This window comes from Nonomuraea sp. NPDC048881, from assembly GCF_040649795.1.
Taxonomy (GTDB): domain Bacteria; phylum Actinomycetota; class Actinomycetes; order Streptosporangiales; family Streptosporangiaceae; genus Nonomuraea.
This window is the reverse complement of record NZ_JBEZGC010000023.1, coordinates 1-110340: the sequence shown is the minus strand read 5'-3', so window position 1 is coordinate 110340 and position 110340 is coordinate 1. Positions and strand designations below refer to the sequence as shown.

Annotated in this window: 110 protein-coding genes and 2 pseudogenes (1 of these 112 only partly in view); 55 read left to right on the top strand and 57 right to left on the bottom strand. The window is 71.3% G+C overall.

The annotated features are described in order from the left end of the window. Positions 1 to 4618, top strand: the 3' portion of a protein-coding gene (locus AB0C33_RS44975; RefSeq protein WP_358299931.1) for a LamG domain-containing protein. 2105 nt of this gene lie to the left of the window's left edge; the window shows 4618 of its 6723 coding nt (coding positions 2106–6723); the start codon falls outside the window, past its left edge; the stop codon is at positions 4616 to 4618. Positions 4619 to 4755: 137 nt separating this feature from the next. Here the strand turns inward: AB0C33_RS44975 and AB0C33_RS44970 are convergent, their stop codons facing one another. Further along, positions 4756 to 5469, bottom strand: coding sequence for a methyltransferase (locus AB0C33_RS44970; protein ID WP_358299928.1), 714 nt, complete (start codon positions 5467 to 5469; stop codon positions 4756 to 4758). Next, positions 5381 to 5764: a MerR family transcriptional regulator gene (locus AB0C33_RS44965; protein WP_358299925.1), complete on the bottom strand. Its 384-nt coding sequence runs from the start codon at positions 5762 to 5764 to the stop codon at positions 5381 to 5383. Before AB0C33_RS44965 ends, AB0C33_RS44970 begins: the two co-directional genes overlap by 89 nt. 49 nt (positions 5765 to 5813) lie before the next feature. Between AB0C33_RS44965 and AB0C33_RS44960 the strand changes: the two genes are divergently transcribed. From AB0C33_RS44960 to AB0C33_RS44940, 5 genes are all read left to right on the top strand, one after another. After that, on the top strand, positions 5814 to 7025 hold the full coding sequence (locus AB0C33_RS44960; protein WP_358299922.1) for an MFS transporter: 1212 nt from the start codon (positions 5814 to 5816) through the stop codon (positions 7023 to 7025). Beyond that, complete coding sequence (locus AB0C33_RS44955; protein ID WP_358299919.1) at positions 7009 to 7770, top strand: class I SAM-dependent methyltransferase; 762 nt, start codon at positions 7009 to 7011, stop codon at positions 7768 to 7770. The genes AB0C33_RS44960 and AB0C33_RS44955 overlap by 17 nt, the downstream gene beginning before the upstream one ends. Next, positions 7767 to 8108, top strand: a complete 342-nt coding sequence (locus AB0C33_RS44950) for a hypothetical protein (protein WP_358299916.1) — start codon at positions 7767 to 7769, stop codon at positions 8106 to 8108. Before AB0C33_RS44955 ends, AB0C33_RS44950 begins: the two co-directional genes overlap by 4 nt. A gap of 239 nt (positions 8109 to 8347) precedes the next feature. Then, on the top strand, positions 8348 to 8602 hold the full coding sequence (locus AB0C33_RS44945; protein ID WP_358300016.1) for a DUF2000 family protein: 255 nt from the start codon (positions 8348 to 8350) through the stop codon (positions 8600 to 8602). 112 nt (positions 8603 to 8714) lie between these two features. Next, entirely contained in the window at positions 8715 to 9176 is a 462-nt protein-coding gene (locus AB0C33_RS44940; protein WP_352329518.1) for a DinB family protein, read from the top strand. Positions 9177 to 10534: 1358 nt separating this feature from the next. Here AB0C33_RS44940 and AB0C33_RS44935 read toward each other — a convergent pair. Then, the gene (locus AB0C33_RS44935; RefSeq protein WP_358299913.1) at positions 10535 to 10690 is read right to left on the bottom strand and encodes a hypothetical protein; all 156 of its coding nucleotides are present in this window, start codon (positions 10688 to 10690) and stop codon (positions 10535 to 10537) included. 254 nt (positions 10691 to 10944) lie between these two features. Here AB0C33_RS44935 and AB0C33_RS44930 point away from each other — a divergent pair, with 254 nt between their 5' ends. The 6 genes from AB0C33_RS44930 to AB0C33_RS44905 all read left to right on the top strand — a co-directional run bounded on the left by AB0C33_RS44930 (position 10945) and on the right by AB0C33_RS44905 (position 15520). Further along, entirely contained in the window at positions 10945 to 11295 is a 351-nt protein-coding gene (locus AB0C33_RS44930; protein ID WP_358299910.1) for a hypothetical protein, read from the top strand. Between the two features lie 83 nt (positions 11296 to 11378). After that, positions 11379 to 11576: a hypothetical protein gene (locus tag AB0C33_RS44925; protein WP_358299907.1), complete on the top strand. Its 198-nt coding sequence runs from the start codon at positions 11379 to 11381 to the stop codon at positions 11574 to 11576. Positions 11577 to 12046: 470 nt separating this feature from the next. After that, complete coding sequence (locus tag AB0C33_RS44920) at positions 12047 to 12979, top strand: alpha/beta hydrolase (RefSeq protein WP_358299904.1); 933 nt, start codon at positions 12047 to 12049, stop codon at positions 12977 to 12979. Positions 12980 to 13001: 22 nt separating this feature from the next. After that, positions 13002 to 13721: an alpha/beta hydrolase gene (locus AB0C33_RS44915; RefSeq protein ID WP_358299901.1), complete on the top strand. Its 720-nt coding sequence runs from the start codon at positions 13002 to 13004 to the stop codon at positions 13719 to 13721. Positions 13722 to 13834: 113 nt separating this feature from the next. Beyond that, positions 13835 to 14665, top strand: coding sequence for an alpha/beta hydrolase (locus AB0C33_RS44910; RefSeq protein ID WP_358299899.1), 831 nt, complete (start codon positions 13835 to 13837; stop codon positions 14663 to 14665). 123 nt (positions 14666 to 14788) lie between these two features. After that, positions 14789 to 15520 (top strand): alpha/beta hydrolase, encoded by a 732-nt coding sequence (locus tag AB0C33_RS44905; protein ID WP_358299897.1) that lies wholly within the window; start codon positions 14789 to 14791, stop codon positions 15518 to 15520. Here AB0C33_RS44905 and AB0C33_RS44900 read toward each other — a convergent pair. From AB0C33_RS44900 to AB0C33_RS44890, 3 genes are all read right to left on the bottom strand, one after another. Next, positions 15495 to 17801, bottom strand: coding sequence for a tetratricopeptide repeat protein (locus AB0C33_RS44900; RefSeq protein ID WP_358299895.1), 2307 nt, complete (start codon positions 17799 to 17801; stop codon positions 15495 to 15497). The genes AB0C33_RS44905 and AB0C33_RS44900 overlap by 26 nt on opposite strands. Before the next feature lie 235 nt (positions 17802 to 18036). Next, a complete protein-coding gene (locus tag AB0C33_RS44895; protein ID WP_358299892.1) occupies positions 18037 to 18741 on the bottom strand; it encodes an alpha/beta hydrolase in 705 nt (234 codons plus the stop codon). Between the two features lie 18 nt (positions 18742 to 18759). Next, the gene (locus tag AB0C33_RS44890; protein ID WP_358299889.1) at positions 18760 to 19557 is read right to left on the bottom strand and encodes an NADP-dependent oxidoreductase; all 798 of its coding nucleotides are present in this window, start codon (positions 19555 to 19557) and stop codon (positions 18760 to 18762) included. Between AB0C33_RS44890 and AB0C33_RS44885 the strand changes: the two genes are divergently transcribed. Continuing rightward, the gene (locus AB0C33_RS44885) at positions 19511 to 20296 is read left to right on the top strand and encodes a helix-turn-helix domain-containing protein (protein WP_358299886.1); all 786 of its coding nucleotides are present in this window, start codon (positions 19511 to 19513) and stop codon (positions 20294 to 20296) included. The two genes, AB0C33_RS44890 and AB0C33_RS44885, sit on opposite strands and share 47 nt — an antisense overlap. Before the next feature lie 92 nt (positions 20297 to 20388). Here AB0C33_RS44885 and AB0C33_RS44880 read toward each other — a convergent pair whose 3' ends face one another. After that, the gene (locus AB0C33_RS44880; RefSeq protein WP_358299883.1) at positions 20389 to 20781 is read right to left on the bottom strand and encodes a hypothetical protein; all 393 of its coding nucleotides are present in this window, start codon (positions 20779 to 20781) and stop codon (positions 20389 to 20391) included. Positions 20782 to 21072: 291 nt separating this feature from the next. On the opposite strand from AB0C33_RS44880, the gene AB0C33_RS44875 reads away from it, so the two are divergent. Beyond that, the gene (locus AB0C33_RS44875) at positions 21073 to 21384 is read left to right on the top strand and encodes a hypothetical protein (RefSeq protein WP_358299881.1); all 312 of its coding nucleotides are present in this window, start codon (positions 21073 to 21075) and stop codon (positions 21382 to 21384) included. Between the two features lie 117 nt (positions 21385 to 21501). Here AB0C33_RS44875 and AB0C33_RS44870 read toward each other — a convergent pair whose 3' ends face one another. Next, entirely contained in the window at positions 21502 to 21903 is a 402-nt protein-coding gene (locus AB0C33_RS44870) for a helix-turn-helix domain-containing protein (RefSeq protein ID WP_358299878.1), read from the bottom strand. 1137 nt (positions 21904 to 23040) lie between these two features. Here AB0C33_RS44870 and AB0C33_RS44865 point away from each other — a divergent pair. Both AB0C33_RS44865 and AB0C33_RS44860 read left to right on the top strand, forming a co-directional pair. Beyond that, positions 23041 to 23244 (top strand): cold-shock protein, encoded by a 204-nt coding sequence (locus tag AB0C33_RS44865; protein ID WP_358299875.1) that lies wholly within the window; start codon positions 23041 to 23043, stop codon positions 23242 to 23244. Between the two features lie 357 nt (positions 23245 to 23601). Beyond that, on the top strand, positions 23602 to 25032 hold the full coding sequence (locus AB0C33_RS44860) for a DEAD/DEAH box helicase (RefSeq protein WP_358299872.1): 1431 nt from the start codon (positions 23602 to 23604) through the stop codon (positions 25030 to 25032). Positions 25033 to 25133: 101 nt separating this feature from the next. Here the strand turns inward: AB0C33_RS44860 and AB0C33_RS44855 are convergent, their stop codons facing one another. After that, positions 25134 to 26588: a glycosyl hydrolase family 28-related protein gene (locus AB0C33_RS44855; RefSeq protein ID WP_358299870.1), complete on the bottom strand. Its 1455-nt coding sequence runs from the start codon at positions 26586 to 26588 to the stop codon at positions 25134 to 25136. A 352-nt stretch (positions 26589 to 26940) separates the two neighbouring features. Between AB0C33_RS44855 and AB0C33_RS44850 the strand changes: the two genes are divergently transcribed. Continuing rightward, positions 26941 to 27351, top strand: a complete 411-nt coding sequence (locus AB0C33_RS44850; protein ID WP_358299868.1) for a Rid family hydrolase — start codon at positions 26941 to 26943, stop codon at positions 27349 to 27351. Between the two features lie 113 nt (positions 27352 to 27464). Here the strand turns inward: AB0C33_RS44850 and AB0C33_RS44845 are convergent, their stop codons facing one another. The 6 genes from AB0C33_RS44845 to AB0C33_RS44820 form a co-directional block, all read right to left on the bottom strand. Then, a complete protein-coding gene (locus AB0C33_RS44845; RefSeq protein WP_358299865.1) occupies positions 27465 to 28055 on the bottom strand; it encodes an HD domain-containing protein in 591 nt (196 codons plus the stop codon). Positions 28056 to 28165: 110 nt separating this feature from the next. Continuing rightward, on the bottom strand, positions 28166 to 28633 hold the full coding sequence (locus AB0C33_RS44840; protein ID WP_358299863.1) for a cupin domain-containing protein: 468 nt from the start codon (positions 28631 to 28633) through the stop codon (positions 28166 to 28168). 272 nt (positions 28634 to 28905) lie between these two features. After that, positions 28906 to 29598, bottom strand: a complete 693-nt coding sequence (locus AB0C33_RS44835; RefSeq protein WP_358299861.1) for an L-2-amino-thiazoline-4-carboxylic acid hydrolase — start codon at positions 29596 to 29598, stop codon at positions 28906 to 28908. Positions 29599 to 30197: 599 nt separating this feature from the next. Then, positions 30198 to 31178, bottom strand: coding sequence for an Lrp/AsnC family transcriptional regulator (locus AB0C33_RS44830; protein WP_358299858.1), 981 nt, complete (start codon positions 31176 to 31178; stop codon positions 30198 to 30200). A 5-nt stretch (positions 31179 to 31183) separates the two neighbouring features. Next, a complete protein-coding gene (locus AB0C33_RS44825; protein ID WP_358299855.1) occupies positions 31184 to 32425 on the bottom strand; it encodes a carboxylesterase family protein in 1242 nt (413 codons plus the stop codon). A gap of 3 nt (positions 32426 to 32428) precedes the next feature. Next, positions 32429 to 33307: a VOC family protein gene (locus tag AB0C33_RS44820; RefSeq protein WP_358299852.1), complete on the bottom strand. Its 879-nt coding sequence runs from the start codon at positions 33305 to 33307 to the stop codon at positions 32429 to 32431. Between the two features lie 275 nt (positions 33308 to 33582). On the opposite strand from AB0C33_RS44820, the gene AB0C33_RS44815 reads away from it, so the two are divergent. Beyond that, positions 33583 to 33795, top strand: a complete 213-nt coding sequence (locus AB0C33_RS44815) for a hypothetical protein (RefSeq protein ID WP_358299849.1) — start codon at positions 33583 to 33585, stop codon at positions 33793 to 33795. A gap of 230 nt (positions 33796 to 34025) precedes the next feature. Here the strand turns inward: AB0C33_RS44815 and AB0C33_RS44810 are convergent, their stop codons facing one another. Further along, positions 34026 to 34283 (bottom strand): hypothetical protein, encoded by a 258-nt coding sequence (locus tag AB0C33_RS44810; protein WP_358299847.1) that lies wholly within the window; start codon positions 34281 to 34283, stop codon positions 34026 to 34028. On the opposite strand from AB0C33_RS44810, the gene AB0C33_RS44805 reads away from it, so the two are divergent. Together AB0C33_RS44805 and AB0C33_RS44800 are read left to right on the top strand one after the other, a co-directional pair. Then, entirely contained in the window at positions 34282 to 34953 is a 672-nt protein-coding gene (locus AB0C33_RS44805; protein WP_358299844.1) for an SDR family oxidoreductase, read from the top strand. The two genes, AB0C33_RS44810 and AB0C33_RS44805, sit on opposite strands and share 2 nt — an antisense overlap. 31 nt (positions 34954 to 34984) lie before the next feature. After that, positions 34985 to 35374 (top strand): antibiotic biosynthesis monooxygenase family protein, encoded by a 390-nt coding sequence (locus AB0C33_RS44800; protein WP_358299841.1) that lies wholly within the window; start codon positions 34985 to 34987, stop codon positions 35372 to 35374. A 282-nt stretch (positions 35375 to 35656) separates the two neighbouring features. Here AB0C33_RS44800 and AB0C33_RS44795 read toward each other — a convergent pair whose 3' ends face one another. After that, entirely contained in the window at positions 35657 to 35965 is a 309-nt protein-coding gene (locus AB0C33_RS44795) for a DoxX family protein (RefSeq protein WP_358299838.1), read from the bottom strand. Positions 35966 to 35993: 28 nt separating this feature from the next. Then, positions 35994 to 36452, bottom strand: coding sequence for a carboxymuconolactone decarboxylase family protein (locus tag AB0C33_RS44790; protein ID WP_358299835.1), 459 nt, complete (start codon positions 36450 to 36452; stop codon positions 35994 to 35996). A 135-nt stretch (positions 36453 to 36587) separates the two neighbouring features. Between AB0C33_RS44790 and AB0C33_RS44785 the strand changes: the two genes are divergently transcribed. Then, positions 36588 to 37466: a sigma-70 family RNA polymerase sigma factor gene (locus tag AB0C33_RS44785; RefSeq protein ID WP_358299832.1), complete on the top strand. Its 879-nt coding sequence runs from the start codon at positions 36588 to 36590 to the stop codon at positions 37464 to 37466. Between the two features lie 70 nt (positions 37467 to 37536). On the opposite strand, the gene AB0C33_RS44780 is transcribed toward AB0C33_RS44785, so the two are convergent. The 3 genes from AB0C33_RS44780 to AB0C33_RS44770 form a co-directional block, all read right to left on the bottom strand. Next, the gene (locus tag AB0C33_RS44780; protein WP_358299829.1) at positions 37537 to 38034 is read right to left on the bottom strand and encodes a carboxymuconolactone decarboxylase family protein; all 498 of its coding nucleotides are present in this window, start codon (positions 38032 to 38034) and stop codon (positions 37537 to 37539) included. Between the two features lie 87 nt (positions 38035 to 38121). Further along, a complete protein-coding gene (locus AB0C33_RS44775; protein ID WP_358299826.1) occupies positions 38122 to 38463 on the bottom strand; it encodes an MFS transporter in 342 nt (113 codons plus the stop codon). A 9-nt stretch (positions 38464 to 38472) separates the two neighbouring features. Continuing rightward, a complete protein-coding gene (locus AB0C33_RS44770) occupies positions 38473 to 39636 on the bottom strand; it encodes a serine hydrolase domain-containing protein (protein WP_358299823.1) in 1164 nt (387 codons plus the stop codon). A 143-nt stretch (positions 39637 to 39779) separates the two neighbouring features. Here AB0C33_RS44770 and sigJ point away from each other — a divergent pair, with 143 nt between their 5' ends. From sigJ to AB0C33_RS44750, 4 genes are all read left to right on the top strand, one after another. Further along, on the top strand, positions 39780 to 40667 hold the full coding sequence (gene sigJ / locus AB0C33_RS44765) for an RNA polymerase sigma factor SigJ (protein WP_358299820.1): 888 nt from the start codon (positions 39780 to 39782) through the stop codon (positions 40665 to 40667). A gap of 135 nt (positions 40668 to 40802) precedes the next feature. Beyond that, a complete protein-coding gene (locus AB0C33_RS44760) occupies positions 40803 to 41369 on the top strand; it encodes a GNAT family N-acetyltransferase (protein WP_358299817.1) in 567 nt (188 codons plus the stop codon). 226 nt (positions 41370 to 41595) lie between these two features. Continuing rightward, a complete protein-coding gene (locus AB0C33_RS44755; protein ID WP_358299814.1) occupies positions 41596 to 42033 on the top strand; it encodes a hypothetical protein in 438 nt (145 codons plus the stop codon). Between the two features lie 292 nt (positions 42034 to 42325). Next, positions 42326 to 44284: an ABC transporter ATP-binding protein gene (locus AB0C33_RS44750; protein ID WP_358299811.1), complete on the top strand. Its 1959-nt coding sequence runs from the start codon at positions 42326 to 42328 to the stop codon at positions 44282 to 44284. A 57-nt stretch (positions 44285 to 44341) separates the two neighbouring features. Here the strand turns inward: AB0C33_RS44750 and AB0C33_RS44745 are convergent, their stop codons facing one another. From AB0C33_RS44745 to AB0C33_RS44715, 7 genes are read right to left on the bottom strand one after another with little or no spacing between them, the layout of a single operon-like run. Continuing rightward, the gene (locus tag AB0C33_RS44745) at positions 44342 to 45985 is read right to left on the bottom strand and encodes an amidohydrolase (RefSeq protein ID WP_358299808.1); all 1644 of its coding nucleotides are present in this window, start codon (positions 45983 to 45985) and stop codon (positions 44342 to 44344) included. 10 nt (positions 45986 to 45995) lie between these two features. Next, positions 45996 to 47408 (bottom strand): amidase, encoded by a 1413-nt coding sequence (locus tag AB0C33_RS44740; RefSeq protein ID WP_358299805.1) that lies wholly within the window; start codon positions 47406 to 47408, stop codon positions 45996 to 45998. Next, positions 47405 to 48220 (bottom strand): ATP-binding cassette domain-containing protein, encoded by an 816-nt coding sequence (locus AB0C33_RS44735; RefSeq protein WP_358299802.1) that lies wholly within the window; start codon positions 48218 to 48220, stop codon positions 47405 to 47407. Before AB0C33_RS44735 ends, AB0C33_RS44740 begins: the two co-directional genes overlap by 4 nt. Beyond that, a complete protein-coding gene (locus AB0C33_RS44730) occupies positions 48213 to 49169 on the bottom strand; it encodes an ABC transporter ATP-binding protein (protein WP_358299799.1) in 957 nt (318 codons plus the stop codon). The genes AB0C33_RS44735 and AB0C33_RS44730 overlap by 8 nt, the downstream gene beginning before the upstream one ends. Further along, entirely contained in the window at positions 49169 to 50002 is an 834-nt protein-coding gene (locus AB0C33_RS44725; RefSeq protein ID WP_358300013.1) for an ABC transporter permease, read from the bottom strand. Before AB0C33_RS44725 ends, AB0C33_RS44730 begins: the two co-directional genes overlap by 1 nt. Before the next feature lie 22 nt (positions 50003 to 50024). Next, complete coding sequence (locus AB0C33_RS44720; protein ID WP_358299796.1) at positions 50025 to 50990, bottom strand: ABC transporter permease; 966 nt, start codon at positions 50988 to 50990, stop codon at positions 50025 to 50027. After that, positions 50960 to 52582, bottom strand: a complete 1623-nt coding sequence (locus AB0C33_RS44715; RefSeq protein WP_358299793.1) for an ABC transporter substrate-binding protein — start codon at positions 52580 to 52582, stop codon at positions 50960 to 50962. The genes AB0C33_RS44720 and AB0C33_RS44715 overlap by 31 nt, the downstream gene beginning before the upstream one ends. A 136-nt stretch (positions 52583 to 52718) precedes the next feature. Here AB0C33_RS44715 and AB0C33_RS44710 point away from each other — a divergent pair, with 136 nt between their 5' ends. Next, on the top strand, positions 52719 to 53762 hold the full coding sequence (locus tag AB0C33_RS44710; protein ID WP_358299790.1) for a LacI family DNA-binding transcriptional regulator: 1044 nt from the start codon (positions 52719 to 52721) through the stop codon (positions 53760 to 53762). On the opposite strand, the gene AB0C33_RS44705 is transcribed toward AB0C33_RS44710, so the two are convergent. Together AB0C33_RS44705 and AB0C33_RS44700 are read right to left on the bottom strand one after the other, a co-directional pair. After that, on the bottom strand, positions 53763 to 54209 hold the full coding sequence (locus AB0C33_RS44705; RefSeq protein ID WP_358299787.1) for a MarR family transcriptional regulator: 447 nt from the start codon (positions 54207 to 54209) through the stop codon (positions 53763 to 53765). It abuts the gene before it with no gap. Positions 54210 to 54684: 475 nt separating this feature from the next. Next, positions 54685 to 54855 (bottom strand): annotated as a pseudogene (locus AB0C33_RS44700) (DUF2332 family protein); the annotation flags it as partial. Between the two features lie 33 nt (positions 54856 to 54888). On the opposite strand from AB0C33_RS44700, the gene AB0C33_RS44695 reads away from it, so the two are divergent. After that, on the top strand, positions 54889 to 55818 hold the full coding sequence (locus AB0C33_RS44695; RefSeq protein WP_358299784.1) for an aminoglycoside phosphotransferase family protein: 930 nt from the start codon (positions 54889 to 54891) through the stop codon (positions 55816 to 55818). Between the two features lie 61 nt (positions 55819 to 55879). Here the strand turns inward: AB0C33_RS44695 and AB0C33_RS44690 are convergent, their stop codons facing one another. Both AB0C33_RS44690 and AB0C33_RS44685 read right to left on the bottom strand, forming a co-directional pair. Further along, positions 55880 to 56713, bottom strand: a complete 834-nt coding sequence (locus AB0C33_RS44690) for an ABC transporter permease (protein ID WP_358299781.1) — start codon at positions 56711 to 56713, stop codon at positions 55880 to 55882. Beyond that, entirely contained in the window at positions 56710 to 57603 is an 894-nt protein-coding gene (locus tag AB0C33_RS44685) for an ABC transporter ATP-binding protein (RefSeq protein WP_358299778.1), read from the bottom strand. The genes AB0C33_RS44690 and AB0C33_RS44685 overlap by 4 nt, the downstream gene beginning before the upstream one ends. A gap of 281 nt (positions 57604 to 57884) precedes the next feature. Between AB0C33_RS44685 and AB0C33_RS44680 the strand changes: the two genes are divergently transcribed. Continuing rightward, entirely contained in the window at positions 57885 to 59579 is a 1695-nt protein-coding gene (locus AB0C33_RS44680; protein WP_358299775.1) for an alpha/beta fold hydrolase, read from the top strand. 29 nt (positions 59580 to 59608) lie between these two features. After that, positions 59609 to 60445, top strand: a complete 837-nt coding sequence (locus AB0C33_RS44675) for a serine protease (RefSeq protein WP_358299772.1) — start codon at positions 59609 to 59611, stop codon at positions 60443 to 60445. A gap of 25 nt (positions 60446 to 60470) precedes the next feature. Here AB0C33_RS44675 and AB0C33_RS44670 read toward each other — a convergent pair whose 3' ends face one another. Both AB0C33_RS44670 and AB0C33_RS44665 read right to left on the bottom strand, forming a co-directional pair. Beyond that, positions 60471 to 61406 carry a DUF2332 domain-containing protein gene (locus AB0C33_RS44670; RefSeq protein ID WP_358299769.1) on the bottom strand — a complete coding sequence of 312 codons (936 nt, stop codon included), beginning with the start codon at positions 61404 to 61406 and terminating at the stop codon, positions 60471 to 60473. 43 nt (positions 61407 to 61449) lie between these two features. Beyond that, positions 61450 to 62679 carry an MFS transporter gene (locus tag AB0C33_RS44665; protein WP_358299766.1) on the bottom strand — a complete coding sequence of 410 codons (1230 nt, stop codon included), beginning with the start codon at positions 62677 to 62679 and terminating at the stop codon, positions 61450 to 61452. Positions 62680 to 62737: 58 nt separating this feature from the next. On the opposite strand from AB0C33_RS44665, the gene AB0C33_RS44660 reads away from it, so the two are divergent. After that, complete coding sequence (locus tag AB0C33_RS44660; RefSeq protein WP_358299763.1) at positions 62738 to 63721, top strand: winged helix-turn-helix domain-containing protein; 984 nt, start codon at positions 62738 to 62740, stop codon at positions 63719 to 63721. A 98-nt stretch (positions 63722 to 63819) separates the two neighbouring features. Beyond that, positions 63820 to 64056, top strand: coding sequence for a DUF6289 family protein (locus tag AB0C33_RS44655; protein ID WP_358299760.1), 237 nt, complete (start codon positions 63820 to 63822; stop codon positions 64054 to 64056). A gap of 31 nt (positions 64057 to 64087) precedes the next feature. On the opposite strand, the gene AB0C33_RS44650 is transcribed toward AB0C33_RS44655, so the two are convergent. Both AB0C33_RS44650 and AB0C33_RS44645 read right to left on the bottom strand, forming a co-directional pair. Beyond that, positions 64088 to 66466 (bottom strand): glycoside hydrolase family 65 protein, encoded by a 2379-nt coding sequence (locus tag AB0C33_RS44650; RefSeq protein ID WP_358299757.1) that lies wholly within the window; start codon positions 66464 to 66466, stop codon positions 64088 to 64090. After that, positions 66463 to 67227, bottom strand: a complete 765-nt coding sequence (locus AB0C33_RS44645; protein WP_358299754.1) for a beta-phosphoglucomutase family hydrolase — start codon at positions 67225 to 67227, stop codon at positions 66463 to 66465. The genes AB0C33_RS44650 and AB0C33_RS44645 overlap by 4 nt, the downstream gene beginning before the upstream one ends. A gap of 153 nt (positions 67228 to 67380) precedes the next feature. Here AB0C33_RS44645 and AB0C33_RS44640 point away from each other — a divergent pair, with 153 nt between their 5' ends. Further along, positions 67381 to 67605, top strand: a complete 225-nt coding sequence (locus AB0C33_RS44640; protein WP_358299751.1) for a 4-oxalocrotonate tautomerase family protein — start codon at positions 67381 to 67383, stop codon at positions 67603 to 67605. 29 nt (positions 67606 to 67634) lie between these two features. Here the strand turns inward: AB0C33_RS44640 and AB0C33_RS44635 are convergent, their stop codons facing one another. Then, positions 67635 to 68159, bottom strand: a complete 525-nt coding sequence (locus AB0C33_RS44635) for a helix-turn-helix transcriptional regulator (RefSeq protein ID WP_358299748.1) — start codon at positions 68157 to 68159, stop codon at positions 67635 to 67637. 62 nt (positions 68160 to 68221) lie between these two features. Between AB0C33_RS44635 and AB0C33_RS44630 the strand changes: the two genes are divergently transcribed. After that, positions 68222 to 68980 (top strand): alpha/beta hydrolase, encoded by a 759-nt coding sequence (locus AB0C33_RS44630; protein WP_358299745.1) that lies wholly within the window; start codon positions 68222 to 68224, stop codon positions 68978 to 68980. A 128-nt stretch (positions 68981 to 69108) separates the two neighbouring features. Here the strand turns inward: AB0C33_RS44630 and AB0C33_RS44625 are convergent, their stop codons facing one another. Next, positions 69109 to 69510 (bottom strand): DUF6193 family natural product biosynthesis protein, encoded by a 402-nt coding sequence (locus AB0C33_RS44625; protein ID WP_358299742.1) that lies wholly within the window; start codon positions 69508 to 69510, stop codon positions 69109 to 69111. Here AB0C33_RS44625 and AB0C33_RS44620 point away from each other — a divergent pair. Beyond that, on the top strand, positions 69509 to 69949 hold the full coding sequence (locus tag AB0C33_RS44620) for a hypothetical protein (RefSeq protein ID WP_358299739.1): 441 nt from the start codon (positions 69509 to 69511) through the stop codon (positions 69947 to 69949). The genes AB0C33_RS44625 and AB0C33_RS44620 overlap by 2 nt on opposite strands. Positions 69950 to 70075: 126 nt before the next feature. Further along, positions 70076 to 72469 (top strand): cellulase family glycosylhydrolase, encoded by a 2394-nt coding sequence (locus AB0C33_RS44615; RefSeq protein WP_358299736.1) that lies wholly within the window; start codon positions 70076 to 70078, stop codon positions 72467 to 72469. 31 nt (positions 72470 to 72500) lie between these two features. Here AB0C33_RS44615 and AB0C33_RS44610 read toward each other — a convergent pair whose 3' ends face one another. After that, positions 72501 to 73439 (bottom strand): MBL fold metallo-hydrolase, encoded by a 939-nt coding sequence (locus tag AB0C33_RS44610; protein ID WP_358299733.1) that lies wholly within the window; start codon positions 73437 to 73439, stop codon positions 72501 to 72503. 75 nt (positions 73440 to 73514) lie between these two features. Between AB0C33_RS44610 and AB0C33_RS44605 the strand changes: the two genes are divergently transcribed. From AB0C33_RS44605 to AB0C33_RS44585, 5 genes are all read left to right on the top strand, one after another. Beyond that, positions 73515 to 74186, top strand: a complete 672-nt coding sequence (locus AB0C33_RS44605; RefSeq protein WP_358299730.1) for a TetR/AcrR family transcriptional regulator — start codon at positions 73515 to 73517, stop codon at positions 74184 to 74186. 100 nt (positions 74187 to 74286) lie between these two features. Beyond that, the gene (locus tag AB0C33_RS44600) at positions 74287 to 74868 is read left to right on the top strand and encodes a DUF998 domain-containing protein (protein WP_358299727.1); all 582 of its coding nucleotides are present in this window, start codon (positions 74287 to 74289) and stop codon (positions 74866 to 74868) included. Then, positions 74865 to 75965 (top strand): histidine kinase, encoded by a 1101-nt coding sequence (locus AB0C33_RS44595; RefSeq protein WP_358299724.1) that lies wholly within the window; start codon positions 74865 to 74867, stop codon positions 75963 to 75965. Before AB0C33_RS44600 ends, AB0C33_RS44595 begins: the two co-directional genes overlap by 4 nt. Then, positions 75962 to 76624: a response regulator transcription factor gene (locus tag AB0C33_RS44590; RefSeq protein ID WP_352364539.1), complete on the top strand. Its 663-nt coding sequence runs from the start codon at positions 75962 to 75964 to the stop codon at positions 76622 to 76624. Before AB0C33_RS44595 ends, AB0C33_RS44590 begins: the two co-directional genes overlap by 4 nt. Before the next feature lie 536 nt (positions 76625 to 77160). Further along, the gene (locus AB0C33_RS44585) at positions 77161 to 78486 is read left to right on the top strand and encodes an erythromycin esterase family protein (protein WP_358299721.1); all 1326 of its coding nucleotides are present in this window, start codon (positions 77161 to 77163) and stop codon (positions 78484 to 78486) included. Between the two features lie 99 nt (positions 78487 to 78585). Here AB0C33_RS44585 and AB0C33_RS44580 read toward each other — a convergent pair whose 3' ends face one another. The 5 genes from AB0C33_RS44580 to AB0C33_RS44560 form a co-directional block, all read right to left on the bottom strand. After that, entirely contained in the window at positions 78586 to 78738 is a 153-nt protein-coding gene (locus tag AB0C33_RS44580; protein ID WP_358299719.1) for a hypothetical protein, read from the bottom strand. 100 nt (positions 78739 to 78838) lie between these two features. Beyond that, positions 78839 to 80620 (bottom strand): alpha/beta fold hydrolase, encoded by a 1782-nt coding sequence (locus tag AB0C33_RS44575; RefSeq protein ID WP_358299717.1) that lies wholly within the window; start codon positions 80618 to 80620, stop codon positions 78839 to 78841. Beyond that, positions 80617 to 83376, bottom strand: a complete 2760-nt coding sequence (lanL, locus tag AB0C33_RS44570) for a class IV lanthionine synthetase LanL (RefSeq protein ID WP_358299715.1) — start codon at positions 83374 to 83376, stop codon at positions 80617 to 80619. Before lanL ends, AB0C33_RS44575 begins: the two co-directional genes overlap by 4 nt. A 232-nt stretch (positions 83377 to 83608) precedes the next feature. Further along, positions 83609 to 83746 carry a hypothetical protein gene (locus tag AB0C33_RS44565; RefSeq protein WP_358299713.1) on the bottom strand — a complete coding sequence of 46 codons (138 nt, stop codon included), beginning with the start codon at positions 83744 to 83746 and terminating at the stop codon, positions 83609 to 83611. A gap of 66 nt (positions 83747 to 83812) precedes the next feature. Beyond that, the gene (locus AB0C33_RS44560; protein ID WP_358299710.1) at positions 83813 to 86131 is read right to left on the bottom strand and encodes a hypothetical protein; all 2319 of its coding nucleotides are present in this window, start codon (positions 86129 to 86131) and stop codon (positions 83813 to 83815) included. 85 nt (positions 86132 to 86216) lie between these two features. Here AB0C33_RS44560 and AB0C33_RS44555 point away from each other — a divergent pair, with 85 nt between their 5' ends. The 4 genes and pseudogenes from AB0C33_RS44555 to AB0C33_RS44540 all read left to right on the top strand — a co-directional run. Next, on the top strand, positions 86217 to 87440 hold the full coding sequence (locus tag AB0C33_RS44555) for an ROK family transcriptional regulator (RefSeq protein ID WP_358299708.1): 1224 nt from the start codon (positions 86217 to 86219) through the stop codon (positions 87438 to 87440). Continuing rightward, positions 87437 to 88660: a 6-phospho-beta-glucosidase gene (locus AB0C33_RS44550; RefSeq protein WP_358299705.1), complete on the top strand. Its 1224-nt coding sequence runs from the start codon at positions 87437 to 87439 to the stop codon at positions 88658 to 88660. The genes AB0C33_RS44555 and AB0C33_RS44550 overlap by 4 nt, the downstream gene beginning before the upstream one ends. Further along, positions 88657 to 89658 carry a BadF/BadG/BcrA/BcrD ATPase family protein gene (locus AB0C33_RS44545; protein ID WP_358299703.1) on the top strand — a complete coding sequence of 334 codons (1002 nt, stop codon included), beginning with the start codon at positions 88657 to 88659 and terminating at the stop codon, positions 89656 to 89658. The genes AB0C33_RS44550 and AB0C33_RS44545 overlap by 4 nt, the downstream gene beginning before the upstream one ends. Before the next feature lie 76 nt (positions 89659 to 89734). After that, a pseudogene (locus tag AB0C33_RS44540) lies at positions 89735 to 90565 on the top strand (beta-N-acetylglucosaminidase domain-containing protein); the annotation flags it as partial. 44 nt (positions 90566 to 90609) lie between these two features. Here AB0C33_RS44540 and AB0C33_RS44535 read toward each other — a convergent pair. Beyond that, positions 90610 to 90900, bottom strand: a complete 291-nt coding sequence (locus tag AB0C33_RS44535) for a hypothetical protein (RefSeq protein WP_358299700.1) — start codon at positions 90898 to 90900, stop codon at positions 90610 to 90612. Positions 90901 to 90953: 53 nt separating this feature from the next. Between AB0C33_RS44535 and AB0C33_RS44530 the strand changes: the two genes are divergently transcribed. The 3 genes from AB0C33_RS44530 to AB0C33_RS44520 are packed head-to-tail and all read left to right on the top strand — an operon-like array spanning position 90954 to position 93849. Next, positions 90954 to 92192 carry an extracellular solute-binding protein gene (locus AB0C33_RS44530; protein ID WP_358299696.1) on the top strand — a complete coding sequence of 413 codons (1239 nt, stop codon included), beginning with the start codon at positions 90954 to 90956 and terminating at the stop codon, positions 92190 to 92192. Further along, the gene (locus AB0C33_RS44525; RefSeq protein WP_358299694.1) at positions 92189 to 93046 is read left to right on the top strand and encodes a sugar ABC transporter permease; all 858 of its coding nucleotides are present in this window, start codon (positions 92189 to 92191) and stop codon (positions 93044 to 93046) included. The genes AB0C33_RS44530 and AB0C33_RS44525 overlap by 4 nt, the downstream gene beginning before the upstream one ends. Beyond that, on the top strand, positions 93043 to 93849 hold the full coding sequence (locus AB0C33_RS44520) for a carbohydrate ABC transporter permease (RefSeq protein ID WP_358299691.1): 807 nt from the start codon (positions 93043 to 93045) through the stop codon (positions 93847 to 93849). The genes AB0C33_RS44525 and AB0C33_RS44520 overlap by 4 nt, the downstream gene beginning before the upstream one ends. An 18-nt stretch (positions 93850 to 93867) precedes the next feature. On the opposite strand, the gene AB0C33_RS44515 is transcribed toward AB0C33_RS44520, so the two are convergent. Both AB0C33_RS44515 and AB0C33_RS44510 read right to left on the bottom strand, forming a co-directional pair. Continuing rightward, on the bottom strand, positions 93868 to 94524 hold the full coding sequence (locus tag AB0C33_RS44515) for a TetR/AcrR family transcriptional regulator (protein WP_358299688.1): 657 nt from the start codon (positions 94522 to 94524) through the stop codon (positions 93868 to 93870). Positions 94525 to 94608: 84 nt separating this feature from the next. Next, a complete protein-coding gene (locus tag AB0C33_RS44510; RefSeq protein ID WP_358299685.1) occupies positions 94609 to 95409 on the bottom strand; it encodes an acetylxylan esterase in 801 nt (266 codons plus the stop codon). 114 nt (positions 95410 to 95523) lie between these two features. On the opposite strand from AB0C33_RS44510, the gene AB0C33_RS44505 reads away from it, so the two are divergent. Beyond that, the gene (locus tag AB0C33_RS44505; protein ID WP_358299682.1) at positions 95524 to 96645 is read left to right on the top strand and encodes a helix-turn-helix domain-containing protein; all 1122 of its coding nucleotides are present in this window, start codon (positions 95524 to 95526) and stop codon (positions 96643 to 96645) included. Here AB0C33_RS44505 and AB0C33_RS44500 read toward each other — a convergent pair. Then, positions 96617 to 98011: a carboxylesterase family protein gene (locus AB0C33_RS44500; protein ID WP_358299679.1), complete on the bottom strand. Its 1395-nt coding sequence runs from the start codon at positions 98009 to 98011 to the stop codon at positions 96617 to 96619. The genes AB0C33_RS44505 and AB0C33_RS44500 overlap by 29 nt on opposite strands. Before the next feature lie 115 nt (positions 98012 to 98126). Here AB0C33_RS44500 and AB0C33_RS44495 point away from each other — a divergent pair, with 115 nt between their 5' ends. Both AB0C33_RS44495 and AB0C33_RS44490 read left to right on the top strand, forming a co-directional pair. Next, positions 98127 to 98528: a hypothetical protein gene (locus AB0C33_RS44495; protein WP_358299676.1), complete on the top strand. Its 402-nt coding sequence runs from the start codon at positions 98127 to 98129 to the stop codon at positions 98526 to 98528. Beyond that, on the top strand, positions 98525 to 98887 hold the full coding sequence (locus tag AB0C33_RS44490) for a nuclear transport factor 2 family protein (protein ID WP_358299673.1): 363 nt from the start codon (positions 98525 to 98527) through the stop codon (positions 98885 to 98887). Before AB0C33_RS44495 ends, AB0C33_RS44490 begins: the two co-directional genes overlap by 4 nt. 44 nt (positions 98888 to 98931) lie before the next feature. Here the strand turns inward: AB0C33_RS44490 and AB0C33_RS44485 are convergent, their stop codons facing one another. Then, the gene (locus tag AB0C33_RS44485; RefSeq protein ID WP_358299670.1) at positions 98932 to 99123 is read right to left on the bottom strand and encodes a hypothetical protein; all 192 of its coding nucleotides are present in this window, start codon (positions 99121 to 99123) and stop codon (positions 98932 to 98934) included. 145 nt (positions 99124 to 99268) lie between these two features. Between AB0C33_RS44485 and AB0C33_RS44480 the strand changes: the two genes are divergently transcribed. After that, a complete protein-coding gene (locus AB0C33_RS44480; protein WP_358299668.1) occupies positions 99269 to 99388 on the top strand; it encodes a zinc-binding dehydrogenase in 120 nt (39 codons plus the stop codon). A gap of 376 nt (positions 99389 to 99764) precedes the next feature. Here AB0C33_RS44480 and AB0C33_RS44475 read toward each other — a convergent pair whose 3' ends face one another. The 3 genes from AB0C33_RS44475 to AB0C33_RS44465 all read right to left on the bottom strand — a co-directional run bounded on the left by AB0C33_RS44475 (position 99765) and on the right by AB0C33_RS44465 (position 103254). Next, positions 99765 to 100544, bottom strand: coding sequence for a neutral zinc metallopeptidase (locus tag AB0C33_RS44475; RefSeq protein ID WP_358299665.1), 780 nt, complete (start codon positions 100542 to 100544; stop codon positions 99765 to 99767). Positions 100545 to 100951: 407 nt separating this feature from the next. Continuing rightward, the gene (locus tag AB0C33_RS44470) at positions 100952 to 102940 is read right to left on the bottom strand and encodes a sigma-70 family RNA polymerase sigma factor (RefSeq protein WP_358299662.1); all 1989 of its coding nucleotides are present in this window, start codon (positions 102938 to 102940) and stop codon (positions 100952 to 100954) included. Then, positions 102940 to 103254: a YciI family protein gene (locus AB0C33_RS44465; protein WP_358299659.1), complete on the bottom strand. Its 315-nt coding sequence runs from the start codon at positions 103252 to 103254 to the stop codon at positions 102940 to 102942. The genes AB0C33_RS44470 and AB0C33_RS44465 overlap by 1 nt, the downstream gene beginning before the upstream one ends. A gap of 63 nt (positions 103255 to 103317) precedes the next feature. Here AB0C33_RS44465 and AB0C33_RS44460 point away from each other — a divergent pair, with 63 nt between their 5' ends. After that, positions 103318 to 103986, top strand: coding sequence for a DUF998 domain-containing protein (locus tag AB0C33_RS44460; RefSeq protein ID WP_358299656.1), 669 nt, complete (start codon positions 103318 to 103320; stop codon positions 103984 to 103986). Positions 103987 to 104317: 331 nt separating this feature from the next. Here AB0C33_RS44460 and AB0C33_RS44455 read toward each other — a convergent pair whose 3' ends face one another. Then, positions 104318 to 105178: an aminoglycoside phosphotransferase family protein gene (locus AB0C33_RS44455; RefSeq protein WP_358299653.1), complete on the bottom strand. Its 861-nt coding sequence runs from the start codon at positions 105176 to 105178 to the stop codon at positions 104318 to 104320. A 216-nt stretch (positions 105179 to 105394) separates the two neighbouring features. Here AB0C33_RS44455 and AB0C33_RS44450 point away from each other — a divergent pair, with 216 nt between their 5' ends. The 3 genes from AB0C33_RS44450 to AB0C33_RS44440 all read left to right on the top strand — a co-directional run bounded on the left by AB0C33_RS44450 (position 105395) and on the right by AB0C33_RS44440 (position 107519). Next, on the top strand, positions 105395 to 105970 hold the full coding sequence (locus AB0C33_RS44450; RefSeq protein WP_358299650.1) for a GNAT family N-acetyltransferase: 576 nt from the start codon (positions 105395 to 105397) through the stop codon (positions 105968 to 105970). Between the two features lie 292 nt (positions 105971 to 106262). Then, the gene (locus AB0C33_RS44445; RefSeq protein ID WP_358299647.1) at positions 106263 to 106724 is read left to right on the top strand and encodes a nucleoside deaminase; all 462 of its coding nucleotides are present in this window, start codon (positions 106263 to 106265) and stop codon (positions 106722 to 106724) included. A 243-nt stretch (positions 106725 to 106967) separates the two neighbouring features. Beyond that, the gene (locus tag AB0C33_RS44440) at positions 106968 to 107519 is read left to right on the top strand and encodes a DUF2165 domain-containing protein (RefSeq protein ID WP_358299645.1); all 552 of its coding nucleotides are present in this window, start codon (positions 106968 to 106970) and stop codon (positions 107517 to 107519) included. 18 nt (positions 107520 to 107537) lie between these two features. Here the strand turns inward: AB0C33_RS44440 and AB0C33_RS44435 are convergent, their stop codons facing one another. The 4 genes from AB0C33_RS44435 to AB0C33_RS44420 all read right to left on the bottom strand — a co-directional run. Next, on the bottom strand, positions 107538 to 107870 hold the full coding sequence (locus tag AB0C33_RS44435) for a hypothetical protein (RefSeq protein ID WP_358299642.1): 333 nt from the start codon (positions 107868 to 107870) through the stop codon (positions 107538 to 107540). Between the two features lie 77 nt (positions 107871 to 107947). After that, positions 107948 to 108910, bottom strand: coding sequence for a hypothetical protein (locus tag AB0C33_RS44430; RefSeq protein ID WP_358299639.1), 963 nt, complete (start codon positions 108908 to 108910; stop codon positions 107948 to 107950). Positions 108911 to 109232: 322 nt separating this feature from the next. Next, positions 109233 to 109538, bottom strand: a complete 306-nt coding sequence (locus AB0C33_RS44425) for an ABC transporter permease (protein WP_358299636.1) — start codon at positions 109536 to 109538, stop codon at positions 109233 to 109235. 291 nt (positions 109539 to 109829) lie between these two features. After that, on the bottom strand, positions 109830 to 110340 hold a 511-nt coding region (locus AB0C33_RS44420; protein ID WP_358299633.1), incomplete at its 5' end, for a proprotein convertase P-domain-containing protein.

Below are 110340 nucleotides of genomic sequence, written 5' to 3'. Positions count from 1 at the left end.
CTGGACCGGTGACCGGGAGAAGGAGCGGAAGCTCCTGGCCGAGAAGGACCTGCTGGCCCCGAAGTGGTATGCCTCGATGGTGGCCCAGGAGCGGCTTGGCTACGACAAGGCGGCCCTGGATTCTGCGCGCAACCATCTGGCCACGCTCAGCGGCGGCCAGCTCGGCGCGGCCGAGGCGGTCCTGGCGATGCCGGCGGTGAGCACCGACCGCTCCGGCCTGACCGTGCTGGGAGCCCTGCTGTCCTTCGCCTGGACCACTCACGCACCCGCGCTGCTTGACTGCTCGACCGGTGAGGTGGCGCTGTACTTTCGCGGCGGCGACGGTCAGTTCTTCGCCGCCTACTACGCCACCACCATCTCCCCCGCCGTCAAGCAGATCGAACTGCCGAGCGGCGCGCTACGCCTGACCGGTCGCGACGTCGCGATGAGCCTGGCCGACTTCGCCGTGACGGTGGAAGCCGGCGAGACCGGCGTGTGCACGGTGAAGATCACCCGGGACGAGACGGTCGAGACGTTCACCTCGGTGCCCGATCGGGCCGACCTGCTGGCGGCCGTGCTGAACGGCACCTCACAGGGATTCGACCTGGGCACCGTCCTGTTGGTCAAGGACGAGACCGTGACGCTGGCCGAGCCGCTGACGACCACCCTGGTGGCGGGTTCGGCCATCACCGTGGGCGAGGACAGCCGCACCGTGGCCACCGCCCAGTCCGGTTACACGCAGATCACCCTGACCACCGGCAAGCTGACCGCCACGGCCGGCGCCAAGGTCCGCACCGGGGCCTACGACTACACGCTGGCTTCCTGCAACGTCCCGGGCATGTCGCCGGCCCGCGGCTCACTGCTCGTCAGCGCCCACGCGGGCACCGCCACCGCCGCGGTGCCCGCCGGGGCCGCCGAGAACGTCAGCGAGCCACTCGGGCCGCGCTGGCACGGTGACGCCCCGGGGCGGGCGTTCTCCTTCGACACCGCCGCCGGGCACGCTCTGGAACTGTCGGACACGGAGAACATCTCCGCCCTGGCCGCATCGGGGGACCTGACCATCGAGGCGTGGGCCAAGCCGACCTTCATCGGCGAGATGGACTCCATCCTGCTCACCGATGTGGGCGACACCGCATACTCCCTGGGCCTGGTGAGCGCCACGCTGGACTCCGGCAAGGCGGGCTACCTCCTCCAGGCGAGCGTCAACGATCAGACCGTCGTCACCACCCAGAAGTTCGCCGTGGCCGAATGGGCGCATCTGGCGATGGTGTTCGAGCAGGACTGGGCGATCAGCATGGACGACACCGGATATCTGAACGCCGGCGGCGCGGGCGGCCTGGACATCGTGGACGACCTGACCATCGAGGCGTTCCTGCAACTCGACAAGCTCAACATCCTCAGCTTCCCCGTCCGCCATGGACTGGTGTGCAAGGGCACGTTCGACGCCGGGAACCAGACGGCCGTCCCCTACTGCCTGTACGTGGAGACGTCGCAGTCAGTGGCGCTGTTGAAGTTCGCCTTCGAGGCCAGCTCCGGCAGCTCAAAGGTCGAGAAGTACGTCTACACCGCGCAAATACCCCTGGTGAAGGGCCGGTTCTACAAGGTCGCCGTCACCCGCAAAAACCCCACCGGCACCGAAAAGCGGGTGGAGATCTGCTTCTACGTCGACGGAAAGAAGATCGGCGAATCGCAGTGGTACAGCGGCGCCAAGCCGGTCGGCAACGACTCGCCGGTGGAACTGAGCCGGAAGATGCCGGGCACGACGGCGGGCACGCTGTCGGAGCGCCTGCGGGGCACGCTGTCGGAGGTGCGGATCTGGAACGTCGCCAGGGATGCCGACCAGATCGGTACGCCGATCACGGCCAAGGCCTCCGGTCTGGTCGCGTGGTGGACCTTCCCCGAGGCGAAGGGCTCGCGCAGCGAGGATCTGTGCGGCTCCTACCCGGCCACGCTGCACTCGGTCACCCGCGTCCGCACCCCTGACCCCCAAGGCAACCGCTTCATCCTCTACCGCAACGGCGACCCCGTCCCCGGCACCGTGTCGCAGGGGGGTATGGTTTCCGGATCTCCCAACTCGATCGTGGCCCACAATTACACCGGCGACCTGGACGAGATCCGGGTGTGGCGCACCGCGCGTACCCAGGAGCAGATCCTGGACAACATGTTCGGCCGCGTCCGCGGCGACCGCCAGGAGCTGCTGGCCTACTACCCCTTCGACGCCGACGACACCCTGGCCGGGGTGCAGGTGAAGGACGCGAGCCTGGGCGGTCATCACCTGACCCAGTCGACACCGGCCCCCGACATCGTGCTGTCCACCGCGCCGATCTCCGCCGACGCCGCCCAGATCCGTTCCGCTCTGACCGGGATCCGCACCTCCTTCCACACCACCATCGCCCACACCCCGGCCGCCACCGAGTACGGCGACATCCAGCGGATCGCCGACGACGCGGTGATCGGAGTGCTGAAGCGGGCCTACACCTACCTGCGCTCCGACAAATCCTGGATGCTGAGCACCGGCTACAAGGTCGGCGAGCTGACCACCACGTGGGTGGGACAGGCCCAGTTCGACCCCCAGCTCATCGGCTACATCGAAGGCGCCCCGCCGATCCCGTCGGAGAACCTCATCGCCGGGACCGCCGACGACTACGCGGGCGCATCCTCGATCGCCTTCGTCCAGGCCGATGAGGTCGTCAACGCCCTGTCCTCCGACAAGCACCACAGCGTCGACTCCTCCCTGAAGGTCAAGTGGGACCAGGAGATCAACGACCAGGTCTGGGCCGTCACCGCCCCCTTGGGCGCCGGCACGGCCAAGCCCATCGCCGAAGTGACGGCTGCCTTCGGAGCCAGCCTCGAACTCAAGTACTCCAACACCTGGAGCAACGAGACCAGGGTGAGCCAGGGCACCAACACCACCCGCGCCAGCACGGTGAAACTCAGCGGCGGCTGGGAGGACCCCGACAGCACCAAGCAGGTCAACCCCGTCGCCGGGCGGCGCTGGGTGCCGGCCAACGTCGGGTTCGCCGTCGTGCAGTCCGAGACCGCCGACCTGTACGCGCTGCGCCTGCTGCACAGCGGCGCCCTGGTCGCCTACCGGATGCTGCCCAGCCCCGACATCCCCCGCGACTGGAACCTGATCCCCTTCCCGATCAACCCCCGCTACACCAAGCAGGGCACCCTGGACGGCGTCATCGGCTTCGGCGAGCACGAGACGAACAACGGCCTGCAGCCCTTCGCCGACCCGGACTTCCCCAACGCCGCCGACGGCGTACCCGGCGAATACAGCTACTTCCGGCCGGTGGAGGCGTATCGGATCAAGAAGCGTATCCAGCGCGAGCAGCAGCAGCTACAGGGCTTCTACGAATCGGTCTCCACCGAGACCCACGCCTACGATCCCACCCACGGCCAGGCGGCCAAGGTGCTGAACGGGATGATGGGCGGCACCGGCGCCGAGGTCACCCAGGGCGGCAACCCCGAGAAGGGACGGGCGGCCATCCGATCGGCCGCACGCCGCAACATCGTCAACACCTACGTGTGGACCGCCGCCGGCGGATTCTTCGCCGAGACCACCGGCACCACCGACCAGGTCACCGAGACCACCACCGGCTCCTACACCTTCAACGGCACCATCGGCGGCACCTTCGGCCTCGGCTTCGAAGTAGGCGGCTTCGGCTGCAAGTTCGGCGTCGAAGCCTCCATGGGCACCGGCTACAGCATCACCCGCAGCAAATCCAAAGAAGCCACCCGCACCTTCAGCCTGGACGTCAGCTGCGCGCCCGGCGCCCGATTGCAGAAGTTCGACGGCGACACCCCCCTGTTCGACGCCGACGGCAAGCCGATCCTGGTGCCCGGCCGCGTCGACGCCTACCGCTTCATGAGCCTCTACCTCGACACCAGCACCGACAACTTCGAAGACTTCTACGGCAAGGTCATCGACCCCGAGTGGCTGGAGCGTGGTAAGGACCCCAACGCGCTGGCGCTCAAGCGGGCCCGCCAGTCCGACCGCAAACCGCCCTGCTGGCGCATCCTGCACCGCGTCACCTTCGTCAGCCGTGTACAGGACACCGCCGCCACCACCACCCCGTCCCTGTCCCAGGCCATGGGCAGCCTCGGCATCGCCAGCGACTACGAGCTCATCCACCGCCTGAAACCCCACCTGACCGGAGCCACCGCAAGCTACAACGCCCTGAGCACAGCGGTCAGGACCGCCCTCGCCACGCACTTCACCCGCCTTGTCCCCTACACCGACACCGTCGTGGACCGCCTGGCGACCTACTACGAACTCGTCCCAGAAGCCCCCGCCGTCACACCGGCTCCGGCTCCCGCTACGACTCCGGAGCCGGAGCCGGAGCAGACGAACACGCTGACCACCACCGCAGCGTCCGTCGCCAAGGGGACGAACTTCACCCTGAAGTACTCCACCGCCCCCGCCACCGTCAGCGACAAGAACTGGATCGGCCTCTACCGCGTCGGCGACAAGCCCGGCGTGAAAGAGTCCCTCACCTACAAGTACGCCCCCGGCGCCAGCGGCAGCATCACCCTGCCCACCAGCAGCCTGTCCGCGGGAACCTACGCGGCCTGGTACCTCCACAACAACGGCTACACCACCCTGGCAGGAGCCCTCACCCTCACCGTGACATGACCCACCAGGCCCCCGACCAACCACCGTCGTCCCACCCGGCCCAGCCCGGCGGACGACGGTGGTGTGGCCTCCCCGTCGAGGCTGCCGGGTCCGCTGCCGGGTCTGGTGGTGGCGGGTCATACCCGCCGCACTGCTGATCAGGACCGCCACCTGGGGCACCGTGCGATGGCTTTTGCAAGACCTGCCCCATATGCCGATCCCGCAGCAGGTCTCCACCCGGATTGAGGCCATGCGCACCGCGCTAGCGGGCGCGGCGGGTGTGGGTGCCAATGAGCTGGGGTTCGGTCCAGTTCGGGTGTCGCAATGCGGTTGGATCGAGGACGGCTGCCGCGGTGGTGCGGACCCGTAGTGGGACGTTGCGGCGGGTTGACGGCGAGAAGATCTGCGCTCATCGGGGCAAGGAGACGCCAGTCGGCCTCCCAAAGGGTGAGTCGCTTGCGAGCCTCGTGACCGAGGAACGGGATGACGTTGCGGGCGGTGTCGGCAAGCGCGGCCCCGTCATGGTCCTGAGCGATCACGTGCCGGGCTCCAGCGGTCAAGGCGGCCAGAGTGACCAGGCCAGCTCCGCACCCCGCGTCCAATACGACCTGGTCTCGGGTGTCGTCCAAGGTGGAGGCGAGAAAGGCGGAGAAAGTCGACGGCCGGTGCACACCCGGGCTGGCTTCCAGCTTGCGCCCCACGCTGCCCCATGCCGAGCAGTTCGCCGAGGTCCTCAACCGGACGCTCGCCGGACGGCCGGCCTCGACGGGGCCTGGTGGATCGTCAGGAGGCGGGGGCGGCCGACGAGGAGACGGTGAGGGGCGCGGCGGCGATGACGGCGTCGAGTAGGTCACGCGAGGCTTGCAACTCATCGATGGCGCGGGTGATGCGTTCACGCTGGTGTTGCAGCTCGTCGATGATCTCCGGGCAGACGGGCACCAGGTTCCCGGCCTTGACCCGTATGCAAGGCAGCACCTGCCCGATGGTCTCGGTGTTGAGCCCGGCCGACAGCAGACGGCGAATGCGCAGGACGGTGTCGACATCCGATTCCTGATAGTAGCGATAACCGCTGGCCGCTCGTTCCGGCCACAGGAGGCCCTGCTTCTCGTAGTAACGCAGCAGCCGCTCATGAACCCCGGTACGACACGACAGTTCCCCGATACGCACGACGCCTCCATTTGACTCTGACATGGATGTCAGAGTCTAACCTCCCCGCATGAGGCGAACGTTTCCGGTGCTTGCCGCTCTGTGCGTGAGCGTCTTCGTCGTCGGCACCGCTGAGTTCCTGGCCGCCGGCCTGCTGCCGCAGATCGGGTCAGATCTGGAGGTCTCGGTCGCCGTGGCTGGGCAGGTGGTGACCGCCTATGCGCTCGGCACCGTGGTCGCTGGGCCGCTGGTGGCGATCGCCACCATGCGACTGCCGCGCAAAGGGCTCATGCTCGCCCTGATGGCGGTCTTCGTCGTGGGCAGCGTGGTGAGCGCCTTGGCGCCGAACTATCCGGTGTTGCTGGCCGGGCGGGTCGTCTCGTCGATCGGCCATGCCACGTTCTTCGCGTTGACGCTGATCGCGGCCACCAGCGTGGCCGGTCCCGGGCGGGCCGGCTCCGCGATCGCCGCCGTGACCTCCGGACTGACCGTGGCCAACCTGCTCGGGGTGCCGCTCGGTTCGGCGCTCGGCCAAGACCTGGGCTGGCGCTTCCCCTTCGCCGTGCTGGCCGCGCTGGCACTGGCATGCCTGGCACTGCTCGCGTTCACGCTGCCGCGCGTCCCGGCGCAGCTCACGAGCGTCGCCGCAGAGCTCTCGGTGCTGGCCCGGCGGCCGGTGCTGGTGGCCATCGCCACCACGGCCGTCGGCTTCGCCGGGGTCGGCGCGGTGTTCACGTACATGGCGCCGATGCTGGTCCAGGTGAGCGGGTTCACCCCGTCCGTGGTCTCCTGGCTACTGCTGGCCTACGGAGTGGGAAGCCTGCTGGGCAACCTCGTCGCCGGACGGCTCGCCGACCGGTCCGTTGGGGCGACGCTGCGCGGCATCTTCGCCTCCCTGACCGCGCTGCTCGCCGTGCTGCCGCTGGCCGTCGTGCACAAGCCGATGGCGGCCGCCGCGGTGCTCGGGCTCGGGCTGCTGGCCACCGCCACCGTCGCTCCGTTGCAGACCCTGATCGTGCAACGCGCGGGCGCTGCCCCGACCCTGGCGGTCACGATCAACGTGGCCGCGTTCATGCTCGCCCACGCGGTGGGCTCGATGATCGGCGCCGGCGTCGTGACCGCCGCCGGACTGCGCTGGACGGGCCTGGCCGGAGCCGTGCTCAGCGCTGCCGGGTTGCTGCTGTCCTACCTGGCCGTGCCCGGGCGCGCCTCCGCCACGAGGCCACCGGAGCGCCCGGCCGCATCCACAACAGTGAGGAAGACCCATGACCTTGGCCGCTGACCACTACGACCGGCTGCTCGCCCGGCACTACACCTGGATGCTCGGCGGCGACCTGGCCGCCCTGGCCGCCGAGCAAGCCGACCTGCTGCGCAGCCTCGGCGTCGCTCCGACAGCCTCCGGCGCCACCGCCGTCGACCTCGGCTGCGGTCCGGGCAACCAGAGCCTGGCCCTGGCCCGGCTGGGCTTCTCTCCCGTGCTGGCCGTCGACACGAGCAAGGCATTGCTCGACGAGCTGGCCGCCGCAGCAGATGGAGACCCCGCGATCCGGCCCGTCCAAGCCGACATCCGCACCGCGCTTCCTCTGATCACCCGGCCCGGCGACGTGGACGTCATCGTCTGCATGGGCGACACGCTGACCCATCTGACAAGCAAGGACGACGTGATCGCCCTGCTCGGCGACATCGCCGTAGCCCTCGCCGAGGGAGGCAGGCTGGTGATCACCTACCGCGACCTCACCCTGCCCCTGACCGGCACCGACCGGTTCATCCTCGTCCGCGGCACCGCCGATCGACTGCTCACCTGCTTCCTGGACTATGGCGGCGACACCGTCCTCGTCCACGACGTGCTGTACACCCGTACCGGGGACACCTGGAACCAGCAGGCCAGCAGCTACCCCAAGCTCCGCCTCGGCGCCGACTGGCTCGCCGCCCAATGCGCGGCGGCCGGACTTGCGGTGCGGCGTGACGAGACCGGTCCGCGCGGCATGCGTCTGCTGATCGCGGTGAAGGCCGGAGCGGAGAGGTGACCGTCCACTTCGCCGGCCCGCTCGACCGGGCCAGAGCCGGCGATCTGCTCGTCCCCACCGTGCTCGGCGGAGTCCTCACCGAGCAGATCGTGCCCGAGCTGCGCTGTGCCGCCATCGCCGGACCCGCCAACAACCAGCTCGCCACCCCGGACGTCGCCGACCTCCTGCACCGACGCGGCATCGTGTGGGTGCCGGACTACGTCGTCAACGCGGGCGGCGTCATCAACGCGATCACCATGGAACTGCACCACGGCACCGCCCTGGAGCGCGCAAGCGCGTCGAGGCCATCGAGAACACCGTCGCCGACCTCCTCCACGCGGCGGACTGTCAGCAGGTGACACCCGCCCAGGCGGCATCGCGGCTGGCCCGGCGCCGCCTCGACACCATTCCCTCGGCCTCCGCTTCTCTGTGACGGGAAAGGAAGATCGACCACGCCCATGGCCACGAAACTCGTGACGACCTCAAGCCCCCGCCGGCGGTGAACGCGGCCGCGGTGATCGGGCTCAGCCTGGGCGCCCGCCTGAGCGACCCGCTGGGCGGCGACGGTGTGGACGCCGGCTGAGGATGGCAGGCGGGCCTGAACCTGCACCCGGTCGCCGTCCTGATCGCTCCCGCCGACGAACTACGAGAGCTGCACCACCGCGCCCTGGCCCAGGATGACCTGATCACCGTGGGCTTCAACGAGGTGGCCCAGCGCGCCCGAGACTACGACGACCACCTCGCCGCGTTGAAGACCACCCCGTCGCAACGCGTCAGCCTCGTAGCCGTCGCCGTGTTCGGGCGGCGTAATCGCGTGACTCCCCTGACCAAACGGCTTCCCCTGCTCGCGTGACTCAGAAAGGCTGAAGAACATGACCAACACGAGCCGCCGGAGAAGAAGTGAGATCCTCGGTGGCGAGGACGACAGCCGGTTCACCTTCCCCGCCTTCGGAGACGAGCGAACGATGCTCGTCGACGTCCTCGCCGCTCAGCGAGCGACGCTGAAGTTGAAGTGCGCGGGCCTGGACACCGTACTGGCCCTGCGGTCCGTGGAGCCCTCCACGCTGTCGCTGCTCGGGCTGGTCCGGCACCTCGCCGACGTCGAGCGCCGCTGGTTCAGGGCAGTGCTGGCCGGACAGGACGCGCCGCCCCGCTTCTCCTCCGCCGAGGACCCCGACGGCGACTTCGACGGCGCCGTGCCGGACCCCGAGGTTATCGACGGAGCATGGCGGGCCTGGCGGGAGGAGGTGGCCTTCGCCGACGCCTACGTCGCCGAAGCGCCCCACCTCAACGTCGAGGGCCACGACGCCTGGCGTGGGCGGCTCTCGCTGCGCTGGGTGCTCATCCACATGATCGAGGAGTACGCTCGCCACAACGGCCACGCCGACCTGCTGCGCGAACGCATCGACGGGGCGAGGGGCGTATGAGCGAGAAGCACACGAACGAGGGAGCGCATAAGCCAGGCAGGGCCGGGCCTTCGCCTGGGCGGCATGGTCATCGACGCCGTCGACCTCGATCGGCTCGCCCAGTTCTGTAGCCTGTTGCTCGATGTGCAGGTCACCCGCCGTAGGAGTGTACTTCCGAGATGGCGTCAATCTCGGAAGTACCCTTCTGATCACCGCGATCCTCGCTCTCCCGGCTCTGGCCTTGGTGCTGATCCCGTTCCATGACGAGACCGGTGCGACCGACACGCGCAACGGAGTGGCCGGGCTGCGCACCCGGGAGACGCTCGCCTCGCGTGAGGCGTGGGAGGCGGCGCATGCCTGGATCAGGAAGCCCATGCGACGGCTGGCGCTGACCATGGCGGGGGGCTCGTGGCAGCGGTGGCGGCCGAGGTGGCACTGGAGCCGCCGGAGCCTGCCGGAGTGGCGATCGTGTTGGCGCAGGCTTTCCTGCTGGTGGGCGGTCTGCTGAGGATCGGCCGGCGCGCACACCTCGTGGCCGCTCGGGTGAACCGACTCCGTGGAACGCCGTTCATGCTGCGCGTACCCCATCTCAACACGACAGAACTACTGGGTACGGCCGATGCGCGCGGGCGATCCAGGAATGGGCCGCGCACTGCGATCAACTCCGCGGGGCGCCCGCGGGTCTACAGGAAATCCTGCCCCTGGCACTGCTGCTGAACGACCTCGGTGTGGACATCGTCGGCGTCGTCCAGTTGGTCGCGCTCGGTGTGGTGGCGCCACGCCGGCAGGATACGACCACACCGAGCAGCCGATCAGCTGGACCCATCATGGGCGCGACTCTGCTGCTGAGCTCAGCGATCAGCGCGGTGATCGTAGCCCCCGGACTGTGAGGTGGCCGCGGCACGCCGTTTCACCGGGCGTCCGCCCCACCTCGTCCAACGTCAGAGGGGCTGCGCGCGCTGCGCCATCCCGACGACGTCGTCCTGCTCATCGCCGACCTGAAACCGGGCGAAGCACCCTCCTTCACGCCTTCGGCGCGAACACATAGCTGGAGGCGTTGGTCACCCAGGTTGATCGAACGGGACCACGGAGTGACCGCCGTCTCCCGAAGCATCACCGCGAACGCCGAGACCGTCCCGGGCCGCAAGCCCGAGGGCGCCCAGTACCCGTGGACGACCGGCCTGACCAGCCGCCTGACCTCATGGAGCACCTCCATCTCGCGCCAGGTCGCCAACCACATCTCCAGCATCCTCGCCACACTCCGGGCCGCGGACCGCGCCGCCGCTCGCCGATGGCGGCCGCGGTTGCCGCCGCGCGTTGAGGCGGGGTGGGCCCGGTCAGCTCGTACGTCGCCTTCGCGTGGCCGGTCTGCGTCAGCGTCACGGCGGCGATGTCGTCGGGTCGACCACGAGGAGGCCGATCTCGCCGAAGGGGGCAGCGACCGTACGCGCCGTGTTGGTGGACGGCGCCCAGGCGTAGGCGTTGGAGGCGAAGCCGCCCGGGCACAGGATCGCCCATTCGGTGGCGGAATCCATGACGGCCCGCTCGTACGCGGCGGAGGCCCGGCTGTGCGACAGGGAGTCGGGGCGGCCACCCGCGCCTCCCCGTACACCACGCCCCGCCGGCGACACCCATGGAACGGGCGGCAGGACGGGCGGCAGGACGGGCGCCTCGGCAAGGTACTCGCCGAGGGGGCGGAACAGGGTGTCGACATCAGGTGAAGATCGCCCTGTTGGCAACCGAGAGCATGTGAAGTGATACCAGTCTGGCGCTCCCGCAGACTAGGAGTATGGAGATTACGTACGAGTTGGGCGAAATCGCCGTCGAGCGGCAGCTGGAGGCTCTCGCTGGGGACGGTACGCGCAGGCCGGTGACGATCAGATTCGGCACGCCGCGCCTCGACCAGTTGAGCGTGAACGACGACTGGTGCTGTCCCCACCAGATCCTGGGTCTGGGCGACCAGGAAGTCGGGGCGGCTTTCGGTGTGGACTCCCTGCAGGCGCTCCTGCTGAGCGTGTACAAGGTGCGATTGAAGCTGGAGGAGCGGGCGCTGGCCGCGTCGGTCCGGCTGGACTGGCTGGGCTGGCCGGACCTCGGGTTGACGGTGGGCCCGGGGCCCCGCCCGGCCTTGGATGTCTGACTGTCACTTCGAATCGCACGGTTCTCGGGAGGGCGGAGGATGGCAGGCCCGCCGGGAGGGCTGTTGAGCAGGCACGACCCGTCGTGCGCCTCGCCCCTGCGGCGTCCAGGAGCCGGCGGCTCCGAAACCTGCTCGCCCAGCCCGACGTGACCGTGCAGGTCGGCGCCGAACCGACCCACCTGTGGGAGACGACGACCGGTATCTGGCCCCTCTACGCCGGCTACCAAAGGCGGATCCCGAACGTCATCGTCGAGCGCCCGCCGACGCCGCCTCCGGCCTGACCAAGAGCGAACTCATCCTCGAACGGGCGGCCGACGCCGATGAGGGATGCTGGACACTCCGAGCCCGCCTTGGACGCAACCCGAACCGCAACGCCGGGCGCGCCGGCGGGCTCCTTCCCCGGAACTCTCGCAACCGCGGCTGCCAGGCTTCCGACCGGACGCGGGACGATCGACGGCACCCGGCAGGCTGAGCGGATGCGGCACGAGCGTGCCCCGCCGACCGGCTGAACACCGGCGGGAGTGTTTCTGCATGTGGTTCCGCCTGTTCGGCAGCGTCCGCGCACGGTGTGATTGACCCAGCAAGCCTCCCGGTGGCCGGTCAAGCCCGGCTCGTCGACGGCATGTCGGCGTACCGGCCCGAGGTGTTGAGCGCGGCGGTGCTGCCGCTGATCAGCCCTGCCGACGTCGCCCCGCTTCCGCGGGATCGCCGCACGAGGCAACGTCAACCACACAGGAAATGAGCATCCACCATGGACAAACCGGTACTCGAACCCGCGGCGCAAGCGTTCGTCGAGGCGACCGCGAACCCGCCGTACCTGTTCGATCTAGGCCCGGTCGAGGGCCGCAAGGCCGTCGACGAGGTCCAGAGCCCCGAGATCGTCGTGCCTGGCACCACCCGGCAGACCCTCGGCGAACCCGCCTTGACGATCTACCGGCCGGAAGGCGTCAGCGGGCCGCTGCCGGTGATCCTCTACCTGCACGGCGCGGGCTGGGTGTTCGGCAACGACCACACCCATGACCGGCTCGCCCGCGAGCTCGCCACCGGCACCGGCGCCGCCGTCGTCTTCTCCAACTACAGCCTCTCCCCGGAGGCGAGGTACCCGGTCGCGATCGGTGAGAACTACGCGGCCGCGCAGTGGATCGTGCGGCACGGCGCCGAGCACGGCCTGGACGCCTCCCGGATCGCCGTGGCAGGGGACTCGGTCGGCGGGAACATGGCCATCTCGCTGACCCTGACCGCCAAGCAGCGCGGTGACGTGCCGCTGCTCGGGCAGGTGCTGTTCTACCCGGTCACCGACGCCTCCTTCGACACCGGCTCGTACCACCAGTTCGCCGAAGGCTACTTCCTGCGCCGCGACGCCATGCAGTGGTTCTGGGACCAGTACACCACCGACCTGGTCCAGCGCGCCGAGATCACCGCCTCCCCGCTGCGGGCCGCCACCGAAGACCTTGCCGGTCTGCCGCCCGCGCTGGTCATCACCGCCGAGGCCGACGTGCTGCGCGACGAGGGCGAGGCCTACGCGAACAAGCTGCGCGCCGCGGGCGTGCCAGTCACCGCCGTGCGCTACCAGGGCGTCATCCACGACTTCGTGATGCTCAACGCCCTGCGCGGCACCCAGGCGGCCGAAGGCGCGATCCGTCAGGCCGTCGACTTCCTGTCCACGATCCTGTCCACCCGCTGAGCGCCGGCCGAAAGAAGCGATCATGTCATCCGGTACGGCCCAGCCGACCATCGTCCTCGTCCACGGCGCGTTCGCCGAGTCCGCCAGCTGGAACGGCGTCATCGAACGCCTGCACACGCACGGCTACCCGGTCATCGCCGCGGGCAACCCACTGCGCAGCCTGTCCAGTGACGCCGCGGGCGTCTCCGCCGTCCTGGCCACCGTCAAAGGCCCGGTCGTCCTCGTCGGGCACTCCTACGGCGGCGCCGTCGTCTCCAATGCCGCGGTCGGCCACGACCACGTCAAGGCCCTCGTCTACGTCGCCGCGTTCGCGCCCGAGGCCGGTGAGAGCATCGGGGAGCTGTCCGGCAGGTTCCCGGGCGGGACGCTCGGGCAGACCCTGACCGAGGTGCCGCTGGCCGACGGAAGCGTCGACCTGTACATCCGGCAGGACCTGTTCCACCAGCAGTTCGCCGCCGACGTGCCGGCCGGGCGCGCGGTGCTCGACGCCGCGACCCAGCGGCCGCTGAACACCGTCGCGCTCAACGAGGGCGCCGGCGAGCCGGCGTGGAAGACGATTCCGTCCTGGTTCGTCTATCCGGAACTGGACCGCAACATCCCGCTCGCCGCGCACCGCTTCATGGCCGAACGCGCCGGCTCACGCGAGAGCGTCGAACTGCCCGGCGCCTCGCACGCCATCCCGGCCTCGGAGCCCGCGGCGGTGGCAGCCGTGATCATCGCCGCAGCGAAGACGATCCGCTGACCTCAGCCGCGTACGGCGGCGCCTTATTGCACCCCGGCCGCTTGACCAGCCCTGCCACAGCCCTGGCCTCGCGGCCCAAACGGGGAAATCCCGCACACCCTGAAGGAGAAATCATGACCAATGTCGCAGTCAACCGCGCTCGGCGCCAGGCGACCCTCGCCCTCGGGCTGGCCACCGCCGTGGGCGCGCTGCTGGCGGCGCCCTCGCCCGCGCACGCCGAGGCGGCCGACCGTTCCAAGCCGACGATCGTGCTGGTGCACGGCGCCTTCGCCGACGCCTCCAGCTGGAAGGGCGTGATCACCAAGCTGAAGCGGGACGGCTATCCGGTGCTCGCCACCGCGAACCCGCTACGCGGCCTGACGGAGGACGCCGCCTATCTCACCAGTGTGCTCAAGAACGTCAAGGGCCCCGTCGTCCTCGTCGGCCACTCCTACGGCGGCGCAGTGATCAGCAAGGCCGCCGCAGGCAACTCCTCGGTCAAGGCACTGGTCTACATCGCGGCGTTCCTGCCGGACAAGGGTGAAAGCGCGCTGGCCCTGTCGAACAAATACCCCGGCAGCACCCTCGGGCCCAACACCCAGCAGTGGACCTACCAACTGCCGGGCGGAGGCACGGCGGTCGAGCTGACGATCAAGCAGGACAAGTTCCGCGAGCAGTTCGCCGCCGACGTACCGGCTCGCAAGGCTGCGGCGATGGCGGCCTCCCAGCGGCCCGTCGCGGTCGCCGCGCTGGAGGAGAAGGCGACGGACGCAGCCTGGAAGACCATCCCGGCCTGGTCGTTGATCGCCACCGGCGACAAGAACATCCCGCCGGCTGCCCAACGGTGGATGTCGCGGCGCGCCCACGCGTCGACGGTCGAGGTCGCGGCCTCCCACGCCGTGTCGGTCTCCCAGCCGGACAAGACCGCCGAGATCATCGACAAGGCCGCCCGCGCCACCCGCTGATCCCGCCCGCTTCGACGACGCCTGGCGACGATCGCACTGAACATGCTCGCCGCCGGCGACGCGGTCGGCGCCAGGCGTCGTCGAGCGGCGGCAGCACCCACCCCCCGATGACAGGACGGATTCATGCCCTCCACTTCCGACCTCGCCCAGCTCCGCCACGCCAACGTCAGCGGCCGGATCCCCGTCGTGCTCGTCCACGGCGCGTGGCTGCTTCCCTCAAGCTGGGAGCGCTGGGCCGACGTGTTCGAGGAGGCGGGATTCGCGCCCATCCTCCCCGCCTGGCCCGCCGACGAAGCGGCCGACCACTTCGCGGGCCTGATCGGCGCACTGGAGCGCAGGCCCGCCGTCGTCGGCCATGGCGCCGGCGGCCTGCTGACGCAGATCATCGCGGGACGCGGCCTCGCCTGCGCCGCCGTGGCCATCAGCCCGTCGCCCTTCCCCCCGGTGCTGCCGCCACCGAGGTCCCCGGCCCGCGGCAGCGGCACCGTACCGCTCACCTATGAGCGGTTCCACCACGCCTTCGCCAACGCGGTCGGCGAGGAGGAGGCCAGGCGGCTGTATGAGACGTTCGTCGTGCCGGCGCTCCAGGCGCCGGCCACGGACTTCGGACCGTGGAGCGAGTACGATGCCACCGCCAAGGACCGGGGACCGCTGCTGCTCATCTCCGGGGAACTGGATCGCATCGTCCCATGGGCCGCCGCGCACGCCTCCTACGAGAGGCAGGCTCACAACGAGCAGCACCTGACCGAGATCATCGAGCTGCCCGGCCGGAGCCACTCGCTGACCGTCGACAGCGGCTGGCGCGAGGTCTGCGGCACCGCCCTGACGTTCATCCAGCGCTTTGTGGAGCCGTGAGGGGCATCACCGCGTCCAGCTCCGTCAGCACCTGGGCCGCCCGGTCGGCGTCGCCGGCGGCCTCGAACAGCTCCAGCGCCTCCTTGAACGCCTCGCGAGCGGCCTCCACCTGCTCCAGCTCGACCAGCGCGCGGCCCAGTTTGGTCAGCGACGTCGCCACGGCCCGGCCGATCGGGACGCGCATCTCCCGCAACGCCTCACGGTAATGGTCGGCGGCCTCCTGCCAGCGTCCGAGGGCTCGGTAGCCGTCACCCACCTGGTCCAGCACCATCGCCAGAGCCTGACCGACGAGGTCCGGAGAGCCGCCGAAGGCGGGATCGCGCAGCCGATCCACCAGAGCCAGGTTGTGCCGTACTGCCTCCTCCACCCTCCCCAACCGGTTCAGGCAGTGCCCCGCACCGATCAACGCCTGCGCGTAACCTTCCCTGTCCCCGGCCTCCAAGAAGAACTCCGCCGCCTGCCGGGTGTAACCCAGCGCGGTCTCGTCGCTCACCCGATCGGCGCGGCCCCACAGCGCCCAGGTCGCGTAGATCAGCGCCCAGCCCTGCTGCCGCACGTCGCCGACACCTCGGGCCAGCTCCAGCGCGCGCAGTGCGGTCGCCTCCGCCTCGTCGTAGCGGGCCTGGCAGTGGGTACGCGCCCAGGACAGATAGTTGAGGTGGACCGCTTCCTGCTTGCCGTCGCCCATCGCGCGGGCGGCGGCTGCGGACAGGCCGAAGATCTCGGGCCAGTGCTCCCAGTGCATCCACTGGTCGGAGAACCAGTGCATGGCCTCGGCGACCTCGACCACGCGGGCGTGCTCGCCGAGGCCGGCCGCCGTACGCAGCGCCGCGAACCACGCCTCGCCCTCCGCCATGAGCCATTCCCGGGCCTGCCGCTGATCGTCCAGCTCGACCAGCGAGCTCCAGTCCGGCGGCGGCGCCCCGTAGTCGGGCTCGAACCAGCGCCCGGCGACCGTCGCGACCTCCAGCAGCCAGTCGTCCATCCGCCGCCGCGCCCGCCGCTGGGCCTCGATCGGCTCCTCCTGCGACAGCCGGGCGCGGGCGAACAGCCGCACCAGGTCGTGGAAGCGGTAACGCCCGGGGAACGGCGACAGCAGCAGGCCGAGATCGACCAGTTCCTCCAGGGCGTCCTCGGCGTCGGCCAGGCCGAGTTCGGCGAGGACCGCGGTCATCGGGACCCCGAAATCCGGCGCCGCCGCCAGCGCCAGGCGACGGAAGCTCTGCCGCGCGGGCGCGGAGAGCTGCCGGTAGGACAGCGCGAAGGCGGCGGCCACGGAAAGGTCACCCGCGGACAGGGACTCCACCCGCCGTCCCTCGTCGCCGAGCCGCTCGGCCAGGTGCCCGGCCGTCCAGCCGGGCCTGCTCTGCAGCCGGTTGCCCGCGATACGCAGCGCCAGCGGCAGGTTCCCGCACAAGCTCGCCACGCGCGCCACGCCGTCAGGATCGGCCTCGGCACGTTCGGCGCCGACGATCGAACGTAGGAGCGCGGCAGCCTCATCGGCGGCCAGATGTGCCAGCGGGAGCTGGTGCACGCCCTCCAGCCCGGCCAGCGGCCGACGGCTGGTGATCAGTGTCATCACCGGACCTGCCGAGGGCAGCAGCGGACGCACCTGGCTCTCGTGGGCGGCGTTGTCCAGGATGATCAGGCACCGTCGTTCGCGCAGCAGGGCCCGATAGTGGCCCGCGCGGTCCTCCTCGGAGACGAGGATGAGCCTCTCGGCCACACCCAACGCGTTGAGCAGCCGCGACAACGCGGTCCCCGAGTCCAGCGGGACCGGGTCCATGCCGCGCAGATCCAGGTAGAAGCAGCCGTCGGGGAACAGATCCGCCAGCTGCCCACCGGCACGCACCGCCAGCGCCGTCTTGCCGATCCCCGCGGCGCCGGAGACCGCCGCCACGACGGCCGCCCCCGTGGCCGGCTCGCCGGCGGCCTCCTCGCCCCCGGCACGGGCCGCCAGGTCGCGCAACGTGCGCAGTTCCCGGGTCCGCCCGGTGAAGTCGCCCACTCCGCGGGGCAGCTCACACGCGCCCCGCGCCGGGGCGTCCCGGCGCAGCCGTCCTGCCCGCGCCGCCTCCGTCAGGGCCGCCCGCTGCGCGTCGTCGAGCGGGAGCGCCTCGGCCAGCGCTTCGACGGTACGCCGTTGCGGGCTCCGGCTGATTCCGCGCTCCATGTCGCTGATGGCCCGTACGCTGACGCCCGAGGCGTCGGAGAGCTCCTCGATGGTGAGCCTGGCGGCCTGCCGACGGCTCCGCAGCAGACTGCCGAACGACTCCGACACCGGTCCCCCTCTTACGTCCCCCAACGCCGCACACACCCTACCTACCTGGGCGTACAGGTCACGCCGGAGCCGCTCGACGACATGTCCCGACTCCGTGCCCTTCCTCTCTGAGTCGTCCCCGGCACGGCCGTCCTCAGAGCCGACGGCAACACCAAACCCCTCACCATCGCGCCGAACAGCCGCAGGGTGGCGTCCGGCAGGAACGGCACCGCTTCGCCCGGTAGCAGGCCGCCGGTCAGGCCGTCCCTGCCCGCTGCCGGTCCGAGTGGTCGGCCGCCGCCTCCAGGAGGATTCTCAGCAGGTCGCCGGGGGCGTCTCGCATCACGTTGTGGCCCGAGGCCACTGCGTGCGTGCGCCAGGCGGGGTCGTCGAGCAGTCGTTCGTGCGTAGCCGTGAACGGGGACCGGCCGTCCCAGCCGGTGGCGTAGACGTAGTCCCTGCTGCGGTAGCGGTCAAGGCCGCCCTCCAGCCGGATGGCCTGGAGCAGGGAGGCCAAGGGGTGCGGAGTCGCCCGTGGATCGAAGAAGGGCAGCGGCGCGCTGGTGTAACCGGTCTCGCCCGCACTGTCGAGGTACCAGCCGCGTTCCCGGTCGCTCACCAGCGACCAGCACGAGTCTCCATTCTGCGGGACCATGGCGTCCACGTAGACCAGCCCCGCCACGCGCTCCGGGACGCGGTCGGCGGCGCCTGTGATCACCATCCCGCCATAGCTGTGGCCGACCAGCACGGCGTCGGTGATCTGTTCGTCCGTCATGAGATTGACGACGTCGTCGATGTGGGTGTCGAGGTTGACCGTGGCGGTCAGCAGGTGCCTGCGGTCTCCTACACCGGTGAGGGTCAGCGGGTAGGCCTGGTGTCCGTGCGCGCGCAGCTGCCGGGCCAGCGGTTCGAAGGTCCAGGCGCCGTGCCAGGCGCCGGGGATGAGGACGAAGGTGGTCATCGTGGAATCTCCCTGGTCTCAGCTCGCGACGGACAGGACGATCTTGCCCGTGGTACGGCGGCTGTCGGCGAGTTCGTGAGCCTTGGCCGCCTGGTCGAGCGGGAGCACTGTGTCGATCTCGGGACGAAGCCGGTCCGACGCCACCAGCGCGGCGATCTCCCGCATGCCCGCCTGGTCGGCTTCCACGATCATGAAGGCGGCACGCAGGCCGAGGGTGGCGGCTTCATCGGCCAAGTAGGCCTCGCCAGGGGAGGCGAGTGAGACCAGGACGCCACCCGGACGCAGGGCACGCAGCGAGCGTGGCCCGTAGGAGCCGCCGATGGTGTCGATGACGGCGTCCACCGGTTCGATGGCCGTCTCGAAGTCGGCCTCGGTGTAGTCGATGAGTTCGTCCGCGCCGAGGCCGCGCAGGAACGCGTGCTTGGCCGTACGGGCGGTGCCGATCACCTGGGCGCCACGGGCCTTGGCGATCTGGACGGCGAGGTGCCCGACGCCGCCCGCCGCCGCGTGGATCAGCACCCGCTGTCCCATCCGCACCTGGGCGACGTCCACCAGGGCCTGCCAGGCGGTGAGCGCGGCGAGCGGCAGCGCCGCGGCCTGCTCGTGGGTCAGCGCCTCGGGCTTGCGGACCAGGTGCCGGGCCGGGGAGGTCACGTACTCGGCGTAGGTGCCCGCCGGGAGCGGGTGACGCGGCAGGCCGAACACCTCGTCGCCGGGGGCGAGGCTGGACGGTGGGCCGGTCACCACGAGCGCCGACTTCACCATTTCCGTGGCCCACGGGAGCGAGGCGCTGCGGTCGGCGGACACTCTGGTCATCCCGCCGTTCACCTGCGGCCCCGACGAGGAAAGGGACTGGCTGCCCGACGGGCTGCGCGAAGCTCTCGCCCTCGTGCCGGCCGACGCGCGCCTCGTCTCGATCTGCACTGCTTCGTACGTTCTCGCCGCCGCGGGACTGCTCGACGGGCGGCCCGCCACCACCCACTGGAACGAGGCCGACCACTTCCAGCGGTCCTTCCCGCAGGTCCAGGTGGATGCGAACGTCCTGTTCGTCGACGGAGGGCAGATCCTCACGGCGGCGGGGGTCGCCGCCGGCATCGATCTCTGCCTGCATCTGGTACGCCGTGACCACGGCAGTGAGATCGCCAACCGGGTGGCCAGGCTCTGCGTGGTGCCTCCGTGGCGGGAAGGGGGCCAGGCCCAGTACATCGACCGGCCGGTCCCGGAGCAGTCGGCCGCCACCACGGCCGCCACGCGATCGTGGGCCCTGCGTGAGCTGCATCGGCCGTTGACTCTGGCCGAGCTGGCGGACAATGCCGGCATGAGCGTCCGCACGTTCTGCCGGCGCTTCCGTGACGAGACGGGCATGCCGCCCGGCCAGTGGCTCACCCGGCAGCGGGTCGAGCGCGCACGGCAACTGCTGGAGACCACCGATCTGCCGGTCGACCAGGTCGCCGCCCATGCGGGCTTCGGCACCGCCGCCGCCCTCCGCCAGCACCTCGCCGCCGTCATCGGAGTTCCGCCTTCGGCCTACCGCCAATCCTTCCGGGGCAGATGACCACCCCGCTCATCCGGATCGCCGGCCGCCGCTCTCCCTTGATCACACAGAGACCGGTACGGCGGTCGCGGCCGCGCGCCGCGGGTCGTCCGTCAGGCGGGACGCACGGGCCAGCGCCAGGAACGAGACCAGCGGGCAGGCGGCGCCCAGCGGCATGAGGTCCTTTGGTCGAACAGCACCCCCATCGCGGCATGGCCGGCCGAGCCGAACCCCACCACGATGTCGATGACGAACTGGACGATCAACGTGGCGACGCCGACCTGCCCGGCGACGGCCAGCCCGGTCGCCAGGCGGCCACCACCGGCCAGCCTGCGCATCTCGTGAAAGGCCACGGCGAAGAACGCCAGCGCGCCGATGAACGCCAGATGCCCGCTCGTCCAGGCCAGGCCGGGACCGCGGCTGCCGTCCAGACCGTCCAGGATCCGGATCACGCCGTAGGCGAAGGTGAGCACAGGGGCGGCGACGAAGGCGAAACGGGGGTTCATCTCGTTGACTCCATAGCGGTGACGACCTCCCCCATCCTGGGTTTCCACGCCCGTACGGACATCGCCGGGACGGGCGAACTCCTCCCTCCGTCCTACGAGGGATCAAGCAGCCCCGGACTGGCTCCTGAGACCGGCTCGACTCACCCCTGCGGCTCCGGCCGGCACCTGCGCCGAGGAGACAGTCCGCCGCGCCTTCCCGGTCGACCTCTTCCGCCGCACCTCCACCTGCGACCAGGCGGCGCTCGACGTTCGGCAACCGGACAGAGGAATCGCCGCCCGCCTAGGGTGACCTTGTGCACGTCATCGACGTCGCGCCCGATCAGCGTCTGCTCGACCTGCAGCGGGCCCGCCTACGCCGTAGAAGCCGTCCTCATCGGCGATGACCGTATCCCGCCCCTGCACGAGCCCCTCGCCGACCTGCTCCCCGCGCCGCTCACCTGGGTCGGCGCCTTCGACGGCGCTGGTGGCCGTACGGTGCTGGTCTCCACCGGGCGGGACAACACACCCGCCCGGCGGCTCTACGAGGGGTACGGCTTCACCTGGGTGAACGACGCCGAGGTCATCCCCGGCCTCTGGGTCACCAGCTGCCGCCTCACCCCCTGACAGTGAGCACCGTCCGGGTACCGGCCCCAGCCAGGGTTGACGTCGGTGGCGCGGCAGCACCTGCTGCACGCCAGGACCCGGTCAGTCTCGCGCTGCCGGGTCTCGGCATCGCCGGTGCTAGGGTCCGGCCGGGCGGTCGCGCGCGTTGTTGATGCGCAGCGCCGCCGCGAGCTGGTCTTCCAAGATGATGATCCGGCAGGCGGCCTCCACGGGCGTCCCCTGGTCGACGAGCTCCCGGGCGCGGGCGGCCAGGCGCAGCTGGCAGCGGGAGTAGCGGCGGTGGCCGCCGCTGGAGCGCTCCGGCTCGATCAGTTTGGCGGCGCCCAGAGCCCGCAGGAACGTGGGGCTGACACCGAGCATCTCCGCGGCCGCGCCCATGCTGTAGGCGGGGTAGTTCTCATCGTCGAACCGATCCTCGAACCGGTTCTCGGCCCTGAATCCAGCCTTGGACCTGGCCGTGTCCGCAGTCCTGCCGTGAGCGAGCGTGTCGCCGCCGGCAGCCGAGCGACGTTGATCCATGCATTCCTTTCCGTTGACGCACAGGGGCCCCCGGCGCCTGTCGCGCCGGGGCCCCGAAGAGTTCAAACACCATCCATCATCTGCCGGCCCGATGGGCGGCTTACCCTTGTCCGCACCCGCCGTACTGTCCGGCGGCGATGCGGGGATCGCGGATGCGTGACCGAAGACCACCTTCCTATCTGTGGAACTGCGGTACCCGAGCGGCGAGACTCAGCCTGCGACGGGCGATCCCGATGGTGTTCAACACTCCCTTCATCTCTATCTTCCGGACCACTGTCCAACTTCACCTCCGGCAGCGCGTCCACGATCAGGGCCCCTAACCACTGCGCTGGCCCCTCACGTCCGACCTTCTGCCATCAACTTCTGCTTCAGCTTGCTCCGGGCAGTTCATCGTGATGCTGATACTTCGGCTGCCCGGCCGATCCCATCCTTGCGCTGACGGGCGCGGCAGTCTTTCGGAGCGGTCGTTGACCAGCGGGAACGCTGCCGCTGTCGCGGCCGCGGCGTTCAGGGAGAACGTTGGCGACCGCCTCGTCGACCGCACGATGAGGTCTCACATCGAGGCCGGCCCCGCCTTCATCCCTGACGGCCCATGGCGTCCCGGTGGCGAGTCCACCTCTGTTCGGGCCGCCGGGCGAGGACGTCCCGACAAATCCCTCCGAGGGATAAAACGAGCTTCGCTCGGTTTGACATGACTCTCAACATGCCGTTGACGAGCCATCCGCTCACGCACATGGCCTGATGCGGAAATTCCCTCCGCGGACATGGCGTGCTTCAGCGGAGACGGGCCAGGACGACCGTGAGCTGCCGGGAAGCATGCGGCCCGCCCGCTCCGAAGGCAGGGCCCGCGGCAGCGAATATCTATTGCCGCAAGTACAGAAATCAAAGCGGCGCGCGGCCAGATTTCATGGCATAACCAGCAGAATTCGACCCCCCGCTCTCCTCGAAAACGCGCACTGTGATACTGTCGTTCTCGGTTGCAGTTGTGGTTCCCAAACACTTCAGGTGCCCTCACCGGCGTCCTTTACCGGTGGCGGCACTTTGTATTGCCGGCGCTTTTCCGGACGGGTAATCATCGCGGCGACGCAAGGCTTGCACAGAGTGAGCCTTACGGATATCACCCGAAGGAGATGCAAAATGGCTGCTGGTACCGTGAAGTGGTTCAACGCGGAAAAGGGTTTCGGTTTCATCGAGCAGGACGGCGGCGGCGCTGACGTCTTCGCCCACTACTCGAACATCGCCGCCCAGGGCTACCGCGAGCTCCAGGAAGGCCAGAAGGTGAACTTCGACGTCACGCAGGGCCAGAAGGGGCCGCAGGCGGAGAACATCGTTCCTGCCTGACGCTGACGCACCACGCCGCCGGGGCCCGCGCCGTAGGGCGCAAGCCCCGGCGCGCTGCTTTTGTGGCACCCGACATGCCGTTCCACCCTCGCTCCCCGAGAGGAACGACAGGTCTGTTCTTCCGCCGCGCACCGGATGCACCATTCATGGCTCCTGTTCGGGCGCAAGCCTGGTCCAGCCCTCATGGCCCGGAATCACAGCCGCCGTTGTCCCCGGCGAATGCCAACCATTTCAACGTACGAGTCCAGGCTGTTTCTCCGCCGGCTCGACCCGTTCTTTCGGCCCGCGCCCGCCATTCTCGCGCCGCTCATCCGCGCAGAGAACCGCGTGACACGCGCCGCATCAGGAAGGTTCTGCATGAACCATGCGACTCGCTCGCACGACCGCTACGCCCCGACTCGTACGGGCGGCTCCTTCAACCCCGGCAGAGGTGGCCGATCCGGCTCGCCGGCGCAGGCCCGGTCGGGCGCGCCCAGCCGTCCCGGCTACGGGCGGCGTCCCGCCGCACGCCAGGCAGAGTTCGCGCTGCCGGTCACGGTCACCCCGGCCCTGCCGGCAGCCACGACCTTCGCTGAACTCGACATGCCGCTCGCTCTGCTGAAGGTGCTCACCAGCCTGGGCGTGAACCAGCCGTTCCCGATCCAGGCGGCCACGCTGCCGAACTCCCTGGCCGGCCGGGACGTCCTGGGGCGGGGACGCACCGGGTCAGGCAAGACACTCGCCTTCGGCCTGGCTCTGCTCGTCCGCACCTCCGGACAGCGTGCCGAATCGCGGCAGCCGCTTGCCCTGATCCTCGTCCCCACACGGGAACTGGCCCAGCAGGTCACCGCCGCGCTCACCCCGTACGCCCGATCGCTGAAGCTGCGCCTGGCCACCGTCGTCGGCGGCATGTCGATCAGCCAGCAGGCCAACGCGCTGCGCAGCGGCGCCGAGGTCGTCGTTGCGACCCCGGGCCGGCTCAGAGACCTCATCGAGCGCGGCGACTGCCGCCTTGACCAGGTCGGCATCACCGTGCTGGACGAGGCCGACCAGATGGCCGACATGGGCTTCATGCCGCAGATCACCCACCTGCTCGACCAGGTGCGCCCTGGCGGCCAGCGGATGCTGTTCTCCGCCACTCTGGATCGCAACGTCGATCTGCTGGTCCGCCGCTACCTGACGGACCCGGTGGTCCATTCGGTCGACCCCGCGGCGGGCGCGGTCACCAACATGGAGCACCACGTGCTGCATGTCCAAGGTCCGGACAAGCAGGCCACCACTGTGGAGATCGCTGCCCGCGACGGCCGGGTGATCATGTTCCTGGACACCAAGCACGCCGTGGACCGGCTGACCGACCATCTGCTGAACAGCGGCGTACGCGCCGCCGCGCTTCACGGGGGCAAGTCGCAGTCCCAGCGCACCCGCACCCTCGCTCAGTTCAAGACCGGCCACGTCACGGTGCTGGTGGCGACGAACGTCGCGGCCCGCGGCATCCACGTCGACAACCTCGACCTCGTCGTCAACGTGGACCCGCCGAACGACCACAAGGACTACCTGCACCGCGGCGGCCGCACCGCCCGCGCCGGGGAGTCCGGCAGCGTCGTCACCCTGGTCCTGCCCAACCAGCGCCGTGACATGAACCGGCTGATGGCCGACGCCGGAATCGTCCCGCAGACCAGCCAGGTCCATTCGGGCGAGCCCGAACTCAGGCGTATCACGGGGGCTCAGACGCCCTCCGGGGTACCCGTGACCATCTCCGCACCGGCGGCGAGTCGCCGGCCGGCCCGGAACAGCCGACGCTCCTGGTAACAGTGGATGACCTGCCGAGGGAGCAGGACCAGCTCACTGACCGCTCTTGGCGCCGACTTCGCGTCGGCACCAGACCAGCGCTCATGCTCCGGGCATGACCGCTACCCCTGGTAGCCCGGGATGGAGAGGGTGGGAACGGTGCTGCCGGCGCAGCGGGCGCGCTGGCCGGCCGTGGGGGCGGCGTTGCGCATGCCGACGACCGGCACGGCGCGTCCGTCGGCGTAGGTGTTGCCGGACGCGGTGAAGGCCGCGGTGTCGCCGGCGACCTGGGAGACGTCGGGGCGGCCCTTGGTTCCGGCGAGCGGGTCGAGGAAGCGGTTGCCGAAGACGGCGATCGCCCGCTCGGCCCCGGTGCCCGGGAAGTTGCGCCAGTACATGATCCCGCTGTGGTCGGCGGCGGGCGTGACCGTGCGGATGTCGTAGACGTTGCCGCAGACGACGACGTCCTGGAAGACCTTGGGGGCGTTGGTCACGTCGTAGGTGTAGAGCAGTAGCGCGGTGCCGTACAGGAGGTTGCCGGCGATGGTCGCGCCGGTGCCGTTGCGCACCTTGAGCCCGCCGGTGGCGTTCTGCGGCCAGCCGCGCACCCAGTTGCCGGTGATCCGCAGGCCGCTGAAGCCCCAGGCGTACATGGCGTGGTCGCTTCTGGCCCGGCTGCGCGGGTCGCGGTTGACGATGTTGCCGGAGACGGTCGCGTTGATGTCGCCCTTGATGCTGATGCCGCGCTGGATGTGGCCGAGGGCGGCGGGCAGGCCGGTACGGCGGCGTACCTCGGCCAGGCGCGTCGCCGGGGCCTGGGACCAGGAGCGTCCGCCGGCCCAGGTGCTCAGCCATGCCGTCGAGGACAGGTCGGCGCCCAGGACGTTGCCGCTGATCGTCAGGTCGCGGGTGCGGTAGGTGAACAGCGGGGCGCCGCCGTCCACGCGTCGGTCGGACAGGAAGATCGAGTCCTGGACCTGCGCTCCGACCACGTTGGTGAGCCCGACGGCGACCTGGGCGAGGGTCGTCTGCTGCTGGTCCCCCGCGACCGGTGCCTCCCCGTCGCCGACGCGGTTGACGAACACGCTCCGCCGGATGACCGGCCCGGTCTTGTACGGGCCGTTGACGTCCACCCGCACCCCGTCGAACACCACGTTGTCCAGCACGGGCGTACGCTCCCATCGGTTGGCGTACGCGGTGTCGGCGAGGGCCACGTTGGCCGTGCTGCGCAGGATCGCGGGCGCGGCGGGGTCGCCGAGGATCGAGGCGGGCTTGCTCCAGTCGAGGCCGCCGGTGATCCGGTAGACCCCACCCGGCAGATAGAGGCATCGCCCCGAGGCGTACGCCGTGATGATGGCCTTCTGCACGCTGCCGGTGTCGTCGACCTGCCCGTCGCCCTTCGCACCCCCGTCGGCGACGGCGTTCAGGACACCGCCCGAGCAGGCCGGATCCGCGGCGACCGACTCGGGCACCGCAGGGGCGGCGCTCGCCGTAGCGGGCTGGGGCCCGAACGCCGAGACAACGACCGCGCCGGCGACCAGCGCGTTCCGTACCTGCCTCACTCCACCGACGCGCATGTCAGCCTCTCCCCCGCTCTCACCTGTTCGAGTAGGTGATCTTTGCATATGTCGGGCGGTCCCGAGCAAGGTCTCCAGACGATGACCGGGATCGTTCAGAGCCGTCCGCCGTACTGTCACCTGCTTGCGAGATACCTGCCGACCCAGCTCCACCAGCGCCGACGCGGCTCAGCCCACTGATCGACTCCCCGCTGTTCCCCTGGTTCCCCATCCCATCGGGCACGCAAGCCACCATGTCCGGTGGGCCGGGACTGTTGTACAGGCAGCTTGGCCTGCGGAAATAGGAGGCGGCAATCAGGATGCCCATGTCAGGATGATCGGTCTGTACCGGATGTGAAAGGACTGAATGGCCATGCCCAGCGCCATTACTCTGATCCGCGCCGCTGCTCTGTCTGACGTCGCCCAGTACGCTCACGCGGCCACGGCGCCCGCCGAGTCACGACTCATCTTCCTCGCCGGCGCGTGTCCTCTGAACGAGGACGGGTCGACGGCAGCAATCGGGAATTACGCCGGGCAAGCAGCGAAAGCCATCGAGAACATGCTGGTGGCTCTCACTGCCTCTGGCGCATCATTGCAGGACGTCATCAGCACAAGGGTTCTCGTCGCCTCCACCAGGCGGGAGGATCTGGTGGCTGCCTGGCAGGTGGTCCGGGACACGTTCGGTGACCATGACGTACCCAGCACCTTGTTCGGAGTCACCGTGCTTGGCCATGCCGACCAGCTCGTTGAGATCGAAGCAGTCGCCGCCGTACTTGACTCCTGAGCGAAAGGCCCGCTGCACCCCGTCGCGCACGCCGCCCCGACCACGTACGGGAGGGATCGGTCACCGAAGGAGCCGGTCAACGCCTTCAAGGGCGGCGTTCGCCGCCGGGGCGGTCAGGCGGACGGGGAGACTTCGAGAGGATTGGCGGCGATCCGGCCCGCGGCGTCGTTCCTGACCGATGCGGCGGCGGCGCTGTCCGGCTTGCGCCTCGCCTGGTCCTCGAAGCACGCCAGGAACTCCTCACCGAATCCCAGCCGGGGATGGCGGGCGAGCATCTCCGCCCTGGCGTCCGGCGAGAACTCCTCCGGCCGCCGTCCGACCACCTCCCAGCTTGTGGCGACCTGCAACACGTGCGACTCGGGATCGATGTCCGGGGGGACGTCGTCACGCATGTGCAACGTGATGATCTCGGTGGCCCTGGCGGCCCGCTCCTCCTGCCAGCCGGCGGCCATGCCGAAGACCCAGGCCAACTGCCCGCCCGCCTCCTCGAACGGCAGCCTGTGACTGTCGAAGGCATCCGTCAGGGCGATGTCGTGGAGCAGCGCCGAGACGTAGAAGAGCTCGTCGTCGACGGCGATCCCGTGCGCTGTGGCGTACTGCGTCCCCCACAGGTAGGAGCGGACGCAGTGGTTCAGCAGCGCGGGCGAGTAGAAACGGGTGGCCACCGACAGCGCCGCCGCGGCGGCGCGGGTCTCCGGGAACATGGGTCCCGCCTTTCACCTGGTCGTCAGTTTCCGATGTGCGACCTTGGTCGCAGGCCGGCGGTGGTGACTCGATGCGGGGGCGCACGCGCCGTCTCGGCCGGCCGACGGCCCTAACGCGGCCGATCGTCGATCTTGAGCTCGTCTCCGGTGTCGGAGATGAAGACGACCAGCAGTTTCGCCGGTCGCGCCCCGCTGGTGTTCTCGGTGAGCACGTGGTGGGCGCCCGGCTGCTCGACCCAGTTCTCGCCTTGGCGGTACGTACGCACCGGCTCGCCCTCGAGCCGGCTGCGCAGCACCCCCTCCAGCACGTAGGCGTAGACGAAGGCCCTGCCGTGCCGGTGCGGCGCCGCACGTGCGGCGGACGGGAAGGTCACGATCGCCGAGGTGAACGTCTTGCCCTTGACATCGGGAAGCGCCTGCTCAAGCAGAGGCGACAGCGTCTCGGACGGAGGCGGCGAACTCGTGGTGGCCACCGCTGGCACCTGGCCGGTCGCACGCTTCGCAGGGGGCGCGCACGCGCCGGACGCGGCCACCATGCCGGCGATCAGAAGGCTCCCGGCGAAGCGTACTCGGATCATGTTCTTTCCTGTCCCGCAGGCGTGCCGGCTGATCCCGGCCGCCCGCACACATGGGCTCGGTCATGAGGAGTGACGATTACGCTGTCCGGTGACGTGGGAGCCTAACTACGGGCGAGTTCAGGCCTTGGTGATGGTCTGCCCAAATACCGCCGAGCCGGTACGACGGAGCCGGTCATCCGCCTTCCCTGACCTGGGGGACGTTCTCCGCCGGGGGCGTGGGGGCTCCGTCGTGACCGCGAAGAAGCCCCCGGGCCGGGGTGACCGTCAGAGCGTCAGCCCGTTTCCTCGTTCCGGCTGGGGTTCCGGCTGAAGTGGAAGGGGCAGTGCGTGCCGCCCGTTCCGATGGTGGTGCGGCGGTCGAACCGGAAGCCGTGCCGGTCGGGCGCGATGGCCTCGATCCAGTTGGCGTCGAACGCGCACATGACCGGGGTCAGCTCCGGTGCCGAGTTGGCGGCCAGAACGTCGTGGTAGAAGCACCGGCGCACGTCGAGGTGGTAGCGCTCGTCGTCGTCGACGGTCCGGTCGAAGATGAATCCCTTCCCGAACGCGTACTCCTCGCGTGACCTGCTGAGCTCCACCATGGCGGCGAAGGCGTCCGGCGCGTTGTCCAGCACCGCCTGGGTGCCCTCCTTCATGGCGTCGCCGAGCGGTTCGATGAACGACGCGCGTACGACGGCGACGGCCGTCTCACGGCCCAACCTGGGCAGGAGCAACGCGTAGGCGGCCACCAGGGCCAGGGTCATGCGCAGGTTGTGGCGGGCGGGCTCATCGACGATCAGGGACTGTTGGGCCGCTTCGAGTTCGCCCTGCCGTGTCCGCATGGCGGTCACGAGATCGCCGGGCAGTGCGCGATCACGCAGGGTCGCGGCGAGATGCTCGTAGAACGCGTCCAGGAGCAGGGTCGTATCCCGGTCGGGATCGGGGACGTAGGCGCCTTCGGCGAGCCCGAACTGGTCGGTGGACATACTTGCCCTTTCGTGTACGGCTCGGCGCGTACACGACCGCGATCCCTTGTGGAGGCGTGACTGGTCGTGCCGCAACCAAGCGAGCACGCCAGCGCACTCCACCGACCGACCGGGCGCTGACAAGCTTTGTGTTGATGTGTCGGCACCAGCCTGCCAGACCCCGACGATCATGTCCATCCGGCGCGGACGAAGCCCGGCGTGGTCGTCTTGGCCACGGCGCGGCTCTCGTCGACGTCGGTCACGCCCGAGCAGCGCGATGACGCGATCGATTGCCGACGCGTAGGCGCGGTGAGTGTTCGGGTTGGCCGTGCGCGGGATCGCGAGAAAGGCGTCGGTCGCCGCGGGCCAGGGTGACGTGCTCCCCGCGCAGGCAGCGATCTTCGGCGTCGTGCTCATGCCGGCCGCCCGGCGCGCGAGGTGGCTGGAGCGCCGCCTCCGACGATGTACCGGATAACGTGCCGGAGTCGCGTACCGTTCCGGCGGAGGGTTCTCCTGGTCGCCGTACCGCTGTGATCGCTCATGTACGTGATAATCGTCAAATATCACGTACATGAGCGACCTGGACTGGATAGCGACGTTCTGTGGGCCCGTGCCGCTGGCTACGTTCCTGCTCTGGCTGTGCCGGCTCGTTTGCTGTCTCGGATGACCGGGGCGCTTTCGATGTGCCGAACTCCCGGCAGGCTGCCGATGCCGCCCTCGAGGTAGCCGTAGAGCGCATCGGCGTCGCGGCAGGCGACGAACATCAGCAGGTTGGTCGGGCCGGTGGTGGCGGCGGCAAAAGCGACCTCAGGATGCGCGGCCACCGCCTGGGCCGTGCGGCGCAGGGCGGAGGGCTCGACGGTCAGCCAGAGGATCGCGACCATCTCGAAGCCCAGGAGCAGAGGGTCGATGTCCACGTCGAAGAACAGCACGCCGCAGTCGCGCAGGTGGCCCAGCCTGCGCTGGGCTGTTGCCGGAGACCATCCGGTGGCACGGGCGAGCTCCGGATATCCGGCGCGACCGTCCCGAGCCAGGACCCCCAGCAGATGCTCATCGCCTTCGTCCAAGACGACCCGCTCCTGCTGAGCCCCTGGTGCGTGCTGCGGGGCGAGCGTGGCGATCTGCTCGCACGTGAGCGAGTCGGCTCTGCCGTGCCAGCCGGTGGGGCCGCCAGCGAAGACCCGCAGCAGGCAGTGCGCCGTCACCCCGACCACCCGCGGTGTGCGGGGCAACTGGCCCAGCAGCAGCGCATCGCGCTCACGGAAGCTGCGTGCCCGCACCACGCAGACGATCTGGGTGCCGCCGGAGGTGAGGCTGACCCAGGAGGTGTCCGCTCGGCGGGCCAGCGCCTCGGCGATGGGGACGGCCGCGTCAGGTACGACCTGGATTCGGACGAACCACTCCGCCCAGCCCAGCCGTCGCGCCTGGACCTGACCGATCACCTTCAGCAGCCCTGCGGAGCGGAGCCTGTGGTAGCGGCGTGCCACTGTCTGGTCGGACACCTTCAACACCGACGCGATACGGCTGAAGGGGGCGCGGCCGTCCACGTGCAGGGCGTGGACGATGGCGCGATCGAGCTTGTCCAGGACCGGGGCGATCACCGTGGTCAGGTCAGCGTGATGTGCTCGACGTGAGGGAAGGCGGGCCAGCCGGGCGAGCCGTCGTGGACGAAAGCCGTCCAGGCGTCTTGCACGTGCGCCACGAGCTGCTCAAGCTGCGCAGGTTCGGCGCCGGCCAGCATCGGGGAGGCATGCCAGGCGGGCAGATTGCCGAAGACGAACGGCAGTTCGATGCAGTGGCAGGCACCGAACGGGCTGCCTGGCGGTGACCAGTCGAACTGGTAGAGGTGGGCCGAGCGGGCTCGCCCGGCCAGGCGCAGGCTGCCGTCGCGGAACAGCCGCGCGGTGAGCTCGGCCTCAGCTTGAGGGAAGAAGGCCCGAGCCTCGTCCTGGGTGGTGCCGATCAGCATGGGCACCCCCTCCTGGGGACCGGCGAGCAGGTCGGCCGGCACGCCGTCGGCGGCGATCAGTTGGAAGGGCGGCGTCACCCCCGTGGGCTGCGCGATGCGGCGGGCGATCTGCTCCTGGCCGGCGAGCAGGTCGGCGAGCGGTAGGGTGCGCAGCCGTTCGGCGTCACCCGGGCGCAGATTGAGGACGTCCAGGAAAATCTGCCCGATCTCGGCGGCCTCGCCGATGCCGTACGGCCGTACGCCGGCCGGTGTGCTTTGCAGGATGACTTGCCGGAACAGGTCACGGCCCGCGGAATGGCCGGGCAGGGCCAGCGCGGACAGCGCTCCGGCGGACTGGCCGGCCAGCGTGATGCGAGCCGGGTCACCGCCGAACGCCGAAATGTTCTCCCCCACCCAGCGCAGGGCGGCGATCTGGTCGAGCAGCCCGAGGTTGGCCGGGGCGAACTGCGGCGTCAGGTACAGGTAGCCAAGGGCTCCCAGCCGGTAGTTGACGGTGACGACCACCATCCGGCCGCGTTCGGCCAGCAGCGCGCCGTCGTACCAGGCTTGGGCGCCGGAACCGGTCAGGAAGCCGCCACCGTGCAGCCACACCAGGACCGGCAGCCCGCTGCCGCCCGGTGCCCACGCATTGAGTGACAGGCAGGCCTCACCCTGGCGAAGTTCGCTGCCGGGGCCGAGGGCGCCTTCGAGCCGGGACGTGCGCGGCTGCGGGGCCGCCAAGCCCGGTCGGACGGCATCCAGCACGCCGTTCCACCGCGTCGGCCGCGGCGCGGCGAACCGCTCGGCGCGAGCATAGGGGATGCCGAGGAAGGCGGTGACCGCGCCGCCCGCGGGGACGCCGCGCAGCGTCCCGGCGGGTGCTTGGATCAGGTCACTCACCGGTCACATCTCCAGGAAGGCCAGCGCGGCGCCGCGGGCCTGGGCGGCCCCGACGAAGAATCCGCCGGGCATGTCCCTTGTGGTGAACCCGTTGCCCTCCACCAGCTCGCGGGCCGCCTGCATGTCACGTACCGACACGGCTTGCCCGGCCATGTACGGCAATGCGGGCACCGGCTCGCCGGGCATCATCGCGCGGAAGGCGGACACCGTGACGACCTCCACCCGGCCCAGCGGCAGCGGCAGCACGTGCACTGGTCCCTCGGTCACCGGTTCGGTGTCCAGGATGAGGGCGTAGCGGGCGACGGTGGGCTCCAGGTCGGCGTCGTCCACCACGAGCAGCACGCTGTACAGGCCGGTGGCGCCGTTGGCGTGCTCCAGGTAGCGCGGCTGGTGGATCAGTTCAGGGGTCAGGTGGTACGCGGCGTGGATCAGCCCTTCGGGGGTGAGCGCCCGGTCGAGGTGGACCGCCTGAAAGCGGGCGCTCTCCACACCGTCAGAGGTATCCACATCCCGCTGCAGCGGCAGCACACCGGAGGAGGACAAGCCGACCGCTCGCAGGCGCTTTTCGGCGGTTTCGATGTCCGTGCAGCCGAAGGAGTACCCGTGCAGGCCCTCGTACTGGGCGATGAGCGGGCGGATGTTCCAGGGGTCGACCGAGCCGTCCCCGTACAGGCCGAGCAATTCCAGGTAGGTCCGGCCGAACAGGGCGCATCGGTTGCCGGCACCCATCGGCCTTCGCTCGCCGCCGGGGCGGTCAGAGCCCATGTGCATGGACAGTGGGCTGAGCGTGAAGCCCAGCGCCTCGTAGGCCGCCGCGGTGGCGTCCATGTCGGTGGTGTAGAGGACGGAGTGGTCGATCCGGTCGATGTCACGAGCAATCATGGGTGACAGGCTGCCGCCCCGGCGGCCACCGACTCCAGCCAACGGGGTGGGATCGACGTCTTTCGACATTCAAGGTCCTATCGTGATGGAATCCCACGCGCCAGTGCCACCGCCGCTTCACGGGAGCAGCCTCGGTTCAGCGACATCACTGCGGACGATCATCAAGTCGCCCTGTGGCATGTGAGTGTGGCCGACTCGGCCGGCACCTGTGGGACCGGTGAGCTGGCCGGGCGATCAGGCGGCCAGGTCGACGTTTGTGAAGTCGGCCTGGCCACGTGATCTCCGAGATGCTGGCGGGGCGTCTGCGCGGAGCCGGTTCAGCAGTCCCGGTAGCGTGCGGTCATGACCGAGATGCTGCGCTAAAGCCCGATGATGCCTTGGCGATGCCGCTGGAGGGCAACCAGCGGTTCGTCGCCGGCGCGCCGGAGCATCCCAACCAGGACGCCGCCCGCCGCGCCGAGACCGCGCCGGAATTGCCTGGCCATTGACCACCGGGACTCACAACCTGGCTGCTGCCGGCGCGCTCCAGGTTCGGCGACGCCCAGGTCCAGGCCGATCATCCCAGCCGCCGGTGCGTGGCCAGCCGGATGCTCGCAACACGACTTGAGGCCGTTCAATGACCATGGGACAAGGCGTACTCCTCTCGGGTCACACCAACGGCCGTCCGCTGGTCATGACCATGACTCCGGAGCCCCGAAGAATGTGACAGCTCCGGCTGTCACATTTCCGCCGCGCGCCGGGTCATGGAGGCGACGGAACGGGCTCGGGCGCCGGCCTCGCGGGAGCGGCTCTCGAGAGTCGTCACCTTCGCCATGCCCGCGCCGTCGTACAGGTGAAGACAGAACGCGAGCAAGTGGGTGTCCGTATATGTCAGCGACGGGGGCGTCTTCGAGGCTGTCCCGCCGGCCGCCGCCCACGAGCCGGGATCACCTGCCTCGGCAACCCCCTTCCCACGAACCCGGAGGAATTCGTCCATGAAAATCACCGTCTTCGGCGCCAGTGGCGGCGTCGGCCGGCATCTGCTCGACCAGGCTCTGGCCAAGGGGCACGACGTCACGGCCGTCGTACGGAGTCCGGCCAAGCTGGACGGGAAACCGGTCCGCGTCGTGCGTGCCGCCGACCTGACCACGGCCGACGTCACGACGCTGCTGCCCGCCGTCGAAGGGGCCGACGCCGTTCTGTCGGCGCTCGGCCCGCCGAACAACGCCGCGGCCGGGGTGGCCTCCAGGGGCACCAAGGCGATTCTCGCGGCGATGCAGGCCGCCGGGACCCGCCGGCTGATCGTGGTGAGCGCCGCCCCGGTGGGCACCACCCCCTCTCCCGGCCGCCCCAACCCGCCCCGGCACGACCCCGGCGACGGGCCGTTTCTGCGCTACCTGGTGTACCCGATCGTCAAGGCCGCGCTCCGTCCGCAGTACCTCGATCTAGCCGTCATGGAGGACGACGTGCGCGACAGCGGCCTGGACTGGACGGTGCTCAGGCCGGTGCAGCTGACCGACAAGCCGGTGACCGGCGCCTACCGGACGGCGGTGGGGCAGAACGTGCGGGGCGGCCGGTACGTCTCACGCGCGGACGTGGCCCACGCCATGCTCGCGGTGCTCGGCCGGCCGGAAACGGTCGAGCAGGTCCTCGGCATGGCCAACTGACCCTCTTATCACCGACCACAAAGGAGAAATCATGAATGAAGTTCCGATCACCCGTACCGAAACGCCGGTCGACGAGCCGATCACCATGATCAACGCGTTCACCGTCCCGGTGGAGGAGTCGGAGACGTTCCTGCCGCTGTGGATGGAGAACGCCGAGATCATGGCCAGGCAGCCGGGATTCGTCGGGGCGCGGCTGCACCGATCGATGATCGACGACGCCGAGCTGCGGTTCGTCAACGTGGCCCACTGGGAGAGCGGCAGGCAGCTCGAAGAGGCGCTGGGCAGACCCGAATGGCAGGAGAGCGCCCAGCGGCTGCTCAATGACCCCGGCCTGCACATCACCGCGCGGCCCAGCATCTACGAGGTCATCGTCGACCTCCAACCCTCCCACGGCGGAAGCGCCGCACCGGTGACCAGCTGAGAAGTCGGCACTGTGGCCCGGGCCTCCGCTGAAGACCATGCGGAGGCCCGGGCCACAGTGTTGCGCATGGCAGGCTTGCACGGCATGGCCATGATCACGTGCTTGATCACGGCCATGCCGGTTTCTCTACCGAACGGTCGACGCGCGTCTCACCGACGGGCTCGGCTCCGCGCGGACGCTCCGGTCGTCGAGGGGGTGGAGAAGGTCCCGCCAGTCCGCCGGCCAGTTCGCCAGCGCCACGCCGATCATGATGATCAGGTGCAGCGGCGCCGACACCTCCTCCTACAAGGGGGCGACGTCGATGAGGTGGGTCGTCACCGCGCCGATCAGCACGAACACCAGCCCCGCCGCGCCGATGAACCTGACCCGCCGCCGCGGGACGAGCATCATCAGCCCGAAGACGAGCTCCAGGGCGCCGACCACGAACCGCATCCACGGCGGCCAACCCCAGTCGACGAACTTCTCCGCGTAGGCCGGACCGAAGAAGGTCGGCCCGGGCCAGAACTTGGTGACGAAGCCGATGAAGAACGAGGCGGCCAGATACCAGTAGAGAACTGTGGCGAGCCGTCGCGGCCAGGTACGTACGGTCATGAGCCCTCCGTCGTGTGCGCCATGCGACTCAGCCCCACTTCTGACCGGCGAGCTGCCGGGTGGTGACGTTGAGCCGGTTCGACAGGTTCGTGACCGCGACCATCAGGATGATCGCGGCCAGTCCCGCCTCGTCGTAGTGCCGGGCCGCCTCGTCCCAGATGTCATCGGGGACCGGGTCGCTGCGGTCGGCGAGCCGCGTGGCGGCCTCGGTGAGGGCCAGCGCGGCCCGTTCGGCGTCGGTGAAGTACGGCGTCTCCCGCCAGGCGACGACCAGCCCCGTCCGCTCGTCGCTCTCGCCGCTCTTCCTGGCGCTGCGGACCCCCGACTCCACGCAGGGGCCGCAACCGTTGATCTGGCTGGCGCGCAGGTGCACCAGCCCCAGCGTGGTCTCCGGCACGCCGCCCGTACGGGCGGCCTTGAAGAGCTCCTGGATGGGCGCCATCGCTGTAGGCAGGACGGCGGCGGGATTCTTCATCCGTGTCTGCATGTGTTTCTCCGCTGTATCGGCTGGACTTCCGCCCTGATGACGCGCCGCGAGGGGAGGTTGTGACAGCGCGCCGCCTGTCACATCTGTGCGGTCGTTTCCGTCATCTGTTACAGACAGCACGAGAGGGACGGCGTCATGGAGGAGAAGGACCTGCTGGCCGGTTGGTTCCAGCAGCATCGCGACCATCTGTGGGCGGTGGCCTACCGGCTGCTCGGCTCGGCGAGCGAGGCCGACGACGCGCTCCAGGAGGCCTGGCTGCGCCTCAGCCGCGCCGGCGCGGAGGACGTGCGGAACGTGCCGGGCTGGCTCACCACGATCGTCGCACGGGTGGCGCTGAGCATGCTCCGCGATCGACGGACGCGGCGCGAGGAGCCGCTACGCGTCTCCGGCGCGGACCCGGTGGCCGGCCTTCGCGAGGCGGACGATCCGGAGCACGAGGTGGTCGTCGCCGATTCGGTCGGCCTGGCTCTGCTGGTGGTGCTCGACCTGCTCGCGCCGGCGGAACGGATCGCGTTCGTCCTGCACGACATGTTCGCCGTGCCGTTCGGCGAGATCGCGTTGATCGTGAACCGTTCGCCGGCCGCGGCCCGGCAACTGGCCAGCCGCGCCCGCCGGCGCGTACAGCACCCCTCGGCCCCGGAGGCCGGGACCGACTCCGTCAGGCAGCGGGAGATCGTCGCCGCCTTCCGGGCCGCGTCCCGTGACGGTGACTTCGCGGCCCTGCTCGCGCTGCTCGACCCCGACGTGGAGATCAGCGCGGACCGTACCGCCGTGCTCTCCGGCGCGTCGAGGCTGGTACGAGGGGCGGACGGCGTGGCCGAGACCTTCGCCGGCCGGGCTCAGGCCGCCGAGCTCGCCTTGATCGACGGGGCACCGGGGCTGGTGTGGGCGCCCGGCGGACGGCCACGGGTCGTCTTCGCCTTCACCATCGCGAACGACCGGATCACCCACGTCGACCTGCTCGCCGACCCCGAATACCTGGAGGACGTCGAACTGGTCACGCTCGGCGGGTAGGCGTCCGAGCACTGAAAGCGCTCAGGGTGAGGCGCGGACACCGCGTCCTCACCCTGAGCGGGTCCGCCGGCTACTGCCTCCACTGCTCCGTCGGCGACACCCCGGCCAGCGGCTTGCCGATGAGGGCCAGGGGGGTGAAGAAGCCGACCTGGCCGATGGCCATGATGAGCGTGGCGAGCGCCTTCTCGTCGTAGTGCCCGCGCGCCCGCTCGTACAGCTCGTCGGAGACGCGCTCGCCGGCCGGGTTCGCGGTGAGGACGGCCTCCACCAGAGCGAGCGCGACGCGCTCGGCCTCGGTGAAGTAGGGGGCGTCCTGCCAGGACGCCACAGCGGTGATGCGCTCCTCGCTCTCCCCCGCCTTGCGGAGGCTGCCGGTGTGCAGGACCGTCAGGTACGTGTTGCCGACGATCTGCCCGGCGCGCAGCTGGAGCAGGCTGATGGTGACCTCCGGGACGGAGCCGTTCCCCGTCGCCTTGAACAGGGCTCCGGCGATCTCCTTCAGCTCGGGGACGAGCACGGCGGGGTTGGACAGGCGCGACTGGCGGTGCTGCTGCTCGGTGCTGGTCATGGTGATGGGGTTTCCTTTCTGGTTCAACGGTGTTCCGCCGCTATGACGGATCCCGCGGGCCGAACGTGACCGGCGGGTCGAGGGAGGTCAGCGAGGGGTGCTGCCGAGAGGCTCGGCACTCCGGCTGACGGGCCGCGGCCGCAGGAGCAGGACCGCGGCCAGGAAGACGGTCAGTCCGGCGCGGAACAGCCTGCGCCGGCCGAACAGGTCACCGGCCCGGCCGCCGGCCAGCAGCAGACCGCCGAAGGCCAGGGCGTAGGCGGTGAGGACCCAGTCCAGGTCCGCCTCGTCGATGCGCAGGCCGGCTCCGATGACGGGCAGGCCCGCGGTCACGATGGTGCCGTCCATCACCATCAGCAGTTGCGCGGCGGCGATCACCAGGAGAGCGAGGCCGCTTCGCTCAGGACGGGGTGCGGTGTGTGTACTCATATGAGGTCCTCAGGAGGTGGTGGCGCGGTGGCGCGCCGCGGCGTCGTGCACCACGGCGGCCAGCCGGTCGTGCTCGGGGTAGGACCAGCCGAAGCCGAAGCGGCGGCGGGTGTAGCCGAAGGCGATGCCGCTGCGCGGGTCGGCGAAGGACTCCGAGCCCGCCGAACCGTCGTGGCCGAAGGCGTTCGCGCTGAGGAACGGGTAACGCAGGCCCTTGGCCTGGAAGCCGAGCGCGTAGTTGCCCTGCTCGCCGCGGACCAGGTCGCCGCCGGTGGAGTGCAGCATGGAGAACTCACCGACGGTGTCCGGCTTGAGCAGCGGAGGGTGGCCGTCGATGCCCCATACGGCCGCCGCGTACAGGCCGGCCAGGCCGCGGGCGCTGCCCACCCCGCCGGCCGACGCCTGGCCGCCGGCGCGGACGGCGCGGGTGTTGACGAAGGCCACCTGGTCCAGCGGGGGCGTGCTGTTGAGCCCGTACCCGACGCCGAGGATGCTGTGCGGGCCGGGCACGTTCGACCAGAACGCGGCCTCCTGCTCCGGAGTGGCCGTCCACCACCGGATCGGCCGGAAGCGGCGCTCCTCGGCCTCAGGCAGCCCCAGGTAGAGGTCCAGCCCGTACGGGACGCGGATGCGCTCGTCGAAGACCTGCTGCAGCGACCGGCCGGTCACCCGCCGGATCACCTCGTTCACCATGGCGAACGAGACGAACCCGCCGTAGCCGTAGGCCGAGCCCGGCTTCCAGTACGGCCGCTGCCCGGCCAGCCGGCGCGCGATCACCGCGTCGTTGGCCAGCTCGGCGGCCGACAGCCCGCCGTCGACGCCGATGACGCCGGAGCGGTGGGTCAGCACGTCCCGCAGCGTGATCCCGTCCTTGCCGGCGGCGGCGAACTCCGGCCAGTGCCGGGCCACCGGCTCGTCGAGACCGAGGACCCCCTCCTGCACCAGCAACGCCGCCACCAGCGTCGCGGCACCCTTGGTGGAGGAGTAGACGCCGGTCAGCGTGTCGCCGCTCACCTCGTCTCCGGCCCACAGGTCGACCACCCGCCGGCCGTGCGCGTAGGCCGTCAGTTGCGCGCCCACCTGCCCGTCCTGCTCGGCGGCCACCTCGGCGAACGCTTCGCGCACCGGCTCGAAGCCGTCCGCGACCGTTCCGTGGACATTCGTCCTGCTCATCGTCGGCAACCCTTCGTGAGTGAGTGTTGGTCGCCGGCATGACGGACGGTCCGGGGGAAAGGTGACCGGGCGCGTTCGCGGTCACCTTTCAGTGGTTCGATGCGTCACCGGGATGACGTTTGCCGATGGAGAGGAGTGCAATCGTGACGCCCCATGACTTTCTCGCCGACCGGTTCGAGGGGCACCGCCCCCACCTGAAGGCGGTCGCCTACCGCATGCTCGGCTCGTTGAGCGAGGCCGAGGACGCGGTCCAAGAGGCGTGGCTGCGGCTGGCGCGCTCGGACTCGGGCGACATCGACAACCTCGGCGGCTGGCTGACCACCGTGGTCGGCCGGGTGTGCCTGGACATCCTCCGCACCCGCAAGTCACGACGCGAGGAGCCGCTGGAGGACCGCCTGCCCGATCCGGTGATCAGCCGGGAGGACGCCACTGACCCGGAACAGGAAGCGCTGCTGGCCGACTCGGTGGGCCTGGCCCTGCTCGTCGTCCTGGAGTCCCTGACCCCGGCCGAACGGCTGGCGTTCGTGCTTCATGACATGTTCGGCCTGCCGTTCGAGCAGATCGCGCCCATCGTGGACCGCACCCCCGTGGCAGCCAAGAAACTCGCCAGCCGCGCGCGCCGGCGCGTCCGCGGCTCAGCCCCGAGCCCGGACCCCGATCTGAGCAGCCAGCGCCGGGTGGTGGACGCCTTCCTCTCCGCCGCCCGCGACGGCGACTTCGCCGCGCTGGTGTCCCTTCTCGACCCCGACGTGGTGCTGCGCGCCGACGGCGGGGTGCTCACCGGTGGCATGAAGGTCATCAGGGGCGCCGCGGCCGTGGCGGGACAGCTCGCCACCTTCCAGCGCATGGCCACGAGCGCCGCAGCCTACCCGGCGGTCATCAACGGCCTCGCCGGCCTGGTCAACACCATCGACGACCAACTGGTCTCCGTCATGAGCTTCACCGCCTCCGACGGCAGGATCGCCACGATCGACATCCTGTCAGACCCCGGCCGCCTGGCCCGGCTCGACCTCCCGCATCTGGAGCCGTGATGACGGCGCACGCCGACACGGCCGGAAGGGGCCGGCATGTCAGCCGCTCTGGACGCCGCACGCGCCTACCTTCAAGGCCCGCCGCCCTACGGCCCCGCCATCCGGACATCGCCAGCCACATTGAGGATCCCTGCCTTGTACCACGCCATCTGTGACTACAACCCCGAACATGAGAGCGCCTGGCTGCGCTGCCGCGTTCTGTCCTTCCTGACTACCGCCTACTTCGACGACGTCGCCACGAGCAAACCCGCGATCCCAGGTCCCGGTTTCGAACTCATCGCAGAGGACAGTGGCACTCTTGCCGGAATCCTCGACGTCGCCTTTGACGGTGAAATGGCGACCGTTGAAACCATCGCGGTTCATCCTGACCGTCAACGTCGGGGCATCGGCCGCGCTCTTCTCGACCAAGCCCGTGCCCGAGCCCGCAAGCTCGGCGCACGCACGCTCGACGCCTGGACGAGGGACGATCCGGGAACATTACGCTGGTATCGAACCAACGGCTTCACCGAGGGTGAGCACTACCTGCACATCTACGCGAATTACTACACCGATCCCGGCGAGCCGGACAGGGCTATCGGTGAGCGCCGGCCAGGACTACGGCCCATGGCGATCTTCCTGCATGCCGGCTTGCCGGACGAGCATGCGATACGCGCGCAGTTCGCTCGAGTCCACGTCTGTCGGCGCTTCGTGTCAGAGCTCTGAAGCACACTCCCGACGTCCTCAGCGACCTTGAGGTCCTGCCCACCCAACGCGTTCCATGTCGCCCGAAGGCGTTCCGCCGGCCTTCGGCGCGGCTCTGCAGCTGTTGCCCCGTTCCTCTGTCCAGCCAGGTCAGTGCCGACCTCGCGCGAATAGTGTGCCCGCGAGGTTCCGTCACCATCGTCTTCCGGGTGGGGCGCGTGCGTGTTGAGGTGATCGCATGACCCCCATGAGCGCCATCAACCGGACAGCCGCCGCGGGAATGATCGTGCTGACACTGGCACTGGCGTGGACCAGCATCGAGCTTCAACGCGTCGCGGCAGACGGGGCCGCACCGTGGACTCGCGAGTGGATCACAGGCTGGCTGATCGGACCTGCGGTATCGCTGCTCGTCCTCGCCGTGTTCGGTACCCGCGTCCACCTGCTCACGCGCGGTCAGCCGATCCACTGGCCGAAGCTGGTGTGGGTCGAGCGGGGATTCCTCCTGACCATGGCCCTGGTCTGCGGCTGGCCCTACGTCCCTGCGGTCGCCGACTCCTTCAGCGTCGGTGAGCCGGCCGCGCATCTGCTGGCGCCGGTCGTCGGTGTCGTCGTCGTCACCGTTCTGCCGACGCTGCTCACCAAGCAGCAGGCGGGTGGTGGGCTCAGCGGAAGCGGCGCTGCCTGACGTACGGGCGTTGCGCTCGTGGGGCCGTTTCGGGCCGCCCTCATGCGCCGGATCGCGCCCGCTCAGCCAAGCGGCAGATGCCGGGTGACATCGAGCACGAGACCGCTCATCCTCGGAGATCTGCCCGCCGCCCTCCACCATGAGCCTGCGACCGCCTCGCCGAGCGAGGTCCGCCGGCAGCCAGGGCAACGGGGGCCCGCGTCGACGCCACGATCACACGCACGACATCGCCATCCGGGCGAGAAGGGACGCCGACGGCAAACGGAAGAACCGAGAGAACGGAGCCTCGTCCGTGACGGTAAGGTCCGAATCTGATCCTCCCCCTGCCGACCACACCGGACAGCGGGCCGCCGTGCAGGAGCCCGCCACGGATCCGATCTTCGGAGGCGGCCTCCAGTACAGCATGGGATGGGCGCGGCACGAAGCCGACCTGGCGGTCGGCTTCGGCGTGATCATGCGTAAACTGCCCTCGCTGATCGGCATCTGCCTGCGGCTGTCCTGGCGAGCCGACCCGGCCGCGCTCGTGATCGTCGTGGCCTGCCAGCTCATCGTCGGCGCCGCGACCGCGTTCGGCCTGCTGGCCACCAACCGGGTCCTGCAGCAGATCCTCGCGGTGGGGCCCACCCCCGACCGCGTCAAGGCCGCCGTGCCGGCGCTGGTCCTGGTCGCGGCCGCCGGCATCAGCGTCGCGGTGTTGACCGCCTGGTCCGGTGCCGCCTCCGGCCGGCTCCAGCCGAAGGTCGAGCACCTCGCCTACGACGAGCTCCTCAGCCGCGCCGCGAACGTCGAGCTGCTGCACTTCCAGGGCGCCCAGTTCCACGATCTCCTGGAGGCCGCGCAGTTCGGGGCCGGATGGATCGACATCGTCATCGATCAGGTCATCCGCATGCTGAAAGCGCTGATGGGCATGACCGCCGCCGCCGGCGTCCTGGGTGTGCTGCACCCTCTGCTGCTGCCGCTGCTGCCGCTCATCATCCTGCCGCGTGCCTGGGCGCTGGTGCGCTCCACTCTGCGCCGCAAGGCCTCCCGCCTGCGGTGGCTGACTCCCCTACGGCAGCAGCGCAGCCTTGCCCAGCTCCTGGTCGGAGCCGACCCCGCCGAGGAGATCCGCGCGCACGCCGCCGGGGACTTCCTGCTCCGCCACCACGACCGGATGGCCCTGCGCTCGGCGCGGGAGCAGGCCCGCCTCGCCCGCGCCGACGCCGGAGGCGAACTGCTGGCCGGGGGACTGAGCGGCCTGACGACGGGCGCCACCTACGTGGTGCTCGGCTGGCTCCTGATCACCGGACGCATGCAGCTGGCCGCCGCCGGCACCGCCGTCCTGGCCATCCAGACCGGCACCAGCCAGCTGGGCAACCTGATCTATTCGATCAACAACGTGTTCGAACACGGCCTCTACACCGAGGACTGGGCCGCCGCCTGCCGCCAGGCCGAACGCCTGGCCATCCCCCGCGACGGCACCGGCCTGCGGCGGGCCGACGGTCCCGACCTGATCGAGGCACGCGGCCTGCGCTTCAGCTACCCCAATGCCGACGAGCCCGCCCTCGACGGCGTCGACCTGGCCATCAGCCGCGGTCAGATCGTCGCCCTGGTCGGGCACAACGGCTCCGGGAAGACCACGCTGGCGAAACTTCTCACCGGCCTCTACCTCCCCGAATCCGGATCGGTCACCTGGGACGGCACACCCACCACCGACCTCGACCGAACCCAGCTCTTCGACCAGGTGGCCCTGCTGTCCCAGGGCTACGAACGATGGCCCTTCACCGTGTCCGCCAACGTCGCCATCGGCCGCCACACCACCGGCCCCACCCCCGAAGCGCTCGCCTGCGCCGCCGCGGCCTCCGGCGCCACCGATCTCATCGCCTCCCTGCGGGACGGCTGGGACACGCTGCTCGCCCCCGAGTACCAGGGCGGGGTCGACCTGTCGGGCGGGCAGTGGCAGCGCATCGCGGTCACCCGCGCGTACTTCCGCGACGCGCCCGTGCTGGTCCTGGACGAGCCGACCGCCGCCCTCGATCCCCGCGCCGAGGCCGAGACCTTCGCCGGGGTGCGCGCCCTGGCCGGCGGACGCACGGTCATCCTCATCACCCATCGCCTGCACTCGGTGCAGCACGCCGACCGCATCTTCGTCCTGCAGGACGGCCGGGTCACCGAGAGCGGCAGCCACCAGGAGCTGCTGGATCTCGGCGGCGAATACGCGGAGCTGTGGTCGCTGCAGGCGGCCCAGTACGGCATGGGCACCACCCCGTGATCCTGACCGGGCTCCCCCATCCTCGACGGGGGGACCGGTTCACTCGGCGGCGAGCGGTCAGAAGGACGGATGCGTGTGCACCCGTCGTCCCTCCACGTAGGTGGCGAGGACGGTGATGCCGCCCAGGTCACCGGGGGGTACGGCGAACGGGTCGGCGTCGGTGACGACGAGGTCGGCGAGCTTGCCGGGCTCGATGGTCCCGGTCCGGGTGTCGAGGTGGTTGAGCCGGGCGGTGCCGATCGTGTACGCCGACAGGGCCGCCGCCACCGGGAGGCGCTGCGCGGGCAGGAACGGCCGCCCCGATCCGTCGGGGAGCATCCGGTTGACGGCGACGTGGATGCCGAGGAACGGGTCCGGGCTGCTGACCGGCCAGTCGCTGCCCGCGGCGAGGGCGGCGCCCGAGCGCAGGAGGTCGCCGAAGGGGTACTGCCAGGCGGCGCGCCGGTCGCCGAGGAAGGGAATGGTCAGCTCGTCCATCTGCGGCTCGTGCGCCGCCCACAACGGCTGGATGTTGGCGGTGACCTCCAGGGCCGCGAACCGTGGCACGTCGTCGGGATGGACGACCTGGAGATGGGCGATGTGATGCCGGTTGCCCCTGCGCCCGTTGACCTTGAGCGCCGCCTCGAACGCGTCCAGCGCCTCCCGGGCGGCCCGGTCGCCGACGGCGTGCACGTGGACCTGGACCCCGACGGCGTCCAGCCGGGTGACGTGGGCGCGCAGGTCCTCGGGCCCGACGAAGCTGATGCCGCTGTTGCCGGTCCGGCATCCACAGCCGTCCAGGTAGGGGGAGGTCATGGCGGCGGTGTAGTTCTCCGCCACGCCGTCCTGCATGATCTTCACGCTGGTGGCTGCGAACCGTCCGGTGGTGGTACGGCGGGCGAGCAGTTCGGGGATCTGCTCCTCGCCCCGGTCCCGATCCCACCACAGGGCGCCGACCACGCGCCCGGTGAGCATCGAGGCGTCGGCGGCGGCTTCGTAGGCGCGCTGGACCTCCGGGCCGACCATCGCGTCCTGCCAGGCCGTCACTCCGGCCTGGTGCAGGCGTCGCTGGCCGGCCTGGAGGCCGCGGAGCAGGTCCTCGTCCGTGGGCTCGGGCACGTGCCTGCCCACGAGCGAGGCTGCGCCCTCGTGCAGGGTTCCTTGAGGGGTTCCGTCGGGTTCGCGCTCGATGCGCCCGTCGTTCGGGTCGGGGGTTCCGTCGTGGACGCCGCACAGCCGCAGGGCCTCGGTGTTGACCCATGCGCCGTGCCCGTCCCTGTTGGTCAGGTAGACCGGCCGGTCGGGGACGACCTCGTCGAGGGCGATCCGGCTCGGCGTGCCGCCGGGGAACCATTCCATGGACCATCCGCCGCCGGAGATCCAGCGCACCTCGGGATGGGCCGCGGCGTACGCGCGGACGACGGCGAGGGCGTCGGCGGCGTCCCGCGCCTCGTGCAGGTCGCACCGGGTCATGGAGAGCCCGGCCAGCACCGGGTGCACGTGGGCGTCCTGGAATCCGGGAAGCAGGGTCCGGCCGGCCAGATCGACGGTCTCGGTCCGCGGGCCGGCCAGGTCGCGCACCTCCTCGACCTCGCCGAGCGCCAGGATCCGCCCGTCGCGTACGGCCACCGCGCGGCTGGGAGCGCCGGCCATGGGACGCACCCGGCCGTTGAGGAACACGAGGTCAGCAGATTTGTCGGCAGTTCTGTCGGCAAAAGTCATGTAAGTCTCCTCAGAGCTGCGGGCGGGTGGGCCACGGCAGGACGCGTTCGACGGCGGCGCCGATGTGGAAGACCGTCGCGTCGTCGTAGCTGCGGCCGACGATCTGCGTCCCCGTCGGCACGCCGTTCGACGCGAGACCGGACGGGACGTTGAGCACGGGGCAGCGGCTGGCGATGTTGAAGACGGTCGTCAGCGAGTACTCCAGGTAGTGGTCGAACTGGACCCCGTTGACCGTCAGCTTGGTGTCCACGTAGTCCTCGCCCGCGGGCAGCGCGGCGGTGCCCGCGGTGGGGCAGATCAGCGCGTCGTACCGGTCGAGCAGGTCGCCGATCACGGCGTAGATGCGGCCCTCCAGCTCCAGCCCGGCCAGGAAGCCGTCCCGCGCCAGCGCGGCGCGCGAGTCCTCGGCGAAGGCGAGGGCGTAGGGCGTGAGCTCGTCGCGGTGCGTCTCCGCCACGCCGGCGACCATGGGGCCGAAGATGGCGCCGAAGTGGATGAAGGCCGCGCGCATGACGTCGGCGCGCCGCAACGGCACCTCCACCTGCTCCACGATGGCGCCGGCCGCGGCCAGCGCGTCGGCGACCGCGCGGGTGTTGGCCGCGACGTCCGGCTCGATCTCCCAGTTCCCCAGGTCGGGGGAATAGGCGATGCGCAACCCCGCGACGTCGCCGAGGCGTTCGGGGATGTGCGCGGCGGGGCGGATGGAGACGACGTCGGCCGGATGCGGCCCGACGATGACGTTCTGCAGGAGCGCGCAGTCGGCGACGGTACGGGCCATCGGCCCGTCATGGCAGTAGTGGTCCAGGTTGTACGGCGACATCGCGGGCACCCGCCCGTAAGGCGGCTTGTATCCGACCGTGCCGGTGGCCGCGGCGGGCAGCCGGATCGAGCCGCCGATGTCGGACCCCGTGGCGAGCGTCGCCGTCCCCGACGCCAGTGCCGCGCCCGCGCCGCCGGAGGAACCGCCGGGCGAGTAGTCCAGGTTCCAGGGGTTACGGGTGAGGCCCCACAGCCGGGAGTGCGTGTAGGCGGCGCAGCAGAACTCCGGCGTGGTGGTGCGGGCATGGACGATCCCGCCGGCGGCGACGACCCGTTCGACGACCGGATGGGTGGTGTCGGCGACGTGGTCGGCGTAGGCCAGGGAACCGTCGCTGGCGCGCATTCCCGCGATCGGCTGCTCGTCCTTGGTGGCGACCGGCAGCCCTTCGAGCGGTCGCGGCGACCCGTTGCCGAGGTAGGCGCGCTCGGCCTTCCTGGCCTGGTCGAGCGCCTCGTCGAACATCGTCTCGCTGAGCGCGTTGACCCGCGGCTCGACGGCCTCGGCCCGCTCGATGACCGCGGTCATGAGCTCGACGGGCGACAGGGCCCGGGTCCTGAACAGCTTCAGGGCTTGCGTGGCGGACAGGTGTGCGAGCTCACTCACATGATCTCCTGAAGGGCGCGCCGGTCGGCGGCGATCTGGGCGGGATCCCAGCCCGGCCGCGGCACGGAGTGCAGCAGCAGGCGGGTGTAGGGATGCTGGGGGGCGGCCAGGACCTGCGAGGTCGGCCCGGCCTCGACGACCTTGCCGCGGTGGAGCACGACGATGTCGTCGGCCGCGTGCCGGACCAGGGCCAGGTCGTGGGTGATGAACAGGTAGGCGATGTCGAGGTCGCGGCGGATCCGCGCCAGCAGGTCGAGGATCTGCGCCTGGATGGACACGTCGAGCGCCGAGGTGGCCTCGTCCAGGATCAGCACCTTCGGCGCGGTGGCCAGCGCGCGGGCGATGGCGACCCGCTGGCGCTGGCCGCCGGACAACCGCCTGGGCCGTACGGCGGCCTCACGCTCGCCGAGCCCGACGCGCTCCAGCAGTTCCTCGCGCCGGGCCCGCCGGGCCTGCTTGTCCAGGGCGAAATGCAGCCGTAGCGGCTCCTCCACGCATTCGCTCACGCTGATCCGCGGATCCAGGGAGAGGTAGGGGTCCTGGAAGACCATCTGGATCTCGCGCGCCCGCGACAGCCTGGCCCGGCGGCCCCGCGGGGCGCGCGAGCGGTTCCGGCCCTCGACGCTGATCCGCCCGGCGTCCGGGAGCTCCAGGCCGACGAGCATCCGCGCGGTCGTCGTCTTGCCCGAGCCCGACTCGCCCACCACGGCGAGCGAGCCGCCGGCCCGCAGCGAGAAGGAGACGCCGTCCACGGCCGCCTTGTGGCCGTACGCCTTGCGCAGCCCCTCGACCTCCAGCACGTTCTCAGTCATGGACCGGCTCTCCAGCTCTCAGGCACGCCACCCGCGCGCGTTCCAGGATCTCCAGGTCGGGCCGTCGCTCCCGGCATCGCTCGACGGCCAGACCACAACGGGCCTCGAAGGCGCACCCGGCCGGGGACTCGGCCAGCGACAACGGCCTGCCGGGCACGCCGTGCGGCGGCTCGTGCGACTCCAGCCGGGGCGTGGCCGCCAGCAGCCCGGCCGTGTACGGGTGCCGGGGCCGGGCGAAGAGCTCGCCGGTGGCCTGCTCCTCGACGATCCGGCCCGCGTACATCACGTAGATGCGGTCGCAGATGGCCGCGGCCAGCTCCAGGTCGTGGGTGACGAACAGCATGCCCATCCCGCGCGCGGTCCTGAGGTGGGACAGGATCGCGATGACCTCCGCCTGCGTCGTGACATCCAGGGCGGTCGTCGGCTCGTCGGCGAGCAGCAGGTCGGGCTCCGCGGCCAGCGCCCCGGCGATCATCACCCGTTGCAGCATCCCGCCGGAGAACTCGTGCGGGTGACGGCGCAGCGCGGCTTTCGGGTCCTCGATGCCCACCGCCTCCAGCAGCCCCTCCGCCCGATCGAGAGCCTGCCGGTACGGCAGCCCGCCCGCCCGCAGTCCCTCGGTGACGAAGTCGCCGATCCGCCGGACGGGATTGATCGACGCCCGCGGATCCTGGAAGATCATCGCCACTCGGCGGCGGCGCAGGTCACGCAGCCCCGCGGCGGTCTGCGCCAGTACGTCCTGGCCGTCGACCAGGACGCGCCCGCTCACGGCGGTCCGCCCGGGCAGCAGGCCGAGCACGGCCCGGCAGGTGACGGACTTGCCTGACCCGGACTCGCCGACGAGCCCGACGGCCTCGCCCTGGGCGACGCGCAGCGACACCGCGTCCAGGATGGGCCGGGCCGCCTGGCCGGGCGCCAGCCGTACGGTCAGATCGTCGATCTGGAGCATCAGCGCTCCCTCCCGGAGACGCGGTCGGCGATGCCCTCGCCGACGACGCTGAAGGCCACCACCGTGATCACGACGGCCGCGCCGGGGGCCAGCGCGGGCAGCATGGCGCCCTGGAGCAGGGCGGAGGCCCCTTCGTTGATCATGGCGCCCCAGTCGGGGACGGGCGGTTGTGTGCCGAACCCGAGGAAGGACAGCGCCGCGAGGTCCATGAGCGCGTAGCCGAAGTTGATCGCCGACTGGGCGAGGATCAGCGGGACGACATTGGGGACCAGGTGTCTCAGGCAGATGACCCACCCGGACCAGCCCTGCACCCGGTAGGCGTGGATGTAGGGGCGGGACATCTCGCGCAGGGCGACGCCGCGCGCCAGCCGTCCGACGTAGGGGGTGTAGGCGATGCTCATCGCCACGACGGGCGCGGTCAGGCCGGGGCCGAACATGGCCACCAGCGTGATCGCCAGCAGCAGCGCGGGAAAGGCGAAGACGAAGTCCATGGCGCGGGACAGGACCGCGTCGAGCACACCGCCGGTCCAGGCGGCCAGGACGCCGAGCAGGGTGCCCGCCACCGTCGACAGGGTCACCACCAGGAGCGGGCCGAGCAGTCCCGCCCGCGCGCCGTGGATCAGGCGGGACAGGATGTCGCGGCCGGACTGGTCGGCCCCGAGCAGGTGATCGGCGCTCGGGCCGCTCAACGCGGCCGGGAAGTCGATGGCGAGCGGATCGTGCGGCGCCACGACCGGCGCCAGGATCGCCACCGTCACCAGGACGGCCAGGACGGCGACGCCGGCGACGGTCATCCGGTCCGCGGGAAGCCGGTAGCGGCGGTGGAAGGTCACGGCTGTCAAGAGGACTCCTTCACTAAGCCCTGCGCAGGCGCGGATCGATGGCCGGCTGAACCAGGTCGACCAGCAGGTTGGCCGCCGCGAAGACGACGACGATCAAGGTGGTGACGGCCTGCACGACCGGGAAGTCCTTGACCGTGACCGAGCTGACCAGCAGTTGCCCGATCCCGGACAGGCCGAAGGCGGTCTCCACGATCGAGGTCGCGACGAGCAGCCCGGCGATCACCGTGCCTGTGACCGTGCTGATCGGGCCGAGGGAGTTGCGCAGGACGTGGCGCCGGATCACCGCGTTCTCCTGGACGCCGCGCGAGCGTGCCACCTCGACGTGCTCGCGGGCCAGCTCCTCCAGCATGGACGAGCGGGTGACCCGGGCCAGCAGACCGGCGAACGTCAGGGCGAGCGCGGCCGCGGGCAGGGTCAGATGCCAGACGCGGTCGACCGGCCCCGCACCGTTGCCGAAGGCGGGGAACCAGCCGAGCTGGACGGAGAACAGCGAGATCAGCCCGATCGCCGCGACGAAGGAGGGGGTCGCGGTGGCCACCCCGGTGCCGATGAGGACGATCCTGTCGAGCGGGCCGGGCCGCAGCGCGGCCAGGGCGCCGAGGATCAGCCCCGCGACCACGATGAGCAGCCCCGCGTAGCCGACCAGGAAGAGCGTCGTGGGCAGCCTGGCCAGGAGCAGCCCGGTCACGTCCTGCCGGAACTGCACCGACCGGCCGAAGTCCCCGGTCACCGCGCCGCCGACCCATTTGAGGTACTGCGTGAGGAACGGATCGTCCAGGTGGTACTGCGCCCTGATCGCCGCGATCGCCTGCGGAGAGGCCGAACGCCCTTGGGTGAGGAAGGAGGCCGGGTCGCCGGGAGCCAGGTACACGGCGGAGAACACCGCGAACGACGCCCCGGCCAGCGTCGCCACCAGCCCGGCGAGCCTGCGGGCCAGGAAGGCGCCCATCAGTTCGCCGACCCGAGCGCTGCCGCCCACGGGTAGACGAGCTGGGTGATGCCGGTGGGCGCGCCGGTGAGCCGCTTGTTGAGGAACATGCTGTGCGGCACCTCGTACAGCGGGATCCACACCATGTCCCGGACGGCGATCTCCTGGAGCTTGGCGACCACGGCGGCGCGGGCCGCGGGGTCGGCCTCGGCGCCCGCCTGGTCGACGAGCCTGTCGTACTCGGGGTCGGAGTAGCCGCCGTAGTTGGCGAAGTTGCCGGTCTGCAGGATTCCGTAGAACTCCAGCGGATCGGGGGTGGAGTCGTACCAGATGGTCATGACCAGGTCGACGCCCTGGCGGGCCTTGGGGTCGGAGAACAGCGCGGAGTAGGCGTCGGGGGCCACCGCCTTCTGCTCGACCCGCAGGCCGATGGCCTGGCCCGCGGCCTGGACGGCGTTGGCGATGACGCCGATGTCGGGAGCCATCGTGCTCGTGGCGATCACGATCTTCTTGCCCGTCCCGCCGGCCTCCTTGACCAGCTTCCTGGCCCCTTCGAGGTCGGTGCTCAGCTCGGGGAGCTTGGCGTAGTACTGCTTGGCCGCCTCGGGGGCGATGCCCCACGCGCCGATCGCCGCGGGCGCCTTCGCCGGTGTGGCCACCCCGGCCACGCTGGCCTGGAGAATGGCCTTGCGGTCGAGCGCCATGGACAGCGCCTTGCGCAGCCTCAGGTCGCCGAGCGGGCCCTTGAGGTCGAGCGGGATGAGGCTGACGGCCGCGGTGTTGGGGCCGAAGTACAGCTTGCCGCTGGAGGCGCTGCCCAGGCGGGTGAAGCCGGTGGTGGGGACCAGGTAGCTGCCGTCCGCCTCGCCCGAGAGCAGGGCGTTGACGCGGGCCGCCGGGTCGGAGATGAAGACGTTCCGCACGGTCGCGGCCCTGGCCTTGAGCGCGGGGTCCCAGTAGCCGTCGAAGCGTTTCAGGTTGATCGCCTGCCCCTTCTCCCACTTGTCGAGGGAGTACGGCCCGGTGCAGTTCACGCCCTTGTCGGGGGTGCCGTACCCGGCGCCCTGCGCGGCCAGGAACGCGGCGCTCTCGATGGTCCCGGCCGAGGTGCCCATCTGCTCGTTGAACAGGTGGTCGGGCTTCTTCAGGTGGACGGTGACCTCCATGGGGCCGGTCTTCTCCACCGATTTGACGTTCTGGTAGGACGAGACCCAGTACGAACCCACCGCCGGATCCATGTGCCGCCGCATGCTCGCCACCACGTCGTCGGCGGTGAGCGGCGATCCGTCGTGGAAGCGCACGCCCTGGCGGATCGTGTACACCCAGCGCCCGGGGTCCGGGGATTCGGCCTTGCTGGCCAGCCCCGGCTCCACCCGGAAGCCGGGGGTGATCCGCATGAGCTGCTCGCACACGTTGGCGAGCACGGTGTTGGGCGGGTAATCGAAGGCATAGGCGTAGTCGAGCGACTGCGGCTCGGCGTAGAGCGCCCAGGTCACGGCATCCACCGGGCCTTTGGCCGGCGGCAGGTCCGCCGTGACGGTGAAGGTTCCGGAGCCGGCGGCCTTCGGGGCGGCCGCGCCCCCTCCACAGGCAGTGGCCGCCAGTACGGCCAGCGCCGCGGCGGCGAGTCGAGCGGTACGCATCGGACCACCTCATCCTCGTGCGGGAAAGTGCCATGAGTATTGGTGAAGGAACGTTCCTGCACAAGACACTGAAGGAACGATTCAGCAACGGTCAGCGAGGTGGCGAATCGGCTGACATCCTGCAAAGATCGGACCCATGGAAGAGCCAGAGCGTAAGGTCGGCGCGCGCGTGCGCCTGGTGGACGTCGCCCGCGCGGCGGGGGTGTCCAAGACCACCGTCTCGGACGCGCTCAACGGCGCGGGCCGCCTCCCCGACGCCACCCGCGAGCACGTCCGGCAGGTGGCGCGGCGGCTCGGATACCGGCCGAACGCCACGGCGCGGCGGCTGCGCGCCGGCCGCTCACGCCTGCTCGGCCTCGCCGCCCGCGAGTTCGTCGAGCATCCGTGGTTCTACACCGAGCTCGCCTACTTCGCCCGGCTGACCGCCGCCACCACCCGCGCGGGCATGACCCACGGATACGGCGTGGTGCTGCTGCCCACCACCGGCCCCGACGACTACTGGACGGACCTGCCTCTCGACGGCGTGTTCGTGGTGGATCCGGTCGAGGGAGACCCTCTGGTCGGAGACTTTCTCGCCGCGGGGGTGGCCGTGGTCTCCGACCGCAGAGCCGTGGCGGGGACACCGTGGCCGTGGGTCGACTTCGACTACGGCGCGGCCCTGCGCAGCGTGCTCGACCACCTGGAGGACGAGGGCGCCCGGCGGATCGCCGCGGTCGGCGCCCCGACCACGGCCTGCTACCACCGCGACTCCGTCCGGGCCTATCTCGACTGGAGTGCGGAAAGGGGCCGCGACCCGTTGCTGGCCCAGCTCGACGGCCCCGGGTTCGAGCCGGCGCTGGCCGCGGTGGAGAGGTTGCTGAGTGATCCCGAGCCGCCGGACGCGCTGGTCGTGCTCGTCGAGGTCAGTCCGTCGCTGCTCCTGGACCGGATCCGCAAGCTCGGCAGGTCGGTGCCCGGCGACCTGCTGCTGGTCTGCGCGACGGAGGACCCCACGGCGCCGTTCACGGATCCGCCCGTCAGCACGCTCAGCTTCCTGCCGGTCGAGACGGCCGACATCGCGGTCGGGATGCTCGTCGACCTCATCGAGGGCCGCGGTGTCGCGGGCGGCCGGCTGCTCCAGGCGAGGTTCGACGTCCGGGCCTCCTCCGATCGCCGCTCCGTGCCGGGAGCCGGGAAGTGATCACTTCCTGGGCGGGCGCAGAGTCGTCCACGCCACGGTGAGGGCGGTGCGGAAGGTGTCGGCCTGCTCGGGCGACAGGCCCGAGATCATGCGGTCCTCCAGCTCGGCGGCGGCCTCGGCGTGGGCGTCGAGGAGCGCCCGGCCCTCGTCGGTGAGGTAGAGCAGCAGTTCGCGCTTGTTGGCCGGGTTGGGCGAGCGGCGGATGAGGTGACGCCGGTCGAGGGCGCCGATCAGGTCGGCCATGGCCTGCGGGGTGACGAAGGAGTCGCGGGCGAGCTGGGCGGCGGTCACCCCGTCCTTGTGCTGCAGCACGGTGAGCGCCGTGTACTGCGGCGTGGTCACGGCCGCGCCGCGCAGCATCTCGTCCAGGCGCGACCTGATCGCCAGTTCGAGCCGTTTGACGGCGTACAGCAGCGACGGGGTGGGGCGGGGCGGGGCGCTGGCCATGACGAACAGTATCCCAGCCAGGCATTGACAGGAAACCTGATGATACTTCAGCCTTCTTCATCAGGATTCCTGTCAATTGGAGAGCTTGTGATCCCCCCTGCCCTGACCTGCCCCCGTCTCTGACGCTGGAGTGCCGTGGGGACATCGCGGTGCTGTCGTTGAACCGGCCGGCCAAACGCAACGCGCTCGACGACGCCACGATCGCCGGGCTCGGTCGTCACCCTCACCGACGGGTTCGTCCTGGACGAGCCGTTACGCGCCCGCCTGATCGCGCGCATCCGCGCCACCCTGTCCCCGCGGCACGTGCCCGACGCCCTCCTGGCCGTCCCCGCGATGCCCTACGGACGAACCGGCAAGAAGCTCGAAGTCCCCGTCAAGAAGATCCTGCTGGGCGCCGCCCCTGACGAGGTCGCCTCGGCCGGCTCCGTCATGGACCCGGCCGCAGCGGGTGCCGTCCGTGGTGTGGCGGGCTGCGGAGGCAAAGTCCGGCCGAGGCGCCCACCTCGATCAGTGCCAGCGGCTGCGGCAAGCGCGCCAGAAGCGTCGCGCACCGGCCCGGCTCATTGGTCTGGGTGCTGCGGGCCGGCATCTCGGAGCCGACCTTCGCCCCATGGTCGAGCACCCAGACGCGGAACGCCTCATTCGCAGCTTCTGGCCGTCCGTGCCAGCATGATCGATCATGTCGGGATACGAGACGAGTGACGCGACCCTGGCCGCCATCGCCGGCCTGTTCGGGACCACCGCCGAGCGCGTACGGCCCCTCCCGCAAGGGGTGGCCAACCATGTCCTCCTGCTCGGCGACGACCTGGTCCTGCGCATCCCGCGGACCGAGCAGTTCCTTCCGGACCTGGTCAAGGAGGCCGCGGTCATCCCGTACGCCCGGCGCGCCGGCGTACGCACCCCGGAGATCGTCGCCTTCGACGACACCTGCTCGGTGGTGGACGTCCCCTACATGGTGCTCACCCGGACGCGCGGAACGGATCTCGCAGACCTTGACCTGCCCGACGCGGACACCGAACGTCTCTACCGGCAGGTCGGGCGGGAACTGGGCAAACTCCATCGGCTCACTCCGGACACCGCACCCGCCCCTGCCGGCGTCCCCGCGGACGACGGCAACGCGGACCCCTGGGCGCTCACCGACCACCTCCTCAAGGACGGCTGGATCGACGCCGAGACCGCCCGCTGGCTCACCGGATGGTTCGACCGGCTCTCACCACATCTTCCCGCGAGCCCGCCTTCGGTCCTGATCCACGGCGACATCGCTCCCCAGAACCTGCTCATCTCCCCGCAGACGGCCCAGCTCACCGGGATCGTGGACTGGGGCGACGCCGCATGGGCCGACCCCGCTGCCGACTTCGCCAAGGTGCCCCTCACCTCCATCCCGGCCATGCTCGCCGGCTATCGGCAGGAAACCGGCATCCCCACGAGCCCGCCGACCTGGGAAGCTCGCGTGCTGTGGTTCCACCTCACCTGGGCGCTGGGGCGCCTGGAGGACCCCGTCCCGCGCCCTGGCGAACGCCACTGGACCGCGCCTCCGGCCAGCCGACTCCTCAGCCTGCTCCGCTTCTTCGCCTCAGCCCCACCCACTCCTTGGGCCGATCTGTCCTGATGGCCCGCCACCTGATCCGGCGTCAGGGATCGGCCGGGCGCCGTCGTGACGGTCACGGCATTCACGCGACCCGTCGCAGGGCACGCTCACGGCGTGCCGCCACCGTGGAGCCTGACTCGCCGCGTGCCATCCGCCGCAGCACGACCGGCGCCACGAGCAGGCCGAGCACCGCCCAGGCGCCCAGCACTCCGGCGGTCTCCAGGTGTCGCCAGGACGCGCCGATCTCGACGGCGACCGCCGCGTCCGGCAGCAGGGCCGAGCGCATTCCGAGCCCCATCCAGTAGAGGGGGAAGACCTGGGCGATCCACTGCAGCCACTCGGGCAGCGAGGTGATCGGGTAGAAGATGCCGGAGATCCCGATCAGGGCCAGGAACGGCAGCTGGACCAGCCCTTGGGCGCGTGCGGTGGCGAACACCGAGCCGAGGACGGCGCCGATGGGCAGGGTCGCGACCAGGCCGAGCGCCAGCACCCAGGCCAGTGCGGGCCAGGAGCCCGGGCTGATCCGCAGGCCCTCGACGAGCAGCACGGCGGGCACGAGGAAGATCGCCAGGTCGGCCAGCAGACCTCCGGACACCGAGATCACCTTGCCGATCAGGTATGCGGGCATGCCGTGCGGGGTCGCCTTGGCCCGCAGCAGCGTGCCGTCCTCGCGGTCGGCGGTGAGCTGCTGGCTCATGCTGATCAGACCGGTCGCGGCGTTCATGCCGAGGATGCCGGGCAAGGCCAGGGCGCCGAGAAGGAGGGCGCCGACGGGCAGGTCCCGGATGAAGAACAGCGTGGCCACCATCAGGGCGGGCCACAGGAAGTGGGAGAACAGCTCGGCGCCGTTGGTGAACGACTGCCGCAGCTCGATCAGCCCCCGGGACCAGCCCGCGCGCAGTACGGTCGCGTTCATCGGGCCACTCCCTCGGCCTCGCGCACCAGCGCCAGGTACGTCTGCTCCAGCGAGGCCCGGACGATCTCCAGCTCCTGGACGTCGTCGCCGTGGCGGGCGAACAGCTCGCGGGCGAACGTGGTCGAGTCGGGCGTCCGCTCGACGTACCGCCGTCCGTCGCGCAGCCAGCGCACCTCGTCCTCGCCGGCGATCCGCCGTGCCAGCCCGGCGGCAGTGCCGTCGGCGACGATCCGGCCGCCGTTCAGCACGAGGATGCGGTCGGCCAGCTTCTCGGCCTCGTCCAGGTCGTGGGTGGTGAGCAGGACGGTGGTCTCGCGGGCGTCGGCCAGGTCGCGTACGAGATCGTGGAAGTCGGACCTGGCCTGCGGGTCGAAACCGGTGGTCGGCTCGTCGAGAAACAACAGCTCCGGGCGCCCCACGAGCCCGATCGCCACGTCGAGCCTGCGCCGCTGGCCGCCCGACAGTGTCTTGAGCTTCTTGCCGGCGTGCTCGGCCAGGCCGACCCTCGCGATCAACTCGTCGGGGTCCCAGGGGCGCGGGATGCCGGGGGTGGCGTAGGGGGCGTAGTAGGCGCCGAGGTGGGCGAGGAGTTCGCGTACCGGCCAGTTGCCGTGGTCGCGCCAGGACTGCAGCACGATCCCGAGCCTGGCCCGCCACGACTCGTCGCCGTGCGAGGGGTCGGCGCCGAGCACGGAGACCCGGCCCTGCGACCGGACGCGGAAGCCCTCCAGGATCTCGATCGTGGTGGTCTTGCCCGCGCCGTTCGGCCCCAGCAGGGCCAGGACCTCGCCGTGGCGGGCCTGGAACGTGACGTCGTGCAGGACGTCGGTCGAGCCGTAGCGCATGCGCAGCCCGTCGACGTCGAGCACGACATCGGTGCTCCTTGTCATGAGATGACCTCTCTTCGTGATCGGATGACCTCGTGCCGGGGCGACCGCCGGCGAAGCCTGGCGCGAGGCATGGCGCATCGCGGCCCGCACCTGGGCCGGAGCGTGGGTCAGGGGTGCCGGTTACCGGCTTTCGCGCGTGGACGTCTCCTCGACGCGGTCCGTCAGATCGGTCTCGACGGTTCCCCCAGGCACGTTTTCCGGCATACAAGCAACCTTAGTTGACTGTTCGGAGCTTAGTCAACCAGAGTTGCTTAAGAAGGGCGCGGATGCCGTGCAAGCTCGTGCTGGGGGCGGCTTCCGCGCGGATACGCGACGGATACACGGCCGCGCGGTCGCCGATACGAGGGTGCGACGGTGTGGGAACCTTTGCCCCCGAGGGTGGACGACGTACGCCTGACGGCGTGCCCCGCGCGCTTGGAGGTGTGCGGGCAGGACCGTCGAAAGATGCGACCATGTTCAGCACCCGTGTATCACCAGGCACTCGTCCGGCGCGCGTGGCGGTCGCGTGCCTGATCGGCCTGGCGAGCTTCGCAGCCGCCGGCCCGGCCGACGCCCGCACCGACGAAGAGCCTCTGACGTGGCGTGAATGCGCCAAGACGGCCAAGGACTGGCCCGTCGAGAACGACACCAAAACCGAATGCTCCATGCTGACGGTTCCCCTGGACCACGCGAACCCGCAGGGCCGCAAGATCAAGATCGCCGTGAGCCGGGTCAAGGCCGCCGATCCGAGTAAGCGCCGTGGCGTGCTGGTCATCAGTCCCGGTGGTCCCGGCATCAGCAACATCGACGCGCCGGCGACGTACGCCGCCGGCAAGCTCGGCCCGCTGGCCGTCGACCATGACCTGATCGGGTTCGATCCCAGGGGCGTGGGCTACAGCGACAAGATCAAGTGCGACGCGGAGGAGCCGTCGCCCGCCGCGTCCGCCAAGGGGAGGACGGGCGGCCAGGAGTCGCCGTCCAGCGTCTCCCCCAAGGAGGCGGCGAAGGCCGGATTCGCCGAGACCGCCGCGTACAACAAGCGGTGCGCCGCCAAGGATCCCGCCTTCGTCCAGCAGTTGACCACCACGAACATCGCGCGTGACATGGACGCGATCCGCGCGGCCCTCGGCGAATCGAAGATCAATTTTTACGGGGTGTCCTACGGCACCGCGGTGGGCGTGAACTACCGGTCGCTGTTCGACAACCGGGTGAACGCGATGTGGCTGGATTCGGTGATGCCTCCCGTCATCGACCTCGCCGCCATGGACGCCACGACGGACGCGCTCTCCGAGAAGCGCTTCAACGCCTTCGTTCCGTGGCTGGCACGGCACGACGGCGAGTTCCACTTCGGGACGACCGACGCCAAGGTCCGCGAGACCATCTTCGCGTTGCGTGACGAGCTCCGCCGCAAACCCCGTGAGGTGGACGCGAACACGGTGCTCGACGGCGAGTGGGTCAGGCAGCAGCTCGGCGGAGGGCCGGGTATGTGGATCTCCGCCGCCAGGGATCTCGCCACCGTCCGCGAAGGCGGCGTCCCGCTGTCGGCGCGTCCCGCCCCGGAGTCGGCGAAGGTGTTCGGGTTCGACGAGAACCCGCTGGGCCTGAACCTGATCCAGTACCAGGCGATCTTCTGCAACGAGGGTGTCGGCGGCCGCGATTTCGAGCAGATGTGGGCGGCCGCGCTGGCTCGGAGAGCCGCCTTCCCCGCGACCGGCGGCTATTTCGAGCGCAGCGGCTGGTGCGGGGAATGGCCGTGGCCCGCGCGGCCGTGGAAGCCGGTCAGGGGAACCAGTCCCCTGCAGCTGTCCGGCCACACCGACGAAGACGTCACGCCGTACGCCTGGGCGGTGGACACGGCGAAGGCCGCCGGCGGGACGTTGCTGACGGTCCAGGACGACGCGCACGCCTCGCTGCGCCGGCTGCCCTGCGCCGCGAAGGTGATCGATTTCTTCCGCACCGGCCGTACCGCCGCGGGCACCTGCCCTGGTACGCGCTGACCGCGGCCCCTTCCATGAACGGACATGAGATGCGTGTGTTTCGGCGAATCGGCGCGGCACTGGGTGCCGCCGTCCTCGGCCTCAGCCTGCCGGCCCTCCCCACGCGGGCGGCGGCCGTAGACCTGGCGGGCACCGTCAATGTGGACGGTTGCTCGGGATCGCTGGTGCGGATGCCGGCCAGCGCGGCCGACGACCGGGCCTTCGTCCTGACCAACGGGCACTGCTACGAGGGCGCCTGGCCGGTGCCGGACGAGGTCCTGGTGGACCAGCCGTCCCACCGCGTGGTGGACCTGCTCGACGGCGCCGGCGAGCCGGTCGCCACCCTGCACGTGGCCAGAGCGGTCTACGTGACCTTGACCGGCACCGACGTCGCGTTGTACCAGCTGGACCTGACCTACCGGCAGTTGGAGCGGGCCTACCGCGTCCGGCCGCTCACGGTGTCGGCGGAACGTCCCGCACCGGGCACGGACATCCGGGTGCTCTCCGGAAGCATGAAGAAGGTCTTCTCGTGTGAGATCGACACGCTGGTCCACCGGGTGCTGGAGGTGGGCAACGTGACCAAGGACGTCATCCGTTACACGCCGCGCTGCGACACCGGCCACGGCACCTCGGGATCCCCGGTCGTCGACGCCAGGAGCGGCCAGGTCGTCGGCATCAACAACACCAGCAACCACGACGGCGGCCGGTGCACGCTGGACAACCCGTGCGAGATGAACCGCGACGGCGTCATCAGCGTGCGCAAGGGCACCGCCTACGGAACGCAGACGTACTGGCTCGCCACCTGCGTCAGCGCGGGGAACAAGCTCGACCTGGAGCGCCCCGGCTGCCTGCTGCCCAGACCGGACCCGCGGCTCTCCGCACGGTGACCCGCGCCTGGGCCGTCTCCTCGCGTCACGTGAACCAGATGATCTCCTGACCGTGCGATCGGGTCCAGGCGAGCGGCTGCCCGTCCAGCGCGAGCACGTGGTGGTTCGCCTCGCCCGGCGGCGTCGGGAGCGTGTCGTAGGGCAGCACGTCGGGGGTCTCGTTCGCGATCCAGTGTGCGGGGAGCTCGCGTACCGCCTCGGCGAACGCCGTCCGTCGCGGCGTCGGCACGAGGTACAGCACCGAGCTGTGGAACACCACCAGCGTCGCGTCGGGCGGGGACTGCGCGGCCAGGGCCGGCAGGTCGTCCACCAGGTCGCCCCGTACGAGCAGCGGCGGGTCGGCTGCGACGACGGCCGCCGCCGCCCGCAGCCGGGCCCGGCGGTGCGTGTGCTCGGGCCAGATGAGGGCGTCGAGCCAGGCCAGATCCGCCGGGTCGGTCACGTCGAGCGGGTTCAGGTCCAGGCCGGCCCGCCACACCACCTGGGGAAGGGTGGTCGGCGGCGTCAGGCCGGCGGCCGTGCAGGCGAGGACCGGGTCGCCGGAGCCGACCAGGTGATCGCCGTAGCGGTAGCCGTACCGGTCGGGGTAGAGGCACAGCCCGGCGGACGCGCCGACCTCCAGCAGCGCGAGCGGCTGCGGGAGCGCGTTGAGCACCGGCAGCAGGACGGCACACCGTCCGGCCTCGTTCGTCTGGGTGGTCCGGGTGCGCATCTCCGCCTCGATCGCGGGCCAGTTCGCCACCGTGTGGTCGTGGAACGCGGCCGGATCGTCGACCGGCCCGCCGAGCAGCCGGACCACGCCGAACAGCAGGTTGGGCTGCCGTTTGGCCGGCGGAAGCCCGGCGAGCAGGTCCAGGAGGCCGGGATCCCGCGCCACCGCGGAGGCCAGGCGTTCGTACGTGGGCGACACACCGTGCGCCTCGCGCGCGGCGAATTCAGCGTAGATCGCGGCGATCGTCATGTTCCGATGATCGCAGCCGGGTGCGGTCCCGGACGGCCGTGTCCTATGGGCCGCTACGGGCACGGTGGTCCTGGGCGTGCGGGAGCCGGCGCACGGCGGCGGAGGCCAGCGGGAGGACGGCCGCCGCGGCGTAGACGAGACCGGCGGTCGCGGCCACCTGGAAGCCGTCGAACCTGTCGGCCAGCAGCCCCACGGCCAGCTGGCCGATGGGGATCGCGAGGTAGGACAGCAGGTCGTCGTAGGACGAGACGCGCGAGAGCACGTGTGCGGGAACGTGCTCCTGAAGGGAGGTCTCCCAGCTGACGGCGGCGGCCGAGGAGCCCAGTCCGGCGACGAAGGCGACCGCGATCAGCCAGGGGGCGTCCAGGCGCGCACCGAGCGCGAGCAGGGGGATCGCGCCGAGGGCGCTCATCAGCTGGCCCAGCCGCAGCAGGTGCCTGACCACCAGCCGGTAGATCAGCGCGCTCATGACCAGCATGCCGACGCCGCGGGCGCTGAGCACGAACCCCCACGTCTCCTCGCCGCTGAGCTGCCTGGTCATTACGGGTCCCAGGATCTGCCAGGCGCCGACCTGAACCAGGTTGACCACGCAGAAGCACGCGGACACCGTCCACACCCAGCGGATACGGCGGAACTCGCCCCAGCCGTCGCGGATGTCGGCCGCCATCCCGGAGGAGGGCCGCGGCGCGGCCGGCGCCGCGGGGAAGGACAGCCGGGCAAGGCATCCCGCGGCCAGGAGGTAGGTCAGTGCGTCGAAGGCGATGGCGGGGCCGCCGCCGACGGCGGCGACCGCGATCCCCGACAGGCTCGGCCCGAGGATCTTCGTGGCGTTCCGCACCGATCCCAGCAGCGCGTTCGCCTGCCGTATCCGGTCTTTGGCGACAAGCTGCGGCACGATGCCGCGCAGGGCCGGCGTGGTGAACGCGGCGAGAGTGCCGTTCAGGAACCCCAGCGCGGCCACCGGCAGCAGCGCGTACCTGCCGGTGAGCAGCAGCGCGGCGACGCCGCCCTGGGTGAGGGCCGAGCCCAGGTGGGCGGCCATCAGGACCGTCCGGCGCGGGAGGCGATCGGCCACGGCCCCGCCCACCAGGAGAAAGGCGAGCAGCGGAACCATGTAGGCGGTCAGGACGACGCCGAGGTCGCTGGTGTTGCCCGAGGCGTCCAGCACCCCGAACGCCAGCGCGACCGGCGCCATCGAACTGCCCAGCAGCGACACCGCCTGCGCGGAGAGGAACCAGCGGAAATCGGTCTGTCGCAGGAGGGCTGAGAGCATGGGCAGGAGTCTGCAGACATACCGGATCGCACACTATCGTTTCGGCAGGAGGCGAAAGATGACGCTGCTGCGGTTGAGCACCCTGGCCCTGTCGCGGTCGCGGTTCGCGCTGTCACCGCTCGCCGAGACGCTGGGATCGCTGATGGTGCTCGACAGGCCCTGCGCCGATCCGTGGCTGGCGTCCTGGCACGGCCGCCACCGCGGCGCGTTCCGCGCCGTCCTGGAGGCCGATCCTTTCGCCGAGGGCCTGGTCAGATTGCTGAGCTCGACCAAGTGGCTGCCGAGCCACGTGGTGCTTCCGCCGACGGGCGGCATGCGCACCACTTTGGACAGCGAGCTCGCGTCGGTCGCGCAGGTGCCCGACGAGGAGGTGCGCGCCGAGCTGACGGAGTCGGTGGCGCACAGCTGGAAGCAGCACGATCTGGCCTGGCTGACCGGACGCGGCTGGGCGGCCCGTACCGCCGACCTGCTCAGGTACGTGTGGGACGCTCATGTGGCCCCCGACTGGCCGCGCCGGCGGGCGCTGCTGGAACGCGACGTCACCTACCGGGCGGGGTTGCTGGCCGCCTACGGGTGGCCGCGCGCGCTGCGGCACATGAGCCGCCGCAGCGCCTGGGTCGGCGACGACGCCATCCGCTTCAGCGACCAGCCCTCCCCCGACCGGGTCGTCGGCGACGAGGGCATGCTGTTCGTCCCGGTCAGCGTGCTGAGCAGCGGCACGTGGCTGTGCGAGGCGCCGCCGACGTCGTACGCGCTGGTCTATCCGGCCCGCGGATCCGCCGACGGCACGGCCCGTTCCCCGCGCGCCCGGTCGCTGGAGCGGCTCATCGGCGCCGGTCGAGCGGCCATCCTGGACGAACTCGAACACCCCGCGACCAGCAGCGAGCTCGCCGCGCACCTCGGCCTGTCACTCGGCACCGTCGGCGGCCACCTGGCCGTCCTGCGCGACGCGGACCTCGTCGTCGGCACGCGGGCCGGCCGGCGGGTGGTCTATCGGCGCACCGAGACCGGTCACCTGCTCGCCGGCCAGGGAGAGGGCTGAGCGGGACGGGCTGGATGATCCCCTTGCGTTTTCATCCCACGCGACGGATCATTTCGTGCGCATCGTACCGTTTCCCTGCGAATCAGGAAGGACGATCCATGATCCGTCGCGTACTGGCCGTCGCGGTTCTGGCCGCCGCCACGCTCGCCACCGTCCCGGCCGCCGCGCAGGCCCTGCCTGCCTGCCCGGTCGGTTACCTGTGCAACACCCAGTACTTCTCCGACGCCGCGCGCACCAACCTGGTGGGCGTCAGGACGCAGTTCTGCGACCGTTCGGTCTCGACCTGGGGCACGCTCAGCGGCTACGTCACCTGGTCCTCCAGCCCCTGCAACTGATGACAGGCCTCCGGCACAGGGCCAGGCAGCCTTAGCCACTCGCCCTCCTGCCGGAGGTTCGGGGACGGCGTGGGCTCGGTTCGCGGCCGGGCGGCTGGTGGATCCGCTGCTCCGGCGCCGGTCGCGACGGGTTGGGCCGGGTGACCTCCGTCCCGTCCAGGAGGAGCTGCTCCCCGTGGTGGGTCACCGTGATCGACGGCCCCCGCAGCAGCCGGTAGACCGTCGCCTCCGGGGCGACGCCGACGCTCAGCAGGCTGCCGCGGTAACGCAGCCGGAAGGCGAGCCGGGTGATGCCGGGAGGCAGTGACGGGGCGAAGCAGATCCGTCCCCGGCCCGCGCGCATCCCGCCGAAGCCCGAGACGAGGGCGATCCACGCCCCGGCCAGCGAGGCCATGTGCACGCCGTCCATGGTGTTCTTCTCCAGATCCGCCAGGTCCATCAGCGCCGCCTCGCCGAGATAGCGATAGGCGAGCTCCAGATGGCCCACCTCGGCGGCGATCACCGCCTGGGTGCAGGCCGACAGGGACGAGTCCCGTACGGTCAGCGCCTCGTAGTAGGCGAAGTTGCGGGACTTCTGCTCCGGGGTGAAGGCGTCCCCGCGCAGATGCATGGCCAGCACCAGGTCCGCCTGCTTGACCACCTGCTTGCGGTAGAGGTCGAAGTACGGGAAGTGCAGCAGCAGCGGATACTGGTCGGGCCTGGTGGCCGCGAAGTCCCAGGCCGCGTGCTGGGTGAAGCCCTCGCACTGCGGGTGGACCCCCAGCCGATCGTCGTAGGGCACCGACATCGCCTCCGCCGCGTCCCGCCAGCGGCGGATCTCCTCGGCGGTGACCTGGAGCCGTTCCGCCGGGCCCGGATGGCGGTCCGCGGCCTCGGCCGCCGCGCGGAGGTTCTGCTGGGCCATCAGGTTCGTGTACACGTTGTCGTCGACCACGGCGGTGTACTCGTCGGGTCCGGTCACACCGTCGATGCGGTAGCGCCCGGCCGGGTCGTGGTGGCCGAGGGCGCACCACAGCCGGGCCGTCTCGACCAGCAGCGGCAGGCCGGTCCGCTGTTCGAGCGACAGGTCCTGGCTGGCGTCCACGTACTGGATCGCGGCGTGCGCGATGTCGGCGTTGACGTGGAAGGCCGCGGCTCCGGCGGGCCAGTAGCCGGAGCACTCCTCGCCGTGGATGGTCCGCCAGGGGAAGGCGGTGCCGTGCAGGCCGAGCTGCTTCGCGCGCTCGCGGGCCAGCGGGATCGTGGTCCGCCGCCAGCACAGCGCGTCCGCGACGGCCGCGGGATGCGTGTAGGTGAGCACCGGCAGCACGAAGATCTCGGTGTCCCAGAAGGCGTGCCCGTCGTAGCCGGAGCCGGTCAGGCCCTTGGCCGGGATGGCGCGTTCCTCCAGGCGCGCGGCCGACTGCAGCAGATGGAACAGCCCGAAACGCACCGCCTGCTGCACCTCGGCGTCGCCCTCCACCTCGACGTCCGCGCCTTCCCAGAAGTCGTCGAGGTAGCGTCGCTGGTCGGCGTGCAGGCCGTCCCAGCCGTCCAGGCGGGCGGAGGCCAGCGCGGCGGCCACCTGGTCGTGCAGCGCGGCCCGCGAGCGCTGCGCCGACCATCCGTAGGAGAAGAACTTGACCAGCCGCAGTGTCTGGCCGGGCGACAGGCGGGTGGCCACGGTCAGCCGGCTGACGTCGTCGCTGCCCTGCGCCTCGATCCGGGTGCCGTCCGGCCCGTCGATCTCGTGGCACATCCCGGCGGCCACGCGCAGGCCGCTGGCCCGGGTGCGGTGGACCATGATCGCCGTTCCGTCGCTGCTCGGGACGTTCTCCTCCGCGACCAGCGGCGCGTGCAACGGGGCGGCGGCGCGCGGGTCGGCGCCCTCGTAGGTCTGAGTCTCGTTGGCGATCAGCTCCGACTGGAGGACCACGCGCAACGGCCGCTCGACGGCCTCGACCTCGTACAGGATCGCGGCGACCGCGCGGTGGGTGAAGGACACCAGCCGGGTGGACGTGATCCGGACCGGGGCCCCGGTCGGGGAGCTCCAGTGCGCCGTGCGCGTCAGGGTGCCGGCGCGCAGGTCGAGGACCCGTTCGTGCTGGTGGAGCGTCCCGTACCGCAGGTCGAACGGCTCGTCGCCGACCAGCAGCCGGATCACCTTGCCGTTGGTGACGTTCACCACGGTCTGTCCGGATTCCGGGTACCCGTAGCCCGCCTCCGCGTACGGCAGCGGCCGCACCTCGTAGAACCCGTTGAGGTACGTGCCCGGCGCCCCGTGCGGCTCGCCCTCGTCCAGGTTGCCGCGCAGCCCGATATGACCGTTGGACAGCGCGAACACCGACTCGGTCTGCGCCAGCACCCGCAGGTCGAGATGCCGCTCCCGGACCGCCCACGGCTCGACGGAGAACGCCGGATGCCGGATCATCCGGCCTCCCGGGACGGCGCGCCCCGCTCCAGCAGGTCGGCCAGGTCGGTGACCACGACGTCGGCGCCGTGGTCGCGCAACGCGTCCGCCTGCCCCGCCCGGTCCACGCCGACGACGTAGCCGAACCTTCCCGCCCGGCCGGCGGCGACTCCGGCCAGGGCGTCCTCGAACACCGCCGCCTCCGGCGCCCGCACCCCCAGCGCCTCGGCGCCCGCCAGGTACATGTCCGGAGCCGGCTTGCCGGCGAGCCGGCGGTCCCGGGCCACGACGCCGTCGATCCGGGCCTCGAACTGCCCGGCGAGCCCGGCGGCGGCGAGGACCTGCTCGGTGTTGGCGCTGGAGGACACCACCGCGCGGCGCAGCCCCGCGTCCCGGACCGCGGCCAGGTAGCGGACGGAGCCGGGGAACACGTCCACGCCGTCCCGGTCGATGATGGCCTGCACCAGGGCGTTCTTGCGGTTGCTCAGGCCGTACACGGTCATCGTGCCGGGCGAGTCGTCCGGCGTCCCCTCGGGCAGGCTGATGCCTCGGGCGTCCAGGAAGCCGCGCGCGCCGTCCGCCCGTTTCTTGCCGTCGACGTAGCGGTCGTAGTCGGCGCCCGCGTCGAAGGGGACGAACGCGGCCCCGGTCTGTTCGCTCCAGGCCCGCAGGAAGTCGTCGAACATCGACTTCCAGGCCCTGGCGTGCACGGTGGCGGTGCGCGTCAGCACGCCGTCCATGTCGAACAGGCACCCTCGAATCCCCTCAGGCAGCCCCAGCATGGATCCCCCGTTCGCCCTCACACCAGCTCCCACCTGCGCATACCCGCCGCCTGCGCCCCTCACCCGCGCCGACACCCAGGCGGCGTTTGCCCACTTCGCCCAGGGGCATGTCGGCTGGACGGCGTGAGGTGCCATCGGGGGGAAGGGGAACCCATGCCACTGGTCAACGTGAAGGTGATCGAGGGTGTCTTCAGCGCCACCCAGAAGGCCGAGATGGTGCGGAAGCTGACCGACGCGATCGTCGCCATCGAGGGTGAGCACATGCGTCCCCTGACCTTGGTCGTGATCGAGGAGATCAAGAGCGGCGACTGGGGGGTGGCGGGACAGCCGGTGACGGCCGCGGAGGTGAAGGCGCTGGCCTCGGGCGGGCCCGGATGACGTCCTTGGGACGGTACGCGTCCCGCGCTCTAGACGCCCAGCGTTGCCAGGGTCTCCCGTAGCCAGCCGATCTCGGTCCTGCTGGTGGCGGTGGCGATCGTGAACAGGCCCTTGCGGAACGGGTCGTCGAAGTCGGCGGCCCGCAGGGGCCGGTCGCCGTCCCAGAAGAAGCTGGCCGGTTCGGTGAGGAAGGTCAGTCTGCGTCGCAGCACACCCGCCTGGAGCGCGGGGTCGTCGAGGTGGCGCAGGAACGCCAGCATCGTGAACCAGCGGTTCTCGTCGGTGATGAACGGCTCGTCCGGCTCGGCGAGCCGCCGCCGGAGCTCGGCGCGCCCGGCGTCGGTGAGGGTGAGCACGTGCCTGGGTGCGGCCTGGGCGCCGGGCTGCAGGTCGCGTTGGAGCAGGCCGTCGCGCTCCAGACGTTTGATCGCCGGGTAGAGGGTGCCGTCGGCGATGGGCCGGACGTGGCCGGTCAGCGCGGCGACGCGTTTGCGCAGCTCGTATCCGTGGAGCGGTTCGTCGTAGAGGAAGCCCAGGATCGACAGCTCAATCATGCCGCTATGCTATCTCGATGTCTTGGTACATCGATATCGAGGTATATCGGGAGGGGATGGTCATGAGGGACGCGCAGGTGCTGCCGGACGGGAGCCGCATCCGCTGGGCCGAGGTGGCCGGCCGTGAGCCGGTCCGCGTCTACGTGCATGGGCTGGGCGCGGCGGCGGCGCCGTACTTCCTGGAGGTCGCGAGCCGCCCCGAGCTGGCCGGACACCGGAGCCTGTTCGTGGACCTGCTGGGGTTCGGCACCAGCGACCGGCCCACCGCGTTCGGCTACACCATGGAGGAGCACGCGGACGCGCTCGCGGCCGCATTGCGGGCGGCGGACGTGCGCGCGGCGCAGGTGGTCGCGCACAGCATGGGCGGGACGGTCGCGGTGCACCTGGCCGAGCGGCATCCGGAGCTGGTGGCCGAGCTGGTGCTGGTGGACGCCAATCTGGACCCGGCCGAACCCGCGCCGCGGCCGGGCAGCTCGGGCATCGCCGCCTACACCGAGGCGGACTTCGTCCGGCACGGCTGGGAGGAGACGCTGACCCGGGTCGGGCCGCACTGGGCGGCCACGATGAGGCTCGCCGGACGGGAGGCGCTGCACCGGAGCGCGGTCCACCTGGCGCGCGCGGATGTGCGGGAACGGCTGCGGAGGCTGCCGATCCCGCGCGCCTACCTCTACCCGGAGGCGGACGGCGAGCTCGGCGGGGCGGCCGAGCTGGCGGCCTCCGGGGTGCGGCTGGTCGCCGTCCCGGACACCGGCCACAACATCATGATCGACAACGTGGACGGATTCGCCAGGGAGGTGAGCGGCCTCCTCGCCGGCCGGTGAACAGGCCGGCCCGTCGTCCCGCCACGCAGGAAGGCCGAGGGCTGCCGTCGGCGTTCCTCGCCTGGCCGTCAGCCGTCGACGGCGGAGGTAGGTGACGGAACCGCGCACGAGGCGGTTCGGCGGCGGGTTCATTCCTCGGCGGCCGACCGGATCCGGGCATCGTCCTCGTAGGCGGCGAGTTCCGCGGGCGTGCCGGCGAAGGCGGGACCACAGCCGGGCGGAAGGTGTTCGACGACGACGGCGATCGCCTCCTCGGCGGTCGCGGCGGGCCCGATCGACTGGGTGCGGAGGGGGCCACAGATCCGGTAGCCGCCGCCGATGGCGGGCTGGACGTAGGGGATGTCCCAGGTCCATCGCTTGCCGGTGCAACGGCTGAAGTGGAGTTCTCCCATGCCGGTCCAGGGGAAGAGCTGTCGCAGCCGGGGCTCGGCGTAGGCGGCTTCGGCCAATTCCTTGCGTACGTGGCCGTCGTCGCGGATGTCCCGCCAGGCGGCCTCGACCAGGTCATGCGCTGTCGCATCGGCGCTCATGGCGACATCCTCCTGTTACTCCCAGCTCCAGGTCCAGCTCGCCGCCGACTGGATCAGCGCCAAGGACGAACTGCCGATCCGCACCCAGGTCGTCCAGGCGTGGAGCGGCGTGGTCATGGGCCAGACAGGCATCGGTGCGGCCTACTGGGCCATGCCGAACGACGCCGACGAGAAGCAGCTCGACGAGCAGGGGCGTCGCTTCGACATGCAGCGGCTGTGCCTGTCCGGCGTGACGCTCAAGGCCCTGGGCGCGAAATCCAAGAACTGGAAGGCCACGCTGAAAGCCGAGGAGCCCACGCCGAAGGACAAGCGCTGGCGCGACCGCTTCAGCAAGGACAAGCTCAGCGCCAACGATCTCCACTGGTTCACGCAGGGCTACACCAAGGGCACTCCGGGCGCGTGCAACACCTGGAAGGCGCCGGAGTCCAAGGTCGCGTGACGTACTCCTCCGCCGCCTTCTCCCAGGCGGCGGGATTCACGGCGCACCACGCCGAGCGCGGCCGCGTGCTGTCGCGGATCTTGGCTCTTCATTTGTGAGCGATGCTCATGTATGGTCGCCGTCACTATGAGGAACCGCTGGTTGTCGCCGATCGCCGTCGTGGTACTGGCCGCCGTCATCGCGCTGGGAGCGGTGTTCGACCCCTCGGGGCTGGCCGCGCCGTACACCTGGACCGGGGCCGATCTGCTGCCCGTCGCGGGGCTCTGGCAGGTGGCCGCGCCGGCCGTCTACGTGCCGCTGCTGCTGGCGGGGGTCGGAGCGCTGACCTGGGCGGTCGCCCGGGGACGTGCCCCGCTGCGTACGGCGCTGCTGGTGTGGGGTTCGGTGGTGTGGTCGGCGATGGCGGCGAAGCTGCTGATGTCGCTGGCGATGACCTTCGATGACGTGCTCTACCTGGTGTGGTCGACCGGCTTCACCGGCGTCAAGGCGGCGGTCTTCGGCCTGCCGGTGGCGGCGGCCGCCTGGCTCGCCCAGCTTCTGCACCGCCGCCTCGTCCCGCCTTCTCCCACGTCGGCGTCCGCGGGGCCCGCCGAGAGCTCGGCGCCGGGATGGGTTGCGGCGGGAGTGGCCGTGGTCCTGGCCGCGTCGGTCGGCGGGGTGTGGTGGGGCGGCTCGCCCGTCGGCTATGCCATCGGCGACTCCCCGCTGGCCCCCGCGCCCGAGGCGGGACCGCTGGGCTGCCTGGCCGCCGTCGCTCTGCTCGGCGTGCTGACCTGGGCGTCGCACCGCCGGCTCAGCGCCACCACCTCGCCCAGGGCCGTCGTGGCTGGCCTCTCCGCGCTGGGGGCGGCCGGGACGCTGGGCCTGGTCGAGGTGGCCGTCGGGATCCCCGGCGACCTGGCGGGCGGCGGCCTGTTCTGGGCGCCGGCGATCATGCTTCGCCTCGCCCCCGCGCTCTCCTTCGGCGCCCTGCTCGCCCTGGCGACGGCACTGCTCGTCGCCCTCCTCGACGCCACCCGTCCGGCGCGCAGGGGCGTCGCCCCGGCCGCGCGGATCCCGATGGCGGTCGTCGTGGCCGCGGCGGCGCTCGCCTTACCGCTCCTGCAACCCGGCGCCACGACCGCGCAGCCGCCGCGCACCCCGGGGCTGACGCTCTCGGCCGACCGCAGGATCGTCGACGCCGACGGCAACGAGGTGCTGCTGCGTGGCGTGAACGTCAACCAGCTCGAAGACTATTTCCAGCAATTTCAGGACAAAGCGGTGACGCGACCGCTCACCGAGGCCGACTTCGCCGGCATGGCGCGGATGGGCTTCAACGTCGTCCGCCTCGCCCTGTCCTGGTCGGCGCTGGAACCCCGGCCCGGCCACTATGACCCGGCCTACCTCGCCAAGATCTCCTGGGCCGTCGAGACCGCCGCCCGGCACGGCCTGCGCACGGTCATCGACATGCACCAGGACGCGTGGGGAAAGGGCGTCGCCGCCGCCCCCGGCACCACCTGCGCCAACGGTTCCCCGATGCACGGCTGGGACGGCGCCCCCACCTGGGCCGACCGCTTCGACGGCGCCCCCAGGTGCGAGTTCACCGGACGCGACATCTCCCCGGCCGTCGCCCGCGCCTTCACCAACTTCTACCAGGACCGGGACGGCATCCAGACCCGCCTGGTGGCCGCCTGGGGCATGCTGGCGGAGCGGTTCGCGAACGAGCCGATGGTCGCCGGATACGACCTGCTGAACGAGCCCGGCTTCGGCGAGGCGCCACCGATCACCTCCGGCGTCCTGCTCGGCCGCTACTACGACCGGGCGATCAAGGCCATCCGGGCGGGCGAGCGGCGCGGCTTCCCCCACCTGGTCTTCTTCGAGCCGTCCGTGCTCTGGTCGGGTCTCGGCTTCGAGGTCCCGGTGCCCAAGGACTTCACCGACGACCGGCTGCTCGTCTTCGCTCCCCACCTCTACAACGAGTCGATCACCATCGAGCAGGGCACCGGCCTCACCGTCACGAGCATCGAGCGCGGTTTCGAGCTGGCGAGCCGGGCGGCGAAGTACTACGGCGCCGGGCTCTGGTCGGGCGAGTGGGGCTGGTTCGGCGACCCCGCCGCCGCCCCGATCGGGAGATACACCGACCAGGAGGACCGGCACCGCATCGGAGGCGCGTTCTGGGTCTGGAAGCAGTCCTGCGGCGACGCCCACGCCAGTGCCGGCGCCGAGACCGGCGGCAACCTCATGATCGAGGACTGCGCCACCGGAAAGGACCTGCCTCCGCCCGCCGAGTACGTCGCCGAGCTCTCACGTCCCTACCCCCGCTCCGCCCCCGGCCGCCTGACCGGCCTGACGTCGGACCGCGCGAGCCTCACGGCCCGGGGCGAGGGCAGCGGGTGCGGGCTCGACGTCTGGTTCCCGGGCGACGTGCGGCCGTCCGTCCGCGGCACCGGGCTCAGCGGCGTCGCCGTCCGGCAGGCGCCGGGCGGCTGGCGCATCACCGGCTGCACGTCGGGCTCCTACAGCGTGACGGCGGACGCGTAGCGCTCCCCCGGCGGGGGCACGACCGCTCACGTCACCGGTGTTCGCCGGCGTAGAAGGCGCGGGCGGCGAAGCCGATCCACTCGGGGCGTTCCCAGGTGGTCCAGCGGGCGCGCGCCTGTTCGTCGATCCGCGCGGCCGTCTCGTCGGCGGAGGCTCCGGCCGCGCGCAGCCGTGCGACCTCGCCGTGCACGTAGTCGAGGTAGTCGCGGACGTCGCGGATCAAGGAGACGCCGCCCACCTCCCCGTGGCCGGGCACGACGATCTCGGGCGCGCCGGCGATCAGGTCGTCGAGCACGCCGATCCAGCCGGGGCCGTCCACGTCCACGTCGTACGGCGGGAAGTAGGGCGCGATCGGGAAGATGCGGGTCTCGATCAGGTCGCCGCCGAACAGCACCCGGTCGTCGATGACGACGACCTGGTCGGAGCCCGTGTGCGCGGGCCCGACCGCCCGCAGCGCCGCCTTGCGCCCGCCCAGGTCGATCTCGGCCCGGCCCTCGTAGACCAGGTCGGGGTCGACGAGCTCGACGCCTTCGAGCTCGGCCGCCGCGGCGGCGCTCAGCCCCTTGAACATCTCGACGTAGGCGGCGCCCTTTCGGTGCAGCTCCGCGCGCTGGGCGGCGTTGTAGACGATCGTCGCGGCGCCCTTGAACGCCTGTGCCCCGAATCCGTGCTCGGGGTGGAAATGCGTGATGGTCAGGTACAGCCGCCGGTCGCCGGCCAGGCGCCGGGCCTGCTCCAGGACACGGTCGCCGTTGCGGGGGCCCATGCCGGTGTCGACGACCAGCGCGGCGTGCTCGCCCACGACGATGCCGACGTTCGGGACGAGCTCGACACGGTTGTCGGGGATGACGTACACGCCGTCGGAGACCTCGACGGGCTCGCCGCGCACGACCGGCGGCGGGCTCGTCCGCACGTCGGGAAGGTCGGTCAGGTCAGGGGACGGGTTCGGCGTCACATCGGCGGGGCACATGATCCGGCTCCAATCTGAACACTGTTGAGATGCTGGCGAGCGTAGCAGAGATCTGATCAGTGTTAAGATCGGGCGATGGCGAAAGGGCGATACCACCACGGTGACCTGCGCAGCGCGCTGCTCGACGCCGCCGAGGCTCTCGTGCGTGAGCGCGGCGCCGACGGCTGGTCCCTGCGCGAGGCCTCGGCCCGCGTCGGCGTCAGCCCCAGCGCCGCCTACCACCACTTCGCCTCCCGCGACACGCTGGTGCGCGCCCTGTCCGAGCGCACGCTCGCCTGGCTCGGGGAACGCCTGCGGCTGGAATGCGAGCGCGCACCCGGGCAGGCCGACGACCCGCAGCTGCGGCTGATCGCCCTGGGGTGCGGCTATGTGCGCTGGTCGCTCGACGACCCGGCCGTCGCCCGGCTCGTGCTGCGCGGCGGCGCCACCGCCCCCGACTCCGCCATCTCCCCCCACCCGCACGACGTCCTCACCGCGGAGCTCGACCGGCTCGCCGCGGCCGGCGGCCTGCCGGAGCCCGCCCTTGAGGGGGCGGAGTTCGTGGTCTGGGCCGCGCTGCACGGGCTGGCCGTGCTGCTGGCCGATGGCCTGGTGCACTTCGACGACCCGCGCGCGGTCGATCTCCAGACCACGCGCGTGGTCCGTACCACGCTCAACGGCCTGGCCCAGGAGGCGTCGCACGCGGCGGGCCGTCCCGCGGGGCGCTCGGCGCACACCGAGCGCCTGGCCCGCCGCTCTCCCGGCTGACCCCTGCAAGGGGTGCATGCGCGTACACCGATCGGTGTACGCGCAGGTGTCTGCGCATGGACGACGCCGGGCACCAGAGGCCGCTCATAACGTCTGGGCCATGAAGAAGACAGTTCTCGCCGGTGTCGGCATCGGCGTCGCGGCATTCGCCGTCTCGGACGTGGTCAACAGGGAAATGAGCCCGATCGGCGAGACGATCAGCAGGTTCGTCAACACGGGGGCCGGTTGGCTGGTGCCGCTCGGGCTGGTCGCCCTCGCGCTCGGCGCGGCGGCGCTGACGGTGGCGGTGGCTCGTACCCGCACCAGCCGCGCGGGCACCTGGCTGCTGGGCGTCTGGTCGCTGGGGCTGCTGCTGGCCGCGATCTTCCCCGCCGACCCGCCGGGGCGGTGGGACGACCCGTCGGTCTCGGAGAGCGTGCACGGCTTCTCCGCCTGGGCGGCCTTCGCCGCCTTCACCGCCGCCGCCGTGGTGCTGACCAGGGCGTGGCCGCAGGACGGCCTGCTCACCGGTGCGACCGTGGCCCTGGTGTCTGGAATGATCCTGTTTGTGGTCACTCTTGTCGATGTCATGGTCTCCCGGTCACTTCCTCCCGTTGTGGGACTGACCGAGCGCATCGCCATCGCCGCCGCCCTCGGCTGGATGACGCTGGCCGCCGTCCGTCTGCCCCGCACCGGCCGATGATCTCCGCTGTCCTGGCCGTCGTGCTGCCGGGAGTGCTCACGACCATCGCCGTCCTGACCGGGACGGCGGCGGTCGGGGCTCCGATCGGCTGGCCGGTGGTCACGATGGCGCTGCTGCTCGGCGGGTTGCTGGTGGCGCGCCGGCGTCGGCCGGTCGGCGTCCTGCTGGCCTCGGCGCTGGTGCTGGTCGCCTTCCAGGGAGCGGGGCTGTTCGAAGGCGGCTGGGTGTGGCCGCTGACCGCGGCCGCCTACACCGTGGCCGCGGCCGGGCGGACCCGCTGGGCCGCCGGCGTGGGAGTGTTCCTGCTGCTGTACGCGCCGGCCTGGGACTGGGCCGTCGCGGGCGGCTCGCCCGCCCGCGCGCTGGCCTCCGGCGGCGCCGAGGTGCTCTGGCTGGCGCTGGTGCTGGCGGTCGGCAACGCCCGCCACCTACAGGCGCGCTGGCGGGCGCAACTGGAGCAGGCACGCGAGGCGGACGCCCGCCGCCGGCTCGCCGAACAGCGGCTGGAGATCTCCCGCGAGCTGCACGACATCATCGCCCACACCTTGGCCGTGGTCGGCGTGCATCTCAACGTGGCCGCCGACGCGCTGGACGACTCTCCCGAGGAGACGCGCGCGGCCCTGCGCACCGCGATGGACGTGCGCGGCAAGGCCATGGCCGACCTGCGCTCGCTCATCGGCGTGCTGCGGATCGACGGTGACGCCGCCCCGCAGCCGGACCTGGGCGGCATCGCCGATCTCGTCTCCGCCGCCCGGGCCACCGGCCTGGAGGTGGAGCTGCACGAGGAGGGCGATGCCGCCACGGTCACCGGCCCGCAGGCCGTCGCGGCCCACCGGCTCGTCCAGGAGGCGCTGACCAACACCATCAAACACGCCGACGCCACCCGGGTGTCGGTGCGGCTGCGGTATGCGAGCGACGCGGTGACGGTCGAGGTGGCCGACGACGGCCGCGGCGCGACCGCCCCGGCCGATGGCGTCCTGGCCGGGGGCCACGGACTGACCGGCATGCGCGAACGTGTCACCACCCTGGGCGGCACGCTGAGCATCGAAGGGAGCGAGGGGTTCGCCGTGCGCGCGATCATCCCCATGGCAACATGACGATCAAGGTGCTGCTCGCCGACGACCAGGCCCTCGTCCGGGCCGGTTTCCGCAGCCTGCTCAACCGCTCCAAGGACCTGACCGTGGTCGGCGAGGCCGCCACGGGCGACGAGGCCGTCCGGCAGGCGCGCGCCACCGAGCCCGACGTGATCCTCATGGACATCCGCATGCCGGGGATGGACGGCATCGAGGCCACCCACCGGGTGCTGGCCGAACGCCCGGGGACCAAGGTCATCATCCTGACCACGTTCGACACCGACGACCACGTCTTCGCCGCGCTGCGCGCCGGCGCCAGCGGGTTCCTCACCAAGGAGGTCGAACCGGCCGAGCTGCGCCACGCCGTGGCCGTGGTGGCCGCGGGCGAGGCGCTGCTGTCGCCGAGCGTCACCCGGCGAGTCGTCCAGCAGTTCGCTCACCGGCCCGCCCCGCTGAGCGGCGACCGGCTCACCGCGCTCGCCGTGCTCACCGATCGCGAACGCGAGGTCGTCCGTCTGGTGGCGGAGGGGCTGTCCAACGACCAGATCGCCGCCCGGCTCGTGATCAGCCCGCTGACCGCCAAGACGCACATCACCCGCGCCCTGATGAAACTCGGCGTCCGAGACCGGGTGCAGCTGGTCATCCTCGCCTACGAGACCGGCCTGGTGCAGCCGGGCTCCTGATCGCGGCCTCCGCCGAAGGCGGCGGCCGCGACCCGGCCAACTGGTGAGGCATTCCCGGGAGCGTCGTGCAACAGTAGGGCCTCCGTCCTGATCGTTGGTTTCGTGGAAGATTTCGACGAGTTCGTCCGAGCACGGGGGGACGCGCTCCTTCGGTACGGCTACGTGCTGACAGGCAACTCCGAGGACGCGGCCGATCTCGTGCGGGAGGCGCTGGCCCGCCTGGGGACGCCTGGCCACGGGTGCGCAGGAAGTTGTGGCCCCAGGCCGTCGTCAAGGTGCCGATGAAGGACTCGGAGGGGCGGCGCATGCATCCGGTGACCGGCCTGAGCGCGACGGAGGTGCTGCTGGTCGCGGAGTCGGCGTTCGAGAGGGCCGGGCGGCTGGAGGTGCACGACTCGGCCTCGGTAGGGCTGGCCCTACCTGTTCCGGGCAGTGTGCACGCCGAAAAATGCGCAGGTCAGCGGCATCGTCTGGGCATCCGGGCGCGTCATACGGTTCTTGGCGTCAAGCAGCGGCGACATCAAGGAGCAAGTGACATGACCGTTGGCCGGAAGCTCGCCGCCCTCGCGGCGGGCCTGACCCTCGTGCCCGTCCTGGCCCAGGCGGCCTTCGCGGCCGAGCCCGCCGCGCCCGCCGAGCCCGTGCGAGCTCTGGAGGCGGCGGCGCAGGAACTGCGCTCGACCGAGCCGGGCGCGGAGTCCGGCGACCTGAGGGCGTTCGGCCGGATGGTGGGTGACGCCCGGGTCGTCGGCATGGGCGAGGCGACCCACGGTTCGCATGAGTTCTTCACGGTGAAGGAGCGGGTCTTCCGTCATCTCGTGGAGAAGAAGGGTTTCACCACGTTCGCGCTGGAGGCCAGCTGGTCGGGAGGGGTGCGGCTGGACGAGTACCTGCGGACGGGGAAGGGCGACCTGCGGGCCATCGCCAAGGAGGTGCTGCGGGCCTCGCCGTGGGAGCGTGAGGAACTCGTCGGGATGCTGGAGTGGATGCGCGAGCACAACCGCCGCGACCCCGGCCGCCCGCTGCACGTCATGGGCGACGACGTCGGCGCGCCGAAGGTGGGCGAGGAGGTCTTCGCCCGCATCGCGCAGTACGTCCGGGGCGCCCACCCCGACTCCACCGCTCCCCTGGCCGCGCTGTACGAGGGGTTGCGCCCGCTCGACGACGTCTTCGCCTACCTGAACCGGCCGCTGGACGAACGGCGGCAGCTCGCCGCCAAGGCTCAGCAGGCGCTCGACCTGCTTGTCAGCCTGGGAGGGCCGCAGGCGTCGGCCGCGTACGACAGCGCCGTCCAGGATGCCCGGTTCATCGCCCAGACAGCCAAGTTCGCCGGCTACGACCTGGCCGACAAGTCCTGGCTGAGCGTCGTCGAGCGCTACCGCGACCAGGTCATGGCCGACAACACCGTCTGGTGGCTGCGACACCACGGCGGCAAGATCCTCATGTCCGCGCAGAACACCCATGCGGGGTACGTCTCCGGCGACCCGGCGCTCTACCCGAAGACGCAGGGCGCCTACCTGCGCGACATGCTGGGCAAGAAGTACGTCGCCGTCGGCTTCACCTTCGACCGCGGATCCTTCCTGTCGAAGGACGCCGCGCTGGGCGGCGACTGGAAGCAGTTCACCGCCGGCCCCGCCGAGCCCGGCAGCAACGAGCACACCCTCGACCGGGTCCGTCACGACGACTTCTACCTCGACATGCGCACCGCGCCGGCCGCCGCGCGCGACTGGCTCGCGGTGGCTCGCCCGACCCGCAACATCGGCACGCAGTACCCGTACCCACTGCTCGACACCGCCCTGTCCCGCGCCTTCGACGTGCTGGTCCACCTGCACGAGGTGCGTTCGGCGCAGGTGCTCAAGTAGCGAGGCAGTCGGTGGGGCCCGCGGCAGACGCCCCGGGCCCCACCTCATTCAGCTGTCCGTCCGGTCATCACCCGGTACGCCGCAGGCGTCCCGGACGGGTCAGTACCAGCCGCCGGTGGTGGTGATCGTCTGGGTGTTCATGGTGGCCCCGCTGCAGTTGACGCTCACGTCGAAGCAGGTCATGTCGCAGTACATGAGGCCGGCCTCGTCGGCGGTCGGCAGCATGTCCAGGGCGGAGACGTTCAGCTCCATGGCAATTCCCTTCCTTGTGGTGGTGAGCGGGCGGCCGCCTCGCGCGGCGCCCCTTTCACGGCCGGTCCCGGAGCGCGTCCGTACCGGCCGAGCCGGTGAGCTACGCGCCTGGGCCGGCGCGGAGGAAGCCGACGACGCGGTCCAGGGCCGCGGTGTCGCGGACGTCGTGCAGCAGGTCGTGGCCCCCGCCGGGGACCTCCAGATAGGTCGGTGCGGCGCCCTCGGGCCACTGGGCCGCGCGCAGACGCGCGTACAGACGGCGGGAGTGCTCGACGGGGATGATCGGGTCGTCGTCGCCGTGCACGATGAGCAGCGGCAGCCGCATGCGGCCGGCGAGCCGCAGCAGGTCGCGGGGGCCGAGTTCGTCGTCGATGCCGGTGCGTCCGCCGAGCCGGTCCAGCAGGGCGCGGACCGGGGGCGGGCCGTCCTCGTACAGCTCCCGTCCGGACAGGAAGGGCGCGACGACCGCGGCGCGGGACCACAGGTCCGCCTGGGCGGCGCAGGCCAGCAGCGCGAGGTACGCGCCGTAGCTGGCTCCGTACAACATCGGCCGCGGTTCGCCGGGGTCGCGGGCGGCGGCCAGCGCGTGGCCCAGGGCGAGGACGTCGGCGAGGTCGGGGCCGCCCCAGGCATCGCGGATGGCGTCACGGTGGGCGGCTCCGTAGCCGGTGCTGCCGCGCTGGTTGGGCGCGACGACGGCGATGCCCGCCCTGGACAGGCGCTGGAAGAGCGGTTCGTGGGCGAACCGCCAGGCGGCCTCGGGGCCGCCGTGCAGCGCGACCACCACCCGGCGGCTGGTCGCGGGATCGCCGTACACGATCGCCTCGATCGGCCCCGCCGCCCCCGGGCAGGACAGCACCCGGGCCGGGGACGTCTCGCCGTCCGCGGCCGGCGGCCGCGACACGGAGCAGCCGGCGATGCCGACCAGGCCGGGAGGACGGTCGGGCGCACTGTGGACGAGGTGCAGTCCGCCCGTGTTCCAGCGGGCGGCCGGATGGATCACCCCGGCGGGCAGGCCGGCCTCGGCGCCGGCGTCCTCCGCCAGGTCGTGCAGGACGAGGTGGGAGCGGGCGCGGCGGTTCACCGCGAGGGCCAGCCGCCGTCCCGAGGGGTTCAGCGCCAGCGGCGTCACCTCGCCGTCGAAGGCGTTCAGCCGCTCGGGGTGGCGGGTGGGCCCGTCGTCGTCGCGGTCGCGGACGCCCAGGCGGTACGCGCCCTCGCGGCGCACGGCCGTCAGCAGCACGCCCGCGCCAGGGGCCGCCAGCAGGACGTACTCGTCGCCCGCCGGCCCGGCCAGCGGGGTGAGGACGCCGTTCGAGGTGTCCAGGACCACGGTGGCCGGCTCGGTCCCGACCCTGGTCAGGGCGAGCCGGTGGCCGGCCGCGTCGAGCCAGATCCCGCCCCTGACCGGGTACGGCGCCGTGGCGATCCGCTCCGGCCGTTCCGCCCGGCCGGACAGCCGCCACACCGAGGTGCGACCGTCGGCGCCGGTGGCCAGCGCCAGGGCGGCGATCCCCGGCGTCGCGCCCGCCACGACCCTGACCACGCCGCCGCGGAAGACCGCCAGCTCGTGCTCCTCGGCGTGCGCGTCGTCGTGCGACGGCGCGGTGACCAGCGTCAGGCGGTGCCCGTCCGCCCCGGCGCGGCACAGCAGCACGTCGCCGCCGTCCGTGGGCGTCGGCACGCTCGCCGAGGTCTCGCCGGCGCGGGTGGGGAGGGTCCGCGGGCGTGCGCCGGCGACGTCCCACACCTCGGGGACGAGGTGGCCGCGGCCCCGCCGGGCGAGGCAGGCGGCGTACCGGCCGTCCCCGGAGAACCGGAAGTTGATGCGGGTGACGTCGGGCAGGTGGCCCTTCTCCGCTGTGGCGACGTGGCTGCTCATCGGGCGGGCCACCCGGAGTCGTCGTCCGCCGTCCAGGGGCGGGGCCCGCCGTGCCGGAGCCTGTCCAGGAAGCTCAGGACGCCCGCCAGCCCGGTGTTCCAGCCGACGCCCGTCGCCGTCCCTCCCTCGTCCGGCGTGACCAGCGAGCCGTCGCGCACGACGGCGCGGCTCCACAGGACCGCGGCCAGCTCCTCGGCCTGCGCCCGGTAGCGGGGCTCGTCCAGGAAGGCGGCCAGGTCGAGCAGGAACTGCCCGTCACCGGCCAGGCCGTGGCAGGCCGACGTGCCCGAGGCCAGGCGGCGGGCGTACACGGTGGCGGCGGCGCCCTCGGCGGCCTGCCGGAAGCGCGGGTCGCCGGTGGCCGCGTGCAGGCGGACGAGGAACGTCCCGATCCCCGACGATCCGCTGCACCAGTGAGGGATCCCGCCGCCGCCGCCGGGAGAGTCCGGCCACCAGGCCGTCCCGTCGCGATCCTCCGCCGCGGCCAGCAGCGTCTCCCCCGCCGCCACGGCGGTCTCCAGGCAGTCCGCGCGATCCAGCGCGGCGCCGGCGGCCAGCAGGAACGTCGCGATCCCCGCGACCCCGTGGGCGAAGCCGTAGTGCACGAGGCCGGCCAGCGTGGAGTCGAAGTCGGCAGGGACGGGCCACAACACCGCACCGTCGGTGTGCCGGGCCGCCTTGATCAGGGCGTCGGCGCACTCACCGGCGCGGTCGCCGAAGCGGGCCTCGCCGGTCTCCCGCCGGAAGTGCAGCAGGGCCAGCCCCGTGCCGGCCAGGCCGTGGCACACGTCCGGGTTCGGCCAGGTCACCGGCAGGGTGAGCGCCATCTCGACGCCCGCGGCGCGGACGGCCTCGTCGCCGAGCCGGCGTCCCGCCTCGAACAGGCCCCAGGCGATGCCCGCCCGGCCGAAGTACAGGCCGGGGGACGGCCGGTGCTCCCCCTCCAGACGGCGGATCGTCCAGGCCGCGGCCTCCCGCAGGACCGTGCCGGCATCGTCGCGCGCCTCCGGGGTGAGCGCCCGGTCACCCCCGAGGACGGACGCCAGCAGGTGCAGCACCCCCGCCGAGCCGTACTGGACGGCACACGGATCGGCCGTCGCCCCGAACCCGGAGGTGGGCCACAGGGCGCCCGTGGGCCGGGAGGCGGCGAGCGCCTCCGGTGACATCGCGCGCCGGATGTAGGCGATGCCGTCGTGGAGGAGGCGATCCTGGCCGGACCCGTCCAGGCGGCGGACGTCGGCCGCCACGGACGGCACGTCGCGTCCGGACAGCTCGCCCAGGAACTCCTCCGCCCGGCGCAGGTCCCACCGCTCCTCAGGGTCCTCCGCCATCAGGCCGAGCAGCAGGGGCGCCATCGCCGTCGCCACAGGGTCACCGGCGGTGGCGACGCCCACCAGCGTGGCCAGCCGCGCGTCGCGTGACCGCCCGCCGAGGGCATCGTCGTCCAGCAGCATCGGCGTGGACGCGGTGCACAGGTGGTACAGCGTCGCGCCCAGCGCGTACAGGTCGGCGGCGCGGCCGGGCGCGGGCGCGTGCACGGCCGCGGCGCGCTGCTCGGGAGCCGCGTAGCCCGGCGTGTGGCTCCGCTGGACGACCGTGCCGGGGACGGCGGCCAGTTCCAGGTCGATCAGCCGGCATTCACGTTCCGGAGTGATCATGACGTTGTTCGGCGTCAGGTCGCGCAGCACGTAGCCCTGGTCGTGCACGGTGGAGACCAGGGCCACCAGACTCCTGGACAGGCGCAGGACGATCTCCTGCCACGCCGCGTCGGAGCCGGCGCGGCGGTGCTCGCCGGCCCAGCTGCTCAGCGTGGTGCCGGGCAGCAGTTCCTGCGCCAGGAACAGGTTGCCGTCCTGCTCGAAGAGCGCCACCTTGCGCGCCGTGACGCCCGGCGGGCCGAACAGGTCGAGCATGCGCGCCTCGTGACGGAGCAGGTCACGCATGTCGCGCCCGTCGATCGACGCGCCGAGGTGGGGGCGGGCCTGCTTGATGACCACCTCGCCCCCCTCGTGCCGGTCCTCGGCCAGGAACACGCCGCCCTTGGCGCCGTGCCGGACGGCCTTGCGCACCACGAACCGGCCGGCGAGCAGCACCTGCTCCGGGCGGTCCGCCTCCGGCGGCGCCTGCTCCGGCTCGAAGGGGCACGCCGCCCACGACGGCGGGGAGTACCACGCCGCACGCCGGTCGATCTCCTTGGTGCCGTCGGGCGCGGTCAGCCGGGAGACGTAGGCGCCGTCGAGGCCGAGTTCGCTCGGGGCGGCGAACACCCCGTAGCGGTAGTGCACGAGACTGCCCGGCCGGTAGGCGCGATCGGACAGGATCGGCGGCCCGCTCAGGGCGTAGGTGGCCGCGTGCAGGTCCTCGGCGATCGTCGCGGCGGCCCGGTCGTCCGGCGGGTACACGGTGACGAACTTGCCGACCGAGCCCCGCGGCGTCTCCCGGGACAGGAGCGCGGCCACCTCCTGAAGGCCGGAGGCGAACTTGAACGCGCACCGGTGGCGGCCCAGCACCTCGACGACCCGGGCCAGCACCAGGGGCGCCGACAGCGGGGTGGCCGACACGTGCAGCTTCCAGCCCTGCGCCCGCTGGACGGAGTCCACCGGGGTCACGTAGGTCCACGGAGTGCCGGGGTGGATCTCCCAGCCGGCGATCGCCGCCTGCCCGGTCGGCTGCTGCCCGGTCGCCCGCGCCAGTGCCGCCCTGGCGACGTCCTGGAGCAGGAGACGATCCCCCTCGGGGCGCTCACCGTTGTCCATGGGCTCACTTCCGTCCTCGCGTCTGTGCCGTTCCCGCTCCGCGCGGCGTCGCGCGGAACGGGGACGAAGGTACGGCGAGGAGTTGTGGCCGGCTTGTGGCCGAGCCCGGCGTACCGGACCGCCGGGATCGCCCGGAGCGGCCGGTCGCCACAAGTGATTCCAAGGTTCTGCCAGGACGGGGACGGCGAACCGTCGCCGTCGTGTGAAGGCGCCTTCTCCGGCGCCGCTGCCGTCAGTACACGTCGAACATCACCAGCCCCTCCACCACGGTCCTTCCGCAGCCGGTGAAGCCGCAGCTCATCATGCAACCGGAGAGCTGGGCCTCCTCGTGGGCGGGAAGCATGTCCGACGCGAAGATGTCGAGTACCATGCGGACGACTGTTCAGCACCGGCCTTGTGGCTCACATGTGGCCGGGGATGAGAACTCGCGGACGGCTCACTTCTCGGCGATGAACCCGTGGTATCGGCCCATCCAGTACGGCAGCAGGTACGAGGTGCCGTCGTTCTCGCCGTGGCCGTCGCCGCCCTGGTCCAGCTTGTACGGGTCGTGGTTCCAGTGGCTGATCACCCGCTCGTCGATCGGGAGCACGGTGCCGCTGCGGAGCATGCCGAGCTTCTTCGGGTCGGCGTCGGGCCGGATGTGCCGGCCGAGGTTGACGATGTCGAGGCGCTGGCTGTTGCTCTGCTTCCAGTCGATCATGTTGATCGGGAAGCGCTTCAGCGTGTCGATCGACTGCTCCAGCCAGGGTCCGGTCATCTCCAGCGGGAAGGGGCCGTAGGCGTCGGTCCAGACCTGGTCCTTCAGCGTGAGGCCGGCGATGAAGTTGAAGAACGGGTTGAGCTCGTACTGCTCCTGCTGCCAGTAGTCGTAGAGGGAGCGGGCCCAGGTGGCCTTCAGGTCGGCGTCCTGCTCGTAGCGGAGCAGGTGGTAGTAGTTCATGAACGCCATCTCGTCGTCGGACTGGTTGCCGCCGCCGACGCCCGGGGTGACCTTGGGCTGCTGGGTGTTCAGGTCGTAGCCGTGCTCGTCGATGAGCTTGGCCTTGGCCTGCGCGTACTTTTCTGGATTTTTCGCGACATGCTCGGCGATGGTGAGGAAAGTGATGATCGTCTGGCTGTTGAGGCCGCGTTCCTCCCTCCGCCACGGGTTGCCGTTGAGCTCCTTCGGGTTGAAGAAGCCCCAGCGGGTGGGCTTGCCGTCATGGTCGACCAGCGAGAAGTCGTGGTCGATCAGGTGGTCGGTGAGCCTGGTGATCACACCCGCCACCTCGTCCTTCTCCGCGCCGGTCGCGACCAGGTCGTGGTAGAGCGCGTAGAGGAAGTAGTGGCCGACCAGTTCGTCGGAGCTGGCGTCGGTCTTCCAGAACCACTTGCCGTCGGCGCTCTTGGGCCAGCGCGGGACCAGGATCTTCCAGTACGCGTCGCCCTTCTGCTTGTCGCGGTCGTGCTGCTCGTTGTCCTTGATGTTGGGGTCGGTGGCGGTGGTCTCCAGGATCGTGCGGGCGATGAAGCCCTTGGGCGCCGGGTCGGTGCCCGCCTGGGTGACGTCGCCGAGGAACTTCAGCGCCTCGAACGCCTTGCGCGCGTTGGCCTTGGCCGTGCCGTCCTTGGTGGCGGCGTACCTGAACGTCTCGGCCGCGCCGTACATGCCCGTCCAGAGGCCGTCGTTGTCGCTCGCGCCCTGCCCGTACTGGGTCAGGTCGCCCGGCCTGGCCAGCCCGATGCCCTCGACGAAGCCGTACGGGGTGCGCTTGTGCCGGGCGTCGATGGCCTGCTCGTAGACGGCCGCCTTCTCCGCCAGCGTGGTCCGGCGGGCCTCGATGACGCCGGCGGCCGTGGCGGTGCCGAAGTAGGCGTTGGCGTTCCCGTCCACGGTGATCGCGGCGACCGCGTCGTCGGGCAGCCAGCGGCGGCCCTGCCGGTACTCCCAGGTGACGCCGTCGAAGTGCACGGCGCCCTTGGCCGTGCCGAGCCAGACGTCGCCGCCGGCGCCGGGGGCGATCGCGGTGAAGCCGAGCATGGGCAGCCCTTCGGCGGGGCCGTACTGCTTGAGCGTGGCGCCGTCCCGCAGCGTGAGGCCGGTGGGGCCGGCCAGCCAGAGTCGGCCCTTGGAGTCGTAGGCCAGGTGGGTGGTGCCGGGGACGGGTGAGATCTGGGCCCACGACCGGCCGGTGTGCTCGAAGACGCCGGTGGCGGTGGCGACGGCGACGGCCCCGGATCCGGCGCGGGCGGCGGCGGTGGCCTGCCCGGGCAGCCGGTCGGGACGCCACGAGCCGCCGGGCCCCTTGCGGTAGAGGCGGTCGCCCTGGACGAGGATCACGTCGTCGCCGCCGAGCAGCAGGGCCGTGGCCGGATCGACGCCCGGCGGCAGCCGGTCGGCGCCCTTGGCGACCTCGTCGCCCTCCCCCGCCTTCTGGCCGGTCTTCGCCGCGTTCCTGATCGTCAGCAGACCGCCGGCGGTGAGGGCGACGAGGTCGTCGCCACGCCAGACGACCTTGTGGGCGGCGGTGGCCGACAGGGAGGTCCAGGCGCCGGCTGCGTACCGGGCCAGGCCCTTGTCGTGGGCGGCGGCGACGACGCCGCCGGGGCCGGCCGCGAGTGCGGTGATCCTGCCTTGCGGAGCCGGCAGCGTGACGCCGACCTGGAGGACGAAGGGGTCGACGACCGTGGCGGCCGAGGCGGGTGCGGCGGTGACGGCCGGTCCCGCGCCGAGCGCGACGGTCGCGGCGAGCAGGAGGTTCTGGAGTCGTGCCATGGGGTTCCTCCGGATGAGGGGGCTGCGAGATACAGTAAAGAGTCTTTATTGCATCCGGGCAAGAGTCTTTACTAGAATTCGGGCCATGTCCCAGCATGCGACGCTCACCACCCTGCGCGAGATCAACGCGTCCGTGGTCCTGGAGGCCATTCGAGCCGACCCGCCGATCTCACGGGCCGAGGTGAGCCGCCGCACCGGCATGACCAAGCCGACGGTGGCCAACGCCCTCGACCTGCTCGCCTCCGCCGGCCTGGTCCGCCAGGCCGAACCGCCCGGCGAGATGCATTACGGCGCCGTCTACTTCGAGCCGGTCCACACGCTGGCCCACGTCCTGGCCCTGGACATCGGCACCCGCTTCGTCCGCGGCGCGCTGTGCGACCTGCGCGGCACGATGCTGGCCAGGCACGACGAACGCATCGACGACTCCGACCCGGCGACGATCCTGCGCGCCGCCGTGGCCGTCCGCGACACCCTGTCCCCCGGCGGCCCGGCGGCGGGCGGCGGGGGGATCGAGCTGGTCGCGGCCGGGGTGCCGGGCGTGGTGGATCCCGAGGAGGGGGTCATCCGGCAGAGCAACCGGCCCGCGCTGGAGGGCATGGCGATCCGGTCCGGGCTGGAGGCCGCGCTCGGCGTGCCGGCCGAGGTCGAGACCGACGTCAACCTGGCGGTGATCGGCGAGCACGCCCTGGGCGCCGGGCGGGGGGTCGCCGACTTCGCGTTCCTGTCGATCGGCGCCGGCGTCGGGGCCGGGCTGATCCTGGGCGACCGGGCCCATCGAGGGCACCGGGGGGCCGCCGGCGAGGTCGACGACCCCGCGCCCGGTGAGGACGAGCTGCCCGACAGCCCCTCGGGGGACGCGCTGATGAAGTGGGCCCGCGCCTGGATCGCGGCAGGTCTGCGCGACGGCGACACCACGCTGCGGCTCGACGCCACGCCGGAGGCCATCTTCGCCGCCGCGTCCCGGGGCGACGGGCTGGCCTCGGCCATCGTCGCCGAGGAGGCCCGGCGGATCGCGTCGCGGATCGCCACCATCTCCCGGGTCGCCGACGTCGAGCTGGTCGTGCTCGGCGGGGGCATCGGGCTGGCCTGCGCGAGCATCCTGCCGGAGATCGGCGCCGCGCTGGCGGGCATGCTGCGCCACCCGCCCGCCGTCGAGGTCTCGGCGCTGGGCAACGCGCCCGTGCTGACCGGCGGCCTGGCCCACGGCACGCGTCTGCTGAGGGAGTCGGTCGCCACCCGCCGCATCTCGGCCGCGGCCAAGGTCTCCGCGGCGGCCAAGGCCGCCGGTTCCGGGGCGGAGGCCCGATGAAGGTCACCGTCGTCGGCGGCGGCTCCACCTACACCCCCGAGCTCGCCGGCGGCCTGGCCGCCCTGGAGCTGGACGAACTCGTCCTCATGGACCCAGACGAGGAACGCCTCGCCGTCGTCGGCGGCCTGGCCACCCGCATGCTGCGCGGCAGGGCCGGACGCGTCCGGCTCACCACCGGCCTGGACGACGCCGTCGAAGGCGCGGACGCCGTCCTGCTGCAGTTACGCGTCGGCGGCCAGCGAGCGCGGCACGGCGACGAGACCTGGCCGCTGGAGTGCGGCTGCGTCGGCCAGGAGACCACCGGCGCGGGCGGCCTGGCCAAGGCCCTGCGGACGATCCCCGAGGTGCTGCGCATCGCCGACCGGGTCCGCGCCCTCGCCCCCGGCGCCTGGCTGATCGACTTCACGAACCCCGTCGGGCTGGTCACCCGCGCCCTGCTCGACGCCGGTCATCGCGCCGTCGGCCTGTGCAACGTGGCCATCGGGTTCCAGCGGCTGTTCGCCCGGCTGCACGGCTGCGCGCCCGCGGAGCTCACGCTGGGACATGTCGGGCTCAATCACTTGTCGTGGGAGCGTTCGGCGTGGGTGGACGGGGTCGACGTGCTGCCGGGGCTGATCGAGCGGCACGTCGCCGAGCTGGCCGCCGAGTGCGAGCTGCCGCCCGAGCTGATCACCGCTCTGGGCGTCGTGCCCTCCTACTACCTGCGCTTCTACTACGCCCACGACCAGGTGGTGGCCGAGCAGCTCGGGCGTCCGACGCGGGCGCAGGAGGTGCTGGAGCTGGAGCGGCGGCTGCTGGAGATGTACCCGGCGCTGGACGACAAGCCGGAGCTCCTGGAGCAGCGGGGCGGCGCGTTCTACTCGACGGCCGCGGTCGACCTGCTCGCCTCGCTGCTCCATGACCGGGGGGATGTGCAGGTGGTCAACGTCCGCAACGAGGGGACCCTGCCCTTCCTGCCCGCCTCGGCGGTGATCGAGACGCCGGCGCGGATCACCGCCGCCGGGGCCGTGCCGCTGGCCGTGCCGGCGGTGGAGCCCTTGCAGGCGGGGCTGATCGCGCACGTCAGCGCGTACGAGGAGCTGGCGGTGCGGGCGGCGTCCCGCCCTGATCGGGCGCACGTGGAGGCGGCGCTGCTGGCCCATCCGCTGGTGGGGCAGTACGACCTGGCGCAGGGGCTGGCCGACCGGCTGCTGGCGGCCCACCAGGTCTGGGCCTCGTGACCGGGCCCGCGGTCCTGGCGATCGACGCGGGCAACAGCAAGACCGACGTGGCGCTGGCCGGCGCCGACGGCGAGTTGCTCGCCTGGGTGCGCGGCGGCGGGTTCCAGCCGCACGGGCCGCGGCTTCCCGCCGCGATCGGCCTGCTCGCCGACCTCGTGGCGGCGGCCGTACGGCAGGCCGACCCGCCTCCGGACAGCGGCCGCCGCGGCTTCGTGGCCGAGCGGGTGTCGGCGTTCCTGGCGCACTGTGACCTGCCGGTCGAGCAGGAGATCCTGCAGCGGGCCGTCGAGGCGCGGGAGTGGGCGCCCGAGGTCGTCGTGGACAACGACACCTTCGCGATCCTGCGGGCGGGGGCGGACGTGCCGTACGGCGTGGCGGTGGTGTGCGGCGGCGGGATGAACTGCGTGGCGCGCGGCCCCGGCGGCCAGGTCGCGCGGTGGCCGGCGCTGGGCCGGCGCTCGGGCGACTGGGGCGGCGGGGAATGGCTGGGCGAGGAGGTGCTGTGGTGGGCCGTGCGCGACGAGGACGGCCGCGGCCCGCGCACCCTGCTGCGCCAGGCCGTGGCCGCCCGCTTCGGCCTGCCGGACGTCACCTCGGTGTGCGTGGGGTTCCACCTCGGGCACCTGCCCGAGGAGCGGCTGCACGAGCTGGTGCCGGTGCTGTTCGAGGTGGCGGGAGCAGGGGACGCCGTCGCCGTGTCGCTGGTGGAGCGCCTGGGCGACGAGGTCGCGGCCTGGGCGGGCGCGGCGATCGAGCGGCTGGACTGGGGCGGGGTGAGCGTGCCCGTCGTGCTCGGGGGCGGGGTGCTGACCGGCCGGGACGCCCGGCTGCTGGCCCGGATCGGCAAGGGGCTGCCCGGGGTGGACGTCCGGGTGCTGGACGCGCCGCCGATCGTGGGGTCGGCCCTGCACGGGCTGGACCGCCTCGGCGCGACGTCCGAGGCGGTGGAGCGGCGGCTCAGAGCCGGATTCGCCACTCGGCGGCCGTCATCCCCCTGAACACGACCGTGTCCTCCCGTTGAGAAGTCTGGTAAAGACTCTTGCCTAGATGAGATAAAGACTCTTTACTGTCTTCATGAAGTCAGCAGGCTTTGCGGTCCGCGGGGTCATCGAGGGGTTCTACGGCCGTCCATGGAGTCACGAGCAGCGGCTCGACCTGCTCGGCTTCCTCGGCGCGCGGGGCATGAACACCTACGTCCACGCCCCCAAGGCCGACCGGCCGTCGTGGCGGGAGGCCGGCGTGGAGGGGCTGGGCGAGCTGGCCGCGCGCGGCAGGCAGGCGGGGGTGGACGTCATCTACTGCCTCTCGCCCGGCCTGTCACTGCGTTACTCCGACGCCGGCGACGTCCAGGCGTTGTGCATGGCGTTCGAGCGGGCCATGGAGGCCGGGGCCGCCGGCGTCGGGCTGCTGCTCGACGACATCCCCATGCGGCTGCGGCACCCGCGGGACGCCGCCGCCTTCGACGATCTCGCCGCCGCGCAGGTCTCGCTCATCGAGGCCGTCTTCACGCGCACCGGACGGCTGCTCGTCTGCCCCACCGTCTACTGCGGCACCGGCGACGACCCGTACGTCCGGGCCCTCGGCCTGATCGACGCCCGGATCGACCTGTTCTGGACCGGCCGGAGCATCTGCTCGGCCACCATCGACCTGGCCGACGCCGCGGCCGTCGCCCGCACGCTGAACCGGGCCCCGCTCTACTGGGACAACTACCCGGTCAACGACGTCGCGATGGGCCACGAGCTGCACATCGGCCCGTACCGGGGCAGGGACCGGCACCTGTACCGGTTCGCCACCGGTGTCGTGGCCAACGGCATGGAGCTCTACGAGTCATCGAAGATCGCCTTCGCCACGGTCGCCGACTACCTGCGCGACCCGGAGGGCTACGACCCGGAGGAGAGCTGGGAGCGGGCCCTGGCCGACGTCGTCGGTGACGGCGCGGATCTGGCCGCCTACCGGCTCTTCGCCGACAACGTGCGCGGCTCCTGCCTGGAGCCGTACGACGCGCCCAGGCTCACGGGGGTGCTGGAGCAGTGGGCGTTCGAGCGCGAGTCCGGCGACGCCGCGGCGGGCGACCGGCTGCTGGCCGCGCACGCGGAGGAGCTGCTGGCCGCGGCCGGGCACCTGCTGCGCGGGCCGCGCGGCGCGGCGCGCTGGTGGCCGAGGCCCGGCCCTGGCTGGAGGAGTTCGAGCGGGGCGCGCTGGCGCTGCTGGCCACCGCTCGTCGAAACGTACGACCGCACCCCCGTCGCCCCGCACCCAAGCGGGTGTTCGGCGACTGTCTTGAGGAGTTCTCATGGTGAACAGGACGGCCGGGGCGCTCGCCCTGATGCTGCTGGTGTCGGCATGCGGTGGCGGCGGGCAGAGCGCGGCCACCGACAAGGTGTTACGGATCGCGATGAGCTCCCCCGGCGAGGAGCAGATCAAGGTGTGGAAGGACGTCGCGGCCCAGTACGAGAAGGCACACCCGGGCGCCAAGGTCGAGCTCAACTTCCAGGAGGACGACCTCTACCAGACCATCGGCCTGCAGAACCTGCTCAACGGCCGGCAGGCGCCCGACGTCTACTTCGAGTGGGCCGGCGACCGCCTGCGCACCCGGGTCAAGGACGGCTTCGCCGCCGACATCTCCTCCCAAGTCACCACAGGGCCCCTCAAGGGCCTCATCCCGGACGAGGCGTACAAGCGCACCACGGTCGACGGCAAGACGGTCATGGTGCCGTTCGCGGCCGATGTCACCAACGTCCTCTGGTACAACACCAAGATCCTGGCCGACGCCGGCGTGCAGCCGCCCAAGACCTTCGAGGAGCTGCTCACGGCCTGCGACACGCTCAACGCCAAGGGCGTCACCCCGATCGCCTCGGGCAACAAGGACCTGTGGGCCGCCGGCAACTGGCTGTCCCACCTGGTCTCCCGGGTCGTCGGCGAGCAGTCCTACCAGGACGTGCTGTCGGGCAAGGCCCCCATGACCGACCCCGCCTGGGAACGCGCGCTCGGCTACGTGGCCCAGCTGCACGACCACAAGTGCGTCAACAGCAGCGCCAACGCCGCCAACGACAACGAGGGCGCGCAGCTGTTCTTCCAGGGCAAGGCGGCCATGCACCCGATCGGGGCGTGGCTGGTCAGCTGGGCCCTGGACGAGGCCCCGAAGCTGGACTTCGACTACGTCAACCTGCCGGCGATGACCGGCGGCGCCGGCGACCAGGACAGCGTGATCGGCGTCGTCACCGGCTACGTGATCAACGCCAGGAGCAGGAAGGTCAAGGAGTCGGCCGAGTTCCTGGCGCTGCTGAACTCCCCGGCCAACGCCGCCGCGTTCGTCAAGGCGGGCACGGTGCCCCAGGCCAGGGCGGCGGGCGCCGGGCAGATCGACGCGCGGACCACCCGGCTCAACGACCTGCTGGCCGAGGCCAGGACCGTGGTCTCCCCGCCGGACACCGGCTATGACCTCAAGCGCGCCGACGCGCTCTACCGCGCGCTGGCCGCGGTGCTCGGCGGGGTGAAGTCTCCCAAGGAAGCGCTGGCCGTCGCGGGATGAGACGCAAGCTCACGCCGTACCTGTTCGCCGCCCCGGCGCTGCTGGTGTTCGGCTTCGCGGTGCTCGTGCCCGCGCTGGCGACCGGGGCGTTCAGCCTGACAGAGTGGACCGGTTTCGGGCCGATGGAGTTCGTCGGCCTCGACAATTTCCTCAGAGCAGCCCAGGACACGATTTTTCTGGATTCGTTCGTCCATGTCGGCATCTACATCGTTGTGACCATCGTGCTGGAGGTCGCCGTGGGCCTCGTCCTGGCCGGGCTGCTGGTCACCCGGCGCGGCGGGGCGCCCTGGTTCCGGGTCGCGCTGTTCACCCCGGTCATGTTGCCGATGGTGGTCGTGGCCGTGCTCTGGGCGTTCGTCTACAACGCCGACTTCGGCCTGGTCAACGCCTTGCTGGGGCTGGTCGGCGTGCCGGGCGAGGTCTGGCTGGGTGACGAGAGCACGGCGCTCCTGGCCGTCTGCGTCGTCTCCGGGTGGGTGTACGCCGGGTTCTACATGGCAATCTTCTACGCCGCCTTCGCCCAGATCCCGACGGACGTGATCGAGGCCGCCCGCCTCGACGGCGCCGGCGAGCCGGCCATCTTCCGCCGGATCAAGGTGCCGATGATCAGGGACGCGGTCGAGGTCTGCCTGCTGCTCTGCGTCACGGGCGGCTTCCAGACGTTCGACCTGTTCTACGTCATGACGGGCGGCGGGCCGTACAACGCGACGGAGATCCCCACCACGTACCTGACCCGGGTGGTCTTCCGTGACGGCGAGGTCGGCTACGGCTCGGCCATGGCGGTGCTGATGACCGCGGCCGTCGTCCTCATCGGGCTGGCGTTCATGCGACTGCGCAGGAGGCCGGCCCGATGAGACGGCTCTCGACCGTGCTGCTGGCCGTGGTGTCGGCGGCGTTCTTCCTGCCGCTGCTGTGGATGGTGGCCTCCAGCTTCAAGTCCAACGCGCAGATCTTCGCCGACCCGTTCGCCCTGCCCGAGTCGCTGGACTTCGGCCGCTGGGCCGAGGCGTGGGAGGTCGGCGGCATCGGCGGGTACGCGCTCAACAGCGTGATCGTGACCTCGGTGTCGGTGCTGCTGATCCTGGCGCTGTCGTCGGCGGCGGCGTTCGCGTTCAGCCGCTTCGACTTCCGCGGGCGCGGGCTGTTCATGGGCCTGCTGGCGCTCGGGCTGCTGCTGCCGCTGCAGTCGTACTTCATCGCCCAGAGCACGATGTTCACCGAGCTGGCGCTGAGCGACACCCGGTGGGCGCTGATCGTCCCGTACACGGCCATGGGGCTGCCGCTGGCCACGTACCTGATCAAGGTCTACCTGGACGCGCTGCCACGGGAGCTGTTCGAGGCCGCGCACATCGACGGCGCCTCCGACCTGCGGGTCTACCTGCTGATCGCGCTGCCGCTGCTGCGGCCGGGGCTGGCGACCGTGGCGGTGTTCTCGGCGCTGTCCTGCTGGAACGAGTTCCTGCTGGCCCTGCTCTACATCCAGGACGACTCGCTCAAGACGATCCCGACCGGCCTGCTGGCCTTCTCCAGCCGCTACGTGACCGACCACGGCCTGCTGTTCTCGGCCCTGTCGATCATCACGCTGCCGATGATCGCGGTCTACATGGTGTTCAACCGTCAGGTGGTGAGCGGCATCACGGCGGGCAGCCTTAAATAGCCCCGGGGCCGTCCGACGTCAGGGGCTCTCCCCCGTGATGCGCAACGCGAAGTCCGCGTAGGTGTCCGCAACTTCGTGTGGTTCGTACGGCAGGGCGGAGTCGTACCAGTTCGCCACGCGCATCCCCATCCCGCTGATCGCGGTCACCGCGAGAAAGGCGTCGGGCACGGCGAAGACGCCCGCGGCGATGCCCTCGTCGATGATGTCGATGAGCAGTTGCCGGCCGGCCGCGCGCAGCATGAGCGCGGGGCCGGCCAGCTCGGGAGACAGGGCGTGCAGCTCGTTGTCGGCCACGACGGCCAGCATGGGGAACTCCGCGTGCGCCAGGACGTGGGCGCGCACCACCCGGCGCAGGCGCGAGGCGGGATCGGCCGGGCCCGCCGCGGCCGCCTCGGTCAGCCGCCGGTGGTGCTCCTCGTGACCGATGCGCACCAGCTCCGCCAGGACGTTCTCCTTGGTCGGGTAGTGGGAGTAGAGCGTCGCCGAGCGGATCTCGCAGGCCACCGCGAGGTCGCGGATGGAGGTGCCGTAGAAGCCCCGCTCGGCGAAGAGCTGCAGCGCCTCGCGCAGGATCCGGCCGGAGGTGCCCTGGAGCAGGATGTGCTCGGGCAGCCGGATGTCGGAGGCGGCGATCCGGCGCTGGGTCGCCGGAGCGGCCGATCGGTCGTCAGTCACGCGCTCATTCTGCCAAGACGCCGCTCCGGCCGGTCTCCTCGCACGTCAGAGCGCCGACGAGGCCGTGGCCGGAGGGCCCTTCGGTCACTGCGGCACGAGAGCGTTGCGGCGCACGTCCGACCACGTGCCGCGGTCCAGGCAGATGCCGCAGTCCGGGCCGTGGAAGAGGGACCGCGCCTCGGGGTCGTCCATGAGCTGGAAGCGCCACCAGGCGGTGGTGGGCGCGGCGAACGGCCCGGGGTCGCCGACGACGGTGAAGTGGTCGGCGCCGCGCACCTCGCCGTAGATCGCCGGGATGTGGTCCGCGTCGTCGAAGAAGGACCTGACCAGCCAGGGCCAGACGATGGAGTCGTTCTGACCGGCCATCAGGAAGGCGGGCCCGTGGACGCCGTCGATGTCGGCCAGCGGACCGGGCTGGATGGGCAGGACGGTGTCCACCCGGGCGTCGGCGCCGACGACGATGGCCGCCGCGCCGCCCTGGGAGTGCCCGGAGGCGCCGACGCGGGTCAGGTCGACCTTGCCGTGGAAGGGGCTCGACGGGTCGGCGTCGCGGCGGGCGAGCGCGTCGATCCCGGCCCGCATGGAGACGCCGAGGTTCGACATCGGGGTGTTGGCGGCCGAGACGATGAAGCCGTGGCTGGCCCACTGCAGCAGCAGGTCGCGGTAGACGAGCGGGGCGCCGCCCGTGCCGTTGCCCCACACGATCACCGGGTGGCGGCGGTCGCTGCTCGCGATGTCGCGCGGGTAGTAGAGGGTGTTGACCACGCCGACCTCCACGGCGGTCGCGTAGGGGCCGGGCGCGCCCCAGTCCGTGGTCGCGGCGTGGGCGGGAGCCGTGCCGAGTGCGTGCACGACGAGCAGGGCGGTGAGCAGGCGTCGGAACAAGGCGGCCTCCTGACTGGGGGGTTTGCACGAATCCTGTACACGAAGGAGGCCGCCGTCTCTCCGCATTCGGGCCAAGAATTGACGGGCCGGTTTGGGCAATGTGACGATCACGGGATGTCCGACCTGCACAGCCGGATGCAGCCGAGGGTGCGCGGGCTCACCGCCGCGGTGATCGCCCGGTGCGCCGCCGAAGTGCCGTTCTACCGGGAGTTGCCGCCCGCGACCCTGCACGGCGAGGTGGCCGGCTCGGTCTCGGCCGTCCTGACGATCCTGCTGCGCGCGCTCAGCCGCCCCGACGCCATGGGCCCGGCCGACCTGACCCGCGTCATCGAGTGGTCCGCGCGCCGCGCCGAGGACCACCTGCCGCTGGACGCGGCGGTGACCGCCTACCTCATCGGCGCCGAGGTCTGGTGGCAGGCGCTGACCGAGGTGGCCGCGCCGGAGGAGCTGGCCGCGGCCGGCCGGCGGATGCTCGGCTGCCTGCGCGCGGCCATGCCCGCCGTCGCCCTGGCGCACCAGCAGGCCCAGGAGGACATCAGGAGCGAGGACAAACGGGTGCGCCGCGCGCTGATCGGCGCGTTGCTGAGCGGCCACCCGTACGAGAGCCTGGCCGCGGCGGCGGGGGTCGAGGTGGGCCAGGAGCACGAGGTGCTGCTCCTCGACCTGGGACAGCCCGCGCCGCCGGCCCGGCTCGTGCAGTCGGCCCTGGACGCGCACACCGGGACGCTGGTGCTGATGGACCACGTCGAAGGAGTCGCGCTGCTGCCCGGCGGGCACGCCCTGGACGCGCTCCCGGACAGGCTGGCCACGGCCGTGGGCCGCCCCGTGCCGGCCGCCGCCGCCCGCGCCGCGACGCCCGCGGCGATCCCCGACGCGGCGCAAGAGGCCCGCGAGGTGCTGGACCTGGTGCGCAGGCTCGACCGGCCGCCCGGTCTCTACCGCCTGGACGACGTGCTGCTCGAACACCAGCTGGCCCGTCCGGGCGCGGGGCTGGCCCGGCTGGCCGCCAAGCTCGCGCCGCTCGACGGCCACCCCCACCTGCTGGAGACGCTGCGGGCCTTCGTCGAGCGCGGCCACAACCGCCGCCGGACCGCTCTCGACCTGCACATCCACCGCAACACGCTGGACTACCGGCTGCGCCGGGTGAGCCTGCTGACCGGGCTCGACCTCGCCGAACCCGCGCAGGCGCGGCTGCTGGCGGCGGCGATCACCGCGCGCGAGCTGACCAGACCCTGAGCTCCTCGTCGCGCGGCGCGTGCACGACGCCCGAGCCCGGCGAGTCGAAGACCATGACGGGACGGGAGGAGTCCCACGGCTGCCAGCCCGGATCGCCGGTCGCGGCGAAGGCGACCCAGGCCCGGTGCATCGCGTCGGCCAGTTCCTGCGGGGGCTCGTCGCCGGCCAGCTCGCGCGAGTGCCGCAGGTTGTCGAAGACGAAGCCGATCTCCAGGGCGTGACAGGCGCGCAGGTCCATGACCTTCGTCCGCCACGCGAACTCGTAGACGTGGGCCCGCTGCACGCTGTCGGCCAGGCGGTTGACCGGGGCGCGCAGGAGCAGGTCGGTGGCCATCTCGCCGAGCAGTTCCCCGGGCGTGGCGCCGGGGCGGGCGGACCGGTAGAGCCGCAGGGCCCGTCCCGGGACGCGCAGCTTCAGCAGGGCCAGGCGGAGCGTGAGCCGGCCGACCCGGTCCACGGCTCCGCTCGGGACGAACCAGAGCCGGTACTCCTCCCGGTTGGCGCCGATGAGCAGGGCGGCCTCGACCGGACCGGCGTCCGGCTCGGTCACGATGTGGAAGCCGGGGCCGCCGGTGATCGGGTCCGCCTTGCCGACCACCTCGGTCTGGACGTCGAGCAGCCGCTCCCGGTCGATCGCGGCGAACGCCTCGGCCGTGGCCGGCACCTTGAGCCGGTCCGCCATCAGCAGCGCCGTCCGCGCGGCCTCGGCCCGCGTCACGGTGTGCGGCGGACCGCTCTGCATGATCGCCCGGCGGAACAGGCCCCTGGCGCGCGGACTGGTGAGCAGCGCGCCGATGCTGACGGCGCCCGCCGACTCGCCGAAGACGGTGACGTTGCCGGGGTCGCCGCCGAAGGCCGCGATGTTGTCGCGCACCCATTCCAGCGCGGCGATCTGGTCGAGCAGGCCGCGGTTGTCCGGGGCGTCGGGGAAGACGCCGAAGCCCTCGACGCCGAGCCGGTAGTTGATCGAGACCAGGACGACGCCGTCCCTGGCGAAGGCGTGGCCGTCGTACAGGGGCAGGCTGGAGGAGCCGTTGCGCAGTGAGCCGCCGTGGATCCACACCATCACCGGACGCGCGCCGCCGTCCGCGCCGGGGGTCCAGACGTTCAGGTTGAGGCACTCGTCGCCGGGGATCTGCTGCTCGGGGATGAGCCGGTCGAGCGGCGACCGGTAGGGCCGCTTGGGGGCGGTCGGGCCGAACTCCGCCGCGTCACGGACGCCGTCCCAGCGCTCGACGGGCGCCGGGGCGCGAAATCGGTGGGCGCCGAACGGCGGCGCCGCATACGGGATGCCCCGGAAGACCTGGATCCCGGCGTGGAGTCGGCCGCGCACCTTGCCGTGCCGGGTGGCCGCGATGATGTCCATGAGCCGGATCCTACCGATCGATCGGTAGGATGCCGAGGGGCCGAACTCCTGTGAAGGGTGGGCGGCGACCGGGCAATCAGTGGTGTCCGGCATTCCCGGCGAGAGAGACCCGTGCATGACCACGTTCCTCGACGGAGCGGTCGCCGATCCCGAGCGATTCTCCGCCCTCTTCGATGCCCGCTACGAGGAGATCCGCGGCTACATCGGCCGCCGCCTCGACCTCGACGTCGCCGAGGACCTCGCCGCCGAGCCCTTCCTGATCGCCTTCCGCCGGCGTGCCGGATTCGACGCCGCCAAAGGCGGCATCAGACCTTGGCGTACGTGGTGGAACGACTGGGCTGGACCGACGACCCGGCCCCGAAGCAGTCGACCTCCTCGTGAGCGACGCATCAGAAGGACGCTCCCCGGTCCGCTCGCGACGCGATGCCCCGTGCCCCCTGGATCGAGCTGCGAAGATCAGCCGAGCGTGAACGTCCTGGCGCGGATACGGCGCCGGCTGGGAGGGTGGACCTCATGATGGAAGACTTGCGGGACGCCGAGCGCCGACTCCAGGCCGCGCAGCTCGCTGGAGACGTCGAGGCGCTGGATCGGCTGCTGGACGATCGGCTGATCTTCACCTTCGGTGCGAATGTTGCGACCAAGGCCGACGACCTGGAGCTGCATCGCACTCGGACGCAGGTGCTGACGAAGGTGGCCGAGGAGGAGTTGACCGTGCTCGCCGATGGGCGCACCGGGGTGACGTGGTTCCTCGGCACCCTGGAAGGGACCGTCTCGGGTACGCCGTTCGCGGCCAGGATGCGCTACACCCGTACTTGGCTGTACGACGAGACGCACGGCTGGCGAATCATCGCCGTACACGCCGGCACGACCGATTGACATAGCCGACACGTTGTCCGACGACCGGCCAGCCGGGTGCGACCCTACTTCTGGGCGCAGAGCATGGCGTCGAGGGTGCCGTCGACGCGGTCGGCGCTGTCGTCTGAGGTCGGTAGTGCGGTCACGGTGAGTGTGGCGCTCCGGCCGTCCTCGGTGATGCCGTTGCGGGTCTCGTAACCGGGGATGTCGCCGCCGTTGCCCCACGCGTGGCCGCCGCAGCTCAGCTTGATCTTCATCAGGCCGAGCCCGTAACCCCCAGCCGCGCGGGAGTGCCGGAGAGTCGATGGTCTGCTTCATCTCCTTCAGCTGGGCCGGCTTGAGCAGGTCGCCGCCCCCTTTCCCGCAGAGGCGGGACGTGCACTGCGCCGCGCCGTCGCCGCCGTGGCGGCAGGCGACCTGCCGCTGCGCGTCGAGGAACTGACGCTGGATCAGGCGGCCGAGGCGCGCCGGCGCATCGAGTCCGGCACGACCACGGGTAAGCTCGTGCTCAAGGTCTCCTGATCAGCGAGACAATCCAGACGCGTGCTGCTCGGCGCGTCCACCATGGCAGCGGCGGTGTGGCTGACCCCGCAGCATGCTGGGCTCGACGGCGGCTCTCCGTGAGCTGTTCGCCTGACCTGCCTTGGCTTCCGGTAAGCCCCTGACCAGCAGCTGTCTTTGGTGGCTCTCAGTCGTGCAGCGAGTACTTCGACTAGTGTGAGCGACTACTTGACGCACAGCATCCGGGGGTCCGTGCGGCATGGCGGGCAGGTCGGCGGTGGTGGCGTCCCGCTCGGGGTAGCGGATCGCCACGCGGATGCCGTGGGGGGCGAGCACCCGGCTGATCACCGTGCCGACGTCACCCGCCCCTGCGGCGGCCGGCCCGGGGTCGATCGCGTCAGGAGACCTTGGACGAGGCTGCCGCCCAGGTGTTGCAGGAGGCCGGGTCGGCGGTGCGGAAACCGGCCTTGACCCACCGCTTGCGGTTGGCGGCCTTGCCGTACTCGGCGGAGTCGCGGTAGAAGGACGACGCGGCCTTCTCCCAGTCCTGCTCGGTCTTGCCAGGCAGCGGCCAGACGCTCTTGGTGAAGGCCGCGCCCAGGCAGTCGGCCTGCTGGTACATGCGCCGCCCCTGCTCGAGGTGCTCGGCCTTGCTGGCGGCTCTGAGGTTCTCGCCGGCGTCGTAGATACCGGCCTGCTTCTGCACGTGGTAGCTGTACGTGCCGGCGATCGTGTCGAAGAGATCGAGGCCGCTGATTGGCCCGAGGAGCCAGTACTTGCCGATCTTGAAGGACAGCGTGCGGTCCCAGTCGCAATACCACACCTCGGACGACTGGATTGTCTCGCCGTCCTCGGCCCCGCAGTAGTTCTTGGGCAGGCGGGTCACGTACCGCACCTTGACCGGCTCATAGGGCAGGCCGGCCTTCTGCAGGTGCGGCCCCCACGTGTTCTCCAGGCAGCGCAGGGCCTCGTTGATGTAGGTACGGGCCTCGGCGGGCGTCGTGGGCTCGTCCGGCAGGTTGTTACAGGTCGTGGTGGGCAGCGGCCCGGCCTGGTACAACGCGTTCTTGACGAGCACGGGGTTCTTCACGGGATACGCCGAGGCGTGCGCGGCCGCCGTGACGGTCAAGGGGGTGAGGAGGGCGCAGGCGAGTGCCGCGATCTTGAGGGGCTTCACGATGGGTGAGAATAGGGCTTTCGGGGTTGGAGCGCCATATCGGTACCGGCCTGGAGCTGGAGCCATTGATCCGCGACGCACGCCGCGCGCCGGACGAAACGGCTGAGCCCTCACCGGCGGACCATCGGCTCAGGATCGTTCTCGTGCAGGCCTCCACATCTGACCCATACGGATCTGCCGCGATCCGGGCGCCGGCCACGTCCACCGATTACTCATCATGAGGAGCGGACCTGGGTCGTCGGGCCGGCCGCCATCGCAGCGTCCCGAATGCTTCGCGCCCACCGCGGGACAGCAGGACGGCTGTGACACGGCCCGACTCGGCCCTCCGTGCGTGCCCCGCTCCCGGCGATCGCACGCCGTGCTCTCACCCGGCGCCGGCATGCTCGACCTCACCGGCGCGGTGGCGGTCACCGCGTTGCTGTGCGTGGTGCTGGTGCCGAGCGGCGTACGGACGCTGCGAGCTGGTGCAGGGTGAAGCCGCCCGAGGCCTTCTTGAACAGGTACTCGGCGCGTTCGTAGGACAGGCGGCGTCTGCCGGTCTCGGGGCACAGGTCGGCCGGGTCCGGCGTCCGGGCGGGGGCGGGCCTGCGGTCGGCCAGGAAGAGGGGGCCGCGGGTCCGGCCCGCGACCAGCTCCTCCAGCAGGGGCGCGGCGCCGTCGCCCCACGTGATCGTGGCCGCGCCGCGGGCGGGCAGGTCGAGATCCTCGACGTTGAGCGCGAGGACGGCGGCGGCCGAGGCGCCCGACTCGTGCACCAGCCGCCACAGTGCCCTCTCCCGCGTCGACGGGTGCCGCCAGAGCGCGGCCAGTGCCCGGTCGTCGACGGCGGGGCGTCTCCTGCGGTCGTCGTGCTTCCTGGGCAGCTCGACCGGCAGGTCGCCGAGGCCCGCCCACGCGCCGAACGACCGTACGGCCGCGCGGTGGCGGTTCCAGGTCCTGGGCGCGGCCGTGCTCCAGGCGGCGGCGAACACCCTGGCCACCAGGGCGGGGGTGAGGTCGGCCAGCGGCGTGGCGGCCCCCAGGTCCAGGCTCAGCCGCCGCAACGTCTGCCCGTACGACCGGATCGTCCCGGCGTCCAGGTCCGTACGTGCCAGGAACCGGTCCGCCGCGTCGCCGAGCAGGGCCATGTCCGGAGTGCCCGCCGTACGGGCGAGGGAGGACGCGGTGCGGTGGCGGGCGGCGCGGGCGAGGAGGAAGGCGCGTTCGGCGGCGTTGCGGGTGAGGGCGGCGGCCCGCTCGAACGCCGTCGCGGCCTCGAAGTCACGTCCCGCCCGCGCCAGCAGGTCGCCGTGGACGGCGGACAGCGGCGGGTAGTCCCGCAGCGCCGGGTCCGACAGCAGCGGGTCCATCAGCGCCAGCCCCGCCTCCGGCCCGGTCGCCATGCCGACGGCGACCGCCTGGTTGAGCCGGACCACCGGCGAGGGCAGCAGCCGTACCAGCGGGCCGTAGAGGGCCGCGATCCGGTCCCAGTCCGTGTCGGCCGCCCCGGCCGCCTGCGCGTGACACACCGCGATCGCCGCCTGAAGGACGTACGGCCCGAGCCCTCCGCCCGCCTCCCGCGCCCTCAGCATGGAGGCGAACCCGCGCGCGATCAGCTCCCGGTCCCACCGTCCCCGGTCCTGCTCGTGCAGTTGCACCAGCTCTCCCGACGGCCCGGTACGGGCGTCCGCGCGCGACTGCTGGATCTCCATCAGCGCCACCAGCCCGTGCACCTCGGACTCGCCCGGCGCCAGCCCGGCCAGCAGCCGTCCGAGCCGCAGCGCCTCCAGCGCCAGGGCGGGCCGCGTCAAGTCCTCGCCCGCCGTGGCCGAGTAACCCTCGTTGAAGATCAGGTAGATGACCTCCAGCACGGACGCCAGCCGTACGGCCAGCTCGGGCCCCTGCGGCAGCTCGAACGGCACCCCCTCGTCGGCGAGCGTGCGCTTGGCGCGCGCGACGCGTCCGGCCACGACCGCCTCCCGCACCAGGAAGGCGCGGGCGATCTCCGCGGTGGTCAGGCCGCCGAGCAGCCGCAGCGTCAGCGCGGTCCGCTCCTCGGCGGGCAGCACGGGATGGCTGGAGACGAACATCAGCCGCAACACGTCGTCGCCGGCCTCGGCCTGTTCCGGCCGTTCGCGGTCTCCGGGCTGCTCGGGGGGCTGCTCGGGCTCAAGGTCGCGGAGCGCGTGGTCGTGCCGCCTGGTACGGCGCAGGTGGTCGAGGGCGCGCCGCTTGGCGGTGGTCGTCAGCCACGCTCCCGGCCTGTCCGGTACGCCGTCACGCGGCCAGGTCTCCAGCGCGGCGACCAGCGCGTCCTGGGCGAACTCCTCGGCCAGGCCCACGTCGCCGAGCATCCGGGCCAGCCCGGCGACGATCCGCGCGGACTCCTCCCGCCAGACCGTCGTGACGGCGTCCATCAGTAGATCTGGCGCATGTGGCACTCGCCGTCGCCGACGACCGCGAAGAAGCGCCGCGAGACCTCCAGCGCCTCCTCCCGCGAACCGACCTCGACCAGCGCGAAGCCGCCCGCCATCTCCCTGGCCTCGGCGAAGGGCCCGTCGGTCACGGTCAGCTCGCCGCCCGCGGACCTGAGCACGGTGCCGCCCAGCTCCATGCCTCCGGTGGCGAGCAGCACGCCGGCCTCGGTGAGCTCCTGGATGAACCTGCCCATCTCGACGTGCAGCGTCTCGTCGTCGCGCCGCTCGCTCACGTTCGTCAGCAGAAATCTCATGTGCGTTCCCTGTCACATCGCTCGTTCGTCGCGTATGCAGTAGAACACGAAAGGACACGGGACATGACCGCCATCGCCCCCACCTCCCCCACCTCCCCCTCCTCCCCCATCGCCTCCTCGACCCGCACCCTGCTGGCCGCGGGCGCCGTCGCCGCTCCCCTGTGGACGGCGGTCAACCTGGCCCAGGTGCTCACCCGTGAGGGCTTCGACATCGTCCGCCACCCGCTCAGCCAGCTGTCGACCGGCTCGCTCGGCTGGGTCCAGGTGGCCGACTTCCTGGTCGTCGGCGCGCTGGTGATCGCCGGCTCGTACGGGCTGCGCCGGGCCGTCCCCGGCCGGTGGCTGCCCCGTCTCCTGCTGGTCAACGGCATCGGGATGATCCTCGCGGGGATGTTCCGGATGGACGCCGGCGACGGCTTCCCCGTCGGAACCCCCGCGGGCCCGCCCGCGACGATGAGCTGGCACGCCGGGCTGCACATGGCCTCCGGCTCGATCGCCTTCATCGCCCTGGCGGCGGCCTGCTTCGTGCTCGGCCGCCACTTCTCCCGGGCCGGAGCCGCGGGCTCGGCCGTCGCGTCCTTCCTGGCGGGCGTGGCCGTCATCGCGGGGAACGGCTGGACGATGAGCGGCGGCCAAGGGGGTTCGGTGCCCCTGGCCGTCGGCGTGACCGGCGCGATGTTGTGGGTGTCGGCGGTCGCCTTCCGGCTGCGCCGCCGGGGCTCTGTCACCTGATAGCACGCTGCTGATCCGCGGCCCTCCGACCGCAGGAAGGCCGTATGCCCGTCGAGGGTGAGCGCCCGGCCGCCGGCCACTTGGCGGAGGACACCCTGCGAGCGATCGAACCGCCGCCGCGGCGCCACTGGCCGCCCGGGCCGCGGAGATCCTGGCGCTGAACGTCGAGGACGGCGCCGGCCGTCTTCGCCTCATCGGCTGCCAAGTCGGGGCTTGATCGACAAGGGAACGGCCAGCGGCGACCGACAAGCCGTCGCAGCCCCGGTTGCGCGCGCCGAACTCGCCGCCGACAACCGAGCCACGCTGCTCCATCAGGTGCTGCGTTACGCCTCTAGGTGAGAAGCACCTGGTCGAGGACGTGCTCGCCGATGGCCGCCATGCTGGGGTTGTCGGCCGAGTGGGCGGCCAGAGCAGTGCCCATGACGAGGGCCCAGCCCCGTGCGCGCTCCCAGGTCACCTCGTCGGCGTCTACATGTGATCGGAAGACCTCGCGCGCGTTCTCGTCGAACACCAGCCACGCGGCGGCAAGGTCGGTGGCGGGATCGCCGCTGGTGAGGTCGCCGAAGTCCAGGACAGCCGCCAGCTCTTCCCCGTTGAGCAGGAGGTTTCCCGGGTGCGGATCGCCGTGGAGCCAGAGTGCGGGGCCCTGCCAGGGCGGGAGGGCGGCCAGCTTCTCCCAGAGGGGGAGAAGGTCAGCTGATCGGGAAATGGACTGTAGGCGTTGCCGTACCACTTCGTCGCGGGCGGTGAGCGGGACGCCGCGGACGGGGTTACGCGGGGCCTCAGGCGGTGCGGGCCGGTGGAGGCCTGTCATGAAGTCGGCCAGCGGAGCGGCGATGCCGGAACGGTCGGGCGGCGGCACGTCGGCGACCGTGCTGCCTTCGAACCAGGGCGCGATCGTCCACGGCCACGGGTAGCCCGCGCCGGGCACGCCGACCCTGACGGGTATGGGCAGTGCGACCTCGACGTACTCGGCCAGGACCGGCAGCCAGCGTTGCTCGTTGACGATGAGGTCGACGGCGACCTGGCGGCGCGGCAGCCGTACGGACAGGTCTGTCCCCAGGCGGTAGATGACGTTGTCCCAGCCGTTGGCGACGGGGGTGAGCGGCCCTGCCAGATCCGGGTGCTGCACGCGGATCAGGCGGTCGACCAGGTCGACGTCGATGTCGGCTTCCGCCGCCGGGGTGTTCATGCCGCAACGATAGTGCGGGATGTCCTTGACAGACGGAGGCGCTGAAGCCGGGCCGTCGACGATGCCGACGCGGGGTTGCGGTGGCGGCGGCGGCCGCGCTGGTCGCTTCGGTGTCCTGACGGTTCCTGGAGGGCGATCGCCGCGTCGTTCTCGGAGACGTCGTCCGCAGGAAATCCGTTTGTGTGTCACCACAGCCCGCTGTCACTATGAGGGCCCATGCGTCACCCTCTTGACACGCTGGACTGGCCGATTTCCACCGAGCGGCTGCTGTTGCGCCGCGCTGCCCCCGACGACCTGGACGCGACCTGGGCCTTCCGGCAACTGCCGGAGACTCACGAATGGATCGCGGCCGCCACAGAGACCTACGACGACTACCGTGAGCGTTTCCTCAGCGAGGAGCGGCTCGCAGACCTGCTCCTCATCGAACTGGACGGCCGGGTGATCGGCGACCTGACATTGAGGGTCCAGGACGGTTGGGCCCAGGAAGAGGTCGCTGACCAGGCGAAAAGCGTCCAAGGGGAGCTCGGGTGGACGCTCGATCCCGCCTACGGCGGCAAGGGCTACGCCACCGAAGCGGTGCGCGCCCTCATCGACATCTCCTTCAGGCGTCTTGGCCTGCGCCGCCTGCACGCGGACTGCTTCTACGACAACGAATCCTCGTGGCGGCTGATGGAGCGGGTCGGGATGCGCCGCGAACAGCACACGGTGAGAGACTCACTCCACCGCACCAAGGGATGGCTCGACGGTCTCTCATACGCGCTCCTGGCCGAGGAATGGCCCGCCCACGAGTGATGACAGCGGAGACGCTGGTGAGCCCTCGCCGGGACGAAGATCACGCTGTCACTCGTACACGCGGCCGCTCTCCTGCCGTCGCTGCCTCGACCGGCTCGCCTCGCCGGTGGGGGACGGCTCACCGTCCGCGCCCGCCGCCCGCACATCGGGACCCTCGCCAAGGTCGCCGAGCTCCTGGCGCCCCGCCGTCGGTCGCTACCGTTGTTTTCCTGCGATCAGCCTTCTCCAAGGCCGTGGAGGGGGATGACAACTTCCAGCAGACCGGACCATCACCTTCGCTGGGAGGGCAGTCATGAAGGACGTGCCGCCGTGGCCGGACGACGACGCCATGATGCAGATCGCGATCGAGCAGGCGCGGACGGGGTTCGGGCAGGGCGGGATCCCCGTCGGCGCGGTGCTCGCCACTCCCACCGCCCTGCTCGGGGCGGGTCACAACGAGCGCGTCCAGCGAGGTGATCCGACGGCGCACGGCGAGATGGCCTGCCTGCGCGACGCGGGATCGCGATCCTCCTACGCCGGCACGACGCTGTACACGACGTTGTCGCCGTGCCCGATGTGCAGCGGGGCGATCATCCTGTTCCAGATCCCGCGGGTGGTCATCGCCGAACGGGTGACCTACGCGGGGGACGTCGGCTTCCTGCGCGGACACGGCGTCGACGTCGAGGTCCGGGCCGATGAGCGGTGCATCGCGCTGATGTCGGAGTTCCAACGGCGCTCGCCCCAGCTGTGGAGCGACGACATCGGCGGCCGGTGAGCCGCGTCCGGGACCGCTCCCGCCGCGCGGCGCGAGCGCTCGCCTTTTATGCGTGCTTTGCGGAGTCGGCTACTATAAGTCACGTTGTTCCACCTCAGGCTGAGGGGCCCGCGACGTCACCGCCAGTGACGGAGCCAGTGGAGCGGCCCGGCGAGTTCCTCCACGCCGGGCGAGCGGGCCCCGTGGATCTTTCCCCTGTGCAGGACACCTCCTCTGGGCTCGTGTGCTCATTCGATTTCAGAGATGTCAAAGGAAAGAACCTTGGCCCGCTTCGACACCATCGTCGCTCTTCGCCTGGCGAAGGCGCTGCTCACCTTCACCGTCGGCGGCTTCGCGCTGCTCGTCGTGTTCGGCAACCTCACCGACTACGGCACGAACTTCGAGTTCGTCCGGCACGTGCTGGCCATGGACGCCCAGAAGCCCGAGCTCGCCGCGGTCAGCCAGATCAACTACCGCGCCATCCCATGGACGTGGGCGCACCACGTCGCCTACGTCGGCGTCATCCTCACCGAGGCGGTCATCATGGTGACCTGTCTCGTGTCGGCCTGGCAGCAGGTCAGGGCCGTCGGGCGCGACGACGCCGCCTTCCAGCGGTCCAAGCGGTGGGGCGTCGTCGGCTGCACGGTCGCCCTGCTGCTGTGGTTCTTCGGCTTCCAGGCCATCGGCGGCGAATGGTTCGGCATGTGGATGAACGGCACCTGGAACGGCATCCCCGACGCGGTGCGGCTGTGCACCTACATCGGGATCGTGCTGGTCTTCCTCAGCCTCCGCAACGACGCCCGCGAGAACGCCTGACCCGATCGCCGGCAAGGGTCATGGCCGGACGTCGCCGTGACGGAGTCCGTTCAGCAGGAGGGTGAGCAGGCGGTCGGCGCGCGCCGGGCTGTCGGGGGTGTCCTGGGCGGCCCAGGCGATCGCGCCGACCATCCTCAGCACGTCCGCGTCGTCCGCCTCGGCGACGATCATGCCTGATCGCCGCGCCCTGGCCGGCAACGCGGCTCCCACCTCGAACATCTGCGCGTGCCAATTCGCCACCGGGTCGGTCTCGCGATCAAGCGCCGCGTTCATCACGGCCGCCGACAGACCTCGATAGGTCAGGCCGTTGTGATGTAGAGGAACGGCCGCGTTCGGGCAGCCGGGCGTCATGGGGCAGATCTGGCCAAAAAGCGGCAATGGGCCGGTCCCCGACGGCACATACCGCGGACGCGGGCCGGAGAGGACGGCTACTTCAGGTGTTTGTCGAAGAACGCGGTCGCGTAGTGGATCGCGGTCTCGCGTTGCTCGGCGGGCGTGAGCTGCCGGACGGTGCCGGTCTGGTTGGTGCTCTCACACCTGCCTCCGGGACGGTTGCGCTTCTCGACGGCGACATCATCCGTCGCGAAGGCCGGCCCAGTGCCGGGTGTCCAGATCGTGTTGAAGAAGTTGTGATTGCCTCCAGGTACGTCATGGTGTTCGGCGTTCGAGTTGCCCGCGGCCATCGTGGCGGCGATCTTGCCGTCCTCCCACATGGCGTCGCAGGTTCCGGCGACTATGGCCAGGGGGATGCGGGTGATGCGTTCCTTGTCGGCGTTGATGCCGTTCATGGCGGGCGCGAGCGCCATGGTGGCCCGGACGTGCACGCCGGACGGGGGCGTGTGGCTGTCCAGGGCCTGAGCGATGACACCGCCACCGCCCCGTGAGTGCCCGAGCGTGCCGACCCGGTCCAGATCCACATGGCCGGTGAACTGCTTGAGTTCCCGCAGGGGGCCTTCCCCGGCGGAGAGCTGCTCCCACAGCTGAAGGTGCTTGTCCAGCAGGGCCGCGCGTGCGGTGTGCCCCATGTCCTTCTCCTGTGCCTGGATGCCGTTGGCCGCCACTGACACCACGATGTAACCCTTGTCGGCCAGGGCCTCGGCCAGGTAGGCGTATCCCAGGTAGTTGTCGACCGGCTTGGCGTCCTTGGGGCACGGCCAGCCGCGGCCGCGGACGGGTTTGTCCCCCGCGGCGCAGGTGTCGCCCCAGCCGTGCAGCATCATCACCAGAGGGTGCTTGCCCCCGTCCAGCTTGCGAGGGTAGGTGACGGCGGCTTTCAGCTCCATACGCTTGCCGTCCAGGCCCGGCGGGGCGTAGGCGGTGTCATCGAAGTCGTAGGTGACCTGGCCCGAACGGGCCGCGCCCTCTTGTGTGGAGACCTGGGCCGAACCCACGACTTCAGGCTGAGGGCTGCTGCAGGCTACGAGGGTGACCGCGGCGACGGCCGTCGCGAGGAGGAGGCGGCGCAGAGGGCGTTGGAGCATACGCATGGGGAAGAGGGGCCCTTTCGTGGCTTGGTTCTCAGGCTGGCGGCCGCTCGGCTCCGTGGTAGCGCGGCGGCGTCTGGACGGTCTCCGACAGGCGGCTGCGGCGGACCAACACTCGCGTCGGCTGGGGGCCGCTGGAGGACATGTCCCGCCACCATGCTTGCCGAGGCGCTGCTGGTGGCCGAGAGGTTGGGGCTCGACTACCGGCGTGTGTCGGAGCTGGTTGCCGTCAGGCTTGGGCGGTGGCTTCCAGGGGGCGCATGGCGGCCGCCCGCTGGGCCGGGACGAGCGCGGCGAGCGCGCCGGCCGCGAGTGACAGCAGGCACACCAGCAGCAGCGTTCCCCAGGGGATCTTGAGCGTGTACTGCGGGATCGCCCCGTTGGCCAGGGCGCCGACCGCCCAGGCCCCGAACAGCGCGCTCACCAGCCCCAGCAGCGTGCCGAACGCGGCGATCGTGAGGGCCTCCAGGACCACCATCCGCCGTGGCGGGACCACCCGCTGACGTACGAGCGCTACCGCACCCTCGCCGTCCATGACACCGGCGACCCGGGAACGATCGTCGTCGAGCAGGAGGCCCTCGGGACCAGCGCGGCCACCGGCGAGTTCGCGCTGCCCAACCTGATCGTCCTCACCGTCCGCGAGGGGCTGATCACCCGTCTGCGCGACTACGTCAACCTCTCAGCAGCCGCGGCCCGCCATGGGCGTGGAGGTCTGAACGGCGGCCCGTCCGGACGAACCCGGAGCTCGGCGCGCGCATCCGCCGGCGACGTGAACGAGCCCCGGCCGGAGGACCGGCCGGGGCTCGCCACCCCTGATTGACGACGCTCAGAGCGTGATGCTCCAGGTGTCCAGGAATCCGGTGTCACCGGCGTAGACGTCCCTGATGTCGAGCGTCCAGGTGCCGGCGGCCTGCTGGCTGACCGGGACCGAGAAGGTCCTGGTGCCGTACTGCGTGCAGCTGGTGCCACCGTAGGCGTCGACCAGGTAGAAGGTGCCGTTCGGGCCGCGGAGCCGGATGTTCAGGTCCTCGGCGCAGGTGTGGCTGATCGTGATGGACAACTTCACCGGGGAGACCGCGGTGCCCGTCGCGTTGGACGTGATCGAGCTCTGGGTGGTGGAGTAGTCCCTGATCTGGTAGTCGGTGTTGTTGGTGAACGTCCGGCCGCCGGGGCCGCCGGTGCCGACCGTCAGGGTGTAGGTCGCGGTGTGCGTGGTGGAGCCGGTGCCCGTGATGGTGATCGGGTAGGTGCCCTGGGCGGTGGAGGCGCCGACCGACAGGGTCAGCGTGGAGGAGTTGCCCGAGGTCACCGAGGCCGGGTTGAAGCTGGCGGTGGTG

Bases quoted from the DNA above. Each gene is read 5' to 3' on its own strand.
- AB0C33_RS44970 (WP_358299928.1), bottom strand. From the start codon at position 5,469: ATGAGTTGCAAGCCTCGCGTGACCTACTCGACGCCGTCATCGCCGCCG.
- AB0C33_RS44960 (WP_358299922.1), top strand. From the start codon at position 5,814: ATGAGGCGAACGTTTCCGGTGCTTGCCGCTCTGTGCGTGAGCGTCTTC.
- AB0C33_RS44955 (WP_358299919.1), top strand. From the start codon at position 7,009: ATGACCTTGGCCGCTGACCACTACGACCGGCTGCTCGCCCGGCACTAC.
- AB0C33_RS44940 (WP_352329518.1), top strand. From the start codon at position 8,715: ATGCTCGTCGACGTCCTCGCCGCTCAGCGAGCGACGCTGAAGTTGAAG.
- AB0C33_RS44935 (WP_358299913.1), bottom strand. From the start codon at position 10,690: ATGGATTCCGCCACCGAATGGGCGATCCTGTGCCCGGGCGGCTTCGCC.
- AB0C33_RS44930 (WP_358299910.1), top strand. From the start codon at position 10,945: ATGGAGATTACGTACGAGTTGGGCGAAATCGCCGTCGAGCGGCAGCTG.
- AB0C33_RS44920 (WP_358299904.1), top strand. From the start codon at position 12,047: ATGGACAAACCGGTACTCGAACCCGCGGCGCAAGCGTTCGTCGAGGCG.
- AB0C33_RS44915 (WP_358299901.1), top strand. From the start codon at position 13,002: ATGTCATCCGGTACGGCCCAGCCGACCATCGTCCTCGTCCACGGCGCG.
- AB0C33_RS44910 (WP_358299899.1), top strand. From the start codon at position 13,835: ATGACCAATGTCGCAGTCAACCGCGCTCGGCGCCAGGCGACCCTCGCC.
- AB0C33_RS44905 (WP_358299897.1), top strand. From the start codon at position 14,789: ATGCCCTCCACTTCCGACCTCGCCCAGCTCCGCCACGCCAACGTCAGC.
- AB0C33_RS44895 (WP_358299892.1), bottom strand. From the start codon at position 18,741: ATGACCACCTTCGTCCTCATCCCCGGCGCCTGGCACGGCGCCTGGACC.
- AB0C33_RS44890 (WP_358299889.1), bottom strand. From the start codon at position 19,557: ATGACCAGAGTGTCCGCCGACCGCAGCGCCTCGCTCCCGTGGGCCACG.
- AB0C33_RS44880 (WP_358299883.1), bottom strand. From the start codon at position 20,781: ATGAACCCCCGTTTCGCCTTCGTCGCCGCCCCTGTGCTCACCTTCGCC.
- AB0C33_RS44870 (WP_358299878.1), bottom strand. From the start codon at position 21,903: ATGGATCAACGTCGCTCGGCTGCCGGCGGCGACACGCTCGCTCACGGC.
- AB0C33_RS44865 (WP_358299875.1), top strand. From the start codon at position 23,041: ATGGCTGCTGGTACCGTGAAGTGGTTCAACGCGGAAAAGGGTTTCGGT.
- AB0C33_RS44860 (WP_358299872.1), top strand. From the start codon at position 23,602: ATGAACCATGCGACTCGCTCGCACGACCGCTACGCCCCGACTCGTACG.
- AB0C33_RS44855 (WP_358299870.1), bottom strand. From the start codon at position 26,588: ATGCGCGTCGGTGGAGTGAGGCAGGTACGGAACGCGCTGGTCGCCGGC.
- AB0C33_RS44850 (WP_358299868.1), top strand. From the start codon at position 26,941: ATGCCCAGCGCCATTACTCTGATCCGCGCCGCTGCTCTGTCTGACGTC.
- AB0C33_RS44845 (WP_358299865.1), bottom strand. From the start codon at position 28,055: ATGTTCCCGGAGACCCGCGCCGCCGCGGCGGCGCTGTCGGTGGCCACC.
- AB0C33_RS44840 (WP_358299863.1), bottom strand. From the start codon at position 28,633: ATGATCCGAGTACGCTTCGCCGGGAGCCTTCTGATCGCCGGCATGGTG.
- AB0C33_RS44835 (WP_358299861.1), bottom strand. From the start codon at position 29,598: ATGTCCACCGACCAGTTCGGGCTCGCCGAAGGCGCCTACGTCCCCGAT.
- AB0C33_RS44820 (WP_358299852.1), bottom strand. From the start codon at position 33,307: ATGATTGCTCGTGACATCGACCGGATCGACCACTCCGTCCTCTACACC.
- AB0C33_RS44805 (WP_358299844.1), top strand. From the start codon at position 34,282: ATGAAAATCACCGTCTTCGGCGCCAGTGGCGGCGTCGGCCGGCATCTG.
- AB0C33_RS44810 (WP_358299847.1), bottom strand. From the start codon at position 34,283: ATGGACGAATTCCTCCGGGTTCGTGGGAAGGGGGTTGCCGAGGCAGGT.
- AB0C33_RS44800 (WP_358299841.1), top strand. From the start codon at position 34,985: ATGAATGAAGTTCCGATCACCCGTACCGAAACGCCGGTCGACGAGCCG.
- AB0C33_RS44795 (WP_358299838.1), bottom strand. From the start codon at position 35,965: ATGACCGTACGTACCTGGCCGCGACGGCTCGCCACAGTTCTCTACTGG.
- AB0C33_RS44790 (WP_358299835.1), bottom strand. From the start codon at position 36,452: ATGCAGACACGGATGAAGAATCCCGCCGCCGTCCTGCCTACAGCGATG.
- AB0C33_RS44785 (WP_358299832.1), top strand. From the start codon at position 36,588: ATGGAGGAGAAGGACCTGCTGGCCGGTTGGTTCCAGCAGCATCGCGAC.
- AB0C33_RS44780 (WP_358299829.1), bottom strand. From the start codon at position 38,034: ATGACCAGCACCGAGCAGCAGCACCGCCAGTCGCGCCTGTCCAACCCC.
- AB0C33_RS44775 (WP_358299826.1), bottom strand. From the start codon at position 38,463: ATGAGTACACACACCGCACCCCGTCCTGAGCGAAGCGGCCTCGCTCTC.
- AB0C33_RS44770 (WP_358299823.1), bottom strand. From the start codon at position 39,636: ATGAGCAGGACGAATGTCCACGGAACGGTCGCGGACGGCTTCGAGCCG.
- AB0C33_RS44755 (WP_358299814.1), top strand. From the start codon at position 41,596: ATGAGCGCCATCAACCGGACAGCCGCCGCGGGAATGATCGTGCTGACA.
- AB0C33_RS44745 (WP_358299808.1), bottom strand. From the start codon at position 45,985: ATGACTTTTGCCGACAGAACTGCCGACAAATCTGCTGACCTCGTGTTC.
- AB0C33_RS44735 (WP_358299802.1), bottom strand. From the start codon at position 48,220: ATGACTGAGAACGTGCTGGAGGTCGAGGGGCTGCGCAAGGCGTACGGC.
- AB0C33_RS44730 (WP_358299799.1), bottom strand. From the start codon at position 49,169: ATGCTCCAGATCGACGATCTGACCGTACGGCTGGCGCCCGGCCAGGCG.
- AB0C33_RS44715 (WP_358299793.1), bottom strand. From the start codon at position 52,582: ATGCGTACCGCTCGACTCGCCGCCGCGGCGCTGGCCGTACTGGCGGCC.
- AB0C33_RS44710 (WP_358299790.1), top strand. From the start codon at position 52,719: ATGGAAGAGCCAGAGCGTAAGGTCGGCGCGCGCGTGCGCCTGGTGGAC.
- AB0C33_RS44705 (WP_358299787.1), bottom strand. From the start codon at position 54,209: ATGGCCAGCGCCCCGCCCCGCCCCACCCCGTCGCTGCTGTACGCCGTC.
- AB0C33_RS44695 (WP_358299784.1), top strand. From the start codon at position 54,889: ATGTCGGGATACGAGACGAGTGACGCGACCCTGGCCGCCATCGCCGGC.
- AB0C33_RS44690 (WP_358299781.1), bottom strand. From the start codon at position 56,713: ATGAACGCGACCGTACTGCGCGCGGGCTGGTCCCGGGGGCTGATCGAG.
- AB0C33_RS44685 (WP_358299778.1), bottom strand. From the start codon at position 57,603: ATGACAAGGAGCACCGATGTCGTGCTCGACGTCGACGGGCTGCGCATG.
- AB0C33_RS44675 (WP_358299772.1), top strand. From the start codon at position 59,609: ATGCGTGTGTTTCGGCGAATCGGCGCGGCACTGGGTGCCGCCGTCCTC.
- AB0C33_RS44670 (WP_358299769.1), bottom strand. From the start codon at position 61,406: ATGACGATCGCCGCGATCTACGCTGAATTCGCCGCGCGCGAGGCGCAC.
- AB0C33_RS44665 (WP_358299766.1), bottom strand. From the start codon at position 62,679: ATGCTCTCAGCCCTCCTGCGACAGACCGATTTCCGCTGGTTCCTCTCC.
- AB0C33_RS44660 (WP_358299763.1), top strand. From the start codon at position 62,738: ATGACGCTGCTGCGGTTGAGCACCCTGGCCCTGTCGCGGTCGCGGTTC.
- AB0C33_RS44655 (WP_358299760.1), top strand. From the start codon at position 63,820: ATGATCCGTCGCGTACTGGCCGTCGCGGTTCTGGCCGCCGCCACGCTC.
- AB0C33_RS44650 (WP_358299757.1), bottom strand. From the start codon at position 66,466: ATGATCCGGCATCCGGCGTTCTCCGTCGAGCCGTGGGCGGTCCGGGAG.
- AB0C33_RS44645 (WP_358299754.1), bottom strand. From the start codon at position 67,227: ATGCTGGGGCTGCCTGAGGGGATTCGAGGGTGCCTGTTCGACATGGAC.
- AB0C33_RS44640 (WP_358299751.1), top strand. From the start codon at position 67,381: ATGCCACTGGTCAACGTGAAGGTGATCGAGGGTGTCTTCAGCGCCACC.
- AB0C33_RS44635 (WP_358299748.1), bottom strand. From the start codon at position 68,159: ATGATTGAGCTGTCGATCCTGGGCTTCCTCTACGACGAACCGCTCCAC.
- AB0C33_RS44630 (WP_358299745.1), top strand. From the start codon at position 68,222: ATGAGGGACGCGCAGGTGCTGCCGGACGGGAGCCGCATCCGCTGGGCC.
- AB0C33_RS44620 (WP_358299739.1), top strand. From the start codon at position 69,509: ATGGCGACATCCTCCTGTTACTCCCAGCTCCAGGTCCAGCTCGCCGCC.
- AB0C33_RS44625 (WP_358299742.1), bottom strand. From the start codon at position 69,510: ATGAGCGCCGATGCGACAGCGCATGACCTGGTCGAGGCCGCCTGGCGG.
- AB0C33_RS44615 (WP_358299736.1), top strand. From the start codon at position 70,076: ATGAGGAACCGCTGGTTGTCGCCGATCGCCGTCGTGGTACTGGCCGCC.
- AB0C33_RS44610 (WP_358299733.1), bottom strand. From the start codon at position 73,439: ATGTGCCCCGCCGATGTGACGCCGAACCCGTCCCCTGACCTGACCGAC.
- AB0C33_RS44605 (WP_358299730.1), top strand. From the start codon at position 73,515: ATGGCGAAAGGGCGATACCACCACGGTGACCTGCGCAGCGCGCTGCTC.
- AB0C33_RS44600 (WP_358299727.1), top strand. From the start codon at position 74,287: ATGAAGAAGACAGTTCTCGCCGGTGTCGGCATCGGCGTCGCGGCATTC.
- AB0C33_RS44595 (WP_358299724.1), top strand. From the start codon at position 74,865: ATGATCTCCGCTGTCCTGGCCGTCGTGCTGCCGGGAGTGCTCACGACC.
- AB0C33_RS44590 (WP_352364539.1), top strand. From the start codon at position 75,962: ATGACGATCAAGGTGCTGCTCGCCGACGACCAGGCCCTCGTCCGGGCC.
- AB0C33_RS44585 (WP_358299721.1), top strand. From the start codon at position 77,161: ATGACCGTTGGCCGGAAGCTCGCCGCCCTCGCGGCGGGCCTGACCCTC.
- AB0C33_RS44580 (WP_358299719.1), bottom strand. From the start codon at position 78,738: ATGGAGCTGAACGTCTCCGCCCTGGACATGCTGCCGACCGCCGACGAG.
- AB0C33_RS44575 (WP_358299717.1), bottom strand. From the start codon at position 80,620: ATGAGCAGCCACGTCGCCACAGCGGAGAAGGGCCACCTGCCCGACGTC.
- lanL (WP_358299715.1), bottom strand. From the start codon at position 83,376: ATGGACAACGGTGAGCGCCCCGAGGGGGATCGTCTCCTGCTCCAGGAC.
- AB0C33_RS44565 (WP_358299713.1), bottom strand. From the start codon at position 83,746: ATGGTACTCGACATCTTCGCGTCGGACATGCTTCCCGCCCACGAGGAG.
- AB0C33_RS44560 (WP_358299710.1), bottom strand. From the start codon at position 86,131: ATGGCACGACTCCAGAACCTCCTGCTCGCCGCGACCGTCGCGCTCGGC.
- AB0C33_RS44555 (WP_358299708.1), top strand. From the start codon at position 86,217: ATGTCCCAGCATGCGACGCTCACCACCCTGCGCGAGATCAACGCGTCC.
- AB0C33_RS44550 (WP_358299705.1), top strand. From the start codon at position 87,437: ATGAAGGTCACCGTCGTCGGCGGCGGCTCCACCTACACCCCCGAGCTC.
- AB0C33_RS44530 (WP_358299696.1), top strand. From the start codon at position 90,954: ATGGTGAACAGGACGGCCGGGGCGCTCGCCCTGATGCTGCTGGTGTCG.
- AB0C33_RS44525 (WP_358299694.1), top strand. From the start codon at position 92,189: ATGAGACGCAAGCTCACGCCGTACCTGTTCGCCGCCCCGGCGCTGCTG.
- AB0C33_RS44520 (WP_358299691.1), top strand. From the start codon at position 93,043: ATGAGACGGCTCTCGACCGTGCTGCTGGCCGTGGTGTCGGCGGCGTTC.
- AB0C33_RS44505 (WP_358299682.1), top strand. From the start codon at position 95,524: ATGTCCGACCTGCACAGCCGGATGCAGCCGAGGGTGCGCGGGCTCACC.
- AB0C33_RS44500 (WP_358299679.1), bottom strand. From the start codon at position 98,011: ATGGACATCATCGCGGCCACCCGGCACGGCAAGGTGCGCGGCCGACTC.
- AB0C33_RS44495 (WP_358299676.1), top strand. From the start codon at position 98,127: ATGACCACGTTCCTCGACGGAGCGGTCGCCGATCCCGAGCGATTCTCC.
- AB0C33_RS44490 (WP_358299673.1), top strand. From the start codon at position 98,525: ATGATGGAAGACTTGCGGGACGCCGAGCGCCGACTCCAGGCCGCGCAG.
- AB0C33_RS44485 (WP_358299670.1), bottom strand. From the start codon at position 99,123: ATGAAGATCAAGCTGAGCTGCGGCGGCCACGCGTGGGGCAACGGCGGC.
- AB0C33_RS44470 (WP_358299662.1), bottom strand. From the start codon at position 102,940: ATGGACGCCGTCACGACGGTCTGGCGGGAGGAGTCCGCGCGGATCGTC.
- AB0C33_RS44465 (WP_358299659.1), bottom strand. From the start codon at position 103,254: ATGAGATTTCTGCTGACGAACGTGAGCGAGCGGCGCGACGACGAGACG.
- AB0C33_RS44460 (WP_358299656.1), top strand. From the start codon at position 103,318: ATGACCGCCATCGCCCCCACCTCCCCCACCTCCCCCTCCTCCCCCATC.
- AB0C33_RS44455 (WP_358299653.1), bottom strand. From the start codon at position 105,178: ATGAACACCCCGGCGGCGGAAGCCGACATCGACGTCGACCTGGTCGAC.
- AB0C33_RS44450 (WP_358299650.1), top strand. From the start codon at position 105,395: ATGCGTCACCCTCTTGACACGCTGGACTGGCCGATTTCCACCGAGCGG.
- AB0C33_RS44445 (WP_358299647.1), top strand. From the start codon at position 106,263: ATGAAGGACGTGCCGCCGTGGCCGGACGACGACGCCATGATGCAGATC.
- AB0C33_RS44440 (WP_358299645.1), top strand. From the start codon at position 106,968: ATGTCAAAGGAAAGAACCTTGGCCCGCTTCGACACCATCGTCGCTCTT.
- AB0C33_RS44435 (WP_358299642.1), bottom strand. From the start codon at position 107,870: ATGACGCCCGGCTGCCCGAACGCGGCCGTTCCTCTACATCACAACGGC.
- AB0C33_RS44425 (WP_358299636.1), bottom strand. From the start codon at position 109,538: ATGGACGGCGAGGGTGCGGTAGCGCTCGTACGTCAGCGGGTGGTCCCG.